The following is a 111,339-nucleotide window of genomic DNA, read 5'->3' on the forward strand; positions in this document are numbered from 1 at the left end:
TGATGATGCCGCGCGTCGACGGGCTGGAGGTGTGCCGGCGGTTGCGCAGCGCCGGTGACGCGCTCCCGATCCTCGTGCTCACCGCCCGCGACGCGGTGTCGGACCGGGTCGCCGGGCTCGACGCCGGCGCCGACGACTACCTGCCCAAGCCGTTCGCGCTGGAGGAGCTGCTCGCCCGGCTGCGGGCGCTGCTGCGCCGCCGCACCCCGGACGCCGACGGCGACGCGGGCACCAGCCCCGCGCTCACCTTCGGCGACCTGTCGCTGGACCCCGACACCCGCGAGGTGTCCCGGGGCGGACGGCCGATCAGCCTCACCCGCACCGAGTTCTCCCTGCTGGAACTGTTGCTCGCGCACCCGCGCCGGGTCCTGACCCGCGCCCAGATCCTCGAGCAGGTGTGGGGCTACGACTTCCCGACCAGCGGCAACGCCCTGGAGGTCTACGTCGGCTACCTGCGCCGCAAGACCGAGGCCGAGGGCGAGCCCCGGCTGATCCACACCGTGCGCGGGGTCGGCTACGTCCTGCGGGACACCCCGCCGTGACCCAGCTGCTCCCGCCCGACGAGGAGCGGGCCGAGCGCTGGTGGCGCCGCGGGCCCGCGGCCGAGCCGGACCGCGAGCGGTTCACGCTGCGCGCCCGGATCGGGGTGCTCGCCGCACTCGTCGCCGCCGCGATGGTGCTGCTCGTGTCCGCCGCCGCGTTCCTCGTCGTGCGCCAGAACCTCACCAGCTCGCTGGACGAGACGCTGCGCCAGCGCGCCTACGCCGCGGCGCAGAGCGACCTGATCGACCCGCGGCTGCTCGCCGCGCTCCCGCCCGACGTGCTCGGCGCGGCCGACCTGCACATCGCGCTCGTCTACTCCTCGGGCGTCGCGACCTCGGCGGACGAGTCGTCACGGCCGCCGCTGGGCGAGCCTGAGATCGAGGTCGCCCAGGGCGGGCCGACCCAGCCGGGCCGCACCGCCGAGCTCGACGGCGTGCCGTACCGGATCGTCGCGGTCCGGGCCGGGGACGGCCGCGCGCTGGTGCTGGCCCAGCGGCTGGACACGATGACCCGGGTGGTGACCCGGATGGGCACCGCGCTGCCGATCGTCGGGCTGGGTGGCGTCGTGCTGGCCGCGCTCGCCGGGGTCGCCGTCGCCCGGACCGGGCTGCGGCCGGTGCTGCGGCTGACCGCGGCGACCGAACGCGTGGCCAAGACCGGTGACCTGCGCCCGATCCCCGTCTCCGGGTCCGACGAGCTCGCCCGGCTCACCCAGTCGTTCAACACGATGCTCGGCGCGCTGGCCGCGTCGCGGGAACAGCAGCGCCGGCTCGTCGCCGACGCCGGGCACGAGCTGCGCACCCCGCTGACCTCGCTGCGCACCAACCTGGAGCTGCTCGCCTCCGCCGACCGGCCGGACACCCCCGACCTGCCCGCCCAGGACCGCACCGAGCTGCTCGACGACGTCCGCGCCCAGGTCGAGGAGCTGTCCCACCTCGTCGGGGACCTCGTCGAGCTCGCCCGCGACGACGCCCCGACCATGACCAGCGAGGCACTGGAGCTCACCGAGATCGTCGACCGCGCCCTGGACCGGGTGAAGCGACGCGCGGGGGAGGTCGAGTTCGACGTCCACCGCACCCCGTGGATCCTCGACGGCGACGCCAGCGCCCTCGAACGGGCCGTGCTGAACCTGCTCGACAACGCCGTGAAGTGGAGCCCGCCCGGCGGCACGGTGCGGCTGTCGATGGTGCCGATCTCGCCGGAGTGGCTGGTCATCGAGGTGGCGGACGCGGGTGACGGGATCGCCGCGGAGGACCTGCCGCACGTGTTCGACCGCTTCTACCGGGCCGACACCTCGCGGACCATGCCCGGCTCCGGGCTGGGGCTGTCGATCGTCGCGCAGGCGGCGGCACGGCACGGGGGAGAGGTGCGGGCCGGGCGCGCCCCGGAGGGCGGTGCGCTGCTCTCGATGGCCCTGCCGGGCCGGTACGTGGCGGAGCCGGACAGCCCATAGCCTGGTGTGACACGACGTGACACAGCGGTGACACGACGGACGGAGACGACGGACGGTGGACGCATGACCCAGGACAACCCGCCCGACGAGCCGACCCGCACCGGAGCGGGGACGTCCGGCGGGGCCTCCGGGGACGCGGCCGGCCGCGAGGGCGGGCCCTCCGCCACCGCGGGAGCGGCCGGGTCCTCCGGCGACGCCGCCCCCGAGCAGGACGGGCCACGGTCGTCCTCGCCGGGGTCCTCCGCCGACGGGTCCGCGTCGGACGGGATCACCGACGCTCCGGCCACCGACGCTCCGGCCACCGGCTCGCCGGGCGCCGCCGGGGACGGCACCGGAGCGGGCCCGGCCGGGGACACCGCCGCGGCCGGCGCGGGCGGCGGGTCCGCGACGACGCCCGCGACCGCCGACGGCGACGGCGACGCGTCCACCCGGTCCGGCACGACCGCCGCGGCGACCGCGGCCGGGGCGTCGCCCGCTGTCCCGGCGGACGAGGACGCCACCCCGCAGCACGACCACGGCCCCGACACCGAGGCCGTCTCCACCCAGGACCCGCCCACCGACCGCTGGGCCGTGCCCGCCAACCCGTGGGCCCGCCCCGGCTCCACCGCCGCGGACGCGCCCGTCGCGGGATCCGACGGTGCCGCGCCCGACGCGGCCGCCCCGGACCTCCCGACCGACACGACGCCGGTGCCGGCGGACGGCACCCGGGAGCTCCCGGCGCACCTGGACGCGACCGGCGCGGCCGCCCCCGGCGAGCCTGCCCCGCCCCCGTGGGCGGTCGGTGCGCCGCCCGCACCGCGCCGTCCGTCCGGCCGCGGCCGCCGGGGTGTCGTCCTGGTCGCGGCCGGGCTGCTCGTCGCGCTGGTCGCGGGTGCCCTCGGCGGCCTGATCGGCGCGCGCCTCGCAGGCGGATCGGGGGGCACGGCGCCGTCCGGCTCGGTCGAGGCCGTCGCCGAGAAGGTGCTGCCCGCCGTCGTGCAGATCCGCGTCGACGGCGGAGCGGGCAACGTCGGTGACCGCGGCGAGGGCTCCGGCATGATCGTCGGCAACGACGGCCTGATCCTCACCAACAACCACGTCGTCGCCCCGGCGGCCCAGGGCGGCACGCTGCGCGTGGTCCTGCAGGACGGCCGCACCGCCATCGGGACGATCCTCGGGCAGGACCCGCAGTCCGACATCGCGCTCGTGCGCACGGACCTGCCGGGCCTGAGCACGGTCGAGCTCGGCGACTCCGACCGCGTCCGGGTCGGTCAGCAGGTCACCGCGTTCGGGTCGCCGCTCGGGCTCGGCGGGTCGGTCACCACCGGCATCGTCTCGGCCGTCGACCGGGCCGTCGGCATCCCCGCCGAGTCGGGCGCGCCGGGGGCGGGCGACACCGTGCTGAACGCGATCCAGACCGACGCCGCGATCAACCCCGGCAACTCCGGGGGCCCGCTCGTGGACTCCGACGGCAGGGTCGTCGGCATCAACTCCGCCATCGCGACCGCCGGGCCGGGCGGCGGCTCGATCGGCGTCGGTTTCTCCATCCCGATCAACCAGGCCCGCCGGATCGCCGACCAGCTGCGCGGCGGCGGCAAGGCCACGCACGCCGTGCTCGGCGTGACCGTCGGCAACGACCCGCAGCTGCGCGGCGCGGTGATCCAGGAGGTCACGCCGGACGGCGCGGCCGCGAAGGCCGGGCTGCGCCTGCAGGAGATCGTCGCCCGGCTCGGCGACCAGCGGATCACCACCGGCACCGATCTGCAGGCCGCGGTGCGGTCGCAGCCGCCGGGCAGCGTCGTCCAGCTGGACGTCGTCGACGCCGGCGGGGCGACCCGGACCGTCGAGGTGACACTCGGCGAGCAGTGAGGGCCTGCCCGGGTGCAGTCCGTCCGACCGGACGGGGCCGGGTGGGTGGCACACACCGCACGTCGTTGACGGGTGAAGAACCGGCGTGATGGGGTGTCCCCGTATTCGATGGTGCCCCACCGAATACGCCCGGAGCGTCGTGTCGGTGCCGGTCCCCCCTCCCCGCACCGGCACGGCCTCCCCCGGGGCCGCGTCCCGGCCGACGCTAGGGTGACCGCCATGGAGATGTCGGGTCCGCAGATCGGCCGTGCCCTCGTGGTGATCGTCGACGACCGGGTCAGCGCGGGTGAGCGGTCCGACGGCACCGGGCCGCTGGTCACCGAGCTGCTGGAGGAGGCCCACTTCCTCGTCGACGGCGTGGTCTCGGCCCCCGGCGACGTGGTGGCCATCCGCAGCGCGCTGAACACCGCCGTGATCGGCGGCGTCGACCTGGTGGTGACCGTCGGCGGCACGGGCGTGTCGCCCCGTGACGTCACCCCGGACGCCACCACCGGTGTCCTCGACCGGCCGGTGCCGGGGATCGCCGAGGCCATCCGCGCCTCCGGCCTCGCCGCCGGTGCGGTCGACGCCGGGGTGTCCCGTGGGGTCGTCGGCGTCTCGGGCAGCACGCTGGTGGTCAACCTGGCGGCGTCCCGCGCCGCCGTCCGCGACGGCATGGCGACGCTGACCCCGCTGGTCCCGCACGTCATCTCGGAGCTCTCCGGCCTCGACGACTGACCCCCTGCACGACGGACGGGCCCCGGCGGATCGCCGGGGCCCGTCCGTGTGCGTGGGCTCAGTTCGCCGGGGGCACCGGCGGGACGCCGCCGTCGTCCTTGCGCTCCGGCGGCACCGGCGGGACGGCCGGCGGCTGCTGCGACGCGGCCGGGTTGCCCTGCGGCGCCAGTGCGTCGCCCCCGGGCGGGGCGGGCGGCACCGGCGGGACGGCGCCGCCGTGCGTGCCGGCGCCCGGAGCGGCCGGGTCGGTGTGCCCGAGTGCGCCCTCGACCTTCCCCTTCACCCCGTCGATCTGCTCGGAGTACTTGCCGCCGGTGGCCTGGTCGACCTTCTCGGCGGCCTTCTCGACGAGCGGGCCCGCCTTCTCCTTGGCCTTCTCCAGGTGCGGGCCGGCCTGCTCCATCGCCTTGTCCAGGTGCGGCTTCGCCTTCTCGATCGCGTTCTCGGCCGCCTCGCGTGCCTTGTCCAGGAACCCCATGAGCGGTCCACCTCTCCTGTCGTCGCCCGGGTGCCCGGGCGGATGCGTACGGCTGACCCCATGGTGTCACCCGGACGCGTCGTCGTGGGGCGTCACGGGCACGGCACGGCACGGTGACGCGGGATCGGTGTCCACCCGCGCCGCCCGCGCACGGCACCATGGGGCCATGAGCGAGCCCGCGGACCGGATGCGCCGACGGATCGAGGAGATCTTCGGCGACGACCCCTCGACCACCGCCGACGAGCGGGCCGACTACGGCGCCGCCGACGAGCGCGACTCCGCGGACCCCGACCGCTGGTTCACCGAGAACCGTCCCCCGCACCACGGCGGCTGACCGGCCGGAGCGCGTTCGGAGACCGAGGGCGGCCCGCACCGCGGGACGGCGCGGGGCTCAGCGCAGGGTGACCGTGACCTCGCCGGCCAGCGTCGCCGCGGCCACCGCGGTCGCCTCCGCCTCGGGCAGCGCGACCAGCACCAGCGGTCCCGGGTCCGCCCGCGCCCCGGCGGCCCCGGGGGCGGGTGGCAGCACCGCCACCACCCCGGCCCGGGCGGCCAGCACACGCGCGCCGTCCGGGCCGCCCGCCACCACGTCCACCCTCGAGCCGGGGGACAGCAGCGCGGCCACCGCCGGATCGGCCGGGCGCAGCGGCACCGCCGAGGCGCCCGGCCCACCGGTGACGACGGCGAGCGCGGACCCGACCAGCCGCAGCTCGCCGACCGGCTCGCCCGCGGTCACCGGTCCGGCGAGCAGCCGCCCGGCCACGGCGTCGGGCGCGGTCAGGGCACCGGCGGGGGCGAGGGCGGGCGGCCAGGAGGCCACGACGACGTCGGCCGGGCCCAGCGCCGTGCCGGGGGCGAGGTCACGGGCGGCGACCAGTACCGGGACCCGCTCGTCACCCGCGGCGGGGAGCAGCGCCACGACCACGGCCGCGACCGCGAGGGCGGCGGCCAGCACCCGGCGGGCGAGCAACGCCCGTGACCAGGAGGGCCGCCGCAGCAGCCGGTCCCACGGGCGGTCCGCCCGCCGTGTCTGCTCCGCCATGGCCGCCCCTCCGCCGTCGTCGTTCCGACGCTAGGGCGGGACACGGCCGGTGACGGGTCGATCCACCGGCCTGTGGACAACCCGGCCGGTTGTGGACGGATCAGGAAGCGGCGGCCTTCGAGGACGACGTGCCGGCCGAGTTCGACGAGGAGCTCGACGACGAGGAGTCCGAGGAGGACGAGGAGCTCGACGAGGACGAGGAGTCCGAGGACGACGAGCTCGACGAGGAGCTGTCGGACTTCGCCGACTCCGACGAGGACCCGGACCCGCTACTCACCGAGCCCGAGCGGGAGTCGGTGCGGTAGAAGCCGCTGCCCTTGAACACGATGCCCACCGAGGAGAAGACCTTGCGCAGCTTCCCGCCGCAGTTCGGGCAGGTGCTGAGAGCGTCGTCGGAGAACGACTGCACCGCCTCGAAGCGGTGGTCACACGCGGTGCATGCGTACTGGTAGGTCGGCACAACATCCTCCGGACGAACTGGGGCGGTGCCCGCCCGCGGGCTGGCACTCGGCGAGAGCGAGTGCCAGCATACTCCGAGGCGACGGTCGCTCCGACCCGTCCACACGGTCAGGGCGAGAGATGCACCACCCCGTCCCGGGGCAGGACGACCGCCCCCACCGCGACGTCGTGGTCCTCGGCCGGGACGTCGTCGAGCAGCTCGCCGTGGTGCAGCGGGACGATGAGCAGGGCGCCGGGCGCGGCGAGCGCGAGCGTCCGGTCGTAGAAGCCGCCGCCGCGGCCCAGGCGTCGCCCGCGCCGGTCGACGGCCAGCGCGGGCACCACCACCAGGCCGGCCGACGCGAGCGCGGCGGGCCCGAGCCGGGGACCGGTCGGCTCGACGACCCCGAGCGGCCCGGGGGCCAGGTCGTCCGGGCCGCGGTAGACGGTCCAGTCCAGCGGGCCCGGCGCGTCCGGGACCACCGGGGCGAGGATCTCGTGACCGGCGGCGACCAGCGCGTCGGGCAGCGACGTCACGCCCGGTCCCGCACCGCCGGGTTCGGTGCCGATCGGCAGGTAGCAGGCCACCGGGCCGGGTGTCGCGGTGGCGAGCGCGCACAGGTGCTCCGACAGCGCGGCGGTCGTCGCGGCCCGGTCGGCGACCGGGCGACCGCGACGTGCCGCCAGCAGCGTGCGCCGCAGCGACCGCTTGGCGTCAGCGGCTCGTCCACCCTGATCAGGCGACGATCCGCCCCTGTCCTCCGCGCGAGCCGTCACGGCTCCAGGCTAGAGCTGTGGCTAGGCTCGCCGACCATGAGCGTGCAGACGTCCAGCGGCACCGGGGCCTTCCGCACCGCCGTCGTCCCGGCGGCGGGTCTGGGCACCCGGTTCCTGCCGACGACCAAGGCCGTGCCGAAGGAGCTGCTCCCCGTCGTCGACACGCCCGGGATCGAGCTCGTCGCCGCGGAGGCCGCCGAGGCCGGCGCCCAGCGGCTGCTGGTCGTGACCTCCCCGGGCAAGGACTCGGTCGCGGCCTATTTCCGCACCGACGACGAGCTGGTGAAGACCCTGGAGGGCCGCGGCAAGGGCGAGCTGGCGGACAAGGTCCGCCGCGCCCCCGGCCTGCTCGAGGTCGACTCGGTGTACCAGTACGAGCCCAAGGGCCTCGGCCACGCCGTCGCCCAGGCCGGCCCGGCACTGGCCGACGACGAGCAGGCCGTCGCCGTCCTGCTGCCCGACGACCTGGTCCTCCCGACCGGGGTCCTCGCCCGCATGGCGCAGGTCCGCGAGGAACACGGCGGCAGCGTCCTCTGCGCCTTCGACGTGCCGCGCGAGCAGATCTCGGCCTACGGCGTCTTCGAGGTCTCCGACACCGGCGACGACGACGTCAAGCAGGTCCACGGGATGGTCGAGAAGCCCGCCCCGGACGAGGCCCCCTCGACCTTCGCCGCGGCCGGTCGCTACCTGCTCGACCGTGCGATCTTCGACGCGCTGGACCGGATCACCCCCGGCGCGGGCGGTGAGCTGCAGCTGACCGACGCCGTCGCGCTGCTGATCTCCGAGGGGCACCCGGTGCACGTCGTCGTGCACCGCGGCGGGCGCCACGACCTGGGTAACCCCGCCGGGTACGCGCGGGCCTACGTCGACTTCATGCTGCAGCACCCGGAGTACGGCGAGGACCTGCGGACCTGGCTGAACGAGCGACTGAAGGACTGAGCGTGCGCACGGTCACCGATCACCTGTCCCGCATCCTGGACGTGGCGGTGCGTCCGGCCCCGGTGCGCGTCGCGATCACCGACGCGCAGGGGCTGCGCAGCGCCGAGGAGGTCGTCGCGGCGCGTCCGCTGCCGGTCTTCGACCAGGCCGCGATCGACGGCTACGCGGTGCGCAGCGTCGACGTGGCCGGGGCCACCGACGCCTCCCCGGTCACCGTCCCGGTGGTGGGCGAGATCGCCGCCGGGTCGCGTCAGCCGCTGCGGCTGCAGCCCGGCCAGGCCGTCCGCGTCGCGGCGGGGGCGCCGCTGCCGACCCTCGCCGACGCCGTCGCACCGCTGGGGTGGACCGACGGCGGCACCGCGCGCCTCACGATCCGCCGCGGCGTGCCGTCGGCCGGTTTCGTGCGCCGCGTGGGGGAGGACGTCCAGTCCGGTGACGTCGCCGTCCGCGAGGGCGACGTCGTCGGCTCGGCCCAGGTCGCGATGCTCGCCGCCGCGGGCCGGGACAAGCTGCTGGTGCACCCGCGGCCACGGGTCTCGGTCGTCTCGGTCGGCGACGAGCTGGTGGAGGTGAGCCGCTCGGCGTCGTCCGGGCAGGTCGCCGACGTCTGCTCGCACGCCGTGGTCGCCGCCGCCCGCGAGGCGGGCGCGGAGACCAACCGGCCCCGCACCGTCGGCGGCAGCGCCGCGGAGATCCGTGGCGCCGTGGAGGACCTGCTACCGGCGTCGGAGATCGTCGTGGTCTGCGGCGCGGGCGGCGGGACGACCGCGGCCGAGGCCAGGAGCGGGCTGGCGGACCTCGGTGGCATCGACGACACCCGCGTCGCGATGCACCCCGGTTCCGCGCAGGGCTACGGCCGGCTCGGCCCGGACGCCGTGCCGGTGTTCCTGTTCCCGTCGCACCCGGCGACCGCGCTGGTGCTGTTCGAGGTGTTCGTCCGGCCGCTGATCCGGCTGGCGCTGGGCCAGGAGCCGATGCGGCGCACCTGGACCGCCCAGCTGACCTCCCCGATCGTCTCCCCGGCCGGGCGCCGGTCCTACATCCCGGCGCGGCTGCTGCGCTCCGACGACGGCGGCGAGCTGCTCGCCCAGCCGCTCGGTGCGTCGGGCACCCACCTGCTGGCCGTGCTGTCCGAGGTCAACGCGCTGGCGGTCATCGACGAGGACGTGACCGAGATGACCGTCGGTGAGCACGTCGAGCTGGTTCCCCGCGGGCGGAACTGAGCCGCGTGCCGCCGTCCGCCGTCCCCGAACCGCCCGGCGGTCACCCCGGCTGGCCCGCCGTCCTCGGACCGTTGCGGGTGCGCAGGCACGAGGTGGGGCTGCGCCCGGTGCGGCTGCGCGACGGCGGTGACTGGGCCCGGATCCGGGTGCGCGACGAGCAGTTCCTGCGTCCCTGGGAGCCGACGACCTACGGCGGGTGGTCCCGCCGCAACTCCGGGGTGGAGTGGCCCGGCCGCTGGTGGCTGCTGCGCGGGGCCGCCCGGCGCGGGCTGTCGCTGCCGTTCGCGATCACCGTCGACGGCGCGATGGCCGGCCACGTCATGGTCGGCAACGTCGTGCGGGAGCCGCTGCTGTCGGGCTACGTCGGTTACTGGCTCGACTCGACCCTGGGCGGGCGCGGGATCACCACCGCGGCCGTTGCGCTCGTCCTCGACCACTGTTTCGGCCCGGTGCGGCTGCACCGCGTCGAGGCCACGGTCCGCCCGGAGAACGTGGCCAGCATCGCGGTGCTCGCCCGGCTCGGGCTGCGCCGCGAGGGACTGCTGCAGCGCTACCTCGACGTCGACGGCGCCTGGCGCGACCACTACGCCTACGCGGTGACCGCCGAGGAGGTCCCGCCGGGTGGTTTCGCGGCCCGGCTGGTGCGGGACGGACGCGCCTCGCGGGCCTGACCCTGCGCAGCGCCCACACCTCGCCCGATCACTCACCGGAGTCACACGTGTACCGCACGTCCCTGGTTTCGCACCGTCCGTCCGAGGGACCACGGCGCGTCGCGACCCGGGTGCGGGCGTCCGCCCGATTACGGTGATCGGTGGTGGCGCGGATCGGGGCCGTTCCACCGGGCGGACTGCGCCGGTCGGGGGAGGAGGCAGCCGTGCCCAGCTCTCTGATCTTCGTGGGTCTGGTCGTGCTCTGGCTGCTGATCCTCGTTCCGACCGTCGCCCGGCGTCAGCAGGAAGTGGCCCGGCTCAGCCCGGCGCTGTTGTCCGGGCGGGTGCTGGAACGTCCCGCACGGCATCGACACCCGGAGGTTCTTGTGACACAGCGATCCGGTCCGACCACGGTCGGCGAGCTGGCGGAGGCGCGGGACGACGTCCCCGCCCCCCGTGAGCGCTCCGACGAGGCCGACCAGTACGCCTACGACGACGTCGAGGACACCGAGATCGACGACGAGGGCCGGGTCCGCGGCCCCGGAGGCGACGACCACGACGACCACCTCGTCGGCCACGACGACGACGCCGAGCCCGACGATCGGGTCCGGTCGGACCGGGAGCGCGACCCCCGGCCCGACGACGACCACGAGCCCGCCGTGCCCGTCGACGGCGACGACGAGCACGGGACCGACGCCGACGGTCTCGACGAGGCCGACGAGGTCGACGAGGCCGACGAGGTCGACGAGGAGGGCTGGTCCCGCCCGCCGGCCCGCTACCGCCCCGGCCGCGGGGGCTTCGACCCCGAGGCCGCCGCCGCGGCCGCGCACGCCAAGTACGCGTTCCGCCAGCGCGTCGTCCTCGGTCTGCTGGTCCTGCTGCTCGCCGCCGGTGCGGCCGCACTGCTGGTCTCGACGGTGTTCTGGTGGGTCACCGGTGTCGTCGGTGCGGGCCTGGTCGGCTATCTGACCTACCTGCGCCGCCAGGTCCGCATCGAGGAGGGCATCCGGGCCCGCCGCGCCGCGCGCCTGGCCGGCACCCGGCAGTCCCCGGCCGCCGACGACCCCGAGCTCGACGAGTGGGCCCACCGCGGCCGCGACGCCTCCGCCGAGGAGCGGGCCGACGACGAGATCCGCGCGACCGCGGCCCCCGTCGCCGCGGGTGCCGACGAGGACGACGACTGGACCGCCGACGACGGCGAGCCCACCCGGGTCCGCGGTACCGGCGAGCCGCTGGGCGTGCTCCCGGCCCGCGGGCGCACCGTCGAGGGGCCCGTCGGGACCGAGCACGAGTCGTCGCTCCCGCGACTCGCCGCCGCCCCGCCGCCGCCCGTCCCGGTCGGGACGTCGCTGGTCGACGTGGACGCCGAGGAGGAGCCCGACGAGTTCGACACGGGCACCCCCCACCGGCGTGCGGTGGGTGAATAGGGGTCTGTTAGGGTTCTTCAGGTCGGCCCGCGAGGGCGGGCCTGAGACACCTGGGGCTGTAGCGCAGTTGGTAGCGCGTCTCGTTCGCATCGAGAAGGTCAGGGGTTCGATTCCCCTCAGCTCCACCACTACACGGCCGGACCCCGCACGGGTCCGGCCGTTCGTCGTTGCGAGGTTGCGGTCGCCGTATGGCCGATCCGACCGCGTCCACCGTCCGGGCCGCCGTCCCGGCCGACGCCCCAGGGATCGCCGACGTCTGCACCCGCGCCTACCGGGCCACCTACCGCGACCTGCTGCCGGAGGCGTTCGTCGACGACGTCGTCGCCCGCTTCTACGACGAGACGAGGGTACGGTCCGAGACCGTCCCCGACCCGCCGCACTGGCTGGGCTACATGGTCGCCGAGGAGGCGGGCACGGTGGTCGGCGCGGCCGGCGGGGCGATCACCGGGGCCCGCGTCGGCGAGCTCTACGTCCTCTACCTCGACCCGGACCGTCGCGGCGAGGGGATCGGCACCCGGCTGCTCGACCACGTCACCGCCCAGCTGTGCGACCACGGCGCGACGGGGATGTGGGTGAGCGTCGCCGAGGGCAACGACCTGGGCGTCCCGTTCTACCGGGCCCGTGGCTTCGTCGAGCGCGACCGGGTGCCGATGCACATCTCCGCCGCGGACGACGGCCTGTGGTCTCTGCGGATGCACCGGGTCATCGCGAGATCCCCTCGTCAATCGTGACGATCTTCGTGGGACGGTGCCCGTTCCGCCTGGCCCCTCGTGATCGCAGGCCGGATACTCGTCCGGGTGACCGAATCCCCTGACGGTCGTCCCCTCGACTCCCCGGACCTGTTCTGCCGCGACTTCGCCGCGGTGCTCGACGCCCGCGGCGTATCCGTCCGCGAGGCCGCGGAGCGGTCGAACTGGAGCAAGAGCGCGATCGGCAACGCCCGCACCGGGCCCCGCCTGCCCCGCGCCGACCTGGTGACGACGGTGCTCGCCGCCGTGGGGGTGCCCGAGGTGGAGGTACGGGGCTGGGCGCGCCGGCACGCGGCGCTGGCGGCGGCCCCCGCAGCGCCCGCGTCCCCCACCACGGCCCCGGCGAGGTCCACGGCGACCCTCTCCGCGGACGTGCCGCCACCGTCCGCGGGAGCACCTGCGGTCCAGGACGCGGCCGCGGCCCCGGCGGCGGGCCCGCAGGAGACCGGGGGACGTACGACGCGGGCGGTGGTCGTCGCCGTACTGGTCACCGGCATGGTCTCGGGCGCCGCGGGCTGGTTCGCCGCCCGGACGGCGGGCACACCGACCGCGGCGGGACCGGTCGTCGTCACGGTGCAGAACAAGGTCGCGCTCGGCGCCGAGGACCTCGTCGAGGACTCCGGGCCCGCCTATCTGTCGTCGCGGGCGATCGCGTTCTGCGGTACCCGGGGCTGCCGGGAGGACGGCACCGACGTCGTCAGCGGCGCGATGCTGCCCGCCACCTGCACGGTCGTCGGTGAGCGGATGTGGAACTACAACCTCGACTCGCCCGCCGCGCACAACCCGCACCGGGTCGAGTCCGCGCTCTGGTACCGCGTGGCCTGGCCGGACGGGCGCTCCGGTTACCTCTCGGAGGTGTACCTGGAGCCGGCGTCCCGCGGCGGGCTCGGACTTCCGGCCTGCGGCTGACCTCTCCCTCCCGCCGACCGCTCAGGCGGTGTGGGTCAGGGTCGCGGCGACCCCGGTCGCCGCGACCAGCACCAGCACCTCCACCGCCGCCCACACCAGCACCGGCAGCCGCCCGGCGCGCAGCCGGGCACGCGTCGCGCCGCCCAGCGCGGCGGCGCAGGCCAGCAGCGCGACCTTGGTGAGGACGACCGCGCCGTAGGCCGTCGTGACCAGGTCGGTGGGTGAGGACAGCCGCGCGGTGGCGGCGAGCAGCCCGGTCACCCCCAGCACGACGACGGCGGCGAGCGCGAGCCGGGAGAACCGGGGCACCGCGACGGTGCGCACGTCGGCGTCGCGGGCGGTCACCAGCACCGCACCCAGACCGCCGACCCACAGCAGCGCCGCCGCGACGTGGGCGACGACCGCCGGCACCGCGTACGCCGCGACCGTCGACGCCGCGGTGTGCCCGGTCGCCGCGGGCGCCGCCGCCGCGACGACGACCACCAGCAGCGCCAGCGCCGCGGGCCCCGGACCGGCGCCCGGCCGGGCAGGCCGCGACCCGGCGACGCCGACCAGCGCGAGGACCGCGGCCAGTGCCACCAGCTGGCCGGTCCCGGCACGCGGACCGGTCAGGAACTCCAGCAGGTCCGGGCCGCGCACGTCGGCGAGCCCGCGCCCGGACACGACCGCGCCCCGGACGAACGTCTCGACCAGCAGCACCCCGAGCCAGAGCGGCGCGACGGTCGTCAGGACCCGGTCGGCGCCGGGAACCCGGTCGGGGGCGAGCAGCGCGACCAGCGCCGCACCCGCCGCGACCACCGCGGCCAGGTCCGCCGCGGCCCGTGCGACGGTCTGGGCCAGGTCGAGCGCGACGCCGTCCGGCCCGATGCCACCGGTGACCCCGGCGACGACGACCGCGGCCCCCACCAGCACCGCGACCCACCCGGCGACGGCGGGCGCGGGCTCGCGGACCCGGTGCCCGGGCGGGGTGTCGCCGATGGTCAGACCCTCGACCGGCGCAGCGCGAACGCGACCCCGGCCCCGATCACGACGACGGCCACCACGATCCACGGCCAGACCGGGGCCCCACCGTCGTCGGTGGCGGCGGCGGGCGTGGTCTGCGGTGCGGTCGTGGGAGCGGCGGTGGCGGGCTCCGGGGCCGCGGCGGAGGTCGCCGCGGCCGCACCCGGGCCGGCGGTGGTCAGCGTGAACGGCACCGTGCCCGAGACGGGGTGGCCGTCGTCGGAGACCACCCGGTAGGTGACCGTGTAGGCGCCGGCCGCACCGAGCGGGCGCAGCGGCACGGTGAGGGTGTCGCCGTCGCCGGTGGCGGGGCCCGCCGCGTAGTCGGTGCCGCCGGGGCCGGCCACCGAGACGGTGGCGTCGGCGGCCGCGATGTCCTCGGAGAACGTCAGCGACACCGATGTCGGCGCGGTGCCGACCTGCGCGTTCGCGGCGGGGCTGCTGGACTCGAGCTCGGTGTGCGCCCAGGCCGGTGCGGCCCCGGCGACGAGGGCGAGGAGCACGGCGGGGAGGGCGACCGCGAGGCGGCGGAGAACGGGGCTCACGCCGGGTTGGTCGTCGCACCGCCCGCCGGAGTTCCGGGCGTCACCCGGACGGAGCAGATCAGCGCCAGGACGGCAGCCACAGCTCGGCCTGCCAGTGCGCCGCGGTGATCGGGTCGCCGACCAGGATCGGCCACAGCCACACGAAGTTGACCCCGATCAGCGCCACCCACGTCGCGACGACGAGCAGCCCGTTGCGGCGACGGCGCGCGCTCATCCGCGAGTGGCCCAGCATCTGCCCCATCGCCAGCACGACGCCCAGGACCAGGAAGGGCACCACCGGCATCATGTAGAAGAAGTACATCTGCCGGTCGATGTTGAAGAACCACGGGACGAACCCGGCCGCGTAGCCGACGAGCACCGCCGTCCACCGCCAGTCGACCCGGGTCACCGCCCGCCACAGCCCCCAGAGCAGCACCGGGATCGCCGGCCACCACAGCGCCGGGGTGCCGATCAGCATCACCGCGGAGACGCAGTCGGTCTCCCCGCAGCCGGTCGCGTCGTCGGCGTAGCGGTAGAGCATCGGCCGCAGCCCCATCGGCCAGGTCCAGGGCTTGGACTCCCACGGGTGCGCCCCGGCGGACTGGGTCGTCAGGTTCTCGTGGAAGGCGAGGACCTGGCCGTGGTAGTACCAGAGCGACCGCAGCGCGTCGGGCACCCAGGCGAACGCCCCGCCGGTGCCGATCTCCCGGCCCACCTCGTGGCGGTCGATGCCGGTCTCGCTGCCGAACCACGCCCACCAGGACCCGACGTAGGTCAGCACCGGGATCAGGACGAGCGCCCACAGCGCGGGGGCGACGTCGCGCACCATCGTCCCCACCCACGGCCGGGCGACCCCGGCGCGGCGGCGCACCGAGACGTCCCACAGCACGCACAACAGCCCGAACGCGGCGATGTAGTAGACGCCGTTCCACTTCACCGCACACGCCAGTCCGAGCGAGACGCCCGCGGTCAGCCGCCACCAGCGCACACCCCAGCGCGGGCCCCACACGGTGTCGCCGACCCGCCCCTCGGCGACGACGCGCGCCATCCGGGCGCGGACGTCGTCGCGGTCGGCGAGCAGCGCGGCGAACGCGGCCACCACGAACAGCGCGGAGAAGACGTCGAGCATCCCCATCCGCGACTGCACGTGCGACAGCCCGTCGGCGCACAGCAGCAGCCCCGCCAGCCCGCCCAGTGCGGTCGAGCGGGTCAGCCGACGCCCGGCCCGCACCACCAGCAGCACCGTGAGCACCCCGGCCAGCGCGGCCGAGACCCGCCAGCCGACGCCGTCGTAGCCGAAGACCATCTGGCCCAGCGCGATCAGCTGTTTCGCCAGCGGCGGGTGGACGATCTTCTCGTAACCGGGGTTGCTCTCCACCCCGCCGTTGCGGACCATGTCCCAGGCCTGCGGGACGTAGTGCTTCTCGTCGAACACGGGGGTGCCGCGGTCGGTGGGCTCGCCCAGGTCGTAGAACCGCAGCAGCGCCGCGACCAGCACCACGCCCGCGGTGACCAGCCAGCCCGTCAGCCGGTCCGAGGGTGGCGGCGCGCCGAGCCGCGCGGCCGGGCCGGGATCGGCGCGGCGCAGCGGTGGCGGGGTGCCCTGCGGGGTCAGACCGGGTTCGGGTGCCGCTCCGGCGACCCGGCTCCCGGCATCGGCGCTCGTGGTGGCCATCGCGTCCGATCGTAGGCTGGCCGACGTGACTCCCGCCCCCGACTCCACGCCCGACACGGCGACGACGACCGGTCGCCTCGTCCTGGCCGCGACCCCGCTGGGCGACCCGCGGGACGCGTCGCCGCGGCTGCGGGAGCTGATCGCCACCGCCGACGTCATCGCCGCCGAGGACACCCGCCGGTTCCGGACCCTCGCCGCGGCGCTGCCGGTCACCTACACCGGCCGCATCGTCAGCCACTACGACGCCGTCGAGGCCGAGCGGCTGCCCGGCCTGCTGTCCGCGGTCCGCGACGGCGCGACCGTGCTGGTCGTGTCCGACGCCGGCATGCCCGCCGTCTCCGACCCGGGCTACCGGCTCGTCGCCGCGGCCGCCGCGGAGGACCTCCCGGTCACCTGCGCGCCCGGCCCGTCCGCGGTGACCACGGCACTGGTCCTGTCCGGGCTGCCGTGCGAGCGGTTCTGCTTCGACGGCTTCCCGCCGCGCCGCTCCGGCGAGCGCCGCCGGTGGCTGGAGACCCTGCGCGACGAGCGCCGCGCCGTGGTGTTCTTCGAGTCGCCGCGGCGGACCGCGGACACCCTCGCCGACGCCGTCGCGGTACTGGGGGAGACCCGGCGTGCCGCGGTGTGCCGGGAGCTGACCAAGACCCACGAGCAGGTCGTGCGCGGCACCCTGGCCGAGCTGCACTCCTGGGCCACCTCCGGCGACGTGCTCGGGGAGGTGACCGTGGTGCTTGCCGGCGCCGAGGCCCGGGAGGCGCCGCCGGTCGAGTCGCTGGTCGACGCCGTCCGGGAACGCACCGACGACGGCGAGCGTCTCAAGGACGCCGTCGCCGCCGTCGCCGAGGCCGCGGGCGTGCCGAAGCGGGACCTCTACAACGCGACCCTCGCCGCCCGGGACTGACACCGCACCCCGCGCGCTGTCGCCGCACCCGTCGCGGCGGGTGCGACGGCCCCCGGTGGGGTGCGACGGCGGGCAGGGCGGGGCGAGCGGGCGGTCAGGCCGTCGCGGGGGTGCGCGTCGGGATCGCCCGCATGACGGGCTCGACGTAGCGGGCGGCGATCGGGCCGAGCACCGCCATGATCAGCACGTACGCCGTGGCCAGCGCGGACAGTTCGGCGGGCACGGCGGCGTAGCCGACGGCCAGCCCGGCGATGACGATCGAGAACTCCCCGCGGGCGATCAGCGCGGCCCCGGCGCGGGCCCGGCCCATCCGCCCGATCCGTGCGCGCTTCGCCGCCCACCAGCCCGTCGTGTACTTGGTCGCGGCCGTCGACACGGCGAGCACGAGCGCCCAGCCGAGCACCGGCGGGATGGCCCGCGGGTCGGTCGACAGCCCGAACACCACGAAGAACACCGCGGCGAACAGGTCCCGCAGCGGCTCCAGCAGCTTCGTCGCGTTCTCCGCGGTCGAGCCGGAGATCGCGATGCCCAGCAGGAACGCGCCCACCGCGGCGGACACCTGCATGGCCTGGGCGAACCCGGCGACCAGCAGCGCGGCGCCGAGCACCTTGAGCAGGAACACCTCGCGGTCGTCGGAGTCGACGACGGCCGAGACGTAGCGGCCGTAGCGCAGGGCCACGACCAGCACCACCGAGATCACCGCGAGCGACACCGCGACCGCACTGATCCCGCCCCACAGCGTCACGCCGAGCAGCAGCGCCGTGAGGATCGGCAGGTAGAGCGCCATCACCAGGTCCTCGAAGACCAGCACCGACAGCACCACCGGCGTCTCCCGGTTGCCGAGCCGGCCCAGGTCCGACAGCACCTTCGCGACGATCCCGGAGGAGGAGATGTAGGTGACCCCGCCCAGCACCATCGCCCCGACCGCGCCCCAGCCCAGGACCAGCGCGACGGCGACGCCGGGCGCGGCGTTGAGCACGATGTCCACGATCCCGGCCGTCCAGGACCGGCGCAGCCCCGTGACCAGCTCGACCGCGGAGTACTCGAGCCCGAGCAGCAGGAGCAGCAGGACGACGCCGACCTCGCCGGCCAGCGAGGTGAAGTCGCCGATGTCGCCCAGTGGGATGACGCCGCCCGCCCCGAACGCGAGGCCGCCGAGCAGGTAGAGCGGGATGGGGGACAGGCCGATCCGCTGGGCGAGCCTGCCGAGCAGGCCGAGCCCGAAGAAAACGGCGCCGAGTTCGAGCAGTTCGAGTGCGGTGTGGTCCACGACTACCGGGGCGGCCTCAGCCGCGCGCGAGGATGTCGGCGGCCTGCTCCAGCTTCTCGGCCGTCCCGACGGCGATCACGATGTCCCCGGCCGCCAGCACGTGGTCCGGCGTCGGCGACGGGATCACCTGGCCCGCGCGCATGATCGCGACCACCGACACCTGGGTGCGGGTGCGCAGCGCGGTGTCGCCGAGCGGGCGGCCGTCGAACGGGCTGTTGAGCTTGATCGGCATCTTGCGGGTGGTGATGCCCGGGAGGTCCGCGTGCTCGTCCTTCAGCTGGTTGACCAGCTGCGGGGCGCCGAGCAGGTTCGCCAGGGCGCCCGCCTCCTCGGTGGTCAGCGGCAGCTCCGCGACGCAGGCGTCCGGGTCGTCGGCACGGGAGAGGATCAGGTCGATCTTCCCGTCGCGGTGCGCGATGACCCCGACCCGGCGGCCGCTGCGCAGCTCGATCTCCTTCCGCACCCCGATCCCGGGCAGCGGCGTCACGTCGACGTTCACCCCTGCAACGGTACGCCGCGCACACCGGCCGTCGGAAACACGCTCGTGACCGGCGCCGCCGAATGACCGGGCCCGCCCGGGGGTAGCCGGGGATCATGCCTTCGGACCTGCCCCCGCACGTGATCGTGCTGTTCGGCGCCACCGGCGACCTGGCGAAGCGCAAGCTCTTCCCGGGTCTGCTCCACCTGCAGAACGAGGGGCTGCTCCCCGAGGACTTCCGGGTCATCGGGTCCGGCCGGCACTCGCCCGGCTCCGACGACGAGTTCCGCGACCGCATCCGCGGCGCCCTGTCCGACGACACCGGCTGGGACGACTTCGCGCCGCGGCTGAGCTTCGTCGTCTCCGACGCCGACGACGGCGCCGACCTCGCCGACGCGGTGCGGCGCGCGGAGAAGGACCTCGGCTCCGACGACGTGCGCCGGCTCGTCTACCTCTCCGTGCCGCCGACCGCGATGACCCCGATGGTCGCGATGCTGGGGGAGACCGGCATCGCCGAGCGCTCCCGGCTGGTGCTGGAGAAGCCGTTCGGCACCGACCTGGAGTCCGCGAAGGAGCTGAACGCGGGCCTGAAGGACGTCTACGACGAGGCCGACATCTTCCGCATCGACCACTTCCTCGGCAAGGAGTCGGTGCAGAACATCCTCGCGCTGCGCTTCGCGAACGGTCTGTTCGAGCCGGTGTGGAACCGCCAGAACATCCGCTACGTGCAGATCGACGTCCCCGAGGAGATCGGGATCGAGGGCCGGGCGTCGTTCATGGAGTCCACCGGCACGTTCCGCGACATGATCTCCACGCACCTGTTCCAGATCCTCGGGTTCGTCGCGCTGGAGCCGCCGCACGAGATCGCGCCGGACGCGCTGCACGCGGAGAAGGCGAAGGTGTTCGGATCGATCCGGCCGCTCGACCCGTCGCGGGTGGTGTTCGGCCAGTACGCCTCCTACCGCGACGAGGAGGGTGTCGCCGACGACTCGGAGTCCGAGACGTTCGTCGCGCTGGAGACCTACGTCGACAACTGGCGCTGGTTCGGCGTCCCGTTCTTCCTGCGCACCGGCAAGGCGATGGGTGCGACCCGGCGCACCGTGACGATCGGCTTCGACGAGCCGGCGCTGACCATGTTCCCGGGCGGGTCGTTCACGGGCGACGCCCAGGACGGGCCGCCCACCGAGCTCGTGATCGAGCTGGCCGACCAGGTGTCGGCCGAGCTCGACGTCCGGGCGAAGGTCCCCGGCCCGGAGCTGAAGGTCGGCCGCGGCCGGATGCGGCTGGACCTCGACAGCGTCGGTGACCCCGACGACGCGCTGGAGGCCTACGAGCGGCTGCTCCTGGACGTCATGAAGGGGGACCGCACACTGTTCACCACCACCGAGGAGGTCGAGCGGCTCTGGGAGCTGTGCGACCCGGTCCTCGCCGACCCGCCGCGGACGCAGACCTACCCCGACGGGTCCTGGGGCCCGCAGGACGCGCTCGACCTGCCCGGCCCGCGCGGCTGGCGGGTGCCGGAGTGAGCCCCTCGCGCAGCGAGCGCTACCTCCCGATCGCCGAGCACGGGATCATCGGCGACCTGCGCTCCGCGGCGCTCGTCGGCACCGACGGCACCGTCGACTGGTTCTGCCCGGGCCGGTTCGACGCGCCCAGCGTCTTCGCCTCGCTGCTCGACGCCGACCGCGGCGGCCACTGGAGGCTCGCGCCGTGCGTCGACGAGACCCAGCTCGCCAGCCAGCAGCAGTTCTACTACCCCGACTCCAACATCCTCATCACCCGCTTCCTCACCGCCGACGGCATCGTCGAGGTGCAGGACCTCATGGTGGTGCTGCGCCCGCACGACCCCGACCACCGCCAGCGGCTCGTCCGCCGGGTGACCGGGGTCCGCGGGTCGGTGCCGATGACCGTCGAGGTGGTCCCGCGACCCGACTACGCCCGGGAGACCCCGAAGGTCGAGAGCGCGGGCGCCGGCATCCGGTTCACCGGCAGCGGCGTCACCCTGGACCTGACGTCGTCGGTGGAGCTGGAGATCACCGACCACGCCGCGGGCGCGGAGTTCCGCACCGCCGAGGGCCGCACCGAGGTGTTCGTGCTGGAGGTGGACGCGACCGGGGAGCCCACCCCCTGCGACGACGCCGCGGAGGCCCTGTTCACCGGGACCGTCTCGTTCTGGAAGGACTGGCTGGCGCACTCGTCGTACACGGGGCGGTGGCGCGAGCGCGTCCACCGCTCCGCGCTCACCCTCAAACTGCTCACCCACGAGCCGACCGGCGCGGTGATCGCGTCGCCGACGATGGGGCTGCCCGAGCAGCTGGGCGGCGAGCGGAACTGGGACTACCGCTACGTCTGGATGCGTGACGCCGCGTTCACCCTCTACGCGCTGCTGCGGCTCGGGTTCACCGAGGAGGCGGGCGCGTTCATCGGCTGGCTGTCGGGCCGGTTCGGGAGCACCCGCGACGGGGACCAGGGTCCGCTGCGCGTGATGTACACGATCGACGGCGACGAGACCCCCGACGAGGTCGAGCTCGACCACCTCGACGGCTACCGCGGCTCGCGCCCGGTGCTGGCCGGCAACGGCGCCGCGGACCAGCTGCAGCTCGACATCTACGGCGAGATCATCGACTCGGTCTACCTGTACGACAAGTACGGCGACGGCGTCGGCCACGAGGACTGGACGAACCTCTGCACGATCCTCGACTGGCTGCGCGAGCACTGGGACTCCCCGGACGAGGGCATCTGGGAGACCCGTGCGGGCCGCCAGGACCACGTGTTCTCCCGGCTCATGTGCTGGGTCGCGGTCGAGCGGATGATCCGGATGGCGCGCCGGCGCGGCCTGCCCGGCGACGTCGGGGCCTGGACCACCACCCGCGACGAGATCTACCACCAGATCATGGACCGCGGCTGGGACCCCGACGTGCCGCCGCGCGGGTCGTTCGTGCAGCGCTACGGCGCGACCACGCTGGACGCCTCGGTGCTGCTGATGCCGATGGTGAAGTTCTGCGCGCCCACCGAGCCGCGGTTCCTGGCGACCCTGGACGCGATCAACGACGACCTCGTCGTCGACACCCTGGTGTTCCGCTACGACGTCGAGGACTCGCCGGACGGTCTCGACGGCGAGGAGGGCACGTTCTCGATGTGCTCGTTCTGGAACGTCGAGGCGATGACCAGGGCCGGCCGCCTGGAACAGGCCCGGATCGCGCTGGAGAAGATGTTCTCCTACGGCAACCACCTGGGCCTCTACGCCGAGGAGATCGGCCTGACCGGGGAGCAGCTGGGGAACTTCCCGCAGGCGTTCACGCACCTGTCGCTGATCAGCTCCGCGATCAACCTGGACCGGGCGCTGGGGTGAGGCCGTTCAGCGGGTGAACAGGCAGGACTCGTAGAGCCGGACCCCGTGGCGCAGGGCCTGCTCGCGGGTCACGGGGCTCTCCGGGTCCAGCCAGGCCAGCACGATCTCGCCCATCCCGCCGAGGCAGAAGTGCCCGGCGACGCGCAGGTCGTCGGGCTCGATCCGGGTGTCGGCGGCGCCGCTGACCATCAGCTCGGCGAAGCCGCGGTTGGCGCTGCGGCGGCGCGCGAGCAGCGCAGGACAGCCGACCGCGTCGACCAGCGCCACGACCCGGCGCGGGTCGCGGTCGACGTCGTCGAACCACGCGGTGAGGGCGGCCCTGATCTGGGCGGCCGGGTTCGGGGCCGCCGACTGCACCGCGGCCATCGTGGCGGCGGCGCGCTCGTCGACGACGTGGTCGAACACCGCGCACCCGAGCTCCACGCCCGAGGCGAACTCCGCCGCGGCGGAAGCGGGCAGCCCGGCCCGTTCCGCGGCCGAGGACGGGTCGATGGCGGGCCACCCGCCGTCCACCCACTGCTGCAGGGCCGCGTCGAGGAGTGCCTCGCGGTCCCGTTCACCCCGGTCCATGGGCGCCACTATGACACCAGCAGGGGGAACGACACCCGTCTCCGCGAGCTATCCCCATCTTTGGTGATGTGCCGCCGCAGAACGGGATGGCGACGGTGAATACGCTGGAGGGCATGAGTAAAGCCGTGCTGACCGCCGTGGCGTGGCCCTACGCCAACGGCCCCCGGCACATCGGCCACGTGTCCGGCTTCGGTGTGCCCTCCGACGTGTTCGCCCGGTACCGGCGGATGGCGGGGGACCGGGTGCTGATGGTGTCCGGCACCGACGAGCACGGCACCCCGATCCAGGTCCAGGCCGACGCCGAGGGGCTGACCCCGCGCCAGCTCGCCGACAAGTACAACGGCGTGATCACCGACGACCTGCAGGGTCTCGGGCTCAGCTACGACCTGTTCACCCGGACCACGACGTCGAACCACTACCGCGTCGTGCAGGACATGTTCACCGCGCTGTACAAGAACGGCTACGTCGTCCCGAAGACGCAGCTGGGCGCGATCAGCCCGTCCACCGGCCGCACCCTGCCCGACCGCTACATCGAGGGCACCTGCCCGATCTGCGGCTACGACGGCGCCCGCGGCGACCAGTGCGACAACTGCGGCAACCAGCTCGACCCGGCCGACCTCAGGAACCCGCGCTCGCGGATCAACGGGGAGACGCCGAAGTTCGTCGAGACCGAGCACTTCTTCCTCGACCTGCCCGCCTTCTCCGAGGCGCTCGGCAGCTGGCTGTCGACCCGCACCGACTGGCGCCCCAACGTGCTCAAGTTCTCCGCCAACCTGGTGGAGAACCTCAAGCCGCGCGCCATCACCCGCGACCTGGAGTGGGGCGTGCCCGTCCCGCTCGACCTCTGGTCGGACAACCCGCTCAAGAAGATCTACGTCTGGTTCGACGCCGTCATCGGCTACCTGTCCGCCTCGGTGGAGTGGGCCCGCCGCGGCCCGGACCCGGACGCGTGGAAGCAGTGGTGGACCGACCCGGCCGCCGAGGCCTTCTACTTCATGGGCAAGGACAACATCACCTTCCACTCGGTGATGTGGCCGGCGATCCTGCTCGGGCAGAACGGCGCGGGCGACCGCGGCGGCGAGCCCGGGCCGTACGGGACGCTCGACCTGCCCAGCGAGGTCGTGTCCTCGGAGTACCTGACGATGAGCGGGTCGAAGTTCTCGACCAGCCGCGGCACCGTCATCTACGTCGGCGACTTCCTGCGCGAGTTCGGGCCGGACGCGCTGCGCTACCACATCGCCGTCGCCGGGCCGGAGAACCAGGACGTCGACTTCACCTGGGACGAGTTCGTCCGCCGGGTGAACTTCGAGCTGGCCAACGAGTGGGGCAACCTGGTCAACCGGTCCATCTCGATGGCCCACAAGAACGTGGGCGCGGTCCCCACGCCGACGGCGCCGCAGCAGGCCGACGCCGAGCTGCTCGCGTACTCGCGGGCCGGGTTCGACACCGTCGGCGGGCTGCTCGCGCGGAACCGGTTCAAGCAGGCCGCGGGTGAGGCGATGCGCGTGGTCACCGCCGCGAACCGGTACCTGTCGGACCAGGAGCCGTGGAAGCGCAAGGACGACCCGGAGCGCCGGGACACGATCCTGCACACCGCGCTCCAGGTCGTGCAGGACGCCAACACCCTGCTGACCCCGTTCCTGCCGCACGCGGCGCAGAAGGTGCACGAGGCGCTCGGTGGTACCGGGGTGTGGGCCGCGCAGCCGGAGAAGACGACCGTCGACGACCTCGGCGACGGCCCCGCCTACCCGGTCCTCACCGGCGACTACGCCGCCGAGCAGGCCCACTGGGGGGCGACGCCGATCGAGGTGGGACGCCCGCTGGCCAAGCCGTCGCCGATCATCGCCAAGCTCGCGCCCGAGCTGGGGGAGACCGGGCCGGAGTGGGCCCCGGTCCGGAAGTGAGCGGACACGGCCGCCGGCCGCGTCCCGAGCCGCCGGAGCCGCTCGCCGCGCCGACGATCGACAGCCACACCCACCTCGACGCGTGCGGTTGCGAGACCGGCGCCGACGTCGTCGCCGCGATGGACCGGGCGGCGGCGGTCGGCGTCGTCGGCGCGGTCACCATCGCCGACGACCTCGACGGCGCGCGGTTCGCCGTCCGCGCCGCGCATGCCGACGACCGGGTGTGGGCGGCCGTCGCGCTGCACCCCACCCGGACGGCACGGGTACCGGCCGCCGACCTCGCCGAGATCGAGCGGCTGGCCGCCGACGACCGTGTCGTGTCGATCGGCGAGACCGGCCTGGACTACTACTGGGACCACAGCCCGCCCGCCGCGCAGCAGGACGCGTTCCGCTGGCACATCGGGCTGGCCAAGCGCACCGGCAAGCCGCTGATGATCCACGACCGGGACGCCCACGACGACGTCCTGCGCATCCTCCGCGAGGAGGGCGCCCCGGACACCGTCGTCTTCCACTGCTTCTCCGGCGACGCCGCGATGGCCCGGGAGTGCGCCGACGCCGGGTACGTCCTGTCCTTCGCCGGGCCCGTCACCTTCAAGAACAACCACGAGCTGCGCGCCGCCGCGGCGCTGGTGCCCGCCGGGCAGTACCTCGTGGAGACCGACGCGCCGTTCCTCACCCCGCACCCGCACCGCGGCCGCGCCAACGAGCCCTACGTGCTGCCGTGGACCGTGCGGGGGATCGCCGCGACCCGCGGGGAGTCCGAGGCCCTCGTCGCCGAGACGGCCCGCCGCAACGCCGAACGGATCTTCCGGCTGCGCACAACCGATTGACGCCGTCCGCCGTGACGAGTGGCGGGGTTGTCGTCACTCACCGTCGACCACCGTCCGCTCGTCGCCACGCGCGCGTCGGAAACGCTGCGCCGGGTCACGGTCCGCTAACGTCCGTCGTCGTACCCGCCGGGACGGGGTCGCTCCCCCGACCCGCGGGACGACGACCGGTCCGCTCCCCAGCGACGGTTCCGCTCCCCGGCACCGCGCCGGTCGTCGTTCCCGCAGGTCATGGCCCTTCCCGGACAGCCGAGCCCCCGGGAAGTCATGTCTTCGCGTCACGCCGCACCGCTCGCCGACGACGAGCTCACGCGACCGCTCCCCGTCATCGCGCCCGCCGGTCTCGCCGGCGACGAGGCCGGGTACGTCACCTACGAGGGCCGTCACCGCACCGCCGGTGCCCGCTCCCGGGCCGGGGTCCGGACGGCCGCTGCGGCCGCGCTGTTCTCGGTCCCCACCGGCGGCCTCGCCGCCGCGGTGCTCACCGCCCCGGCCGAGCAGCCCGCCCAGGAGCTCCAGGCCGGGCTCGCCGCGAACGCCACCGACCTCGGCACGGCGTCGATGAACCTCGACCGGCCCTCCTCGCCCGCGTCGTTCGCCCCGGTCGCCGCCCCGACCACCGGCTCGGACATCGTGAACGCCCAGATCGTCGAGTCGCAGAAGCTCCCGGCGCCGGAGCAGGAGGTGCAGGACCCGTCGCTCGACGAGGGCACCCGCACCGTCGTCGACCCGGGCCGCGAGGGCGCCCGCAGCATCATCTGGCGGGTCACCTACGACCAGGGCCGCGAGATCGCCCGCGAGCGCGTCGGCGCCGGTCAGGACACTCCGGCCATGCCGCGCGTCGTCAAGGTCGGCACCAAGAAGAAGGTCGAGGAGACCGTCGAGAAGGCCGCCGCGAAGGCGAAGTCCGCGGCGCCCGCGGTCTCGAACGGCGCGACCTGGGACAAGCTGGCCAAGTGCGAGTCCGGCGGCAACTGGGCGATCAACACCGGCAACGGCTACCAGGGCGGGCTGCAGTTCAACAAGCAGACCTGGCAGGCCTACGGCGGCGGGCAGTACGCCCCGACCGCGGACCAGGCCTCCCGCGAGGAGCAGATCGCGGTCGCGGAGAAGGTCAAGGACGACCGCGGCGGCTACAGTGCCTGGCCGTCCTGCTCCTCCAAGCTCGGCCTGAGCTGATCCCGCACGCACCCCGCCCGGGGTGCCCGGCGAGAATGGGTGCCGTGAGTGACCACGGGACCGACGGCGGCCGGAGCCGGAGCATCGACGCCGACGCCGACGGCGACCGGAGCCGGACCGCCGCCACCGCCCGCCTGCTGGGCCCGGCCGACGTCCGGGTGCTGGCCGAGCGGCTCGGTCTGCGCCCCACCAAGAAGCTCGGCCAGAACTTCGTCCACGACGCCAACACCGTCCGCCGGATCGTGAAGTCCGCCGGTGTCGACGGTGACGACGTCGTCCTCGAGGTCGGCCCCGGTCTCGGCTCGCTCACCCTGGCGCTGCTGCCGGTCGCGGCCCGGGTGCACGTCGTCGAGATCGACCCGGTGCTGGCCGGGCTGCTCCCCGCCACCGTCGTTGAGCGCGCCCCCGAGCTGGCCGGTCGTCTCACCGTGACCGGGGCCGACGCCATGCGGGTCGGCGCGGACCGGCTCGCGGCCGACGCCGGGCCCGGTGCGGCGCCGCCCACCGCGATCGTCGCGAACCTGCCCTACAACGTCGCGGTGCCGGTGATCCTGCATCTGCTCGCCGAGCTGCCGTCGCTGCGGACCGGGCTGGTCATGGTGCAGGCGGAGGTCGCCGACCGGCTCGCCGCCGGACCCGGCTCGCGCGAGTACGGCGCCCCCAGCGCCAAGCTCGCCTGGTACGCGGCCGCCCGCCGGGCCGGGCCGGTGCCGCGCGCGGTGTTCTGGCCGGTCCCCGGCGTCGACTCCGGGCTGCTGGCCTTCACCCGGCACGACCCGCCCGCCGACGCCGACCGGGCGGCGACCTTCGCGGTCGTCGACGCGGCCTTCGCGCAGCGTCGCAAGGTGCTGCGGGGAGCACTGTCGGGCTGGGCCGGCTCGGCCGCGGCGGCCGAACAGGCCCTGCGCGCCGCGGGGGTCGACCCCACCGCCCGCGCCGAGACCCTGGCGGTGTCCGACTTCGCCCGGATCGCCCGGAACCGCCCGGCTGGGCACCCTCCCACCCGACCGGACCGTGCCGGGGGCGGCGCATGATGGCGTGGTGACGCGGTCGAGGGAACAGGTGGTCAGCGCCGACGGGACGAACCCGTGGCCCGCGCTGTGGGCGCTGGTGATCGGGTTCTTCATGATCCTGGTCGACGCCACCATCGTCACCGTCGCGACGCCCGCGCTCCTGACCTCGCTGGACGCCGACGTCAACTCCGTCGTCTGGGTGACCAGCGCCTACCTGCTCGCCTACGTCGTCCCGCTGCTGGTCACCGGGCGGCTGGGGGACCGGTTCGGGCCCAAGCGGGTCTACCTGTGCGGGCTCGCGGTGTTCACCCTGGCCTCGCTGTGGTGCGGGCTCACGACGACCGTCGGCGCCCTGATCGTCGCGCGGGTCGCCCAGGGCCTCGGCGCCGCGATGATGACGCCGCAGACCATGGCCGTCATCACCCGGACCTTCCCGGCGGCCCAGCGCGGGCGCGCGATGAGCCTGTGGGGCGCCGTCGCCGGCGTCGCGACACTCACCGGGCCGATCGTCGGCGGGCTCCTCGTCGGCGGCCTCGGCTGGGAGTGGATCTTCTTCGTGAACGTCCCGGTCGGGGTGATCGCCTTCGTCGCCGCCTGGCGGCTGGTGCCCTCGCTCGAGACCTCGCGCCGCCGGTTCGACGTCGTCGGCGTGGTGCTGTCCGCAGCGGGCATGTTCCTGCTGGTCTTCGGCATCCAGGAGGGCCAGAAGTTCGGCTGGAGTGCCGGGATCTGGGCGCTGATCGGCAGCGGCGTCGTCGTGCTGGTCGCGTTCGTGTGGTGGCAGCGGGTCACCACCAGCGAGCCGCTGGTCACGCTGCGCCTGTTCCGGGACCGCAACTTCTCGCTGGCCAACATCGCGATCTGCACCGTCGGCTTCGCGATCACCGCGCAGGGCTTCCCGCTGATGATCTACGCGCAGAGTGTGCGCGGCTTCACCCCGACCCAGGCCGCGCTGCTGCTCGCGCCACTGGCGATCTTCTCCGGCGCGCTCGCGCCGTACACCGGGCGGCTGACCGACCGCGTCCACCCGCGGCTGATCGGCGGCTTCGGGATGTCGACGTTCGTCATCGCGCTGGCCTGGCTGGCATGGGTGATGGGCCCGGACACCCCGGTCTGGCAGCTGCTGCTGCCGCTCACCCTGCTCGGCATCTCCAACTCCTGCGTCTGGGCGCCGATCTCCACCAGCGCCACCCGCAACCTGCCGATGGACCAGGCCGGATCCGGTTCGGGTGTCTACAACACGACCCGTCAGGTCGGCGCGGTGCTCGGCAGCGCGGGCATCGCGGTGCTCATGGAGTCGCGGATCGCCGCGCTCGTCCCGGGCGCGTCGGCGACCGGCGGCTCCCCGGAGGCCGCCGCGACCGGCGGCCCGCTGCCCGAGGTGCTCCGCGAGCCCTTCGCGACGGCGATGGCCCAGTCGATGCTGCTGCCCGCGGCCGTGCTGGTGATCGGGTTCGTGGCCGTCGCCTGCTTCGCGACGCCGCGCCACCTGGTCGAGCACCGCGCCGCCACGGAGCGCACCGGCTCCGCGGAGTCGCTCCCCCGGTAGCTCCTCCTCCGGGAGCGGGCGTCTCCTCCGGGAGCGGGCGTCGGCGGTGGGCCGGGTGATCGGTCGGGCGGCGGTCCTCGGCGCTCCGCCGTGCCGCCCAGACCGTCTGGTCGTGAGGTCTGCACCCGTGAGGTCTGCACCGAGTGGGATCCGCGCCGGGCGATCCGCCTCGGGCGGTCCGCGCCGGGCGGTCGCGGATGCCTGTTGTGCGAATTCGCTCACCCGGTAAGCGAGTTCGCCGGAGAGACGGTGTCGGTGGGGACGATCCCGGTGCCGACGGTGGTAGATCGGGCGGTGGCCGTCCCACCGGCAGCGCTGTCCTACCCATCGGCCCGCGTGGGTGCCGGTTCTCCGAACTCGCTTACCGGGTAAGCGGATTCGTTGGGGGACGGGTGCCCGTGACCGGGGCTGATCGGCCTGCCGCGTCACCCGGTGCCGCGCCGCCGGGGTCGGATCGGCCGGGGTCGGATCGGCCGGGGTCGGATCGGCTGGGTCGGATCGGCCGAGGTCGGGCCGCCGGGGTCCGGCCGGCCGGCCTGACCGGGCAGTGCGGCCTGACCGGGCAGTGCGGCCTGACCGGGCAGTGCGGCCTGACCGGGCAGTGCGGCCTGACCGGGCAGTGCGGCCTGACCGGGCAGTGCGGCCTGACCGGGCAGTGCGGCCGGATCAGGCAGCGCGGCGGACCGGCAGCCCGGCCGGCCCGGTGAGCCCGGCCACCCCGGATGCCGGGCGGCGGCGGCCCGTCCCGTGCTGCCCGTAGGGTTGAGCGGTGCTGTCCGCCGTGCCGCGACCGGTCACCGTCCGGGTTCCCGCGAAGATCAACCTGCACCTCGCCGTGGGCGGGGTGCGGCCGGACGGCTTCCACGACCTCGTCACGGTGTTCCACGCCGTCAGCCTGTTCGACGAGATCTCCGTCGAGCAGGCCCAGGAGCCCGCGCTGGAGGTGCACGGCGACGGCGTCGCCGAGGTGCCGCTGGACGCCACCAACCTGGCCTGGCGGGCGGTCGAGCTGCTCGCGGAGAAGGCCGGGCGTGCCCCGGACGTGCGGGTGACCCTGCGCAAGGGCATCCCGGTCGCGGGCGGCATGGCGGGCGGCTCCGCGGACGCGGCGGGCACGCTCGTCGCGCTGTCCTCGCTGTGGCGGCTGGAGCTGGGCCGCGACGAGCTGTCCGAGCTGGCCGCCGAGCTCGGATCGGACGTCACGTTCGGCCTGCACGGCGGTACCGCGCTCGGCACCGGCCGCGGCGAGAAGATCATCCCCGTGCTCGCCCGGCACCGGCTGCACTGGGTGATCGCGCTGGCCCGGGGCGGGCTGTCCACGCCGGCGGTGTTCTCCGAGCTGGACCGGCTGCGCGGCGACGGTCCGATCGCCGAGCGGCCGGTCGAGCCCGTCCTGGAGGCACTGTCCTCGGGGGACCCGCGCCGGCTCGCGCTCAACCTGGGCAACGACCTGCAGGTGGCCGCCGTCTCGATGGCCCCGGACCTGCGCCGCACCCTGCGCGCCGGGGTCAACTCCGGCGCGCTCGCCGGGCTGGTGTCCGGGTCCGGGCCGACCTGCGCGTTCCTGTGCGCCGACGCCGACTCCGCCGTCGAGGTCGCGACCGAGCTCGCCGGGATGGGGGTGTGCCGGACGGTGCGGGTCGCCCACGGCCCGGCCGGCGGCGCCCGCATCGTCGACACCTCCGAGACCGGCGGCGACCACCCCCCCGACCGCGGCGGTCCCTCGAGCTCCGGCTCGTGGCCCCCGGTCCGTGCCTGACCTTACCGACGGTGGAGACGTAGTTGCCCGAGAACCTGCTCAACCTGGAGAACGTCACCGCGCACGTGCCCGGTGACGCCAGCCGCGTCCTGCTCGACGGTGTCTCGCTCGGCGTCGAGCGCGGCGACCGGATCGGCGTCGTCGGCCTCAACGGCGGCGGGAAGTCGACCCTGCTCGACGTGATCACCGGCGACCGGCCCGTCGAGGGCGGCCGGGTCAGCCGCCTCGGGGGCCTGCGGATGGCGCACCTGGTGCAGCACGACCGCTTCCCGGCCGGGTCGACGGTGCGCGACATCGTCCTCGCCGAGTACGGCGCCGACCACGAGTGGGCCGCCGACGCCCGGGTCCGCGACGTCCTCGACGGGCTCGCCATCTCCGACATCGAGCGCCCCACCGACGGCCTGTCCGGCGGCGAGAAGCGCCGGGTCGCGCTCGCCGCGGCGCTGATCGGGGAGCTCGACCTCGTCGTCCTCGACGAGCCCACCAACCACCTCGACGTCGAGGGCATCGGCTGGCTCGCGACGCACCTGACGTCGCGGCGGATCGCACTCGTCGTCGTCACCCACGACCGCTGGTTCCTCGACACCGTCTGCACCCGGACCTGGGAGGTCGCGAACGGGCGCGTCGAGTCCTACACCGGCGGCTACGCCGACTGGGTCTACGCCCGCGCCGAGCGCGGCAGGCAGGCCGACGCCGCCGAGCAGCGCCGCCGCAACCTGGCTCGCAAGGAGCTGGCCTGGCTGCGCCGCGGTCCGCCCGCCCGGACCTCGAAGCCCCGCTACCGGATCGAGGCCGCGGAGGCCCTGATCGCCGACGTGCCCGCGCCGCGCGACACCGTCGAGCTGATGGCGTTCGCGACCAACCGGCTCGGGCGCACCGTGCTGGAGCTGGAGGACGCGACCGTCTCCCTCGCCGGGCGCACCCTGCTCGACGACGTGACCTGGCGGCTCGGCCCGGGCGACCGGGTCGGCATCGTCGGGGTCAACGGCTCCGGCAAGACGACGCTGCTGCGTGCCCTGTCCGGGGAACGTGCGCTCGACTCGGGCCGGCGCGTCCAGGGCAGCACCGTGAAGATGGCGCAGCTGTCGCAGGAGCTCGTCGACCTGCCCGCCGAGATGCGCGTGCTGGAGGCCACCGAGGCCGTCGCCAAGTACGTGCGGTTCGGCAAGCAGGAGATGACCGCGTCGCAGGTGCTGGAGCGGCTCGGGTTCCCCGCGGCCCGCCAGTGGACCCCGGTCGGGCGCCTGTCCGGTGGCGAGCGCCGGCGGCTGCAGCTGACCCGGCTGCTGATGGACGAGCCGAACGTCCTGCTGCTCGACGAGCCCACCAACGACCTGGACGTCGACACCCTCGCCGGGCTGGAGGACCTCCTCGACGGCTGGCCGGGCACCCTGGTGGTCGTCAGCCACGACCGGTACCTCACCGAGCGGGTGTGCGACCAGGTCGTCGCCCTGTTCGGCGACGGCCACCTCACCCACCTGCCCGGCGGGATCGGCGAGTACCTGACCCGCCGTGCCGCCACCGGCCACGGCCCCGCCGGGGCCGCACCGACCGCGCCGGTACCGGCCGGTGCGCCCGTCGCACAGGCGGCCGGGCCGAAGGCGAGCGCCGCGGAGCAGCGGGCCGCCCGCAAGGACGCCCAGCGCCTGGAACGACGGATGGGGCAGCTCACCGCGCAGGAGGAGAAGCTCCACGCCCGGCTCGCCGAGGCCGCCACCGAGCCCGGAAAGCTGATGGAGCTGGACCGGGAGCTGAAGGCCGTCGTCGCCGAGCGCGAGAGCGTCGAGCTGGAGTGGCTCGAGGCCGCCGAGCGCGCCGAGGGATGAGGGGTCTCTCCTACCCAGGTAGGAGAGACCCCGGGTAAGAGATCAGTAGTTCGACCGATCCGCGGCCCCCGGGTGCGCGGATACCGTCGTACTCGCATCACGGCGGGCTGGGGAGCCTCGCCGGGGCGCGGGGGGGAGAGACGGGCCGGTTCCGTCGCCACAGTCGGGGGGTGGCGACGGGACCGGGCTCGTGGCGGTGAGTCCGCCACCCGCGGCTGTCACCGCGATGCCAGCGCCGTACCAGGGCCGTGTCAGCGTCCGGGCGCACGCTCACCGGCATGAACACTCCCGCTGTCGAGGTCGACGGCCTGGTCCGGACCTTCGGTGACGTCCGCGCCGTCGACGGGATCTCCTTCTCCGCCGGGCGCGGACAGGTCCTCGGGCTGCTCGGGCCGAACGGCTCTGGCAAGACGACGACCGTCCGCATGCTGGCCACGCTGCTCCCGCCCTCGGCGGGCCGGGCCGCGGTGCTCGGCCGCGACGTCGTCGGCGACGCCGCCGGGGTCCGCTCCCTGATCGGCCTCACCGGCCAGTACGCCGCCGTCGACGAGTCCCTGACCGGCCGCGACAACCTGTACCTGATCGGCAGGCTGCTCGACCTGCCGCGCCCGGCCGCCCGGGCCCGCGCCGTCGAGCTGATCGAGCGCTTCGGGCTCACCGACGCCGCCGGGCGCCGCGCCGGCACCTACTCCGGCGGCATGCGCCGGCGGCTCGACCTGGCCGCGAGCCTCGTCGGGCGCCCCGAGGTGCTGTTCCTCGACGAGCCCACCACCGGGCTGGACCCGCTGCACCGCAACGAGGTGTGGGAGGCCGTGCGGCGGCTCGCCGAGGACGGTGTCACCGTCCTGCTCACCACCCAGTACCTGGAGGAGGCCGACCAGCTCGCGCACGACCTGGTCGTCCTGGACCGGGGGCGGGTCATCGCCTCGGGCACGGCCGCGCAGCTGAAGTCCCGGGCCGGCGGGCGACGCCTGCACGTGCGCCCCGAGCTGCCGCGCGAGGCACCGCTGGTCGCCGCCGTCGTCGCGCAGGAGGCCGGCGCCGAGCCGACGGTCGAGCCGTCCGGGGAGGTCACCGCGGCCGTCGCCGACCACGGTGCGCTGCGCCGTACCGAGGACCGGCTGGTGGCCGAGGGCGTCGCCGTCGCCGAGATCGGTCTGCGGCTCCCCAGCCTCGACGACGTCTTCCTCTCCCTCACCGGCCACGCGGCCGAGACCACCTCCGGAGGCCCCCGATGACCGCCACCCTCGAGACCCCGCCCACCAGCCCGAGCTCCGGCCGGTCGGCCGGCTCCGCCCCGATGCTGCCCTCGACGGTGCGGCACGGGCTGTCGCTGGCCCGCCGCGGGATCGTGAAGACGATCCACTCGCCGGAGGCGCTGATCGACGTCACGCTGCAGCCGGTCGTCTTCCTGCTGCTGTTCGTCTACGTCTTCGGCGGCGCGATCGCCGGCAACAGCACGGAGTACCTGCACTACGCCCTGCCCGGTGTCCTGCTCCAGACGGTGGTGTTCGCCTCCGCGGGCACCGGCGTGGGCCTGGCCGAGGACCTCAGGACCGGGATCTTCGACCGCTTCCGCAGCCTGCCGATCTCCCGCGCGGCCCCGCTGGTCGGCGCGATCGGGGCGGACCTCGTCCGCTACGTGACCTCCGGCGTGATCATGCTGGGGTTCGGGTTCGCGCTCGGCTACCGGACCCCGGCGGGTCCGCTCGGCATCCTCGCCGCGTTCGGGCTGGTCGTCGCGTTCGCGTTCGGACTGTGCTGGGTGTTCACCGCGCTCGCGATGGTCGTGAGGCAGCCCCGCTCGGTGCAGGGACTGTCCGCGTTGATCATGCTGCCGCTGACGTTCGCCAGCTCGGTGTTCGTCCCGACGCAGACGATGCCCGGCTGGCTGCAAGGCTTCGTCGCGGTCAACCCGGTCTCGCGGACCGCGGACGCCGTGCGCGCCCTGCTCGACGGCGCGCCGGCGGGTGGCGCGGCGACGGTGTCGCTGCTGACCTCCGCGGGCCTGGTCGTGGTCTTCGCGCCCCTGGCCGTCGCGCTCTACCGCCGCCGCACCTGAGGGCGCGGCGGCCGGGCGCTCACGGTGTGGGGGGCGCGTCCCGGGGGAGGGCCCGGCCACGGTCAACCGCAGCGTCGGCCGCGGCCGGGCCCAGCCGTGCGCGGACCCCCTCCAGCGTCGCGACGACCTCGGGCAGGCCCAGGTGCAGTGCCCCCCGGCGGGCCAGGGCGACGCCGAGCAGCTCACCGGCCCGCTCCGCGTCCCTCGCGTCCAGCGCCCACCGCGCGGCGGTCTCGGCGACCAGGCCGAGGATCGGTCCGTCCTCGCTGGCGACGGCGGACCGCCCGGCCTGCTCCAGCCGTTCGCGGGCGTCGCCGGGACGTCCGAGGGCGAGCAGCGCGGCCGCGATGAGCGCGTGCGTCGACGCCTCCCGCTGCAGCCGTCCGGGGCCGGGCCGGGCCGGCGCGTCGCACTCCTGGAGCAGGTCCAGGGCCTCCTGCGGTCTCCCGAGCCGCAGCTCGACGTCGGCCCGGCCCCAGCGCAGGCCGAAGTCCGCGCGGGGGTCGTCGACGATGTCGTGGTCGACGGCCAGGCGGAGGTGCTCGCGGGCCTCGGTCTCGTCGCCGTCGCGGGCGGCGAGCCGGGCGAGCTGCAGGTGGAACTGGGGGACGTCGTCGGCGTTGCCCAGCTCGGCGGACAGCGCGACCGCCTCGGTCCAGGCCCGGCGGGCGGCGTCGGTGTCCCCGGCGTAGTCCTCCAGCTCACCGAGCGCGAACGTCGTCATCCCGAGCCCGAAGCGGTCCCCGGTCCGGGCGAACAGCTCGTGCGCGGCCCGCAGCCGGACCCGCTGCACGTCGAGGTCGCCGGTGTTCTCGGCGTACGCGGCGATGATCTGCGACGCCGTCGCCCGCAGCCACGGCTCGCCGTCGCCGTCGGCGATGGCCACGAGCGCGGAGCGGTCCCCGTCACCGAACAGCCGGCCCGTGGGCCGGGCGAGCTCGACCACGGGGTGCCGCGGCTCGGGCAGCTCCGGCCACAGCGCGACGACGGCGTCGAGCTCCGCCTGCGCCGCACCCGGCTCGTCGCCGAACCCGATGTGGACCGTCGCCCGGATCGTGCGGGCGAACGCGACCGCGGCGGCCGGTGCCTCGGCCGGGACCGTCGCCGTCCGGTCGGACCAGCGCTTCAGCGACCCGAGGTCGCCGCGGACCATCCAGCTCCAGCCCAGTGCCGCGAACAGCCGGTGTGCCAGGGGACCGTCGCCGGCGTCGACGGCGCGGTCCAGCGCGCGGACGGCCTCGCCCTCCACCCGCCGGACGACGGCGAGCTGGTCGAGCTGGTCCCCGGTGCGCAGCCGAGGTTCCCCGGGCTCCAGCACCGCGAGCAGGTGGTCGGCGTGCGCCGCGGTCACGGCGTCGTGGTCCGGTGCGTCGGCCAGCCGTGCGGCGGCGTACTCGCGGATCGTCTCCAGCATCCGGTAGCGGGTCGCGCCGTCCTCGGCGCCGTCGACCGGGACGACCAGCGACTTCTCCACCAGCGCCGGGAGCAGGTCGAACGCGTCGTCGCCGCAGACGGCCTCGACGGTGCGGGCGTCGACCGGACCGGCGAACACCCCGAACCGGGTCGCGAACGCACGCTCGGCGGGGGAGAGCAGGTCCCAGCTCCAGTCGACGACGGCCCGCAGCGTCTGGTGGCGGGGCAACGCGGTCCGCGCACCGGTCACCAGCAGCCGGAACCGGTCGGCGAGCCGGTCGGCGATCTCGGCCGGGGTCATGCTGCGCACCCGGGCCGCCGCGAGCTCGATCGGCAGCGGCTGACCGTCGAGACGACGGCAGATCTCGGCGACGGCCCGGGCGTGGGCGGCCGGGTCGAGGTCCGGCCGGACGGCGACGGCGCGTTCGGCGAACAGCCGCGTCGCCTGCGCCGGGTCCAGCGACCCCAGCGGGTGCAGGACCTCGCCCGGCACCCCGAGGGGTTCCCGGCTGGTCGCCAGTACCCGCAGCCCGGGCAGCCGGGCGAGCAGGTCGTGCACGAGGTCCGCGACGTCGTCGACCAGGTGCTCGCAGTTGTCCAGCAGCAGCACCAGCTCGCGGCCGGTCAGCGCCGACACCAGCCGTGTCCCGGCGTCCGGACCACCGCGGTCCGCGACCGACAGCTCCGGCCCGCCGACGGCGTGCAGCGCGGCCGGGACCACCTGGTCGCCACCGGTCAGCGCGGCCAGCTCGACCACGGCGACGGCCGTACCGACGTCGCGCACGGCCTCCTGCGACAGCCGGGTCTTCCCGGCCCCGCCCGGCCCGACCACGGTCACCAGCCGCGTCGAGCCGAGCAGCGCCCGCACCCGGTCCAGGTCCTTCTCGCGGCCGACGAACGAGGTGAGCGCCACCGGCCGGGTCCGCTCCCGCGGCGGTCCCGGCCGCCGTGCGGGGACCGCGGTGGCGGTGGGCGGGTCGTCGCGCAGCAGCTCGGTGCGTGTCCGCAGCAGCTCCGGGCCCGGGTCGACGCCGAGCTCCTCCGCCAGCGCGGCCCGGGTCCGGTCGAGCACGGCCAGCGCGTCGGCCCGCCGTCCGGCCGCGTGCAGCCCGCGGGCCAGCGCGACGGCCGTGGTCTCCCGGAGCGGCTGCTCGGCGAGGACCGCGGTCAGCGCGTCCAGACCTGCCGTGGGCGCGCCGGCGGCGAGCCCGCGGGCGGCCAGCTCCTCGGCGGCGCCCGCGCGGGAGTCGGTCAGCCGGGTGGCGGCCGGTGCGGCGAACGCGAGCCCGTTCAGCCCGCCCAGCGGCGGACCGTGCCACAGGTCGAGGGCCTCGGTGAGCAGGGCGCGGGCGCGGTCGTCGTCCGGGTCGGCCGCCGCGGTCCGGCGCAGTGCGGCGAACCGCAGGGCGTCGACCTCGTCCGGGTCGACGGCCAGCAGGTAGCCGCCGGTGGCCGACCGCACCCGGTCGGCGCCGATCGCGCGGCGCAGCCGGGTGGCGAGGGACTGGAGCGCGTTCGCCGTCGACGGCGGGTCGTCACCCCACAGCGCGTCGACCAGCGTCGCGGTGTCGACCGGATGCCCGGCGTCGAGCGCGAGCCGGGCGAGCAGACCCCGCACCCGGGCGCCGGCGGGCAGCAGCTCGCGCCCGCCGGCGTCGGTGAGGGAGACGGGGCCGAGCAGCCGGATCGACATCACCGGCCATTCTGCCCCGCAACGGCCACCGGTTTCCGGCCGACCGAGGTCAGCTCGACCGCTGGACCACCTGCGCCAGCTCGTCGAGTGTCGTGAGGGTCTCGGACTCCGGGAGGGTCGGGAGCAGGAACGTGACCCGCTCGACGCCGACCTCGGCGTAGCCCGCGACGACGTCGGGGTCCGGCTCCCCGCCGAACACCGTGGTCGGCACGTCCGGCTTGCCCCGCTCGGCGAGGTCCTCGCGGACGCGGCGGATCTCGTCGTAGGAGGCGTGCGAGCGCGGGAGCCAGCCGTCGCCGACCTCGGCGAGCCGGTTCAGCGCAGCCTCGCTCTCCCCGCCCAGGTAGATCGGCGGGGTGCGGACCGGCTTGGGCCAGGAGAAGGACCGCTCGACGTCGAGGTGCTTGCCGTGGAACTCCGCCTCGTCCTCGGTCCACAGTGCCCGCAGCGCGTGCAGCTGCTCGGTCATGAGCGGCCCGCGGGTGCTCGGGTCGACGCCGTGGTTGCGCATCTCCTCGCGGTTCCACCCCGCGCCGACGCCGAACAGCAGCCGCCCGCCGGACACCAGGTCGAGGCTCGCGGTCTGCTTGGCGGTGTGGATGACGTCGCGCTGCGGCAGGAGCGCGATCCCGGTGCCCAGCAGCAGGTCGGTGGTCGTCCCCGCCATCGCGGTGAGCGCGACGAACGGGTCGAGGGTGCGGTAGTAGACCCGCGGCAGGTCGCCCCCGCCGGGGTAGGGCGACTCCCGGCTGGTGGGGATGTGCGAGTGCTCGGCGAGGAACACCGAGTCGAAACCGCGTTCCTCCAGCGCCCGGCCCAGCGGCCCGGGACGGATGCCCTCGTCGGTCACGAACGTTGCGATGCCGAACTTCATGACCGGCGGGTACCCGTCGGGCCGGACCGTCACGCCCGGCCGGCGAGCCGGTCCAGCAGCAGTGCCTCCGCGAGCACCCCGCGCCCGAACATGCCCAGGTGCAGGCTCTCGTCGATGCCGTGCCAGCGGCTGGCCGGATCCCCGACGCCGGTGACCAGCACCGCCGCGCCCGGGAACGTCCGGGCGAACTCGGCGATGAACGGGATGGACCCGCCGATGCCGGTCTCGACGGCGTCGTTGCCGTAGGCGGCGGAGAACGCGGCGCGGGCGTGGTCGTAGACCTCGCCGGCCGACGACAGGCTGAACGGCTCGGCGACGCCGTGGCCGGGCGTCACCGACACGTGCGCGCCCCACGTGACGTTGCCCTCCAGGTGCTCCGCGAGAGCGCGCTGGGCCTCGCGGGCGTCCTGGCCGGGGGCCAGCCGCATGCTGACCATCGCGCGGGCGCGGGGGAGCAGCACGTTCGAGGCCTCGGCGACCTTCGGCGCGTCGATCCCCAGCACCGCGACGGCGGGGGTGTGGTTGACCCGGTCCGGGATCGAGCCGGTGCCGAGCAGCTCGACGCCGTCGAGCAGGCCCGCGTCGGAGCGGTAGGTCGCCTCGTCCGGGTCGGGCGCGTCGGAGCTGCCGCGCACCAGGCCGGGGACGGCGACCTCGCCCTTGTCGTCGTGCAGGGTGGCCAGGGTGCGGCACAGCGCGGTCAGCGCGTCCCCGACCGGGCCGCCGTAGACCCCGGAGTGCACCGGGCGCTCCAGCATCGACACCTCGACGACGACGTCGACCAGGCCGCGCAGGCTGGTGGTCAGCGCCGGCACGTCGACGGCAGGGTTGGCGGCGTCGGCGATCACGATGACGTCGGCGGAGAGCTTGTCGCGGTGCTCGGCCAGGAGCGCGGTCAGCGTGGGGGAACCGGACTCCTCCTCGCCCTCGATGAACAGCACGACCCCGACCGGCGGCCGTCCCTCGTAGGCGCGGAGCACGGCGAGATGGGTCATGACGCCGGCCTTGTCGTCGGCGGCGCCACGGCCGTAGAGCCGCCCGTCGCGCTCGGTCGGCTCGAACGGCGGGCTGGTCCACTCGTCGTCGCCGCCGGTGGGCTGGACGTCGTGGTGGGCGTAGAGCATGACCGTCGGCATGCCCTCGGGTGCGGGCCAGTGCGCGACGACGGCCGGGGCCCCGCCGTCGGCGGAGATGATCTCGATCGAGGTGGCGCCCGCGTCGCGGGCCAGCGTCGCGACGGCGTCCGCGGAGCGGCGGGTGTCCTCGGCGTGTGCCGGGTCGGCCCAGATGCTCGGGATGCGGACCAGCGCCTCGAGGTCCGTGCGCGCGCCCGGGAGGACGGCGTCGACGGCGGCGGAGAGGTCGGCGGGAGCGGGGGCGGTGTGCGGCTCGGCCATGCGCCCGGATGCTACGCCGCGGCGCGTCGCGTACGGCCGGTCGTCGATCGTGCCGCCCCGCACGGGCGGTTCGTCGCTACATTCGGGCCCATGTCCCGATTCCTGGCGACGTTGCTGGAGTCCGCGACCGTTCCCGGCGGGCTCGCCCGTGGGATGACGACGGGGGAGCCGCACGATCCCGTTCGGCGTTCCTGGGCGGAGGTGCACGAGACGGCCCGCGGGATCGCGGACGCCCTGCGACGCCCCGGCGAGGACGGCGGCCCGGCCCTGCCCTTCGGCGGCGCCGTCGGGGTGCTGGCCGGCGAGCCCGCGGCGATCGCCCCCGCCGCGCAGGCGGTGTGGCTGTGCGGCGGCAGCGTGACGATGCTGCACCAGCCGACCCCGCGCACCGACCTCGCCGAGTGGGCCGCCGACACCGTGACCACCCTGGGCATGGTCGACGCCGCGATGGTGCTGCTCGGCCCGCCCTTCGACGCGCTCGCGCCGGTGCTGACCGAGCGGGGCGTCCCGTTCCGGATGCTCGACTCGCTGACCGGCGACCCCGCCGCGTTCGTCGCGGACGCCGCCGTCGCCGACGAGGGCGACACCGCGCTGCTGCAGCTCACGAGCGGTTCGACCGCCGCCCCGAAGGCGGTCCGGATCACCCACGCGAACCTGCACGCCAACATCGGGGCGATGGTGACCGCGTCCGCTCTGGACCTCGCGACCGACCGGATGGTGTCGTGGCTGCCGCTGTTCCACGACATGGGGATGGTCGGGTTCCTGACCGTCCCGATGACGGTCGGGCTGGACCTGGTCACCGTCACCCCCGCGGACTTCCTGGGCCGCCCGCGGCTGTGGGCCGAGCTGATCTCGTCCTACGGCGGCACCGTCACCGCGGCCCCGAACTTCGCCTACGCCGTGCTGGCCCGCCAGCTCGCCCGGGTCGACGACGGCGCGCTCGACCTCTCCTCGCTGCGGCTGGCGCTCAACGGCGCCGAGCCGGTGGACCCGGCGGCCGTCGCGGCGTTCACCGAGGCCGGTGCCCGCTTCGGGCTGCGACCGGAGTCGGTCCTGTGTGCCTACGGGATGGCGGAAACCGCACTCGGGGTGTCCTTCGCGCCCGTCCACACCGGGCTGACGGTGGACCGGGTCGACGCCGAGTCCCTGGAGACGCACCGGCGCGCCGAGCCCGCGGGCACCGGTCCGGTGCGGGAGTTCCCCGAGCTCGGACCGCCGCTGCCCGGGATCGAGGTGAAGGTCGTCGGCAGCGGCAGCCGCGTGCTGGGCCCCCGGGAGGTCGGGGTGCTGCACCTGCGCGGCGACGCCGTGACGCCCGGCTACCTCACCGTCGACGGCCCGGTGTCCACCCAGGACCGCGACGGCTGGTTCGACACCGGTGACGAGGGCTACCTGACCCCCGACGGCGCCGTCGTGGTGTGCGGCCGCACCAAGGACGTGATCATCATGGGTGGGCGCAACATCTACCCGACCGACATCGAGCGGGCCGCCGGTGCGGCCGAGGGCGTGCGCGCGGGCAACGTCGTCGCGGTCCGGATCCCGGCAGGTGACGGGCGGCGCCGGGAGTCGTTCGCCGTCGCCGTCGAGGCGAAGGGGGCCGACGGCCCCGAGGCGGTGCGTGCCCTCCGCGACGACGTGATCCGCCGCGTCGTCTCCGCGGTGGGGGTGCGGCCGGCCGAGGTCGCGGTGCTGGCCCCGGGGAGCCTGCCGAAGACGCCGTCGGGGAAGCTGCGCCGCGCCGCGACGGCGGACCTGCTCACCGCCCGTCGCTGACCCGGACGCACGGGAGCCCCGGTCCCTGCGGAGGGACCGGGGCTCCCGTGGAGGACGGGGCTCAGCCCGACAGCGGGTGGAACCGGTTCTGCGCCGGCTCCAGGCCCTCGGACAACAGGGCCTCGGCGGCGTCCGCGGCGAGGTCCAGACCGAGGTCCAGCTCCTTGTTCTCCACGCCGGAGAACCGCTTGAGCACGTAGTCCGCCGGATCCTGACGACCCGGCGGCCGGCCGATGCCGAACCGCACGCGCAGGTAGTCCTTCGTCCCGAGCGCCTTGCTGATCGAGCGCAGGCCGTTGTGCCCGCCCTCGCCACCACCGCGCTTGAGACGGATCACGCCGAAGTCGAGGTCCAGCTCGTCGTGGACGACGATCACCTCGGTCGGCGGGATCGAGAAGTACTGCACGAGCCCGGCGACCGGGCCGCCCGAGAGGTTCATGTACGTCCGGGGGACGGCCACGGTCACCGGGCGACCGGCGAGCCGGCCCTGCGCGATGTCGGAGTTCGACCGCTTGTGCGCGGAGAACCGGCCGGCGCCGGCCCGCGTCGCCAGCAGTGCGGCGACGCGGGTACCGACGTTGTGCCGGGTGCCCTCGTAGTCCGGCCCCGGGTTCCCGAGTCCGACGACGAGGGCCGGCCCCGGCACGGGGCTCACTTGTCGGAGGACTCGGAGTCGCCCTCGGAGTCCGCGGAACCCTCGGCGGAGTCGCCCTCGGCCTCGGCGTCGGTGGCCTGCTCCTCGTCGGACGGCTCCTCGACCACACCGGCGCCCTCGGTGTCGATCTCGGCCTCGAGGTCCTCCTCGGTCGGGGCCGGGACGACCTGCACGACGAGGTACTCCTCGTCGGTGCGCAGCTCGACGCCACCGGGGAGCTTCAGGTCCTTGGCGAAGTACTGGGTGCCGATCTCGGCGTCCTCCACGGAGATCTCGATGTTCTCCGGGATGTTCAGCACGTCGGCCTCGACCAGGACGGTGTTGAGGTCCTGGGTGACCAGCGAGCCGGGGACGGCCTCGCCGGTGACGACGACGTCGAGCTCGACCTCGACCTTCTCGCCACGCTTGATGACGAGCAGGTCGACGTGCTCGATGTAGGGGCGCAGCGGGTGCACGACCACGGTCTTGGTCAGCGCGAGCTGCGGGCTGCTGCCGTCGACGTCGAGCTCCAGCACGGCGTTGCGGCCCTGCTCGCGGACGACCGCGGCGAACTGCAGCGACGGCAGCGACAGGTGGACGGGGTCGGTCCCGTGGCCGTAGAGGACGGCGGGGATCTTGCCGGCGCGACGGGTGCGGCGGGCGGCGCCCTTGCCGAACTCGGTCCGGGTCTCGGCGGGAATGCGGGTCTGGGCCACGGGAACTGCTCCTCGAACTGTCTGCGGTGGAAGGCGCGCGCGGCGAGGAGCCGACCGGGATCGGCCCACGTCGATCACGGCGGGTCAAGAGTGCACCCGCCCTCGCCGCGGAGATGCCGAGAAGAGTACGCCAGGCCGGTGGCCGTCCCGGGGCCAGCCCCCCGGGACGGCCACGGACCCCGCTGGTCAGGCCGCCGAGTGCGGGACTCCCTGGCCCGGGTCGATGCGGTGCGGGCCGTTCTTGCCCGGCTTGACGTCGAAGTCGAAGATCCCGGTCGGCAGGTAGACCGTCGAGCACGAGTTCGGGATGTCGACCACACCGGACAGCCTGCCCTCGATCGGCGCGGCCCCGAGGATCATGTAGGCCTGGATCGGGGAGTAGCCGAAGTTCGTCAGGTAGTCGATCGCGTGCAGGCAGGCCCGCTGGTACGACAGGTGCGAGTCGAGGTAGCGCTGCTCGCCGTCGAGGGTGACCGAGGTGCCGGAGAACGCGATCCACTCGCTGTACTGCGGGTCGGTGTTGCCCGGTACGAAGATCGCGTTCTCGGAGACGCCGTAGGTCGCCATGCCGCCCTTGATGACGTCGACGTGCAGGTCGATGAAGCCGCCCATCTCGATCGCGCCGCAGAAGGTGATCTCGCCGTCGCCCTGGGAGAAGTGCAGGTCGCCCATCGACAGGTTCGCGCCGTCGACGAACACCGGATAGAAGACCCGGCTGCCCTTGGTGAGGTTCTTGATGTCCTGGTTGCCGCCGTTCTCCCGGGGCGGTGCGGTGCGCGCGGCCTCCGCGGCGGCCCGGTCGAAGTCGGCGCCGGTCAGCGAGCCGAGGATCGCCGAGTCCGGGTTCGGCGGCAGGGCCAGCGGCGGCACCCGCTCCGGGTCGGTGTCGATCAGCGCCTGCTCGCGGGCGTTCCAGCGGCCGAGCAGCTCGGGCGACGGCGCCGTCCCCATCAGCCCGGGGTGGACGATCCCGGTGAACGACACCCCCGGGACGTGCCGGGAGGTGGCCGTCCCGCCCCGGAAGTCCCAGATGACCTTGTAGGCGTCGGGGAACTGTTCGGTGAGGAAGCCGCCGCCGTTGCGGGTGGCGAACACCCCGGTGTAGCCCCAGCCCTGCCCGGCTAGCGGCCCGGAGTCCTCCTGCGGGATCGGCCCGACGTCGAGGATGTCGACGATCAGCAGGTCACCCGGCTGCGCCCCTTCGACGGCGATCGGCCCGGACAGCACGTGCACCCCGGCGAGCGGTGCGTTCAGGATGTCGTCGGCGGAGTCGTCGTTGTGGATGGCGCCGTCGAACCACTCGCGGCAGTCGACCCGGAACGTGTCCCCGGGCTTGACGTGCACCTGCGCCGGGATGTCGGGGTGCCACCGGTTGTGGCCGGTCAGCTGCTGGTCGGTGAAGGTCTTGGTGCTGTCGAGGGGGAAGACGTTCCTGGGCATCGGACACTCCCGGGGTCGGTGCGGACGCGGGCGGGGCGGACGGGGTGCAGCGGTCGGCGCGGGGCGGTGCGACGCGGTCAGGGCCGCGGCAGACCGCGGGTGGCGGGGTGCAGCGGCGGCCCGCCGGGGCGCAGCGGGCGCGGCGGTGGGGCGGAGACGACCTGCGGTTCGTGGGCGGTGGCCGTGGTGCGGTCGATCAGGGCCATCCGGCCGCGGTCGGCGAGGCCGAGCATCGGTGCGGTGATGACGCGCGGGGACTGCTCCCCGCAGGTGGGGCAGCGCGCCGTCGCGGGGGCGCTGCCGATCGGGTGCCGTTCCTCGACGGGGCCGTCGGCCCCGCACCGGTAGACGTAGAGCGCCACGGTCGTACCTCCCGGCACGCCGGGCGACCCGACATGCATCCGAGGAAATATTTTCCTGGGAAAGTACGACCGACGGGCCGGGGTGTCAACGCACCCGTCAGAGTTGCTGGACGACGTCCCAGGCCACCCCGTCGGCGACGGCGAGGAACACCTGCTGGCGCAGGTGCCGCCCGTGCACCTCGACGGTCCCGCGCGGGCTCTCGTAGGCCAGCCCCTCGGCCACCGCGGTCATCGCCGGGACCTCCGGCGACCCGGCCCGGCGCATGAGCTCGGTCAGCAGCCGGACGCCCTCGTAGCAGGACTCGCCGAGGCTGTTGAGCACCGGCGCGTCCGGGCCGAAGCGGTGGGCGTGCGCGGCCGCGAAGTCCAGCCCCGACGCGGTCGCCAGGTCCTCGAAGTAGCCGGCCGAGGTGAGCAGGCCGCGGGTGTTCTCCGGCCCCGAGGCGAGCAGCACGTTCTCCTCGATCAGCGAGCTGAACCGCAGGATCTCCCGGTCCAGCCCGAGGGCGCAGAACGCCCGGTTGAACTCGACGGCGTCGTTGCCGATCAGCAGCATCAGGACGGCGTCGCAGCCGCTCGCCTCGACCCGGCGCAGCACGCGCGCGAAGTCCTCGGTGCCCAGCGGGACGTACATCTCGTCGCAGACCGTCCCGCCAATCCGGCGCAGGTGCTCGGCCGCGACCTGCGCGGACCGGCGCGGCCACACGTAGTCGTCGCCGACGATCGTCCAGCGGCGCACCCCGGCGGCCTCGGCGAACCAGCTCAGCGACGGGCCCAGCTGCAGGTCCGGGGTCTCCCCGGTCAGGAACAGCCCCGGTCGCTGCTCGCCGCCCTCGTACAGGGCGGTGTAGGCGTAGGGCACCCGCCCGCGGATCCGGGGCGCGACGGCCTCGCGGACCGCCGAGATGTGCCAGCCGGTGACCGCGTCCACGGCGCCGGCACTGACCAGCGCGTCGAGCTCCGCGGCGACGACGGCGGGTGGCGCGCCGCCGTCGACCGGCACCAGGTTCAGCTCCCGGCCGAGCACCCCGCCCGCGGCGTTGACCTCCTCGGCGGCCAGCGTCGCGCAGGTCTCGCAGGACGGGCCGAAGATGCCCGCCGGACCCTGCAGCGGGACGACCAGCGCCACGTTCAGCACCTCGCTCCCGCGCGCCGGCACCGCCGTCGCGCGCCCGGGGTCCGGGAACGGAGTCATGCAGGTGACGCTATCCATCGTGGCGTCGCCCACCTAGCGCCTCGTCGGAAAACGTCCGGTTACGATGCGCTCATGTCGGAGCCCGCGGAGCACGTGCGGCCGTCCGGGGACGAGTCGCTGCGCCTGCTCTGCGCGGTGGGCCGGACGCTGGACCAGGAGCTCGACGACGCCCTGCGCGGCTGCGGGTCCGACGTCGACCAGTGGCGGGTGCTCGGCCTGCTCGCCTCGCGCGGCGGCTGCACGATGAGCGCGGTCGCCGAGCACGCGCTGCTGCTGGCGCCGCGGGCGACGAAGCTCGTGGACCGGATGACCGCGGCGAACCTCGTGCACCGCAGGCCCGACGTCGTCGACCGGCGCCGGGTGCTCGTCGTCGCCACCGGGCGGGGCCGCGCGGCACTCGCGGAGTGGGACGCCGCGGCGGCCGGGGTGCTGGACCGCTACCGGGACCTGCTGGGTTCCGACGCCGCCCTGTTCGACGACGTGCTGCGGCGGCTGCAGGACGCCACCGGGCGGGCCGGGGCGCCGGGCCTGGCGCGGCTCGCCACGACCGAGGGCTGAGGCGGAACGACCGACGGCGCCCCACCCGCGGGTGGGACGCCGTCGGCGGACGTGCGGAGTGCTCAGGCGTTGCCGTCGAACAGCAGTACCTCAGCAGGAACAGCGCCCTCACCAGGGCAGACATGGCGCTCATGATCCACCGGGCAGTGCTGGGGCAGCGGGAGCCTGCGCAGCAGCCCCCCGGGACGTCGTCCACGCCGCGTCGATCGCCTTCCGTGCGACCTCCTCCGACCCCGGCATCAGGTGCCCGTAGGTCGTCAGAACCAGCGTCGCGTTCTCGTGACCGAGCAGCTCGGCGACGGCGACCGGGCCGGAGCCCGACGCCAGCAGCAGCGACGCGTAGTGGTGCCGCAGGTCGTGCGTGGTGACGTGGCTCGGCAGCGCGGCCGGGGCATCCTCACCGGTGCGGCGCGCCTCGACGGTCTCGCGCTCGATCCGCTCCCGCACCCGGGTCACGGTCCGGGCGAACACCTTGTTGGCGTACCAGTCGTGATCGATCGGCAGCCCGGAAGAGGTGTGGAACAGCAGCCCGTCGGCGGCCGGGTCGAACGCACGCAGGTGCTCGGCGAGCGCGCGGGCCACCATGTCCGGCAGCGGCAGGGTCCGGCGGGACCGCGGCGTCTTCGGCTCGACCCGCTCCCGGGTGTCCCGCTCGATCTGGTGCTCGATCCGCACGGTGCGCCGGAGGAAGTCAACGTCCTGCACCCGCAGTGCCAGCAGTTCCCCGATGCGCAGCCCGAGGCCGGCCTGTGCGGCCACCATCGCCCGGTACCGCGGCCCGATCTCGTCGTGCAGCGCGGCGACCTGGTCGACGGTCAGCGGCACGATGCGTTCCCGCTCGACCCGGGGCAGGGCGACCTTGACGAACGGCGACGCCGGGATGACCCGGTCCAGGACCGCGGCGTTCAGCGCTGACCGCAGGAGGCCGGCCAGGTTCCGCACGGTGCGGGGTGCGAGGACGGCCGAGCGGTCGGTCACCCACCCCTGCACCTCGGACGGCTTGAGCGCGGCGACCCGCCGCGACCCGATCGCGGTCGCCTCGATGTGGTTCACGATGTCGGACTCGACTCGCTCGGCGGTGCGGCGCTTGTGCCGGCGGGTGGCGACGTAGGCGCGGACCAGCTCGGTCACGGTGGTGTCGTCGGTCGGGTCGACCCATGCGCCGCGGTTGACCGCGGACTCGAGCTCGACGAGCTTGCGCTGCGCGATGACCTTCGTGTCGTACGCGCCGCCGTCACGCTCCCGGCCGTCCACCTGGTACTTGACCTGCCAGCGCTTGCCCTTGCCGCGTCGGGCGGGGTCGCGCCAGCGGTCCCGGATGTGCCCCATCAGATTCCCTCGACCCGGACCCGCAGCTCCGCAGGAAGCTCCGGCAGGGGCAGGCCGCGTTCGGTCATCTCCTTGCGGTGAGACCGCAGCAACTCGACATCGGACTCAGCTCCCGCGTCGTGCGTCGCGCGGAACTGTTTGATCATGTCAACGCTTTCGGCGGCCCCGGGGATGTCGTCCAGGCCCGCGCGTTCTGCGGACTCCCTGGCCTGCTGAAGCTTGCCTAGCAGGGTTGCCTGCCGGACGTTCGTCGCCCAGCGCTGAACCAGCAGCTGATGCCTGCGGAGCCGTTCTACGTCGTCTCCCGCCTCGAGGTACGTCTGCGTGCTCTGCTCACCCAACGCGTGCAGCGGGTCATCGTCGAAGAGCCGCCCCTCGAACCAGGTCAGTGCCTCCCCTGGCTCGGCCAGTACTCCAGGCATGACCTCGATCCGATCGGTCCGGCCCGGTGGGAACAGCAGGCTCAACGGCGGGACCTCCAGCACCGAAGCGATGGCGAACAGCTCTCCTACGGAGATGGTCGGCCGGCGTCCGGTTTCCAGGTTGGACAGCACGGGCCGTGCGATCGCGACGCCCACTGCGGCCAGACGGTCGCTGAGCTGCTGAATCGACAGCTTGCGCGCCTGCCGGACGCGGCGGATCTCGGCGGCGATGACCTCGATCAAGCTGCCTGGCCAGCGCGACGGCAGTTGGGACATGAGATCGCACCGTACAGCACCACTTGCAACCTAGGAACACTCTGCGGCATGCTGCGTCACTGCTAGATCAGATCGCTATCCGACAGGAGAAACGCGATATGAGATCCCAGAAGCCCGTCACGCTGGACGATCGGATTGGCGATCTGATGCGCGAGCAGGAGACGGCGGAGCTGCTCGGCCTGAACCCGGGGACGTTGCGCAACATGCGCTCCCGCCGTGAGGGGCCGCCGTACATCCGGGTCGGTCGCTCGATCCGCTACTCGCGGTCCGCCATGCGCAAGTGGCTCGACGAGCAGACCGTCAGCGGCGGTGCGGCGTGAACCGGCCCCGGAACGACAGCGGGGCCGCCGGCTTGCACCCGGTCGGCCCCGCTCGGAACGCAGACGCCGCCGCCAAGCCGCACCCGCACGACCACGGTAGCGGGGACCTGCGTCCGCACCAACTGGTCGAACGCCTGCGTGCGGCGCTGACGCCCGTGCAGTTGGCCGTCGCGATCGCCGGCTGCCGCGTGTCGGGCGAGTACATCGCCGCGGTCACGGCCGGCCTGGATCTGGCGTGGCTGCGCTGGTACCGGTCCGAGGAGCTGGCCCAGGCCGGCCGCGAGATCGCCGCCAGTCTGCCTCCGGGGTGGACGTCGCAGAACCTGCCCCACGAGGAGCTGATGCGGCGCCGGTGGCCGCCGACCGGTGATCCCCAGACCTGGGCCCGCTACGGCCCGGCCGGACCGCCGGATGCCCGGGCGGTGGTCGCGTGACCGACCCGAACAGCACTCCGGCCGAGCCGGGTGCGACGCATACCGGCGGGGGCGAGAAGAAGGCGACGACGCCGCAGCCGACGGTGAGCACAGAGCTGGTCAGGCGGGCGAAGCGCCACTACCGGTTCCTGCAGGGCGAGGAGGGCACCCCGTACGCGGTCGCAGCCGGGGCGAAGAGTCCGAACGTGGTGCTGCCGTTGCGCGGCCGAGACGGCGTCCGCCAGCGCCTGGCCCGCGACTACTACGAGACCCGCAAGGCGGTCCCGTCCGGCGCGGCTCTGGCCGACGCGCTCGCCGTGCTCGAGGGGGAGGCAGCGGCCCAGCCGCGTGAGCGGGTCGCGCTGCGTCTGGCCCGGCACGGCGACACGATCGTGATCGACAGGGGCGACCCGGACGGGCGACACATCGTCGTGCGGCCCGGCGGCTGGACCTACCCGAACGCGGGCCAGCGCTCCCCGGTGCTGTTCCGACGGACCGCCCTGACCGGAGAGCTGCCCGTACCCCGTCGCGGGTTCGACGTCGAGGGGCTGGCCGAGCTGGTCAACGCCGACCGTTCGACGGTGCGCCTGCTGATCGCGTGGCTGGTGTCCGCGCTGATCCCGGAGATCCCGCACCCGATCCTCGCGGTGTTCGGTGAGCAGGGGACGGCCAAGACCACGCTGATGCGGCTGCTCTCGATGCTGATCGACCCGTCGCCGGCGCCGACCCGCACCGCGCCCCGAGACCTCGGGGTGTGGGCGGTGACGGCGTCGGGGTCGTGGCTGGTGGCGCTCGACAACCTGTCGAGCGTCCCGGACTGGTTGTCTGACGCGCTGTGCCGGGCGGTGACCGGGGACGCGCTCACGACCCGCGCGCTCTACAGCGACGGCGACATCCACGTCATGGAGTTCCGCCGGGTCATCGCGCTGACCAGCATCGACGCGGGCGCTCTCCGCGGGGACCTCGGCGAGCGACTGCTGCCGATCGAGCTGCAGCGCATCAATCCCGGCAAGCGCCGTACCGACGCCGGCGTCGCGGAGGAGTTCGCCGCCGCGGCGCCTGGGCTGCTCGGCGGTCTGCTCGACCTGCTCGCCGAGGTCCTGGACGTCCTGCCCGACGTGCACCCGGCCGAGCTGGGCCGCATGGCCGACTTCACCCGGGTCCTGGTCGCTGTCGACGCGGTCAAGGGCTGGACCACGGCGACGACCTACACCGAGTCCGCCCGCGACATCGCCGAGTCGGTCGTCGAGTCCGACCCGTTCGCTACTGCGCTGCGCACGCTCGGCAGCGTCACGGAGGTCACCGCCGCCGAGTTGTTGTCGAAGCTGAACGCGGTGCTCGACGACAAGCCGCCGCGCGGCTGGCCGCGGACTCCGCGCGGTGCGTCAGGCGCCCTCAAGCGCGTCACGCCGGCCCTGCGTGAGCTGGGGTGGGAGATCACGCACGACCGGAAGCCCGGCGGCAACCGGGATCGGATCGTCACGCTGAAGAGTCCAGCAGGTGCGAATGACGGTCCCAACGGTCCCGACCGTCCCGACGCCACCGCTGACCAGGGAGAGCGCCGGGACGGTTCGCGAACCGGGCAGGCCGACCTACTCGACGACGCCGGGACGGTTGACGACCCGGCCGGGACGGTTCGGGACGATGCCGACCTGCAACCGTCCCGAGCGAAAGGCCGCTCTGACCTGCACCGACACCCGAACCGGAACGGTGGGGACGGTCGGGACGGTCCGACCCCCGAAGTGGACAGCTCCCGGCCCCGCGACACGTGGCGCGGCTCCGGTCTCCCGGTCGGCGGTGTCCGGTGATGGCCCCCCAGCACGCGGTCGACGGCGAGGACGACGACCGCGCCGAGCACGTCCGCGGCCCGGTCCCACGGCCGCACCCGCGGTCGTGCACCGGCTGGACGACTCCGCCCGGTGCGGACCGGCCGCGGGCGTGCCCGGTGTGCCGGCCGTGGTTGGCGGGTGAGCGTCCTCGGCCGCCGACGGCGGAGGAGTTGGCCGCGGCTCGGGCCCGCCGCCCGGACCGTCCGATCCGAGGAGGGAGGAGATCTACGTGACCATCCCCGACCCCGACCAGCCGTTCACCGCGGACGCGTTGGCCGACGCGCTGATCGGCCGGGCCGGGTGGGTGTGTCCGACCTGTGTCCCGCGGGCGATCTCGGTCCGCGCCGGCCCGCACGGACTCGCGATCGAGATCGTCCACGCCCCTCGCTGCCCGACGGCGGCGCTGTTCATCACCGACCCCGTACCGCCCCTCACCGGAGGACCCACCAGATGACCACCACCCTGCCCACGACCGCCCCGACGCCGGCCCCCGCCCGGGTCCCGCTCCCGGCGGTGGTCGCCGAGATCACCAACGGCCCCGTCGGCGGCCCGGACTCCGGGCCCGTGCTGGTGCACGGCGCCCACCTGGTCCGCGACGTCGTCGACCGGCTCCTGGTCGCCGGGGTCACCCCGCCCGCGGCGACGCTGCGCGCGCTGGCCCTCGACGACGAGATCGCCTCCGCGCTGACGCAGCCGACCCCGGCGGTGGACCTGCTCGCCGAGCGGGACCTGACCGGGGTCGACGGCGCCGAGGTCGCCGACTGGATCACCGCCGAGGCGCGGGCGTCGTCGGTGCAGACCGGCCGGATCGCCGCCGCGGTCGCCGGGCAGCTCCTCGACCGCGCCGCAGCCGCCCTGTTCGATGACTTCGACGCCCTGGTGGCCGCGCTGCGCCCGCAGTTCGATCCCGCCGCCCGCGTCATGAGCGAGGCCACGACGGCCGGTGTGCACCCCGGGATGAGCGCCGAGGACGTCGTCGACGACGACACCCTCGTCACGCACTGGCGCGCGATCGGCCCGGCCGTGGAGGTCCTCGACCGGACCGAGGACCTGTGGCACCGCCTGGCCCTGGTCGCCGGCGTCCCGCTGGGCACCGACGAGCGGGCCCGCCGCGGCCGCGCGGTGTGGCTCGCCGCCGCCGCCGACGGGCCGCCGCGCCTGCTGCAGCTCGCCGACCGCGCCCCGGCCGAGGTGGACCCCGACGTGCGGGTGGGGCGGCTCGGGCACCGGCGCTCCGGGACCGCGACGGTGGTGCAGCGCGAGATCGTCGACGCCAGCGAGGCCCGCTCGATTGAGCAGGAGGACCGCCGCCGCGCCGCCCGCCACGCGATCGGCACCGGCCCCGCCGACACCACCAAAGACGACGCCGACACCGGCGCGGCGGTCGCGACCACGGGTGGCTCCCGGTGACCGGGCCGCGCCCGCAGCGACGAGGGCTGGCCGGGTTCGCCGCGGACATCGCCGACCGTCACCGCCCCACCGAGACCGACCCGGCTCCCGGCCCTCGACCACCGGCCCCCGCACCCGAGCCGGGGGAGGCGCCGCCCACGGGTGAGGTGCAGCCGTCGGGGATCCGGGACGCTCTCGGCCTGCCCGACGGCGCGACGCCCGACGAGGTGTTCGCTGCGTTCACCGCGACGATGGACGACGCCGACGCCGAGCACGCCGCCGCGCTGACCGCGGCCCTGCCCGACGGGGTGGTCGCGGTGCCCCGGACCGAGTTCGAGCGGCTGCGCACCGAGGCCGGCCTACCCGCCGAGATCGCCGCCCAGCGCGACCAGCGCGCCCGCGCCTCGGTCATCGACGCCGCGATCGGTCGTGGCGCCGTCGCTCCCGCCCAGCGCGAGGGCTACCTGCGGGCGCTGGCCGCGGACTTCGACACCACCGCCGCGGCGCTGTCAGCCCTGCCGAACGAGCGCGCCGTCCCGCTCGCCGAGGTCGGCCACGGCCAGGCCCACGACACCACCGAGACCGGGGACGGCTGGTTCGACCAGACCCCGCCACCCCGACCGCAGCACTGACCCCACCCACCCCCGGAGAGGACTCCCACCCATGAGCACTCACACCCCGTTCGTCACGCCGCTGGTCTCGCGCGTCGCGGCCGAGCTCGGCGTCGACCTGGACACGGTGACCGGCACCGGCACCGGCGGACGCATCACCACCGGCGACGTCCGCGCCGCCGCTGCAGGCCACGCCACCACCCCGGCACCGGCCGCGCCTGAGCGCGCCGAGACCGACGACTCCTGGTTCCCCGGGGTCGGAACCCCCGACATCCCGGCCTGACCGGCTCTGGACTGTCCTGGCCCTCGGAGGGGCGGTAGGGGCGTCAACGTCGCCGGGTGGGCCCGCTGCATGACGGGCCCACGACAGCCGGAGCGATGGGCGCACACCCGTCTGAATGGCGCCCCGGGCGTCTGCCCGGGCGTCGGGTGACCCCAGCACCCCACCCCCCGCCGAGCCCGGCCAGGACCGCGGCGTGAAGCCCGCCGGGCCCGCTGCCCACTGGGTGCAGCAGGGCGTGACCGCCGGAGGTATGGACGCACCGCACCCGGCCGAGAGGTGATCGGCCAGCACCACCGCGTGCGGATGGTCCAGCGCCGCACCAGTCCGGCCCGGACCCCGGATCTCCACCGGGGTCCGGGCCGGACACCCCACCACCAGCACGACGCACGACACCAGCACGAGGGAGGGCCGGATGCCCAGGCGTGGCACGACCAGCGAGCGCGGCTACGACCACCGACACAAGGCCGTGGCCCGTCGGCTCAAGGCGGAGCTGGTCGACGGTGACGCGTGTTGCCGGTGCGGTGGTCCGATGTACCGGTGGCAGCTTGACGTCGGGCGCAACGACATGCGCGGCCTCGACGCCGACCACCACGCACAGGCCCGAGTCCTCGGCGGTGACCTGCCCGACGCGCTCTGTCACAGGCGCTGCAACCGCTCGGCCGGCGCGACCCTGGGCAACCAGCTCCGCGGCCGGGCACGACGCCCCACACCACCGCGACCACGGCTCAAGCAGTGGTGATCACGTGCCGACAGACGATCATCACCGCCCCGACCGGCCGCGACGCCCTGACCAGGGCAAACGCAGCGCCTGAACGTCGATCATGCCTCTGACCTGGGAAAATCCAGGAACTTTGCGGGCGACCCCGCACTGGCCCGCAAATTATCTCCCCGCGACCTGAAATCAACGGGCCCCAGCGCCCGCAGAAGGGACCCCGACCATGCCCGCCCCACCCCGCATCCCGCGCCCACCGGCGGGCACCCGCGCCGCCGGGAAGCGCCTGTGGACATCGATCCTGGACCGCTACGAGCTGGAGGAGCACGAGCTGGCCCTGCTGGTCGAGATGGTCCGCACCGTCGACGTCCTGACCGTGCTCGACCAGACCGTCCGCGAGGAGGGCGTCACCATCAGCGGCGGGGAGTCCGGCCCGAAGGTCCACCCCGCCGTGATCGAGGCCCGCCAGCAGCGCCAGGCCCTCGCCCGGCTGCGCGCCGCGCTGCGCCTGCCCGAGGAGGAGGAGTCCGGCGCCGACCGCCGGCCCCAGCGGCGCGCGGTCCGCGGCGCCTACGGCCCCCGGGCGGTGTCCTGATGCGCCGTCGCACCGACACCCCCGCCGCCCCGCCGCCGCGCGCGGCCCGCACCGGCGCCGCCTCGGTCCCGGTCGTGCCCGGGGAGTTGCCCGTCGAGTTCTGGCGGCTGGTCGATGACCCGCCCCCGCCGATGCGGCCCCGCGACTGGCACGACCCCGACCGGCGTGAGCGCCGCGGTGCCCACACCCGCGCCATGCTCGACCTCGCCGGTGCCGCCGGGGTCGACATGGCCGCGATGATCACCGCGCTGCGCGCGCACCACAACCCGACCGAGATGGACTGCCCCTGCCCCACCCACCGGGCCGGTGCCCGGTGAGGCGCCGCACCGCCGGGCCCGGCCCGGCCGGACTCCCGGCCGCGTTCTGGTCGGCCCTCGACGACCCCGCCCCCGGCACGCACAAGCGCGCCCTGGCCCTCGCCGCCGCGGCCGGCGTCGGCCCGATCGCCGCGCTGCGCCTGGCCGTCGTGCACCGCCGCGGCGGACCCGTGGCGTGGGACCCGACCCGCTGCCCCTGCCCCCTCCACGACGGCTGACCCGCCGCCGTCACCGGCACCTCGAGCTACGACCGCCCGCCCCGGGAACCTCCGGCGGCGGGCGGTCCCATGCCCAGGGACCCCCGTCCGGAGCCGGTGGGAGTCCGACGGGAGGACGGGAGTTCTCCCGCGGCGGGTCCCACCACCCCGCCGCCCCGCCGGACGTGCGCTGACGGCCGCTACGGGAGGCGCTGTGCGGGCCTGTGCACCCGGCCGGGAGCGACCTATCCATCGACCCGCGGCGGCGCGCGGGACTCCCACACGGACCGTCTGAGCCCCGGGGAGTCGTAGGACTCGATAGCCGATAGAGACCAGGTCGGACAGCGGATCCGGTCGCTAGCGCCGTCGATAGACCTATCGGGGCGGGTAGCCGACGAGCTACCACCCACCTACCCGCCCACCTACCGGCTGACCTGCCGGAACCCGCTCGGGTAGGTGACGCGTCCAGTCGGGTGCTCGATGCCGTTTCCCCTGGTCGACCTCCCCGGGAGCCGGTGACGGGTGGCCTGACCTACCTGACCCCGTCCTGACCGGCGGGTCAGGTGCTCGGTCAGGTGCCCCGACAGCAGGAACGCCCCGACCTGACCGTGACGCAGGTGGTCACGCGGTCGGGGCGTTCCCCAGGTCGCACCCCGGGCGGTGCGGGCTGCGGTCGTCGGTCAGGTCACCAGGTACCGCGGTCGGTGATGGCCTGGGCCGCGGCGGCGGCCAGCAGCTCCCGCAGGGTGTGGGCCTCCTCGGGGCTCACCTTCACCGGCGGGCCGCCGGCGACCGCGAACGTGAGGTCCCCGGTCGCGGCCTGCACCTGCATCACGATCATCACCTCCTGGTCGAGCAGGTTGCGGACCCGCTGCCGCCACACCCGTCGTGGCTCCCGCGGCCGGTCGCGCCTCACCGGTCGCGCCGGAACCGTCGGCGGGCCTCGCGGCGGACCCGGCGCCGCCACGACCACTCCGTGACGGCCCACCCGCCCAGGGCGCCGGCCGCCGCGGCCGTGAGGACCGCGGCGGCCAGAGCGCCGGTCACCGGGCGAGCCGGTAGCGGCGGGACACCTCGACCCGGAAGCGGCGCGGCTCCCCGGACCGGTCCGGCTGCTCGGGCACCGACCCGACCGCGGTCCGGCAGACGTGCTCGACCGGGGCGTCGTCGACGAGGCACCCGGGCAGGCACTCCCGCCCCTTGATCACCCGCCGGACCGGCCGCCCGGTCTGCTCCCGGTCCACCCACCCGGCCACCCGGTCCGCGCCGGTCCGCCGGGCGCTCACCGGGCGCCCCTGACGACCGCGGCGGCCAGGGCTTCGACCAGCTCGCCCACCCGCTCCAGCGGGAGGACGACCGGGTCATCCCGCCAGCCGCCCGCCTCGTCCAGGTCCACGACCAGCACGTTGCGGTCCGGTCCGTACCGGTCCACCTCGACGGCCACCCGCCGGTCCCGCCCGCACACGTCGCGGTGGGCGACCACGCCCGCCCGGGCGATGCACAGGTGGTCCGGACCGGGCGCGGTCCGGCAGTCCGGCAGACACCCGGACCGGTCCGGTCCGGACCCGGTCTCCCGGAAGCCGCCCGATCCACCCGCCGGTCCGTCGCGCCGCTCACCCGGTCCAGTACCGGTCCGCCCAGTCTGGGTGTCCTCGCTCCCAGTCTCGTCGGCCAGCACGCCGAGCCCGCACCCGGCGCAGCCGAGGACCTGCGGCACGGTGTCCTGCGGGGTAGCGACCCGCCACCCGCACAGCGCGTCGTGCACCGCCGGCGGGACGACCGGGATGCCCTCGACCCGCCGCAGTCCCTGCCCGGGCCGCGGCCCCTGGCCGGCGTCCAGCGCGTCGGCGAGCGCGCGAAGACCAGCCGCGGCCTCGCCGAGGCGCAGGGGCCGCTCCCACCGGGCCATCACCGACCACCACCACGGCGGGCCGGGCTGTCCGGCCCTGCCCCGACGCGGCCGATCGACTCGCCGAGCTGCGCCCGGGTCAGGCGCTCGATGTGGCGCGACACCTCGGTCCCCGACACCGCCGTGTACTTGCGGGTCATGTCCACCGAGGCATGCCCCATCACGTCGGCCTGCCGGAACACGTCGGCGTCGATCTCGTGATAGCTGGTGCCGAACCGGTGACGCAGCTGGTGCGCGGTCGCCCGCACCCCGATCTCGGCCAGGAACCGGTTGATCAGCTGCGACACCCGGTCCGGGGAGTGATGCCCGCCGTCGAGTGGGCGCGGGAACAGCGGCCCCCGCGGGCCCCGCAGGAACCCGCCGAGCACGATCATCAGGTCCGACCCGACCGGGACGATCCGCTGGTGCCCGCCCTTCCCGGTCACGTGCAGCAGCCCTGTGCCGTCACGGCGCTCCTCGACGTCGAGGGTGCGCAGCCACGCCACCTCGCAGCAGCGCAGGCCCCCGCAGCCCATCAGCGCCAGCCACGCGTACAGCTCGGGCCGGTTCGTCGCGCACGCCAGCGCGAGCTGGTAGTCGCGCTGCAGCACCGGGCGCGGCAGGGTCCGCGGGACCTTCGGGCGCGACAGCAGCACGGTCGGGTCGTCGGTACGCACCTGCGGGCGCGACATCGACTGGCACCACCGGTAGAAGCTGCGCAGCATCGACGCCTGCGAGTTGCGACCCTCCGGCGACAGATGCGCCAGACCGTCGTAGTAGCGCAGCACCTCCAGCTCGCTGGCCTCGGCGATCGGGACCGGCTCCATGCGGCGGGCGTAGGCGGTGAGCTGCACCCGGCGCAGGCGCAAGGTGTTCGGGCGCCACCGGTCACGGTGGAACCCCAGGAACCGCTCGATCACCTCGGCGTTGGACAGCCGCACCCGGGCATCGACCAGGTGCGGGCCGGAGGTGACGTCGTCGAGATAGGTCGGCGCCAGCATCGGCTCGGCGCGGCGAGGGTGGCTCATCACCGACCACCCGCCAGACGGGCCCGCTCGGCATCGATCCGGGCCACGACGGCGTCGACACCTGGGCCGTGCACGTGCTCGACGATCAGGGCGCGCGCGTCGGCGAGCACGATGTCGGTCTCGGCGGTGGCCGGCCACCCCGCGAGCGCCATCGGCGCCGCGGCGTCCGGGGCCCGGTGGATCGCCTGGGCCATGAGCTCGGCGAAGGCCAGGGAGTAGACGACGTCGTGGACCCGGGCCCCGTTCATCACGGCCGGGACGTCCTCGACGTGGACCAGGACCTCGTCGGGCAGCACGGGCCCGTCCGGGTAGATCACGGTGTCGTTGCGCAGGACCGCGATGTAGGCCAGGTCCGGGTCGTCGAGCACGACACGCACGTGCTCCCGGCGGAACGTCTGCCCGGCCGCGGCGAGCACGGGCAGGTCGTGGTCGGACGGCGCGCCGCACCACTCGGGGCAGGGCGGCGGGTTGAGGCCGGCGTACGCGCCGGCGTCGGGGATAGTGCTCACGGGTCAGTCCTCCACGGGGGCTGATCAAGGGCCCGGCCGACGTTCGTAGCGTCGTGTCCGGGCCCGCCTTCGTTTGCGAGGGCGGGTGATCAGCAGGAGGGGTGGACCCCGTGTCCGGTGTGGACTCTCTTGGGCAGTGGTGGGGCAGTGGCAGAGGTGGACGGGCCGGGGGAGCGCGTGACCGCGAGTGACAAGCCGTGATGAGTGTTCCGGCAGGTCAGACCGCGTGTCACGCGCGTCCCGGCAGGTAGTCCAGTCGGACCAGAAACGCCAGTCAGGCGTTGCCGTCGAACAGGCTCGTGACCGAGCCGTCCTCGAACACCTGGTGGATCGCCTCGGCCAGCAGCGGGGCGATCGGCAGCACGGTCATGCTGTCGAACCGCTTCTCGGCCGGGATCGGCAGCGAGTCGGTGAAGATGACCTCCGACGCGCCGCAGTTCGCGAGGCGCTCGGTGGCCGGGCCGGACAGCACGCCGTGGGTGGCGGCCACGATCACGTCCGAGGCGCCCTCCTTGAGGAGCACCTCGACCGCCTTCGCGACGGTGCCACCGGTGTCGATCATGTCGTCGATGACGACGCAGCAGCGGCCCTCGATCTCACCGACGACCCGGTTCGCGACGGCCTCGTTCGGCTTGCGCGGGTCGCGCGTCTTGTGGATGAACGCCAGCGGGGTCCCGCCGAGGGTCTCGGCCCAGCGCTCGGCCAGGCGCACCCGGCCGGAGTCGGGGGAGACGACCGCGAAGTTGTCGGTCGGCCGGGTGCTCTTGATGTGCTGGGCGAGCACCGGCAGCGCGAACAGGTGGTCGACGGGGCCGTCGAAGAAGCCCTGGATCTGCGACGTGTGCAGGTCCACGGTCAGGATCCGGTCGGCACCGGCGGTCTTGAACATGTCCGCGACCAGGCGGGCCGAGATGGGCTCGCGGCCGCGGTGCTTCTTGTCCTGACGGGCGTAGCCCCAGAACGGCATGACCGCGGTGATCCGCTTGGCCGACCCGCGCTTGAGCGCGTCGACCATGATCAGCTGCTCCATGATCGCGTCGTTGATCGGGGCGGAGTGCGCCTGGATCACGAACGCGTCGCTCCCGCGGACCGACTCCTCGAAGCGGCAGAAGATCTCACCGTTCGCGAAGGAGTAGGCGGACTGCGGGGTGACCGTGACGTCGAGCTCCTTCGCCACGTGCTCGGCGAGCTCCGGGTGCGCCCTCCCCGAGAACAGCATCATGTTCTTCTTGGGAGTGCCTGCGATCGCGCTCACCGTGCGGTGCCTCCTCGGCTGAGGTCTCTCGGGTCCGTCGTACCGGCGGAGGTGGTGTGACCTGCGCCGTCGTTGCTGGTCGTGCCGTTCGTGGACGGGTCGCTGCCCGCCCGCTGTGCCGCCTCGGCGGCGGGGGTGCCGGGCCGCTTGCGCGGCACCCACCCCTCGATGGTGCGCTGTGCTCCACCCGACACCGCGAGCGCCCCCGGCGGGACGTCGTCGCGGAGCACGGTCCCGGCGCCGGTGTAGGCGCCGTCCCCGACCGTGACCGGGGCGATGAACATGGTGTCCGACCCGGTCCTCACGTGGGATCCGACGACGGTCCGCTGCTTGCGGACGCCGTCGTAGTTGACGAACACCGACGAGGCGCCGATGTTGCTCATCTCGCCGATCGTCGCGTCCCCGACGTAGGTCAGGTGCGGGACCTTGGTGCCCGCGCCGATGTCGGAGTTCTTGACCTCGACGAACGTGCCGATCTTGCCGCGCTCGCCGAGTACGGCGCCCGGGCGCAGGTAGGCGAACGGCCCGACCGAGGCGCCGGGCCCGATCCGGGACTCCGACCCGTGGGTGCGGACGACGCTCGCGCCGGCCCCGACGACGGTGTCGGTCAGCGTGGTGTCGGGCCCGATCACCGCGGCCTCGTCGACCTCGCACGCGCCGTGCAGCTGGGTGCCCGGGTGCAGGACGACGTCGCGCGCGAGCCGCACGCCGACGTCGACCCGGGTGGTGGCGGGGTCGACCACGGTGACCCCGGCCAGCATCCACTCCCGCAGCACGCGGCGGTTCAGCTCCGCGCCGAGCTCGGCGAGCTGGACGCGGTCGTTCACACCGCGCACGCGCCACTCGTCGTCGCAGCGGACGGCGTGCACCGTGCGGTCCGCGGCGACGGCGGCGGCGACCAGGTCGGTGAGGTAGAGCTCCTGCTGGGCGTTGTGCGCGGCCAGGCCCGCGATGCCCGCGCGCAGGAACGCGGCGTCGAAGGCGTAGACGCCGGAGTTGACCTCCGCGATGGCACGCTGCTCCGGTGTCGCGTCGGTCTGCTCGACGATCCCGGTGACGGCTCCGTCGGCGGTGCGCACGATCCGGCCGTAGCCGGTGGGGTCGGCGACCTCGCAGGTCAGCAGGGTGACCGCGGCGCCGTGGTCGGCGTGCTCGGTGACCAGCGCGGACAGGGTCGCGGTGTCGAGCAGCGGGACGTCGCCGTAGGTGACCAGGACGGTGCCGGTCAGGTCCGCGGGGAGCGGGGTGAGGCCGCTGCGGACCGCGTCGCCGGTGCCGAGGCGCTGCTCCTGGACGGCGGTGGTGACGGTGCGTCCGAGGGCGGCGGAGATGCCGTCGACGGCCTGCTCCACCCGCTCGCGCTCGTGTCCGACGACGACCACGAGGTGCTCGGGGGCGGTACCGGCCAGTGCGTGCACCGCGTGGCCGAGCATGCTGCGCCCGCCCAGCTCGTGGAGCACCTTCGGCGTCGACGACCGCATCCGCGAACCCGCGCCCGCCGCGAGGACGATGCCGGCTGCGACCGTCGCGGATCCGGGTGCCGGTCGGTCACCGGTGCCGGCCCGGTCGGGTTCGGGCATGTTCGGTTCCTCCTGCCGGACTCGCCGCCCGTGCCGGGCGGAGGACGCGGGGCGCGCCGTGCCGGTACGGCATCGTACGGGGACGGCCCCGGGTGACCCGGCGGGCCCGTCGCGCCCGCGGTGACGCCGTCGTAAACCCAAGATCAACCCTTCGGGTGGTAACCGGTCGGGTGCCGGTCTCGTTCCACCGTTCAGACGACGGTGACCGGCCGGTCACCGTCCGCGATGATGAGCGGAGTGCGATGACGCGCGAGGTCGAGGGACGCCGTCGGCGGCCCCGGGTGATGACGGTCCTGGCCACGGTGGTGGCCCTGGTGCTGGCCGGGCTGACCGCCGGGATGATCGGGACCGCGTCCGCGGCGCCGACGGAGTCCGACCGGGGCGGCCCGGGTCGCGCCGAGGGGACGCCCTGCTCGGCGGCCGCGCGCGCCTGCGTGGACCTCGCGAACAGCACGGCGTGGCTGATCCGCGACGGGAGGATCGAGGCCGGGCCGGTCCCGGCGTCGTTCGGGAAGAAGGGCCAGCGCACCCCGGCCGGCGTCTTCCAGGTCCAGTGGAAGAACAAGGACCACCGCAGCGCGGAGTTCAACAACGCACCGATGCCGTTCGCGGTCTTCTTCGCCCCCGGCGGCATCGCCTTCCACGAGGGCAACACCGAGACCGAGTCCGCGGGCTGCGTCCGGCTGTCCCGCGCGAACGCCGAGCGCTGGTTCAACTCGCTGCAGGTCGGCGACCGGGTCGAGGTCACCAACATCCCGCAGTGACCGGAGGCGTTTCGCGGTCCGGGGTGGCGGGAACGGCTGGGGCGGAGAAGACTGCCGAGTGATCGGTTGTGCAAAATCGGTCCCCACGACACGGAGGTAACGATGCCCACGCGCAGCGCCCGCACCGCATGGAACGGCTCTCTGGAGCAGGGATCCGGCCAGGTCGAGCTGTCCAGCTCCAAGGTCGGTACCTACGAGGTCAGCTTCCCCAAGCGCGCCGCGGACGAGGCCGGTGGCACCACCAGCCCGGAGGAGCTCATCGCCGCGGCGCACTCCGCCTGCTACGCGATGCAGCTCTCGGCGAACATCGCCGAGGCGGGTGGGACCCCCGAGTCCCTCGACGTCTCGGCCGACGTCTCGCTCGGCCCGGACAAGGACAACGGCGGCTTCAAGCTGACCGGCATCACGCTGAAGGTCCGCGGTGAGGTCACCGGACTCGACGCCGACGGCTTCGCCAAGGCCGCGGAGGCCGCCAAGGCTGGCTGCCCCGTGTCGAAGGCGCTGACCGGCGTCGAGATCACGCTGGACGCCGCGCTGGAGAGCTGAGACCCGGCACGTCGCGACGCCCTCGACCGGATCCCGGTCGGGGGCGTCGTCGTGTCCCGGGGTCAGCCGTCGAGCCCGTCCAGCACCGTCCGCGACGGCACGAAGAACGTGCAGCCCGTCGTCGGGGTCGAGTAGTCGAGGATGCGGTCGTGCAACGGCGGCGGGTCGCCGACGAACATCCGCCGCAGCATCGTCTCGACCACCCACAGGTGCCGGCTGTAGCCGATGAAGTAGGTGCCGTACTCGCCCCGTCCCGGCGCGGCGAACGGCATGTTGTCCCGCAGGATGTCGTGCTCGACGCCGTCGTCGTCGGTGATCGTGCACAGCGTCTTGTGCGACTTCTGGCCCTCCTCGGCGTCCGGCAGCTCCACCCCGTCGAACTTGGTCCGCCCGACGATCTCCTCCTGGGTGGCCACGCTCTGCCCGCGCCAGGCGGTCATGTCGTGCAGGTACCTCTGCACGACGACGTAGCTGCCGCGGGCGTGTGCCGGGTCCTCCTCGCCGACCAGGGTCGCGGCCGGGAGGCCCGCCCCGTCCGGGTTGGCCGTCCCGTCGGCGAAGTCGAGCAGGTCCCGGCCGTGCCGGTAGCGGAAGCCGGCGGTCTCGTCGACGGTGGTGACGGTGTCGCCGAAGGCCTCCAGCAGCATCATCTCGAACCGCACGATCAGGTCCGTGGTGTCCGCCCGCAGGTGGTAGAGCAGGTCCCCCTCGGTGGCGACGGCGGTGTGGCTCGCGCCGGTGATCTCGCGGAACGGTGCGAGCTCGCGCGGCGGCGGCCCGCCGACGACCCGTTCCCACACCCGGTGCCCGATCCCGACGGTGCAGTGGAACGCCGCCCCGTCGGCGCCGATGCGGACGTTCCTGACGAGGTCGGAGGTCGCGGCGAGTGTCGACCGGACCCTGGCGTCGGAGTCCGGCCCGTCGCCCACCCGCAGGACGAGGAAGGCAGCCGCGGCGGTGAGCGGGGCGGTGACGTCCTGGGGCTCCGGTGGTGGGACTGCGCGTTCGGTCGCCTGGGTCACACCGCCGGAGCGTAGCGACCCCGTGGCTACGGTGGGGCCGTGACGACCCCGCCCTCCCGGCACCGCGGCATCGTCCTGTTCGGCCCCGGCGCGGGCGGCGACCCCGGCCGCTACGCCACGCTGACCGGTGCGCTGCGTGCCGCCGGGTGGGACGTCCTCGCCCCGCCCGCGGAGCGGTTCGCCCCCGCGACCGTGACGCCCGGGCAGCTGCGGGCGCGGGTCGCGCTGTTGCACGACGCGCTCGCCGTGCACCCGGACCGCGACGCCCTGCCCGTCGTCGCGGTGGGGCACTCGATCGGCGGGTGGGCGGCGCTCTGCCTCGCCGGTGCCCGCCCGTGCACCCGCGACGGCGCGGAGCTCGCGGTGCCCGCCGAGCCCCGGGTGTCGCGGCTCGTCGCGATCGCGCCGCCGGTGGGCTGGTTCGCCGCGCCCGGCGCGCTCGCGGCCGTGACGGTGCCGGTCGCGGTGCACGTCGGAGCGGCGGACGTGGTGACGCCGCCGTCGTCGACGGAGCTGCTGCGCGCCGCGCCCGGTCCGGTGACGGTCACCGTGCACGAGGGCGTCGGGCACTTCGACGTCGCCATGACCGAGCTGCCGCCGGGGGAGCGCCCGGCGGCCGGGCTCGACCACCGGGCGTTCCTGGACCGGCTGGCCGCCGCCGTCGCCGGGTTCCTCGCCACCCCGTGACCCGGGCCGGGCGGTCCGCCGGCCGCGGGGGTCGACGTCGGAACCGGATGTCGGGGGGGAGCGGTGTGCGGCCCGGACGGGGAGAGCCTGCCGGGCCGTTCCCAAGTCAGCAGCCTGCTCCGCCGCCAGGATTCGAACCTGGACCATCGGAACCAAAATCCTGGCCGTGCTCGACGCTGATGCGCGTCGCGGCAGGTCAGGGGATGGGGTCCGTCCAGGACCGTCCGTGGCGGACCGGCCCAGGGCTCTCTGACTGATGTCGGTTGGTGATGTCAGGCTGCGCCTGCCCCGCTTGCCAGTGCCATCCCGTCGACCTGCTGCAAGCCGACCGCGCGGGCGGCCGTGGGCGGCCCTCGACGCAACCGCCGGCCGACGTCGTCAAGCTCCGCCCACGGTTGTCCGTGTGGTAGCCCGGAGGGAGGTCGGCGGGATGGCACGTTCTCCATCCCAGAGATCAGCCCGCCCGGCGAGGGCAAGGGACTGTATCTCTCAAGCTTCTACCCTCGTCTCAAGTTGTACTTATCCTGACGCTTCTGAAAAGCGGGAATCCCTCCGTCAAGAATCTTGCAGGCATGCTGCCTGATGCCGTGTCTTCCAAGCGTGAATCGCGAGTTGCTTTCGTCGCTGTGTTCGAGGGGGCCTGAAAGGTACGCGAACGTTCGGCCATCTCGATTTGGACTGTCGTCGCCATGCCTATTGGCGACAAGGACCTCTTCAGAGTCGGCACCCACTACTAGGTTTGCGTCGTGTGTCACCATGATGATCTGCCGCTCTTTCTTGCGTTTCATAAGATAGGGGACGATTACATCGTAGATGGACCGACTGTCTAGGTCGTCTTCCGGTTGGTCGATAAGCAAAGGCCAACCGTCCTCTGCCTCATTGAGAATTAGGGTCAGAGCAAACAGCGCTTGCTTTCCGGGGGTCATCGACGAGCGACTGAACCCTCCTATTCGGTCGCCTTCCAGGGTCGCGGCGAACCGAACTTCTTCGGTCGCTGTCAATGCTGAGACTGCTAGCGCGTCAGGTTCTGACCCCCTGTTGATGCCTTGCCGGCGCGTTTCCATGCGGTCCAAGTATGCGGCCGGTTCGGCGCGCACCGCGGCTATGTCGATGCATCCAGTGTCGCGGTCTAGAAATGGACTCAGTTGGTTCTTCCGGTAGCCTGCAGACAGATGCTCGATCTGCTCGTCGGAGAAATTGGCTTCGACTTCGAACACTAGATCGTCGAGCTCTCGATCAGTACTTCCAAACATTGATCTAAAGGTCGCAAATTTCTTAGACCTGGATTCAACCCTCACCGCTACGGTGGCGGAAGTTTGGTCGGCTTGTTCGTCAATCTCATCTCTGCGTGCGAGTAGAGCCTGAAGCCGCCCTAACAGTCGCTCCTGCGTCTGCTTCTTCTGAACCAGATCTTGGAGGATTGTCTCCGCTCTACCCTTCTCCAGTAGCTCGGAATTGGACTCCCGAAGCAATTTCTGGTCGGCTTCTTCCTGTATTCTTGCCAGCTCGATCCCAGCTCGGTAGTCGATGACCTCTTTCGTCATCTGAGCGAGAAGAGCGTCCTGCGCTCTGCCTGTAGCTTCAGCGATTTTATCGCCGAGCGTCGCGGGTAGCTCCGAGCTTTCGGGCCGAGTAGTAATAACTACATTAAAGCGGCTAAGATTTGGAGCGAATTCGTCACCGGTGACCTCTACGAGAGTGCTCAGGGCCGCAGCTTCTGTGTTTAGCTCATCGATTCTACTGCCATGCTCCTCAAGCCTTCGGACAACCGATTGGTACGCTTCCAACTCCGCATCGTCGAGGGAGGATCGATCTTTCGTCTCGGCAATTTCTCTACTCAGGCCGTCAACAGTTGACTGAATTGCAGCCTGGTCGCCGAACTCGTCTACTTCGATTTGTAGCTGCGTACGCCTACGTCGAAGATCGAACCACTTATCGACTGCCTTTTTGATCTCCTCGTTGTCATCCGCGACTTCGCTTCTAAAGGAACGGATGGCGGTGACGAGGTCAGGGTAGGTGCGGAGCAGAACGGGTTCGATTTTATCGGTTATGAGATCGGGTCTTCCGCTGATCGCGAAAAGCGAGTTCTGGGGGATGTAGACAATCTTCCCTCGGCTTGCGCTGGGATTAGCCCACTCCACCGTGCAGCCTACTGACAGGGCGTCTGTCCACTTGTGTCCTGCGGCAGGGCCTAGATCTTGCTCTCTCGTTCCGGTCGCGGCGACCTGCTGGGCGAGGGTGTGTTGCGGGTCCACTGCGTACGCTATATGCGCGAGTAGGGCGGATTTTCCCGATGAACGACTACCAATGATAGAGGTCAGGTTTGGATTGAAAACAACTTTTGATGGGAAGTTCTGCGCGTCTTCAAAATTGACTTGAGCTATGCACTTGTACGCCTCTTTGAAGTCGGGCTGCAGTGCTTGTATTGCCACTCGGCTTTCAGGTTCGATGAGAGTCTGTTGTAATCCTTCGAAGGTGAGATCTGCCTTGATCCAAGTTGTCTCTGCAGATTCTCCGGGTTCGCTAAATTGACGCCCAAGCCGCTTTCGAAGTGCTGCAAAGTCGTGGGCATCGCAGCCGCCGTAAACGGGTTTAGGTGCGACCTCTTGATTAGCATCTTCTAGCCGATTCGGATCAAGGAAATGCTTAGTGCTCGACGAGCTCCCAAAGAAGGCGTGAGACATCCTGTCAATCTCATCGACCAGGGCGGATTTTCTTTTTTTGCCACTCCCCCCCCGGGCGAATGCCATCGCCTTTGACTGAAGGGACAATGAGAACGTTCTCCCAGATCTCTCGCTTCGAGCCAAACGTCTTCGAAATTGCTTCAAGGATACTCGCGCGAGTGACGGTCGCAGACTCGAATTCCTGTGAAGTGCTGAGGTCTGAGCACAGCTTCGGGCGCCCGTCTGCGTGCGGTTGCTCGGTGACGAGAGAGTTTTCGAATCGCTCGGCTATCTGTTCGTCGAGTTCCGGCCTGAAGATTAGGTGCAGATTGACGTGCTGGCCATCGCGGTTTACTGACTCGTTCAGTCTAAGCTCCATGTTCGGAAAGAAGACCTTGAGTGAGTCGGGGAATCGTGTCGAAAACTCGCGCTGAAACTGAAAGAAGGAACTGAGGCGGAAGTAGTCAGTTACTCCAAAGGCTGCGACGTCTGAGTCGTGAAGGATCTCGCAGTACTGCTCCCAGTCAGGTTGGCCACTGGGCGAGTACCCGTCTGTTAGCGCAGTTCCTGGAGCGTGTAGATGGAGGTCCCACTTTCTCCACCACGACCCGCGTGGGTCTCGTCGCATGTCTTCCTCCGCTGCGTAGTCTCTTGAGTGATTGAGTGTAGCGCTCTCGCGTGTAGCGCCTTGGTGGGCACCGAGAAGGCGATATACATATGAAGACACTCGATCAAGCCAGCATTCGGGCGACCTTGCTCATTTCGGCGGGCTAATTTGTGAATTACCCCGTACGGCGCACCGGGGGCTAGACTGAGCGCTGCCGTCGTTGGTCCATCCAGACTCTGCTAGTGGTCCGTCCGTGTCGGGTCAGCGCGGGGACCGGCCGGAGGCCGCAGCCCCGCGCGCGGGCGCCGACGGCGCCCCTTGATACCGAATGGAAGGTCTAGACACGGCGAGCGCTGATGCCCTCGTCGTGTCCCGGCTGATGCTTGACGTTCGGAGTGGCGCCGCGGTCAGACGGTGGCGGCGTCAGCGACCGTGACCCATGCGTCAGCTCGGTCGGGGCTGACTCCGCTGGATAGGGCGATGCTGCGGGCCAGGGCTCGGGCGGTGTCAAGGTGATCGTCGCTGAGCTTCAGCGCGAGGACAGCGACGTCGTAGGCGACTTCGCCGTTCATCCCTCGGGGGTCGATGAACCACAGTCGTCCGCGCCCGTGGAGCACGTTGGGCGGCGAGAGGTCGGCGTGGCACAGCCCGACCTCCATGCCGCGACCGAGCTGGTCAAGAACGAGACTGGCGGACTCGCGTACGTCAGCGGGCTCGGGACCGCGGTGCGGTGGCTGGTCGCCGACCGGCGGATCGGTGAGCCGCGCTCGGAGCCACGGCACGATGTTCGGCACCGAGGGCACGCCGTCCTCGTCGGCGAGGGTGCGCAGCATCGCGGCTGCCCCCGCGAGATCTCGCGGTCGCGGTTCCTGCTCGGCGAACGATGCGCCAGGCTCGACCGCGTCCATGGCGATCCACGTGCTCGTGGGCGTGTACCGCAGGAGATGGACCGCTGGCGCCAGACCAGCACACGCGAGCTTGTCCAGTACAGCGGCCTGGTGGACGGCGTCAGGGTCTGGGCTCGACCGCAGGATCATTCGAGTGCCAGTACTGGTCGTGGCCTCGACGACGTGGGCCGACCTGGCAGAGAACGTCCGGCCGGTCGGGGCGACCGAGAGTGCTGCGCAGACCTCTGCCAGCTCAGCGGGGAGTGCTTCGATCCAGGCGGGTGCGCGGCCGGGCCATCGCACATGTGCGGCGCGGGCGATCTCAGGGTGCAGCGGGGTCACTGGCGTAGTGCGGTGGCGAGGGTGTGCATGTCGTCGACGACGACCAGGGCGTCCGCGTCGGCCAGGCCCTCGGCTCGCTCGGCCCGCTTGGCGTAGCCGATGCACGGCACTCCGGCTGCGGTCCCGGCGAGGGCGTCGGTGATCGAGTCTCCGACGAACACCGCGTCGCTCGGCGCTGCTCGGGTGATGTCCAGGGCGGTGCGGAGAAGGTGGGGGTCGGGCTTCATCTGCTCGGGGTGCCCAAAGGGCCGGCCGATGATCTGCGCGACGTACTCGGTGAGGTCGTGGCGAGCCAGGTAGGTGCGGATGGCTCGTTCGGAGTTGTTGCTGACGATCAGGACGGTGTGGCCGGTGGAGAAGGCGGTGCGGATGAGCTCGTGGGCGCCGGGGGTCGGTTCGGCGACGGTCGCGGCGCGGGTCTCGTGCTCGATGACGTGGGCCTCGACGTCGCGTCCGGACTCGGGCGAGTGCCGGTAGGCGGCTCGGAGCAGGACTAGCGGGTCGTCGGTGCGGACCTCGGTGAGGTCGATGCCGTGGACGGTGGCGAACTGGCGTATGGCGGCGGCGACCTCGGGGGCGGGGTGGCCGGCGAACAGGTGTGCGACGGGCCCGTCGAAGTCCAGGAGCAGGACCCGGGCGCCGCGGAGCAGGTCGGCGAGCTGGGTGCGGGTTCCGGTCGGGAGTGTCACTGCGGGTACTCCCGGGTGATGGTGGTCCACACGGAGTCGAACCAGGTGCGGGCCTGGGTGACGTACTGGGGGCCGTTGCTGGTGTCGGCGTCGTCGCCGGTGGAGAAGTGGAACAGGGTGGCGTCCTTGCCCATCGGGTCGAAGATCGGCACGGGGGCCTTGTCGATGGTGACGGTGTGCTCCAAGACGGGGTAGAAGCCGAAGAACGCTTCCTCGTCGTTGATCAGGTAGAGCTTGAACAGCGGCGAGGCGCTGTGCGCCCGCACCTCGGCGGTCGCGGACTTCACCAGCCCGAGGTCGGCGAGTTCCTGGACGCCGTCGGTGATGCTGTCCACGGCACGACGAGTGATGCGATCGGCGCGCTTGCGGACGGCGGGGTCGTCGGCGGCGGTGTCGGCCCGGCAGGGGAGCGCGAGGGGGACGCCGGGGTCGGACAGCATGATCCGCACGGCGATGGACTCCGGGCTCAAGCGTCCGGCGCGGACCTTGTCCAGGACCTCGGACAGGGTGTTGGCCAGGGTCTCGCCGGAGAACCCGGCGAAGTCGATACGCACGTGCGGGCGCTCGAACGCAGCCTCGATGTGCGGGCGCAGCCCCACCGGTAGCTCGGTCTGGGCGCGGACGAACACCCCGCTCCCCTGGCGGCTGATGAGCAGCCGCTCGGCGTAGAGAGGCCGCAGGGCAGCCTTGACCGTCTCGCGGGCGACGCCGTAGCGCTCGGCCAGGTCGGGCTGGGACGGCAGCTTCTCCCCGGCCTTGAGCTTGCCGAGCTTGATCGCGGCGCGGATCTGGTTGGAGATCTGCTGCGACGGGGTGCGCGGATCCTCCGGGTCCAGGTGCGCGAGGAACTCGGCTGGCGTGCTCATGACCCCACGGTATCGGGTCAGCTGACTAGCCCGGCTAGCCATCTTCCTCATTCGTCCTTGACATGGCTAGCCAAGTCGGTCATTCTGAGATGGCTAGCCAAGCTGGTCAGGTAAACGAAGGAGAGAGCGATGAGGGATCTTCCGGTGGTGCTCGACGGCTTCAAGCTCACGGTGGTGGAGCCGCCCGCACCCAAGACTCGTCAGGACGCCAACGGTGCGGAGGTGCCGGTCACGGATCGGGATGGGGTGACGCAGTTCGTGGTGTCGCTGTTCGCGAAGCTCCAGGTGCAGGCGGGGCAGCGGGCGCCGAAGGGTGAGGAGATCAAGGTGACCCTGACCGCCGACCCGGGTGAGGGGTTCGGGGAGGACGCCCGGGTGCAGTTGATCGACCCGAAGATCAACCCGTACTCGATCGAGTCCCCGGACGGGCGGACGGTGTCGGGGATCGCGTTCAAGGCGATGGGCCTCAAGCACGCCCACCCCGCTCCCGCGCCGATGCGGCGGGGCAAGGACGACGAGAACCAGTCCTGACCGACCTCTGTGTGTCGGTTCTGCCCGTGAGCGTAAGCGGGCCGGTCGCCTGATGTAGCGGCCCCTCTATTCGCCGGAATGGTGTTCCGGCAATTCCCAGTAATTCCGAGACGGGGACACCTATGTCCTCGACCAGGGGTGATCTGCGGTGGTGTGTGGCGAATGCAGCGGTAGCCGAGCGTGCGATGTGTGCGACGGCTACGGCGACTCGACCTGCGGCGTCGAGTGCGGGGCGTGTGGTGGTTCCGGGGCCTGCCCGGGCTGCTTCGGAGACGGCGAGACCAGCAGCCCCACGGCTGCGGTGGAGATGGAGATGACGCGATGAGCACGACCACGAACACCCGCCCGCGGGTGACGACCGGAGTCGGCCGCCTCGTCCGACGGCTGGAGATCGAGCGGCGCCGCTGGGCCCGTACCGAGCACCCGGTGATCGCGACGGAGCAGGCGTGGCGGGCCGGGGTTGCCGAGGGCCTGCGCCTGGCCCAGCTCGCCATCCGCAAGGGGGTCTGAGAGCGGTGGCGATCACCCTCGGGGCCCGGGACCGGGTCAAGACGCTGCCGAAGGTCAACCGGCGTGCGCTGCGCAAGTACGGGGAGTTCTGGCGGGCATTGCAGCTGGTCGGGGACGCGCTCGCCGAGGCGGACAAGGTCGCCGCGAAGGCGGCGGACTCCAAGTCAAAGCGCTCTGGCAAGGGCGTGTCGGCCAAGAGCGGCGCGAACGGTGAGCACTGGTCGACCGCGTCGCCGGAGGAGATCCGGGCCTCGGCGAAGACCGCGCACGCCTCCCTGCGGGTCATGGCCTCAGCGGCGAAGAAGTGGGAGGCCGAGCTGGTCTCCCGCGAATGGAGGAAGTGATGTCGAAGGCTGTCGACCGCACCGTCGAAGACCTCGACGCCGCGATGCGCGAACTCAAACGGTCGCTGCACGGGATCCCGTACCGGACCGGTGGATTCAAGAACACCCACGACAACCTCGCCCGCGACGTCGCCCACCTGACCGTCCACCTGGACTCAGCCCGCGGCGCTCTACGCGAACAGAAATGACCACCTGGGTGGTGGGGTCGCCCGCTGCACTGATTCTTGGCGGAAACACACAGCGGGCGCCCCTGCTACCCGACAACTCTCGTGAGGACTGGTAGCAGTGAACAAGCGTAGTAGCTCTGCAACACGCATGAACGGCCCGGCACGCACCCACCTCGGGCGGGCGTCTCGGCCTCCGGGGCGGGAGTTCCAGGCGTTGGCCTGGACCGCCCGGCATCCCGGGTTCGTCGCCGTCCCCCTGGTCGTCCTCGGGTTGGCGCTCGTCCTCGGGCCGATCCTGGCGGCGATCCTCCTCGGCGCGCTGGTGGGCTCCGTAGCGGTCTGGGGCCGTGCCCACCCGGCCACCTTCGACCGCTTCGCCGCACCCGCCCTACGGGCCACGTGGCGGCGGTGGACGGTCTACCGCGGCCGTCGCTGGGCGCAGCTCATGTCCGACACCGGACTGACGAAGGAGCACCGCCACACCGGCGACCAGCTCGTCCCCCGGGTGCTGCGGGTCCGCTCGTCCTCGGCGTCGATCGACACCGTCTACGTCCGCATGGTCCGCGGCCAGGACGTCGCCTACTGGCAGGAACGCTCCTCGATCCTCTGGGAAGCCCTGGTCGCCCACCGGGTCGCGATCACCCGCCACCGACCAGGCGTGGTCGCAATCGTCATCGAATGGGAGCTGCCCTTCACCCGCACCATCCCCGCCCCCGACATCCCCGACACCGTCGACGACGTGGACCTGGGCGCGGTGGAGATCGGGGACAACGAGCGCGGCGAGCCCTTCACCGCCCCCGTCATCGGCGGACACCGCCTCGTGGCCGGCGCCTCCGGCTCCGGGAAGGGCTCCGTGCTCTGGTCGACGCTGCGCGGGGTCGGGCCGTGCATCCGCGACGGCATCGTGCGGGTCTGGATGGTCGATCTCAAGGGCGGTGTGGAGACCGAGCAGGGCGCGCCACTGTTCCACCGCTACGCCACCTCCATGCCGCAGGCCCTGGAGCTGCTGACCGAGTTCCGGGATGCGATGCGCGACCGGCAGGACGACATGCGTGACCAGAACATCCGCGCCTGCACACCGTCGACCGGGACGCCGGTGGAGCTGCTGGTCATCGACGAGATGGCCATGCTCACCGCCTACGGCGACCGCACCTCCGTCCGCGACGCCCTCCGCCTCCTCGCCGAAGTCATGACCCAGGGCAGGGCGTCGCTGTTCGCGGTCCACGGCTACCTGCAGGAGCCGTCCAAGGACGTCGTGGACGTGCGGGAGCTGTTCACCCAGCGGATCTGCCTCGGCGTCACCGCCGCGAGCCACGTCGACATGGTCTTGGGCGAAGGCGCCCGCGAGCGTGGGGCGCTGGCCGATGAGATCCCCGGCGACGCCCGCCACGCGGGCATCGGGTTCGTCATCGACAAGGGCTCCCGCCTTCCGGTCCGGTTCCGGGCCGCGTTCGTCTCCGACGACGACATCACCGAGCTGGTGACTCGCTGCACCCCGCCGCCGGACGCGGACGTGATCGACCTCGACACCGAGCGGGGGGCCGCCTGATGGGCACCACCACCGCATGGGTCCTGCGCACCTGGCTCAAGTTCACCCTGCTGTTCGCCCTCATCGTGGCCGGGACCTGGCTCTACGTCGGATCGGCGTCCGGCTGGTTCTGGGGCGTCCTCACCGGGGCGGTTGTCGCCGAGTGGTACGTCGTGCGTCAGCTCGCCCGGGAGTGGTCGTGGGAGGCCCGCGCTACCTGGTGGTGGTCCGCATGACCGGGACGGTGCAGAGCGCACTGTTCGGGGACCCGGCCGTCATCGAGACCAGCGATCACGCTCCGGCCGCGACGCAGGACCCGCGCGAGGTCGCCCGCGTCGTCGCGCTGGCCCAGGACCCGGGGCTGTTCGTCATCGAGCGCACCGGACTCGTGCTGACGGCGGACCCCGCACGTCCGGGCTGCGCCGACGGACTGGCCCGGCATGACGGGGACACCGTGGTCCAGCTCCTCGACACCGGACACCTGCGGCTCGGGGGCACCCACCACGTCCATCACAACGGCGTTGAGGGCCCGGCCCGGTCGGTCCTCGTGCCGAAGGCGACCCGGGACATGGTGTCGCGCTGGGACCACCTCCGGCCCATCCCGGCATCGACCCGGGCACCCCAACCGCAAAAGGAACCGCGGCGCTCCACCGGCGTGATCAACGTCGACGTCGTCGAGCCCGGTAAGGCGCTGGTCTGCCTCGGCACGACCGGGCAGGGCGGGACGGTGCTGCGTGACGGCGGCCGCTACCGGGTTGAGAACGACCACGGCGCGCTCGTCGGCCATGCCTCGTCCTACCGGGCCGCTGCCCGGCTCCTGGCCCGCTACCACGGCTTCACACCGGGACCGGTCGAGATCGAGCACGAACACCGCCTCTACCGCCGGTGATCCGGCCCGGCTCCGCCGCGTGAGTCCAGCTCCCGGCGGGGCTGGCGCCCCACCCTCGAACCATCGTCCCGGGAGGATGCCGTGAACACGGCTGCCACCAGCACACAGCACGACCAAGACCTGTCCCACCTGCTGCGCTCCGACGGCTTCCAGACCTGGCGCCGGGAGGTCACCGCCATCGGCGGCTGCGCCGCCCCCATCCACCTCACCGGCTCCTCCCGCATCTACGACCGCGCCACCGGCACCGTCCTCGCCGAACGCAACGGCGAGATCCTCGCCCCGTGCGGCAACCGCCGCGCGTCGGTCTGCCCCGCGTGCTCGGACCGCTACGCCTCCGATGCCTACCACCTCCTGCGCTCCGGAATGGCCGGCGGAAAGGGCGTCCCCGACACCGCCGCCACCCACCCGCGACTGTTCGTCACCCTCACCGCACCGTCGTTCGGGCCGGTCCACACTCGCCGAGTCACCGCCCGCGGCCTCGTGATCCCCTGCCGCTGCGGGGACAAGCACCACCGCGACGACCCCCGCGTCGGCTGCGCCCTCGACCCCGACACCCACGACTACGTGGGCGCGGTGCTCTGGCAGGCCCACTCCGGAATCCTGTGGAACCGGTTCGCCATCCGCCTCCGCCGCCTCCTCGCCCAGACACTCGGGGTCAAGGTCCGCGACTTCCGTGACCACGCCCGGCTGTCCTACGCCAAGGTCGCCGAGTACCAGCGCCGCGGACTGGTCCATTTCCACGCCGTCGTCCGCCTCGACGGCCCCGACGGGCCCTGGACCGCCCCGCCCGCCGGGATCACCGCCGACGCACTCCATGCGGCCATCCGGGATGCCGCCCACGACGTGTCGCTGACCGTCGACCGGCCCGACGGCTCCCAGCAGGTGCTCGCCTGGGGGACGCAGGTCGACATCCGCCCCATCACCTCCACCACCGCGGCGGCGCTGGAGAACGACGACGGCGAGATCACCGACTCAGCCCTGGCCGCCTGCGTCGCCAAGTACGCCACCAAGGGCACCGGCAGGTCCGAGGCCACCGACCGGCCCATCCGCGACATCGCCCACCTCGACCACCTCGACATCACCCCCCACCACCGACGGCTCATCGAGACCGCGTGGGAGCTCGGCGGCATCGAGCAGTACGAGGGGCTGAACCTGCGCCGATGGGCCCACATGCTCAGCTTCCGCGGCCACTTCCTCACCAAGTCCCGCGCGTACTCGACGACGTTCGGCGCGATCCGCGGAGACCGCCGCACCTACCGGCTCGGGGAGACCCTCGCCGCCCTCGACACCCCCACGGAGCCCGGTGCGGTGCTGGTGTTCAACGACTGGGCCGTCGTCCACATCGGGCACCGCAACGACGCGGAACGAGAGATCGCACTGGGCATCGCCGAACGACGACGCGAGCAGAGGCAGAGCCGGGGGACACGAGCGGGGGAGGGGGCGTGATGGAACGCGTGCTGCTGACCGTCCAGGAGGTCGCGGAGGCGCTGCACGTCGGGCGCTCCAAGGTCTTCGACCTGATCATCGCCGGGGAGATCGACTCGGTGAAGATCGGGAAGCTGCGTCGCATCCCGGTGAGCGCCGTGCACGAATACGCCCTCCGGCTGGTCCAGGAGAGCCGGGAGGCGTCCTGATGGCCGGCCGCGAGCGCAACGGCATGGGCACCGTGGTCAAGCGCTCGGACGGGCGCTATCAGGCCGCGGTGTACGTCCTCACCCCGACGGGGCACCGTCGCCGGAAGTTCGTCTACGGCCGCACCTGGGACGAGGCCAACGACAAGCGGCTGGAGCTGCTCGACAACAACCGCAAGGGCGTGCCGTCGGAGTCCTCGGCGATGCGGCTGGACGAGTACCTGACGTACTGGCTGGACCACATCGCGGTGCACGAGCTGCGCCCGTCGACCTTCGCCCGCTACCGGGCGCTGATCAGGGACTACATCACCCCGCACCTCGGCCGGAAGAAGCTCAACCGGCTCAGCCCGTCCGACGTCCGCGGGCTGATGGCCACCCTGGGGCGCACCAAGGGCACCAGCGGGCGCGTGCTCTCGCCTCGGACGATCCAGTTCATCCACGCCGTGCTGCGCAGCGCGCTGCAACACGCCGTCCGGGACGAGCTGATCGGCCGCAACGTCGCCAAGCTGGTCAGCCCACCGCGGGCGACCCCGCCGGAGATCACGCCGCTCTCGCCGGAGGTCGCGCGGAAGTTCCTGCGGGTCGCGAACACCCATTGGCTCGCGGCACTCTGGCTGATCCTGCTGACGACCGGTCTGCGGCGCGGTGAGGTGCTGGGGCTGACCTGGTCGGACGTCGACCTGGACGCGGGAACGCTGCGGGTCCGGCGCACGGTGCAGAAGCTCGACGGGGTGTTCCTCTTCGGCGAGCCCAAGAGTGCACGGTCGCGGCGGGTCCTCACGTTGCCCGCCGTGTGCGTCGCGGCCCTGCGTCGGCAGCCGGAGATCAACCGGGGGAGGGCCGTCGGTGAGCAGCGACGGGTGGACGGCCAGCCTGCGGACCTGGTGTTCGTGTCGACGTCCGGCCAGCCGATCGACCCGCGCTCGGTGAACCGGGCGTTCGACCGGCTGCTGACCAAGGCGGAGGTGCCGCACTCGCGCGTGCACGACCTCCGGCACACCTGCGCGACCCTGCTGCTGGCGGAAGGTGCGTCGGACCGGGAGGTCATGGAGCTGCTGGGTCACAGCTCGATCGGCATCACGATGAACACCTACGCCCACGTCCTCGACGACTCGAAGCGTCGGATGGCCTCGCGCATGGACGGCCTGTTCGGCGAGGGCGGTTGATGTCAGAACCGGATGTCAGGAGCGGACCGCGGCCCGGACGGGGGAGACCCTGCCGGGCCGTTTCGCATGTCAGCGGCCTGCTCCGCCGCCAGGATTCGAACCTGGACCATCGGAACCAAAATCCGAGGTGCTGCCGTTACACCACGGCGGATCGTGGGGCCTCGTCATCGTGACACGTCGGCGACGCCGTCCTCGCAGCGCACCCGCCCTGCGCGTCGGCCCTGGATGACCGGGATCACGGACAAACGCCCACGAAAGGGTGATCCGCACCCCGGGCGCGGCGGATCCGCGTCGGGTTGACACACTCCCGTGCGTGCTGAACACGGATGCTTCCGGGACGACGTCGTCGATCGGGTCCGGAACCGCGTTGACGTGCCGTCTCTGTGGCACGACCGACCTGCGCAGCTTCTGCGACCTGGGCGCCACACCGCCCTGCGAGCTGTTCCTCACCGAGCAGACGGCGCAGCAGCCCGAGCAGACCTTCCCGTTGCACGTGCGGGTGTGCAACTCGTGTCTTCTCGCCCAGCTTCCCCCGGAGATCAGCCCGGAGGAGACGTTCGAGGAGTACGCCTACTTCTCCTCGTTCAGCTCGTCCTGGGTGGACCACGCGCGCCGATTCGTCGACTCGGCGGCCGAGCGCGCCGGGCTGGACACGGGCTCGTTCGTCGTCGAGGTCGCCTCGAACGACGGCTACCTGCTCCAGCACGTCGTCGCGAAGGGCATCCGCTGCCTCGGCGTCGAGCCGAGCGTGAACGTCGGCGAGGCCGCCCGCGAGAAGGGCGTCCCGACGCTGACGGCGTTCCTCACCCCGGAGACCGGCGCCCGGGTGCGCGCCGAGCACGGCCCGGCCGACCTGGTCTGCGGCAACAACGTGTTCGCCCACATCCCCGACGTCGTCGGCTTCGCGCAGGGACTGCGCGCCATGGTCGCCGACGACGGCTGGGTCTCCATCGAGGTCCAGCACCTGCTCACGCTCGTCGAGCGCAAGCAATTCGACACGATCTACCACGAGCACTTCCAGTACTACACGCTGCTCACCGGGCAGCGGGCGCTCGCCGCGGGCGGGCTGACCCTGGTCGACGTCGAGCTGCTCGACACCCACGGCGGCTCCATCCGCATGTGGGCGCGCCCGGCCGAGGTCGCCGGTGAGCCGAGCGCGACGGTCCGCGAGGTCCTGGCCGCCGAGGCGGCCGCCGGGCTGCACACGCCGGAGGGGCACGACGGGTTCGCCGAGGCCGTCTCCACCATCCGCGACGACCTGGTGGCGTTCCTCATCGACGCCCGCCGGCAGGGCAAGCGCGTGGTCGGCTACGGCGCCCCGGGCAAGGGGAACACCCTGCTCAACTACTGCGGCATCCGGCCCGACCTGCTCGAGTACACGGTGGACCGGAACCCGTACAAGCACGGGCGGCTAACGCCGGGCACCCGAATCCCGATCTTCGCTCCGGAGCGGATCGCGCAGGACCGCCCCGACCACGTGTTGATCCTGCCCTGGAACCTGCGCACCGAGCTGACCGAGCAGCTGTCCTACGTCCGCGAGTGGGGCGGCACGCTGGTCTTCCCGATCCCGTCGCTCGAGGTGGTCTGACGTGAAGGTCGTCCTGTTCTGCGGTGGTTACGGCATGCGGATGCGCGATGGCGCGTCCGACCTCCCGAAGCCGATGCACCCGGTGGGGCCGCGCCCGTTGATCTGGCACGTGATGCGCTACTACGCCCACTTCGGCCACAAGGACTTCGTCCTGTGCCTGGGCTACGGCGCGCACCACATCAAGAACTACTTCCTGAACTACGACGAGACCGAGTCCAACGACTTCGTGCTGCACCAGGGCGAGGTCGAGCTCATGGGCAGCGACATCAAGGACTGGAACATCACGTTCGTCCACACCGGTCTGGACTCGCCGATCGGTGAGCGTCTGCGCCGGGTGAAGGCGCTGGTCAAGGACGAGGAGATGTTCCACGCGAACTACGCCGACGTCCTCACCGACGCCCCGCTGGACAGGATGGTCGAGCAGTTCGCCGGCACCGACGCCGTCGGACAGCTGATGGCGGTGCCGCCGCAGTCGGCGTTCCACTGCGTCGACGTCGACGACAACGGCAGGCTCGAGTCGATCACCACGCTGCAGGAGATGCCGATCTGGGAGAACGGCGGCTACCTCATGTTCCGGCCGGAGATCTTCGACTTCCTCGAGAAGGACTGCGACCTGATCGCCGACGCCGCCGCCCCGCTGGCGCGCAAGGGCCGCATGTCGGCCTACCGGCACCGCGGTTTCTGGCAGCCTGCGGACACCGTCAAGGAGCGCAACGCGCTGGAGGCGGCCTACCAGAGCGGCGCGCGACCGTGGATGCTCTGGGAGTCCCACGAGACCGACCAGGACCCGCTGCAGGCCGCGATCGCGGAGATGCACCGCAGCAGCCACCAGCGCGACTAGGCCGCGATTCCGGGGGGGAACGAGAGACCGTGCTGAACCTGTTGCCCGAGCGGCTGGACCGCATCCTGCTGCTCGGCGCCCACTGTGACGACATCCCGATCGGGGCCGGCGGGATGCTCCTGGAGCTGTGCCGCGCCTATCCGGGGGTGCAGGTCACCGCGCTGGTCCTGACCGGGGCGGGGTCGCTGCGCGAGGAGGAGGAGCGGGCCGCACTGGCCGCGTTCACCCCGGGCGCGCACCTCGACGTCGTCGTCATGGACCTGCCCGACGGCCGCGTCCCGCAGCACTGGGAGCGGGCGAAGATGGCGCTGGAGGACCTGCGCAGCCGCAGCGAGCCGGACCTGGTGATCGGCCCGTCGCCGCACGACGCCCACCAGGACCACCGGACGCTGTCGCAGATGATCCCGACCGCGTTCCGCGACCACCTGACGCTCGGCTACGAGATCCTCAAGTGGGAGGGCGACCTCGCCCAGCCGACGGTCTTCCTGCCGCTGTCCGAGCCGGTGCTCACCGAGAAGATCGCCAAGCTCAACGAGCACTACGGCAGCCAGCGCGACCGGACCTGGTTCGACGACGAGACCTTCCGCGGCCTGGCCCGCGTGCGCGGGGTGCAGTGCCACGCCCGCTACGCCGAGGGCTTCCACGTCCAGAAGCTGACGCTGTCCGCAGCGCCGATGGTCGGTTCCGAGCCGAACGGTTTCTGACCCCGCACACCGCCGAGAAAGGGATATTCATGCGCGTACTGCTCACCGGGCACCAGGGCTACCTCGGGACCGTGATGGCGCCGTTGCTGGCGGCCGCGGGTCACGAGGTGACCGGCCTGGACTCCGGGCTGTTCGCGGACTGCGTGCTGGGTTCGCTGGACACCCCCGACGTCGAGGGCTTCGACACCGACCTCCGCGACGTGACCGTGGAGCAGCTCGCCGGGTTCGACGCCGTCGTCCACATGGCGGCGCTGTCGAACGACCCGCTGGGCTCGCTCGCCCCGGAGATCACCTACGACATCAACCACCACGCGTCGTCCCGGCTGGCGCGGCTGTCGAAGGAGGCCGGTGTCGGCCGCTTCGTCTACGCCTCCACCTGCTCGGTCTACGGCGCCCAGTCCGGGGACGACCTCGTCGACGAGGACGCCCCGCTCAAGCCGGTCACCCCGTACGCGATCTCGAAGGTCCGCGTCGAGGACGACCTCGCCGAGCTCGCCGACGCCGACTTCGTGCCGGTCTCGATGCGCAACGCGACCGCCTTCGGCTTCTCCCCGCGGCTGCGCGCGGACATCGTGCTGAACAACCTGGTCGGGCGCGCGGTCCTGACGAACGAGGTCACGGTGCTCTCCGACGGCACCCCGTGGCGCCCGCTCGCGCACGCCGAGGACATCGCGGGTGCCGTCGTCGCGGCGCTGGGCGCCCCGGCGGACGTCGTCCGGGCGCGGGCGTACAACGTCGGCACCGAGCGGAACAACCGGACCGTCGCCGAGATCGCGCAGGCCGTGATCGACGCCGTCCCCGGCTCGACGCTGAACATCACCGGCGAGGCCGGCAACGACCCGCGGTCGTACCGGGTGGACTTCTCCCGGGCGCGCAAGGAGCTCGGCTTCGAGGCGTCCTGGACGATCCCGGCCGGTGCCGAGCAGCTCGCCACCGAGTACCGGGAACGCGGCCTGACCCAGGACGCGTTCGACAACTCCTTCACCCGGCTCGCGGTGCTCAACCGTCGTCAGGCGGCGGGGGAGCTCGACGGGTCGATGCACGTCGTGAAGTAGGACCGCTCGGCCGACGGCCCGTCCCGCGCTACCGTCGCGGGGCGGGCCGTCGACGTCTCCAGGGGGAGCCATGTGCCGCAACATCCGGACCCTGCACAACTTCGAGCCGCCGGCCACGCCCGACGAGGTGGACGCCGCGGCGCTGCAGTACGTCCGCAAGATCGCCGGGTCGGCGAAGCCCTCGCAGGCCAACGCCGAGGTGTTCGAACGGGCGGTCGCCGCCGTCGCCGAGGCGACCCGGGAGCTGCTGGACGGGCTGACCACGACCGCCCCGCCGAAGGACCGTGAGGTGGAGGCGGCGAAGGCCCGGGCGCGGGCGGAGCTGCGCTACGCCCGCTGATCCGGCGCGGGACCGAGCAACCGGGCCCGCCTCCGTGCAGCCACCGAGACGCACGTTTCCGCCCTGCCGGGGGCGAGAACGTGCGTCTCGACGAGCACTACGCGGCGGGAGCGGCCAGTGCGTCGATCTCCACCAGCATCTCGGCGTGGGGGAGGCCCACGAACACCGTGGTGCGGGCGGGGAGCGCGGCACCGTCGGGGACGTGCCGGGACACGAACTCGCCGTAGGCGTCGTTCATCGCGGAGAAGTGCTCCCGCTCGGTGAGGTAGACGCGGAACATCAGGACGTCGCCGACCGAGGCGCCGCCCGCCTCCAGGATCGCGCGGACGTTCTCCAGGGTCCGCAGCGTCTGGGCGTGCACGTCGCCCGGCGCGATGTACTGCTTCGTCGCCGGGTCCATCGGGCCCTGCCCGGAGACCTGCAGCAGGCCGCCCTTGCGCACGCCCTGGCTGAAGGTGTGCGCGGGGGCGGGTGCGTCGGTGGTGGTCACGGTGCCGTTGGCGGCGGTGGTCATGCGGGGGGATCCTCTCGGGTCGGGCGCCAGCCGAGGTCGCGGGAGATCGTCCCGGTGACGGCCAGCAGTGACGGGACCAGCTCCATCAGCTGGTCGTAGCCGGCGACGATGGTCGGCACGGACACCGACACCGCCGCGACGGCGGTTCCGGCCGGTCCGCGGACCGGCGCCCCGATGCAGTTGATCGAGGCCTCGTTCTCCTCGCGGTCCTGGGCCCAGCCCTGCTCACGCACCCGGGCGAGCTCGGCCAGGTAGGCGTCGCGGTCGGTGATCGTGTGCGGGGTGCGGGCGGGGAAGTCGACGTCGTCGAGCACCCGGTTCCGCTCCGCCGCGGGCAGGTCGGCGAGCAGCACCTTCCCGGCGGCGGTGGAGTGCACGGGTCCGCGCAGCCCGACCCGCGACGCCATGCGCACGTTGTCGAGCGACTCCAGCTTGTCGATGTAGACGATCTCGCCGTCGTCGCGCTCGGACAGGTGCACGGTGTGGCCGTGGGCCCGGTTGAACGCGTGCAGGTGCGGTGCGGCGACCGTGCGCACCTCGCGCTGGTCCAGCCCGCGCGAGGACAGCTCGAACAGCCGCGAGCCGAGCCGGTAGCGGTGGTGGTCGTCGCGGTGCACGAAGTGCTCGTCGGCCAGGGTGCGCAGCAGCCGCAGGACGGTCGTCTTGTGCACCTCGAGCGCCGTGGCGAGCTCGTCGAGCGACGCCGGGCCCTCCCCGAGGACCACCAGGATCCGCAGCGCCTTGGTCAGGCTGGTGCTCACACGGCCTCCCGGTCGGCGCTCACGCGCAGGGTCGCCCAGGCGTCGTCGTCGAGGTCGAGCAGGTGCTCGGGCAGCGGTGCGGCGGAGTCGCCGGGAACGACGAGCACCGCGGCGGCACCGAGGTGGCCCCGGCGCAGGCAGCGGCCCACGTCCTCGCCGCGGACCAGGCCGGTGAGCAGCCCGGCGGCGAACGCGTCGCCCGCCCCGACCGGCTCGACGACGTCGACGACCAGCGCCGCGCGCTCGGTGACCGCACCGTCGCGGTGCACGGCCAGTGCGCGCCGGGCGCCGTCCTTGACCACGACCAGCTCCGGGCCGGGCAGCAGCGTGCGCAGCCGGGCCGGGTCGTCGGTGCCGAACACCCGCCGCGCCTCGTCCGCCCCGACGAGTACGACGTCGGCCCGATCGGCCAGCGCGGCCACCGGGGCCGGGTCGCCGTCGGGCCACATCTGCTCGCGCCAGTTCACGTCGAACACGACCCGGTACCGGCGGGGGCGGGCCAGCAGCGCGGCCAGTGCGGCCGCGCAGGACGCCGACACGGCCGCGGTGATCCCGCCGACGTGCACCCAGTCCGCGACGGCGATCCGGTCGCGTACCGCGGGCACCTCCAGCAGTTCGGGCCCGGCCGCCGAGGCCGCCGACCCGGACCGCCGGTAGGTCATGACGGTGCCGCCGTCGGGCGCCGGGGACTTGGCGTAACGGCCGGTCGGGAGGTCCGGGTCGACGCCGATCCCACCGGTGTCGACCCCGGCGGCGGCGAGCGTGTGCTGCACGAGGGCGCCGTGCCGGTCGTCGCCGAGACGCCCGACCCACGCCACCGCGACGCCGGCCGCGGCCAGGTCGAGCGCGACGTTCACCTCGGCGCCCGCGGCGTGCGCGGGGGCCCGCGGGTCGTCGACGGCGGCCGCGTCGGGGACCAGGGCGAGGGCCTCGCCGAAGCACACCACGGCGCTGCGGCCCGGGGTTTCCACTGCTGGGTTCTCCTCCGCCGTCGTTGACCGATCTGTCGCGGCGATGCTAGAACAGCCGCACCGAAATACGCAACCAGCGCTGCAGAATACGCAACGTACCTGCTCAGAGGGGAGAACGGGATGCTCCGGTACGCGTCGCTCGGCGCCGAACGGCCCGGCCCGTACGCCAAGTCGGTCCCGCCGCTGCCCGGTACGGTCGACGAGTGGCTCGCCGGCGGGCCGCGGCTGTCGGACCTGGCCACCCCCGTCCTCACCCTCGACCGGGCGGCCCTGCACGCCAACGCCGAGCGGATGGCCGGCTGGTGTGCCGCGCACGGCGTCGACCTCGCCCCGCACGGCAAGACGACGATGGCCCCCGCGCTGTGGGACCTGCAGCTGCGCCACGGCGCCTGGGGGATCACCGTCGCGACGCCGTGGCAGGCGCGGATCGCGATCGACGCCGGCGTGCGACGGGTGCTGCTGGCGAACGCGCTCGTCGACCCGGCGGGCGTGCGGGCCGTCGCCGCCGCGCGTGACGCCGACCCGGAGCTGGAGGTGCTGAGCTGGGTCGACTCGGTCGACGCCGTCGCCGCGATGACCACCGCCGCGGGGTCCCCGGCACGGCCGCTCGCCGTCGTCGTCGAGCTGGGGGCGCCCGGCGGCCGGACCGGCGCGCGCACCCTGGCCGAGGCCGAGCGGGTGGCCTCGGCCGTCGTGGCCAGCCCGGCGCTGGCGCTGGCCGGGGTCGGCGGCTATGAGGGGGCGCTCGCGCACGACCCGTCGGAGGCGTCGCTGGCGACCGTCCGCGCCTACCTCGACGACCTCGCCGAGCTGCACCGCCGGCTCGCCCCGTCCTACGGGACCGACGAGGTCGTGGTCACCGCGGGCGGCAGCGCCTACTTCGACCAGGTCGTCGCCGCGCTGGCCGGGCTCGCCGACGCGCGCACCCGCGTCGTGCTGCGCTCGGGCGCCTACCTCGTCCACGACGACGGCTTCTACCGCGGCATCTCCCCGCTGGCCCGCGACGACGAGCAGCGCCCGTTCCGCTCGGCCATGCACGTGACCGCCCGGGTGGTGTCGACCCCCGAGCCCGGCCTCGCGCTGCTCGACGCGGGAAAGCGCGACGTCCCGTTCGACGAGGGGCTGCCCGAGCCGCAGCGGATCGCCGACGACCTCGGGTCGCCCTCGCGGCCGCTGACCGGCACCGTCACCGCCGTCAACGACCAGCACGCGTTCCTGCGCACCGAGGAGCAGGTCCGGATCGGGCAGGTCGTCCGGCTCGGACTCTCGCACCCGTGCACCGCGTTCGACAAGTGGCGCTGGATCCCGGTGCTGGACGGCACGGACCCCGACCCGCAGGTCGTCGAGCTCGTCCGGACGTTCTTCTGATGGGCACGCTGCTGCGCGGCGGCACCGTCGTCGACGGGACCGGCGGGCCCCGGTACACCGCGGACGTGCTCGTCGAGGGCGACCGGATCGCCGCGGTCGGGCCGGACGCGGCCGGACGGGCCGGGCGGGTCGTCGACGTGGACGGGATGGTCGTCGCCCCCGGGTTCGTCGACATGCACGCCCACTCCGACCTGCGCCTGCTCACCGAGCCCGCGCACCTCGCGAAGGTCTCCCAGGGCGTGACGACCGAGGTCCTCGGCCAGGACGGGCTGTCCTACGCCCCCGTCGACGACGACGTGCTGCCCGTGCTGCGCCGCGCGATCGCCGGCTGGAACGGTGACCCCGGCGCGGACTTCGTCACCTGGCGCACCGTCGCGGAGTACCTGGACCGGCTCGACGAGGGCATCGCCGGCAACGCCGCCTACCTCGTCCCGCACGGCACCGTCCGCGCGCTGGTCTGCGGCTGGGACGACCGCCCCGCCACGCGGGCGGAGATCGCCCGGATGGCCGGCGTCGTCCGCACCGGCATGGACGAGGGCGCGGTCGGTCTCTCGGCCGGGCTCACCTACACCCCCGGCATGTACGCCGACGGCGCCGAGCTCGCCGCGCTGTGCGCCGCGGTGGGGGAGCGGGGCGGCTTCTTCGCCCCGCACCACCGCAGCTACGGCGCGGGCGCGCTGGAGGCCTACGCCGAGATGGTCGACGTCGCCGAGCGGTCCGGGTGCGCGCTGCACCTGGCGCACGCCACGCTCAACTTCGGCCCCAACAAGGGCCGGGCCGGGGAGCTGATCACGCTGCTCGACACGGCCGTCGCCCGCGGCGTCGACATCACCCTCGACACCTACCCGTACCTGCCGGGTGCGACGACGCTGTCGGCGATCCTGCCCAGCTGGTGCCAGTCCGGCGGCCTCGACGCGGCCCGCGAGCGGCTGCGCGACCCGGCCGCACTCGCCCGGATCCGCGAGGACCTGGAGGTCCACGGCTCCGACGGCTGCCACGGCGTCGTCGCCGAGTGGGAGACGATCGAGATCAGCGGGGTCACGAACCCCGAGCTCGCCGAGACGGTCGGGCGGACGGTCGCCGACATCGCGGGCGCGACCGGAGCGGATCCGTTCGACACCTGCGTGGACATCCTGCTCCGCGACGACTTCGGGACCGGCATCCTGCAGCACGTCGGGCACGAGGAGAACGTCCGCGCGATCATGCGCCACCCGCGGCACACCGGCGGCAGCGACGGCCTGCTCGTCGGTGCGAAGCCGCACCCGCGGGCCTGGGGGACCTTCCCCCGCTACCTCGGTCACTACTGCCGCGAGCTCGGGCTGTTCTCCCTGGAGGAGTGCGTCCACCACCTCACCGGGCGCGCCGCCGACCGGCTCCGCCTGGCCGACCGCGGTCGCGTCCGGCCGGGCCTGGCCGCCGACCTGGTCGTGTTCGACCCGGACACCGTCACCGACACCGCCACCTTCGCCGAGCCCGCCCAGCAGGCGGCCGGCATCCCGTACGTCCTGGTCAACGGGGCCGTCGCGGTCGACGGCGGGGAGCGCACCGACGCGCTCGCCGGCCGCGCACTGCGCCGCCGGGCCGACGGCCGGACCGCACCGGGCACCCACCCCACCGGAGGACGACGATGACCTTCCTCGACTGGCTGCAGAACGACACGGCCGGCCTGCTCACCCTCGCCGCCGTCAGCGTCGCGCTGCTGCTGATCATGATCATGCGACTACGGCTGGAGCCGTTCATCGCGCTGATCGTCACCGGCGTGCTGGTCGCGCTGGTCGCGGGCGTGTCGGTCACCGACCTCGTCGGCACCCCGATCAAGGCGTCGGACTCGCTGTTCGAGACCGGCTTCGCCGGGATCCTCGGCCACATCGCCCCGATCATCGGGCTGGGCACCGTGCTCGGCGCGATCATGGAGCGCTCCGGTGGCGCGGACGCCCTGACCGAACGGCTGCTCCGGCTGTTCGGGCCGAAGGGCGCACCGCTCGCGATGGGGGTCACCGGGCTGGTGCTCGGCATCCCCGTGTTCTTCGACATCGGCATCTTCGTGCTCGCGCCGCTGGTCTACGTGGCCGCGCGCCGCGGCGGCCGCTCGCTGGTGCTCTACGCGATGCCGATGCTCGCCGGGCTGTCGATGACCCACGCGTTCCTGCCGCCGCACCCCGGACCGGTCACCGCGGGCGGGCTGCTCGGCGTCGGGATGGGCTGGGTGATCGCGATGGGCCTGCTCTGCGGCATCCCCGCCTGGCTGGTCAGCGGCGTCTGGTGGGGCTCGTTCATCGGGCGGCGGATCCAGGTCGGCGTGCCCGAGGACCTGCCCGGCGGGGCCGCCCCGGCCCCCGGCCTGGCCGGTTCCGCGCGCGACACCGGCGACAGCAACGGCGACGGCGACGGCGACCCGGGCGGCGGGACAGCCGGTGTCCGCACCGCGGAGACGGCCGGCCCGCAGACCGCGGTCGCGGTGGCCGCGCCCCCGTCGGTCGCGCTCATCTCCTCGATCATCGCGGTCCCGCTGGTGCTCATCCTCGCCGCGACCGTCGCGGGGGTGACGCTCCCGGAGGGCACGGTGCTCCGCGACGTCCTCGTGCTGCTCGGCACCCCGGCCATCGCGCTGACGCTGTCGGTGCTGCTCGCGCTGTACCTGCTCGGCATCCGGCGCGGGACGTCGATGGCCGAGCTCGGCCGGATCTCCGGCGAGTCGCTGCGCCCGGTCGGGATGATCCTGCTCGTCGTCGGGGCGGGCGCGTTCTTCGGCAAGGTCCTGCAGACCACCGGCGTCGGCGACGCACTGGCCGGCTCGATGACCGCGATCGGGCTGCCGGTGATCGCCTCGGCGTACCTGATCAGCGCGGCGCTGCGGATCGCCCAGGGCTCGGCGACCGTCGCCATCGTGACGACGGCGGGCATCATCGGCCCGACCGTCGCCGCGGGCGGCTACAGCCAGCCGCAGCTCGCGCTGATCGTCGTCGCCGTGTCGGCCGGGTCGATCATCGCCAGCCACGTCAACGACGGCGGGTTCTGGATCGTCGCCAAGTACTTCAACATGACGGTGAAGCAGACCCTGATGACCTGGACGGTGCTGGAGACGATCCTGTCGGTCGTTGGGTTCGCCGCGGCCGCGCTGGTGTGGGCCGTCGTCTAGGGCGTGTCTTGTAAGGGTTCTGACCTGCTGTCGGTGATCATGCTCGGGTGGTGGGTCGGGGTGAGCTGACGGACAAGGCCTGGGCGCGAATCGAGCCGTTGCTGCCCCCGGTCGCAGGGCGAGGCCGGCGGTGGCGCGATCACCGTCAGGTGATCAACGCGATCCTGTGGAAGCTGCGCACCGGCGCCCCGTGGCGCGACCTGCCCGAGCGCTACGGACCCTGGAAGACCGCGCATGATCGCCTGCGGATCTGGACCGCGGACGGCACCTGGGAACGCATCCTCGACGACGTGATCGTCAAGGATGACGCCGTCGGGAACGTGGAGTGGACCTTCAGCATCGATTCCAGCAGCGTCCGGGCTCACCAGCACTCCGCCGGTGCCCGGATAAAGGGGGCTGCACCACTGGGTGGGTCGAAGCCCTCGCCGTCGACGGAGAAGCCCTCGGACGGTCCCGTGGCGGGCTGACCAGCAAGATTCATCTCGCGGTCGATGGGCGCGGACTGCCGATGTCGGTGATCCTCACCCCGGGCCAGGCCGGGGACAACCCACAACTGCTCCCGCTGCTCGATCAGATCGTGGTCGGCCGAGACGGACCCGGCCGACCACGCACCCGGCCCGACCGGGTGCTGGCCGACAAGGCCTACTCCCACCCCTCGACCCGCGCGGCGCTACGCCGGCGCCGCATCGCGTTCACCAGCCCCGAACGCAGCGACCAGATCCAGCGCCGACGCGCGAAGGGCCCCCGCGGCGGTCGCCCACCGGCGTTCGACCCGGCCCTCTACGCCAGTCGCAACGTGGTCGAACGCTGCTTCAACCGGCTCAAACAGTTCCGCGCCCTCGCCACCCGCTACGCGAAGCGCGTGGCCTACTACCGATCGGAGATCATCATCGCCGCGACCGTGTTGTGGCTGCGCACCGACTTACAGGACACGCCCTAGAAGAACTTGAGCAGGTGGTCGGTGACCGGGCCGGCGGCCTCGACGGCCGTCCAGTGACCGATCCCGGGGACGATCTCGACCGTCGCGGAGCCGTGGGCCTCGGCGAGCTCGGTGCTGGCGTCGGGCGGGCCCACCTTGTCCTCGTCGCCGGTGATCAGCAGCAGCGGCAGGCTCGGGGTCACCGGGCCCGGGTCTCCGGCGGCGGCGAGCGCCTCGCAGTTGCGGGCGTAGCCCTCGGCGTCCTGGCGCATGACCAGCTCGCGGACGAACGCGGCCACCTCCGGCTTGTCCCGCCGGGTGCTCTCGGACAGCGCGTTCGCGACCACGCCGGGCGCGACGGCGGCGGTTCCCTTGTCCCGCAACGTCGCAGCCCGGTCGCGCTGGGCCTGCCGGCCGGCCTCGGCGGGCTCGCGGACCGCGCCGAGGAGGGCGAGCGCGCTCACCCGGTCCGGGTACTTCGCGGCGAACCTGCGCACGACGAGGGTGCCCATGGAGTGGCCCACCACACCGGCCGAGGCGATCCCCAGCTCGTCGAGAACCGCGGCCAGGTCGTCGGCGTGGGACTCGATGCTGATCCCCTCGGCGTTCGCCGAGCGGCCGGCGCCGGCGGAGTCGACCCGGATCACCGTGTGACCACCGGCGAGGGCGTCGGCCTGGACCTGGTAGAAGTTCGACGTGCCGCCGAGGCCGTGCACGAGCACGACCGCCGGACCCTGGCCGTCGATCTCGACGGCGAGTTCCTTCCCGTTGACGTACATGTGCGTCCTTTCTCAGGCGATGCGGTTGCGCTGCGCGCCGAGGCCGGTGATCGAGACCTCGACGACGTCGCCGCTGACCATGAACCGCGGCGGGTCGAACCCGATCCCGACGCCCGCCGGGGTGCCGGTGGCGATCAGGTCTCCGGGCCGCAGGGTGATCCCGGCCGACAGCGTCGCGATCAGCTCGGGGATGTCGAAGATCAGGTCCTTCACCGGGGCGGACTGGCGCGGCTCGCCGTTGACGACGCTCTGCACCTGCAGCGACGTCACGTCGTCGATCTCGTCGGCCGACACCGCGTAGGGACCCATCGGCGCGTGGGTGTCGAGGGACTTCCCGATCAGCCACTGCTTGTGCTTGCGCTGCAGGTCCCGGGCGGTGAAGTCGTTGATGATCGTGTAGCCCCACACGTGGTCGTAGGCGTCCGCGCGGCTGATCCCGCGCCCCCCACGCCCGATGATCACGCCGAGCTCGGCCTCGTAGTCCAGCTCCGAGGTGACGTCGGTGTGCGGCTCGATGTCGTCGAAGGGGCCGTTGACCGAGGTCGTGGCCTTGGAGAACACGACCGGGTACTCCGGCAGGGCCTCCGAGCGGTCGGGCTGGTCGTAGCCGCTGCGGCCGAACTCCACGACGTGGTCGCGGTAGTTCTTGCCGACGCAGAAGATGTCGCGCCGCGGCACCGGGATCGGCGCGTGCAGGCGGACGGAGTCGAGGGCGTGCCGCGGCTGCGCGGCGGCGTCGCGCTCCAGGGCCGGACCGAGCTCGGCCCAGCCCTCGATGACGTCGAGGACGCTGGCGCCGGCCGGAAGGAGCGCACTGACGTCGTGGACGACGCCCGCGTCGGGGTCCACCACGCCGACGTGCTGCGCCGACCCGGTGGAGAAGGTCACCAGCTTCATCGCTGCACCAATCTGAACCAATAGAACCAATGTGGCCAGGCGTGAACGTACGCCCCTCATCTCGACCTGTCGAGGGGAGGGTGAGCATCGACTTCGGCCGATTTTACATTGGTCTGGATTGGTCACACTGCTGCGGCTACTGTAGGCGCATGATGGCGGTGGAACAGTCGCTGCGCAGCCTCCTCACCGAAGGCGCCCAGGCCGGGACCTTCGGCCCCGGCTCGAAGCTGCCCACCGAACGGGCCCTGGTCGAGCAGCTCTCCGCGCCCCGCAGCGCGATCCGGCGCGCGCTGGAGGTGCTCGAACGCGACGGACTGGTCATCCGCCACGTCGGCCGAGGCACGTTCCTCACCGAGGCGGTACTGCAGCCCGTCGAGGGTGCACCCGCGAACACGAGCCCGGCGGAGATCATGCAGGTGCGGCTGCTCCTCGAGCCGCAGGTCGCCACCCTCGCAGCCCGGGTCGCGACGCAGGCCGATCTCGACCGCATCACCGAGTGTCTCGACGCCGGGGGCAGCAGCGAGGACTTCGAAGGCTTCGAGTCCTGGGACGCGCGGCTGCACCGGGCCATCGCGCAGGCCGTCCACAACGGACTGCTCATGAACATGTTCGACGTCCTCAACACCGCCCGGGCCCTTCCCGTCTGGGGCACGTTGAAGCGTCGGACGTCCACCCCGGAACTGCGCCGCTGCTACCACGGCGAGCACACCGCGATCGTCGACGCGCTGCGCGACCGCGACTCCGCCCGATCCGGCGAGGCCATGCGGATCCACCTGGAGAACGTGTCGGACAACCTCCTCGGCCGGCACTGACCCGCCCGCCCGGGGTCGAGAGGAGTGGGTCCCGCCCGCGGCGGGTATCCGCACCCGTGATCATCACAGCCGACCGGCTCCGGGAGTTGTTCGACTCCGACCTGCCGGACCCGCAGCTCGCCGTCGTCGAGGGGCAGGCCCGCGTGGTGCCCGGAACAGCGGACGAGGACCAGGGCCTCGTCGTCGCGTCCCGCAGCGAACTGCTCGAACGACACGGCGGCTCGGCGCCGTCCGGACAGGCGCTCGAGGAGCTCGCCGTCGCCCTCGAGACCACCGTCGACACCCTCGGCGCCTGACCCGCCCGCCCCGACCCGGGAGGGCGTGAGACGGGTTCAGCCCTTGACGTAGGCGAGCTTCTCGGCGACCCAGGCGGGCATGTCGTCTCCACCGCCCTCCTGGCGGGATTCGCGGCACACGACGGACAGGTCCCGCCCCAGGCGTCAGCCTCTCGAGAGTCGACGGCGGTTGGCCACGACCCGCCGGTGGACCGGGCCGAGCACGTTGCCGACGGCCTTGGCGGTGTCCTTCGGCGGAGTCGTCACCGCGGCCGTCGCGGCCTGGAACAACGCCTCGACCTTCTCCTGCACCATGCGGGTGTACTCCCGGCGGTCCCGGGCGCTCGGCGGCCAACCGCCCGACGCCATCCGGAACGTCCGATGGGCGATCACCACCGGCGCCGACCAGGCGATCTCCGCGACCAGGAGCCACGGCTTCACCCACCCCGGGCCGGGCATCGTACCAGCGGACGTGCGCCTTCTCGCGGTCATCGGCCGACGCTAGCGTCCCGGCCCAGGCGCGTCAGCGGCGCGCGGCCGCGAATCCGGCGAGCTCGTCGAGGGCTCGGAGGGCTTCGGACTCGGGGAGGGTCTCGAGGTTCAGCGTGACCTCGTCGACCCCGGCAGCGGCGTAGCCGTCCACCCTCTCCGGATCCGGATCTGCGGCGTACACCGTGAAAGGCACGTCGTGCCTGCCCTGCTCGGCAAGCCATTCCCGGACGCGGCGGATCTCCTCGGGAGGGGTGTGCGCGCGGGGCAGCCACGCGTCGCCGTAGGTCGCCAGCCGGCGCAGCGCCGCCTTGCTCTCCCCGCCGAGGTAGATGGGCGGATGGGGCTTCTGCACTGGTTTCGGCCAGGCGTAGATGGGGTCGAAGTCGACGTGCTGCCCGTGGAACTCCGCCTCGTCCTTCGTCCAGATCTCCTTCAGCGCCGCGAGCTGCTCGTCCATCTGCGCGCCGCGGGTGCCAGGCTCGGTGCCGTGGTTGCGCATCTCCTCGCGGTTCCACCCGACCCCGACCCCGAAGGCGACCCGGCCGCCCGAGACGAGGTCGAGGCTCGCGACCTGCTTCGCGGTGTGGATGACGTCCCGCTGGGGCAGCAGCGCGATCCCGGTACCCAGCACGAGCCGCGACGTCACGACGCCGGCCGCGGTCAGGGCGACGAACGGATCGAGCGTGCGGTAGTACATCTGCGGGAGCTCACCCCCGCCCGGATACGGGGTCTCCCTGCTCACGGGGATGTGGGGTGCGTAGCCGGTGGTCCATCGCCTCGGCGGGTGACGCGCCGTGGTGGTGGGCCGGTGGCGGGCCGGTCTCGGGCCGCGCGCAGGACCGATCGGGTCTTGCCGAGCGCGATCAGCTGGTCATAGCCACTGGTACTGCCGGTGGTGCGGCCCTGGCTGAGGGTGTGCTCGCTGGCGTAGCCGGCGTCGAACAGCAGGGTGCCGACCTCGTCGCTGGCGTCGAGGTCGGCGGCGGTGCGGGTCACGCGGGCGGCCATGGCGTCGTAGTAGGTGACATCGGCGGGGTTGGAACCGACCTCGGTGCCGAGGATGAGCTGGTCGGCGGTGACGGCGAACTGGGCGTTGTAGCACTGGAGCCAACCGTGCGTGGACGGCATCAGCGACGAGTCCGGGTGGTGTTCGCCCGTGCGGGCTGGTCCCGGTCGCGGCGCCCTCGCCGGTCGGAGTGCTTCCTGCTGCCGCCCGGGCCGGGGTGCGGTGTCGGGGTCGGCGAGCCGGTGTCGGGCGCGTTCGACCCGTTCGCGGGCGCGCCGGACTCCGGAGGCTTCCTCGATCGGTCGGGGTGCTCGGCCGTGGGGTGCGGGGCCGCAGGTGGCGATGGCCTGCTCCCAGGCCTGTTCCCAGGCATCGATCTTGTCTTGCTGCGCGGCGAGCTCGTCGGCCAATGCCTGTTCGGCGTGTTCCAGTGCCCGGCTCTCGCGCTGGCTGGTGCGTGTGCGAGCCCGCTCGGTCTTCGCCTCGCGGGCGGCGTCCGCGGCGGCGATCCGCTCGGCCGCGGCCCGGATCCGTTCCTGCCGCCCGGCGCGTCCACCCCATCCCGGGGCCGCTCGTCGCCGCGAGCCTGCTGCCCGAAGCGGACGTCCTCGGCCGCGTCGACCTGCGCGGCCTCGTCGAGGACCTGCTGGGCCAGCGCCCGCTCCCGCCCTCCGGCCTGGTCGGTGTCGGCCTGGTCGGTGTCGGGCTGGTCGAGGCGTTCGACCTCGGCGGCCAGCCAGTCTCGTTCCCGGTTGGCCTGCCGGGACGCGTTCGCGGCGATTTTCGTACCGTCGATCGCGACCGTGCCCAACCGGGCCATCCCCGCGTCTCGGCACAACCGCAGGACCTGCGCGAACAGGCCGGCGAACACCTCGCTGTGGGCCTGGCGGAACCGGGCCAGCACGGTGTGATCGGGCACGTCACCGGCGCACGCGACCCGGAATGCCACATCCGTGGCGCACAATCGCTCGATCTGGCGGCTGGAGCGCTGCCCGCGACAGTAGGCATACAGCAGCAGCCCGAGCAGCATCTCCGGGTCGTACCCGGCCCGACCGGCCGCGCTGCGCCGCGCACCGCCATCACGGCGGCGCGCGACCCGGGCATGCAGCGCCGCGGTGTCCAGCACCGCGACCGTGTCCAACACGAACCACACCAGATGCTCATCCGGCAGCCAGTCGACCATGTTCGGCGGTAGGAGGAACTCCTGATCCCGCACCACCGGGCGATACCCCTCAGCCATCCCGACACCGTCTCACCGAACAAGATCCACAATGGACAGACGTGCCGAACCTCGATTCGGCAACAGCCTCCCGGCGAACGTTCCGCCGCCCGAATCGTGATCATGGCCTGCCGAGGACGGTCGAGAGCCCGTCCGCCGGGCTCGGGGCGGCGCTCGCGGGTGTCGCGCTGATCGTCGTCGGGGTGCCGGCGGTGGTGCTGCGCGTCCGCTCCCGGCCGGACGGCTTCCTGCCCCGGTCCGTGGTGACCAACCCGGTGGTCGTCCGCTCGGCACTCGCCGCGGCCGCGGTTCCCGCGAGCTGGTTCGCCCTCCTGCTGGGCATCCCGATCGCCCTCGCCGCCCGCGGCCGGACCCCGTTGGCGATCGGGCTGACCCTGGCCGCGGTCGGGGCCTGGTACGACGTGACCGCGCTCCTCCTCGTCGCCGTGGTGCTCAACACCGTCGCCTTCGGGATCGGCCGGCCCTCGATGACCGCCGCCGTGAGCGGTGCGAGCGCCGGGGAGGAGTGCTCGGCGTCGCCACCCCGCGTTCCTCACCGGCGCCGGGGTCGGCGCCGCGGTCGTCGGCGGCCTCGCCGCGCCGCTCGGCATCGGCACCGCGGTCGCCGTCCTCGTCCTGCTCCCGCTCCTGGGCGTCACGCTGCTGCTCGGGAGGAACCGAACCGAGCACCCGGCCTGATCGGCGGTGCCGACCACGGGCCCGGCCCCGGCCCGCGCGCGACGCGGGCCGGGGCCGGATCTGTTCGACCGTCCCGGGGTCGACGAGAGCTACCCCGTGGCTTCCGCCGCCCCGGCCTCCGCCTCGCCGCGTCGCGGCGGCCGCCGCTCCCGGCAGTAGCTCCCCGGCGGGTCGGAACGGCCGAATGCGCACTCGCCCCGTTCCCGGCACCGCCGGTTGCACGGGCCGATCGTGTCCTGCTTCGCCGCCGCCGCCCTTCGCAGCGCGGCGACGTCGAGCCCGGTCACTGCGCCGACGCCAGCACGTTCTCCTTCTCGCCGGCGCTCATCCCGGGCTTCGCCCCGAGGTCGAACCGCGGACCGGACGGCAGCGTGTTGTGGAAGATCTTGCCGCCCTTGATGACCGTGGTGATCTTGTCGAGGTCCTGCATCACCGTGATGTCGGCGAGCGGGTCGCCGTCGACCACCACGATGTCGGCGAACTTGCCGGCCTCGAGGGTGCCCACCTTGCCCCCGAAGTCGACCAGGGCGCCCGCGTCGCGGGTGGCCGCCACGAGCGTCTCGCGCGGGGTGTAGCCGAACATCTCGACGAAGTTCTGCAGGTCCCGGGCGTAGGTGCCGTGCGGGGTCCAGGCCAGGCCGAAGTCGCCGCCGGGCAGCACCCGGATGCCCGCCGCCTTCATCTTGCCGACGCTGGCGATGGTCTCGACCATCTCCTCCTTGTAGCCCATGGAGTCGAGCACCTCGTGGCTGAAGCCGAACTGGGCGCCGTTCTCGTAGAGCCCGACCTGCCAGTGGATGGCCGGGCTGACGAAGATGCGGTGCCGCTGCTCGCGCATGCGCTCGAGCGCCTCGTCGTTGAGGTAGTTGGCGTGCCCGATCACGTCGAACCCGGCCTTCATGGCCTGGATCACCGCGTCCGCCGACCGGGCGTGGCAGAGCATCCGCAGGCTGCGGCGGTGTCCCTCGTCGACCGCGGCGTCGGCCTCCTCCTGGGTGTAGGAGAGCTCGCCGGGCAGGTCGGACTCGATCATGCCCTCGCCGTCGAGGTAGACCTTGACGGTGTCGGCCCCGGACTTGCGGACCGAGCGGATGACCTTTCGGACCTCCCACGGGTTGTCCGCCAGCAGGGCCAGCCCGTCCATGCCGAGCTGCAGGTGGTCCGGGTTCCAGTCGACCATCCCGCCGGTGCCGAGGACGTCCCGGCCGCAGGCCACGTAGCGCGGGCCGGGGGCGACCCCGGAGTTGATCGCGTTGCGGACGGCCACGTCGACCGCGTGCAGGGAGCCGAAGCTGTTCGCCGAGGTGTAGCCGCAGCGCAGCATCGTCCGCGCGTTCTCCACCGCGTAGATCGTGGTGGCCTCGGCGGTGCAGTTCATGTCCAGGTCCTGCAGGCTGGACGCGTTGAAGTAGGACAGGTGGCTGTGCGCCTCCGTCATACCCGGCATCACGAAACGCCCGCCCAGGTCGATGCGGGGGACGCTCTCGTCGACGTCGTCGAACTGGTCCATCGAGCCGACGCGGCGGATGTCCTCGCCCTCGACCCAGATGGCACCGTCGGGGATCACCTCCTCGTCGGTGCCGTCGAAGATGCGGCCGTGGACGAGGAGCATGGACTCGGCGTTGAGCATGGTCACTCCTTGTTGAGGTGGTGGTGCGGGCGTCGTGCCGGGCTCGCGGAGTGCAGGCCCCGGCCGGCGGCCGCGCGGGCCGCCTCCTGGACCTGCTCCCCGACGGTGGGGTGGACGTGCACGGTGTCGGCGAGGTCCTCCACCGTCGCGCCCATCTCGATGGCCACCGTGCCCTCGGCGACCAGCTCGGAGGCGTGCGGGCCGACCACGTGCAGCCCGAGGACGAGGCCGGTACCGGTCTCCGACACCAGCTGCACCGTCCCGCGCGGGGCGCGCAGCGTGAGTGCCCGGCCGTTGCCGGCCATCGGGACCGTGGTGACGACCGGGTCCAGTCCCTCGGCGCGGGCCGCGGCGGCGGACAGGCCCACCGTCGCGATCTCGGGGTCGGCGAACACCACCGCGGGGATCGCGGCCGGCTGGAAGGCCACCCGGTCCCCGCACAACGCGTCCACCGCGACCGGTGCCTCGGCGTAGCCCTTGTGCGCCAGCGCCGGTCCCGGCGTGACGTCGCCGATCGCGGCCACATGCGGGCGCAGCGTCCGGTCGGGGGCGACGTGCAGGAGGCCGTCGTCGCCCGGCGTCACGCCGAGCCGGTCGAGGCCCAGCTCGTCGGTGTTCGGGCGGCGGCCGACCGCGACGATGACGACGTCGGCCTTCACCTCGACGTCCCGGTCGCCGCAACGCACGTGCAGGATCGTGCCCCGGTGCTCGCCGGCGCGGGCGGCCGTGAGCACGGTGACGCCCAGCTCGTCGAGCCGCCGGGCGACCGGACGGGTCAACGCGACGTCGATCTCGGGTAGGATCCGTTCGGCCATCTCCACCAGGGTCACGGACGAACCGAGCTTTGCCAATGCCGTGCCGAGCTCGACCCCGATGTAGCCGGCGCCGACGACCGCCACCGTGGCAGGCAGCTCGGGGAGGTCGAGCGCTCCCGTGCTGTCCAGGACGTGCACGCCGTCGGGTACCAGGTGGGGCAGCACGGCCGGGCGCGAGCCGGTGGCGATGACGACGTCGCGGAACTCGACGAACGCCGCGCGGCCGGCGGGTGTGCGGACCACGGCCTGGTCCGGGCGGGTGAACCGGAGGTCGCCGGCGAGGACCCGGACCCCGGCGCCGGCCAGCAACGACCGGACTCCCCCGGTCAGCTCGCCGATGATGCGGGCCTTGTGCGCCTGAAAGGCGCCCAGGTCCACCGAACGCTCGCCGACCGACAGGCCCGCCGACGCATAGCCGGCGGCCCGTTCCGCCACGTCGGCCATCTCGATCAGGGCCTTGGACGGGATGCAGCCCGCACGCAGGCACACCCCGCCGACGCCGTCCTCGCCGTCCCGGTCGATCAGCAGGACGTCGCGGCCGCGCTGGGCGCCGCGCAGCGCGGCCGCGTATCCCGCGGGGCCGCCGCCGACGACGAGCAGGTCGGCGGCCTCGGCGATCTCTCCGACGACCATCAGTCCTCCTCGCCCAGCAGCAGCAGCGGGGTGCGGATCAGGCGCTCGAGGGTGTTCACGAAGGCGCCGAGGTGCTCGCCGTCGATCAGGCGGTGGTCCGCCGCGACCGCGAGCGGCAGCACCCGGCGCACCGCCGGGACGCCGTCCACCGGGACCACCGCGTCGTGGACCCGGCCGAACCCGGCGATCGCGACCTGCGGGGCGTTGATCAGCGGGGTGCCGAGCCAGGTGCCGTAGCTGCCGAAGTTGCTGATCGTGAACGTGCCGCCGGTCGTGTCCTGCAGCGGGAGCGAGCGTTCACGGGCGCCCGCGCCGAGCCGGGCGATCTCCCTGGCCAGGCCGGGCACGCTGCGCCGGCCGGCGTCGCGCAGCACCGGCACGATGAGGCCGTCCGGGGTGGCGGCCGCGATCCCGACGTCGAGACGCCGGTGCAACGTGACCTCCTCGCGCTCCATGTCGAGAGTCGCGTTGAAGTCCGGGTGCCGGCGCAGGGCCGTCGTCACCGCACGGACGAGCAGCGGCAACAGCGTCAGCCGCAGCCCCTGCTCCTCGGCGTCCGCCCGCAGGGTGCGGTGGGCGCGTTCGAGCTCGGTCGCGTCGACCTCGCGGAACTCGGTGATGTGCGGGACCGACCAGGCCGCGGTCATGGCCCGGGCGACCTGACGGCGCAGGCCGCGCAGCGGCCGGACCCGGGTCTCCCCCGTGCCGGGCTCGGCCGGGGTGGCGGCGGGGGTGACGGCTGCCTGTGCGGTGACCGGCTCCGGGCTCCGCGGTGCGGCACCGTTGACGGACCGGGCGCCGCCGGCGATCGCGGCGCGGACGTCGTCGAGGACGATCCGGCCGTTCGGTCCGCTGCCGGTGAGCTCGGCCAGCTCGATGCCGTGCTCGACCGCCAGCCGGCGGGTGCTCGGGGCGGCCAGCACCCGGCGGCGGCCGGCGCCGGCGGGGGCCGCGGACGCGGGCACGGGCACGGGCCGACCGTCGACGGCCGGAGCGGTGGCGAGCGCGGGTTCGCCCGCGGGCTCCGGCTCCACGGCGTCGGCTCCCGAACCCGTCGCCTCGAACGTGAACAGGGCCGATCCGACCGGCACGACGTCCCCCGGCCCGTGCGCGAGCTCGGTGATCACGCCGTCGGCCGGCGCGGGCAGCTCGACCTGTGCCTTCGCCGTCTCGACCGTCACGACGGGCTGGTCGGCGCGGACCTCGGCCCCCGCCGCCACCAGCCACTCGACGATCTCGGCCTCGGCGAGGCCCTCCCCGATGTCGGGGAGCCGGAACACGGTCGTGCTCATGCCGCCTTCACCGTCGCCCTCGCCGCCGCGACGACCCGGTCCACGCCGGGCACGAAGTGGTCCTCGATCCGGCCGGGTGGGTAGGGGGTGTCCGGCGCGGCGACCCGCGCGACCGGGGCCTCGAGCGAGTAGAACGCCGCGTCGTTGATCGTGGCCACGACCTCGGCGCCGAAGCCGGCGCTGAGCGGGGCCTCGTGCACGACCACGCAGCGGCCGGTCGCCGCGACGGCGTCGGCCAGACCGGCCTCGTCGAGCGGCACCAGGGTGCGCAGGTCCACGACGGCGGCGGAGATGCCCTCCTCGGCCAGCGCCTCGGCGGCCTTCTCGGCGACCTGGACCGCCGCGCTCCACGCGACGAGGGTGACGTCGGTGCCGTCGCGGGCGACTCGCAGCTTCCCGAACGGCACCGGAGCGTCGCCGTCCGCGACCTCCCCGGTGACCAGGCGGTAGCCGCGTAGTGGCTCGCAGAACAGCACCGGGTCCGAGGACCGGACCGCGGTCTGCAGGAGCCCCTTGGCGTCGGCCGGGGTGGCCGGCATGACCACGGAAAGCCCGGGGCTCTGCACGAACTGCGCCTCGAGGGCCTCGGAGTGCAGCTCCGGGGTCCGGACCCCGCCGCCGAACGGAGCGCGGATCACCACCGGCATCGGGAAGCGGCCCTGCGAGCGGTAGCGCATCCGCGCCAGCTGGGCGCCGATCTGGTGGAAGGCCTGGTGGCTGAAGCCGAGGAACTGCATCTCGGCGATGGGCACCTGCCCGGCTGCCGCGAGGCCGATCGCCGCGCCGACGATCGAGGCCTCGGCGAGAGGCATGTCGACGACGCGGTCCGGGCCGAACTCGTCGAGCAGGCCGTCGGTGGCGCGGAAGACGCCGCCGAGCCGGCCGACGTCCTGCCCGAGGACGAGGGTCCGCTCGTCGCGGGCGAGCTCGCCACGCAGGGTCGTGTTGATCGCCTGCAGCATGTTGAGCCGGGTCATCGGGTTCTCACCTGGGCCTGGAGTTCGGCGCGCTGGCCCTGCAGCCGGGGCGACAGCGTCTCGGTCACGTGCTCGAAGAGGTGCTCGACACCGGGCGGTTCCATCGCCTCGACGGTCCGCACCGCCTCGTCGATCCGGGTGGCGATCCGCTCGCGCACCGCGGTGTCGTGGGCGTCGTCCCACAGCTCGCGCGTCCGCAGGTGGGCCAGGACGCGACTGATCGGGTCCCGCGGCGCCCACGCCTCCAGCTCCTCGGCGGGCTGGTAGCGGCTGGCGTCGTCCGCGGTGTTGTGGTCGCCGAGCCGGTAGGTCAGCGTCTCGACCAGCGTCGGGCCCTCACCGGCCCGGGCGCGGGCCACGGCGTCGGCCACGACCTGGTGAACGGCGGGCAGGTCGTTGCCGTCGACCAGGGCACCGGGGATCCCGTAGCCCGGCGCGCGGCCCGCGAGCGTCGCCGCGGCGGACTGCCGGGCGCGCGGGGTGGAGATCGCCCAGCCGTTGTTCTGCACGACGAAGACGACGGGCGCGCGCAAGGTGCCGGCGAGGTTGCAGGCCTCGTGGAAGTCGCCCTCCGACGAGGCGCCGTCCCCGCAGAAGACCGCGACGACGCTGTCGCGGCCCTGCAGCGCGTGGCCCCACGCGAGCCCGACGGCCTGCGGGAGCTGGGCGGCCAGTCCGATCTGGATGGGCAGCACGTTCACGCCCTCGGGTGCGGCGCCGCCGCGCGGGTCACCGAGGAAGGTCAGCATGAACTGCTCGAGCGGCAGGCCCTGGCGAAGCAGCGCGGGCAGCTCGCGGTACTGCGGGACGACCCAGTCGCGGGCCGGGTCGAGCGCGAACGCCGCGCCCACCACGGACGCCTCCTGCCCGCGGACCGGTGAGAACGTGCCGAAACGCCCCTGGCGCTGCAGGCTGAAGCCCTTCTCGTCGAAGGCGCGGGAGAAGAGCATGAGCTCGCAGGCGTCGCGGAGCTGCTCGTCGGAGAGGGCGGCCTCGCGGCCGGGTTCCAGCTCGCCGTCGGGGCGCAGCACGGTCCACGGGGTCGCCTGCCCGTGCTCGGGGCGGAACTGTGGGGTGAATCCGGACATCGACACCTCTCGTGATGGCTGCGCTGCAGCCGGGTTCTCGGGAGACACTGCGGTCACCAGCCGCCGTAGGCGAGCCAGCCGCCGTCGACCGGGATCTGGGCCCCGGTCATGTAGGAGGCTGCGGGCGACGCGAGGAACGCGACGACCTCGGCGACCTCGGCCGGGGCCGCGAGGCGGCCCAGCGGGGTGCGGCGCTCGATGTCATCGGCCGAGAAACGCCCGCTGCTCATGGTCTGCTCGACGAACGGGGTGGCCACGTAGCCGGGGTTGACCGACAGGACGCGGACTCCGCGGTCGGCCCACTCGACGGCGAGCGACTTCGTCAGCCCGTCCAGGCCGTGCTTGGCGGTGGAGTAGCCGGTGCGGCCGGGGATCGCGGTCGCCCCCAGCACCGACGAGACGTTGATGATCGTCCCGCTGCGGGCCGGCAGCATGACCCGCGCCGCGGCCTGGGCGCAGTGGAACGGCCCGGTGAGATTGGTGGCGAGGACGGTCGCCCACTCCTCGGGGGTGATCTCCTCGGCGGCCCGGACGAGCGGGATGCCGGCGTTGTTGACCAACACGTCGAGACGGCCGTAGGCCGCGACGGCGGCGTCGACCAGGATCTGCCCGCCCTCGGGCAGGCTCACGTCCGCGGCGACGCCGACCGCCTCGTACCCGGCCGCCACGATCTCGTCGGCGGCCTCCTTCGCGCGTCCGTCGTCGCGGGAGTTGACCACGACCCGGGCGCCTCCGGCGGCCAACCGGCCGGCGATGGCCCTGCCGATGCCCGAGCTGGAGCCGGTCACGATCGCGACCAGGCCGGCGACCGAGGCTTCGGGGGGTTTCGACTGCACTGTCGTCAAGGGGTGGCCCTTCTGACCGCAGGGGTCATCGCGCGAGGAGGCGGCGCCTCCCCGGTGGGGGTTGCTCTTCTGCCCGGACGCGCGGTCTCCCCACGCCATTCGCTGTGGTCCACGTCACCGTCCAGGAACGTGTGTCAAGCTTCGGCCGGACGCCCCGCTCCGTCAATGGCGACTCCTCGGTCCTGAACATCCGGAACCCGGATGGCCCCGCGGCGCTACCGGAGATCGGTGGTCGTGTCCGGCACGGGCGTCCCGAGCAGGGTCTCGAGCAGCGCCGACGCCGCCGGGGAGCCGGCCAGGGCCGGTGCCCAGTACACGCCGACCTCGCGGTACACCCGCGGGGAGACCCCGACGACCGCCACGCCGTCGGTCCGGACGCTGTCGATCGCGAGCCGGTTGGTGAAGCCGAGCGCGAGCCCGCTGCGGACCAGGCCGACGAGGATCTGCGGCTGGTCGGACAGGAACCGGATCCGGGGTTCGATGCTCTCCCGGGTGAGCAGCCGGAAGGCCTCGGTGTCGTAGCGCAGGTCGTGCCCGGAGACGACGAGCTGCTCTCCGCGCAGATCCGCCAGCGCCGCTGTCTCCTGGTCCGCCAGGCGGTGCCCCGACGGGACGACGAGGCACATCGGCTCCCGCCACAGCAGCCTGTGGCTCAACGAGTGGGTGCTGCGTGGCGGCGGCAGGGTCGGCCGGACCGCGAGCAGGGCGGGCCCCTGGTCCAGGGCCCGGTCGATGCCGCGCACCGCCTGTTCGACCAGCTCGACGCGGATGCCGGGGAAGTCCTCGGAGAAGCGGCGGAGCACCTCGGGCACGAACGCGGCGCCGGCGCTCGGATAGGTCGCGAGCGTGACGTCGCCCCGGATCAGGCCCTGCACGGAGGCCATCGCGGCCCGCCCGGCGTCGAGTTCCTCGACCATGGCCCGTGCGTGGGTCACGAGGGCCTCCCCCGCGGCGGTGAGCCGGGCCGGCCGCTGGTCGCGGTCGAACAGCTGCGCGCCGAGCTCACGTTCCAGGGACGCGATGTGGCTGGAGATCCGCCCCTGGGACCGGTAGAGGTGCACGGCGGCCGCGGTGAACCCGCCGCGGTCGACCACTGCGAGGAACGCGTGAATCCACTCGATCTGCACGGTTGCCGATCCTCGCCCCAGCAGGGTCCTCGAGCAGCGGAACCCCCGTCACATTCGGCGCGCGTCGGACGAGTCATCCTCCGGACAGCTGTGCACACCGATCGTCGGAGGCAGAGGTGACCGGCTAGGTGTACCCGGTCATGACGTTGGTGCCAGTCGGCTGGTCGGTGGGAGCCCGCCGAGCGCGCTGTGGCGTCGTCGAGTGTTGTAGTGCTTGAGGTTCCCCCGCCGGCTCGGAGTGCTGGTTAGCTGACCGGGGCCGGGTCGGCCCCGTCGGCGGGTGATGCGGGTTGATCGTCCAGGACGCCGTCGTGGGCGCGCCAGGTGGCCTCGTACTCATCAGGTGAGAGCCAGCCGAGGCGGGCCTGGATGCGTTCGGTGTTGTACCACCCGTCGATGTAGGCGAACAGCTCGTTCTCCGCCTGCTCACGGGTCCGCCATGATTTCCGGTAGACGAGCTCGGTCTTGAGTGTGGAGAAGAAGTTCTCCATGAGCGCGTTATCGTAGGAATCGCCGACCGAGCCCATGGACGCGAGGATTCCGTGGTCTTCGAGTCGCTGTCCGAATCGCAGAGATGTGTAATTCGAGCCGCGGTCGGAATGGTGGACTATCTGCCCGCTGGCGACGTTGCGGGTCCAGACCGCGTACTCCAGCGCGCCGAGGATCAGGTCGGTGTCGCAGCGGTCCGAGCAGCGCCACCCGACGATGCGGTTGGAGAAGGCGTCGCGGACCGCGGCCAGCCAGAACACGCCCTCCCCGCACGGGATGCGAGTGGCGTCGGCGACCCACAACCGGTCGGGCGCCGCAGCGGTGAAGTCCCGGTTGACCAGGTCCGGTGCCGGGGTGTGGCGCGGGTTCTGCCTGGTCGAGGCGACACGCCACCGTTTGCGTAGGAACGCGCCCTGCAGCCCGTGCTCACGCATCAGTCGCTCGACCCGCTTACGGGACACGTGGCGTCCGCGCCGGCGCAGGGTCGCGTGGACTCGCGGAGCGCCGTAGGTGGCGCCGGAACGGTCGTGGATCTGGCGAATCTGTTCGAGCAACTCGGCGTCGGCGCGCCTCCGGGCAGACGGGTCGCGCTGTTGAGTAAGCCAGCCGTAGTAGGTCGACGCAGCGACACCGAGGACCTTCAGGATCGGGGCGATCCCGAACCGGTCCTTCAACGCGGCGACGGCCTTCACCACTTCTTCCTTGTCGGGTCCATCTCCTGGGCGAAAAAAGCACTCTTGGACTCAACCCGTCAGCGCAACAGTGCTTCGAATCTATCAGCCGGGGTGTCGAAGTCGAGGGTCTTACGGGGGCGCGTGTTGAGTCGGTGGACAATCTCGTCGAGCTGGGCCTGGGTGACGTCGCCGAGGCTGGTGCCCTTCGGGAAGTACTGCCGGAGCAGCCGGTTGGTGTTCTCGTTCGTGCCGCGCTGCCAGGGGCTGGCCGGGTCGGCGAAGTAGACCTCCAGCCCGGTCCGCTCAGTGACGATCTTGTGTCGGGCCAGTTCCATCCCGCGGTCCCAGGTCAGCGTGCGGCGCAGCTGCTCGGGCAGCCGGCACATCTGCTGCGACAGCGCCCAGGTGACGGTGTCCATGTCGCGTCCCTGCAGGGCGACGAGCACGGTGAACCGGGTGGTGCGCTCGACCACGGTGGCGATCTGGGTCGTGCCGCGCCCGAGCAGCAGGTCGCCCTCCCAGTGCCCGGGCACCGCCCGATCGGCGACCTCGGCGGGGCGCTCGCGGATCGAGACCGCGTCGGTGATCTGCGAGCGCCACTGCCCGGTGGTGGTGTTGTGCACGTTGCGCCGGATCGGCCGCCCCGACCGCAAGTGCTTCTGCAGGGTCTTGGCCAGTACGCCGCGGGTCTGCACGAACAGCGACTTGTAGATCGTCTCGTGCGACACCCGCATCCCTGAGCCCGGCTCGAAGTGCTTGGCCAGGTGCCCGGCGATCTGCTCGGGCGACCAGTCCTCGCCGAGTCTGTCAGCGACGAACCCGCGCAGCAGCGGACGCCGCGCGAGCAGGCACACCTTCGGGCGCCGTGCCCGGCGCCAGGCACGATCCTCGGCGTCGACCGCCCGGTACTTGCGCCGGCCCTTGTTGCGGGCGATCTCGCGGCTCACCGTCGAGGCGGGTCGGCCGATCTCGGCCGCGATCGCGCGCATCGACTTGTTCTGGCCCAGCCCGCGCGAGATCTCCTCGCGCTCGGCGGCAGTCAGCGTCCCCGGTCGGCGCCGGCGTGGCGGCGGAACATAGCCCCCGCTCGACTTGAGCACCGTGAACACTGAACCCGGGGGCCGCTCGATCGCCCGAGCGATGTCACTGATCGACTCCCCGCGCCCCCAACGGACCCACAGATCAGTGCGGTCCTCATCGGACATCCCCGGCCTGCCCAAGCGTGCCATCGCCCACCCCTATCATGATCAACTACCTGTGGGGTGTTGCGCTGACCGGTTGAGTCCAAGCTCGCCGCCTTGAGGATCTCATTGGCCCGGCGCAGTTCGGTGTTCTCCCTGCGCAGCCGGCGCAGCTCCTCGGCCTCGGCCGTGGTCGGGCGGTCGTGGCGCTCGCCTCGATCGGCCTCGGCCTGGCGGATCCAGTTCCGCAACGCTTCGTGATGCACACCCAGCTGCTCGGCCAGCCGCCGGATCACCGGCTTGGGGTCGGACTCCCGATAGAGACGGACGGCGCGCTCACGCAGCTCGTCGGGGTACTTCTTCGGTGCTGCCACGGAGACTCCTTACACGGCCCTTCAGCCATGATCGTCGATCTCCGAGCAAGCGGGGGAACCTCAGCTCGATCCAGGGGGCAAGCGCTGCAGTGCGTTCGGCGTTGCTGGTGAAGACCTGCCGGTAGGCCCACTCGGTGGCAAGGGTCCGATTGAGACGTTCGACCTTGCCGTTCTGCCAGGGGCAGTGCGGCTTGATGAACACCTGCTGGGCCCCGAGGTCGGCGACCACTGACCGTAGGGACCACTTGTAGGCCCAGGCGTTGTCGGTCATGATCCGTTCGATCCTGGTGATGCCGTGTCTGGCGAAGTAGCCCGCGGCCCGAGCGAGGAACCCGGCGCAGGTGGTGCCCTTCTCGTCGGTCAGAACCTCGGAGTAGGCCAGCCGGGAGTGGTCATCGACCAGCGAGTGGATGTAGTCGAACCCGACTCTGGTCGAGCGGTCGCGAGTGGCGTCCCTGCTGGCGCGGCCGTGCGCGCGCCAGCCGCCGCCATCGGGGATGCGTCCGATCTTCTTGACGTCCATGTGCACCAGCTCGCCGGGGCGGGCGCGTTCGTAGCGCACCGCGGTGGTCTTGCTGGCGCGGATGCGCTCACCGGTGAGTGGGTCGAGTTCACGCAGGTAGGGAACGTGGTGGCGGCGCAGGATCCGCGACACTGTGCGTGGGGCGAGGCCGAGTTCGGGGCCGATCTCATCCTGCCCACGACGGTCGCGGGCGCGCACGGCCAGCACGCGAGCCTCGGTGTGGGCCGTGGTGCGAGTTGTGCAGCGGCGCGGGCGCGAGGATCGGTCGTGCAGGCCGTTCTCGCCTTCGGCGCGGTAGCGGGCGACCCAGCGGCCGGCGCACTGGCGCGAGACCCCCATCTCCGCCGCGACGTGGGCACGAGGACGTCCCTGACGCACGATCCGGTCGACCAGCAGGACCCGGCCGTGGAACGTCAGGCGGGCATTACGGTGGGCCACGAGAGCCTCCAGGTGGTGTGGGTCCTAGACAAGCCACACCCCACCTGGGGGCTCTCCTCACGATCAACGTCTCGTGACTGCGTGTCGCGACATCCGCACCGTCACCAACCTCCTGGCCGGGTACACCTAGGAGCGCAGCGGGCCGGCGTCGAGCGTGACCGGCGCGCCGTGCGGGGTCGCGACGGCGGCACGCAGCCAGGCGCCGGTCCGCTCCTCGACCGAGCCGCGGTCGGCGACGCCGAGCCCGTCGAGCAGGTGCTCCAGCGCGGCGAGCCAGGCGTCCCAGTAGTCCAGGCCGGTGTCCAGCTCGCCGCCCAGGGTCTCGGCGAACTCCTGCCGGTCCAGCGTCCCGGTGTCCTGCAGGGCCACGGCCAGCGCGAACGCGCTCGCCTGCCACGGCTCGTCGAAGACCGGGCCGTCAGGCGGGCTCAAGGTAGGACTCCCAGGCGTCGACGGAGACGGTCGTGGTCGGGTCGGCGTCCGGGCCCCACAGCTCGGGGCCGGTGAACACGACGGTGTAGAGCGGCTCCGGGCACTCACCGTGGCCGTGCGCGCGGGCGTCGGGCAGCACGTGGGTCCCGCGGTGGGTCTCGACGGTCCCGCACCGGCCGCGGACGTAGCGGGGGAGCCGGGTGTGCCCGCGCGGGTGCATCACCCGGGCCCGCACGCGGTCGCCGGGGGCGAACCGGGGCGGGCCGGTGCCGTCGCGCTCGGTGGGGGCGCCGGTGGCCAGCACCCGGGCGGCGGCGTCGGCGTCCAGCGCGGCAGGGGCGTCGGCGCGCGGGCGCAGGGAACGCCCGGCGTCGAGCTCGTCGGCGCCGACCAGACCGTGGGTGACCAGCAGCTCCTCGGTCGCCGCGAGCCAGATCTCGTAGTAGGTCAGGGTCAGGTAGACCGGCGGCGGGAGCGACTCGCGGGCGTGCCGGGACTCGTCGATCGACCAGCCGCCCGGGCGGGCCGCGGCGAGGGTCAGCGCCAGCACCAGCGGCTCCCAGCCCGCGTGGAACCGGACGTCCTCCGGCTCGGGCTCCACCGGTCCGAAGCCCATCGCGCCGCCGAGGTCGTGCGCGCCGTTCACGCCGACACCAGCCGGGTACCGATCATGGCGTCGCGGGAGACGATCGCGGCGAGCTCGTCGGCGGACCAGCCGTCGGTACCGGCCGGGCGCTGCGGGACGACCAGGTAGCGCAGCTCGGAGGTGGAGTCGTGCACCCGGATGGCGACGTCGTCGTCGAGCACGGTCCCGAAGTCGGCGAGCACGCCGCGTGGGTCCAGCACCGCGCGCGACCGGTAGGCCGGCGACTTGTACCAGACCGGGGGCAGGCCCAGCACCGGCCACGGGTAGCAGGAGCACAGGGTGCAGACGACGAGGTGGTGCTCGCGCGGTGAGTTGAACACCGCGGCGAGGTGCTCGCCGCCGCGACCGGCGTAGCCGAGCTCGGCGACCGCCGCGGTCGCGTCGTCGGCGAGCCGGGCCGCGAAGTCCGGGTCGGTCCAGGACCGGGCGACGACGTGCGCGCCGTTCCGCGGGCCGACCCGGTGCTGGTAGGTCTCGATGATCTCGTCGAGTGCGGCCGGGTCGACGTAGCCCTTCTCGACCAGGATCGACTCGAGTGCCCGCACGCGGGCGTCCACCGGTCGCAGCTCACCGCTCATCGGGAGGACGCTAGCCAGGCGGGGCCGGGGCGTCGAGAGCACGACGGCCCGGCACCTCGCGGTACCGGGCCGTCGGGAGGGCGGTGGGCTCAGGCGTGCGTGAGTGCGTCCTCGAACTCCTCGGCCTTCAGCGGGGCGAGGTCGGAGACCCGCAGGAAGTCGCCCAGCGTGGTGCCGGTCGCGCCCGAGTCGACGTTGCGCGGGCCGCGGCCGGCCCGGACGTCGTCGAGGTTGATCGTGCGCAGGTCGTAGGAGAACCGGGTGACGTCGGAGGTGTTCGGCGCCGACGCGTGCAGGTGGTTCGACGAGAACATGAACACGTCACCCGACTGCCCGGCGATCCGGATCTCGCCGCGGGACTCGAAGTCCTCCAGCGGGAGCGGGTGCGGACGGGTGTCGGTGGTCTTCTCGCCGGCGGCCGCGGTGCGGTGCTTGGCGACCCACTCGTCGTAGTCGTACTGGTTCGAGCCGTTCTTCACCGGGCGGTCGAAGTAGTCGGTGTACATGCTCATGACGTTGTCGCCGACGACGTCGAACACCGGGGTCCAGTAGTTCACGAGCTGCTGCGGGTGGCCGTACCACATGTCGCGGTGCGCCTTGTAGTTGTAGGACACACCGGCGGTGAGGAACTGGTCGGCCGGGATCACGCGCAGCCGCGGGATGTCGAAGTAGGTGCGCTCGGGGTCGACGCCGAAGTCGACGGCGAACTGCTGGCAGAGCGCCTTGGTCCGGTCGCCGTTGGTGAACTCGCGCTTGAGCGGCTCGACGCGGCGGACGAACTCGTCGACGTCCATCTCGTACTGGGCCCGCTCCGGGTCCAGACCCTCGAAGGCCTGACCGATCAGGTCCTTGGCGTGGTCGGCGAGGGCGTTCGCGCCGCCGATCCCGCTGTAGAGGTGGAAGTCGCCCCGGAACAGGGACTCGCGGCGCGCGTCGTCGTCGATCCGGCGGTTGAGGTAGACCGTGATCACCGCTTGCTCCTCCGTGCTGGCTCGGGGGTCGGAAACCCGCCTGACGCCTGTCGACGCTAGCGCACACGACCGGGTGAGCATCTACGATGCGTCGTAGTAGTCGTGCTGTGCGACACCGTGTCCGGAAGATCCGTTTGGTGTGGCCCGCTCCGTCGTGGTTAGCTGAGCCTCACCTATGGAGGAGGCGGCGATGTCGGTCGTGACCGAGGACCGGGCGGCGGTCCGCGTGGTGGGTCTGCAGCGGCTCTCGGACGTCTTCGTCCGGGCCGAGATCGAGGGGGAGGGGCTCGCCGGTCTCGGCCTGCCGGGCGTCCCC

General features: G+C 73.2%; 118 protein-coding genes, 2 tRNA genes and 2 pseudogenes (2 of these 122 cut by a window edge). 63 read left to right on the forward strand and 59 right to left on the reverse strand.

Translation table 11 applies throughout. From position 1 onward, the window contains the following. The 4 genes from ZF1_RS03980 to ZF1_RS03995 form a co-directional block, all read left to right on the forward strand. Nucleotides 1-542 carry the 3' portion of a response regulator transcription factor gene (locus ZF1_RS03980; protein ID WP_062400160.1) on the forward strand. Its footprint begins 154 nt before the window's first position, so only the last 542 of its 696 coding nucleotides appear in the window; the start codon falls outside the window, past its left edge; the stop codon is at nt 540-542. 5 nt (nt 543-547) lie between these two features. Further along, entirely contained in the window at nt 548-1,996 is a 1,449-nt protein-coding gene (locus ZF1_RS03985; protein ID WP_235975300.1) for a sensor histidine kinase, read from the forward strand. 63 nt (nt 1,997-2,059) lie between these two features. Further along, nucleotides 2,060-3,844 (forward strand): S1C family serine protease, encoded by a 1,785-nt coding sequence (locus tag ZF1_RS03990; RefSeq protein WP_482636500.1) that lies wholly within the window; start codon nt 2,060-2,062, stop codon nt 3,842-3,844. A gap of 225 nt (nt 3,845-4,069) precedes the next feature. Further along, entirely contained in the window at nt 4,070-4,561 is a 492-nt protein-coding gene (locus ZF1_RS03995) for a MogA/MoaB family molybdenum cofactor biosynthesis protein (protein WP_373324192.1), read from the forward strand. Nucleotides 4,562-4,619: 58 nt separating this feature from the next. Here the strand turns inward: ZF1_RS03995 and ZF1_RS04000 are convergent, their stop codons facing one another. Continuing rightward, entirely contained in the window at nt 4,620-5,039 is a 420-nt protein-coding gene (locus ZF1_RS04000) for an antitoxin (protein ID WP_062400164.1), read from the reverse strand. A gap of 166 nt (nt 5,040-5,205) precedes the next feature. On the opposite strand from ZF1_RS04000, the gene ZF1_RS04005 reads away from it, so the two are divergent. Next, the gene (locus ZF1_RS04005) at nt 5,206-5,373 is read left to right on the forward strand and encodes a hypothetical protein (protein ID WP_020625817.1); all 168 of its coding nucleotides are present in this window, start codon (nt 5,206-5,208) and stop codon (nt 5,371-5,373) included. A gap of 57 nt (nt 5,374-5,430) precedes the next feature. On the opposite strand, the gene ZF1_RS04010 is transcribed toward ZF1_RS04005, so the two are convergent. From ZF1_RS04010 to ZF1_RS04020, 3 genes are all read right to left on the reverse strand, one after another. Continuing rightward, nucleotides 5,431-6,081 (reverse strand): SAF domain-containing protein, encoded by a 651-nt coding sequence (locus ZF1_RS04010; RefSeq protein WP_357545873.1) that lies wholly within the window; start codon nt 6,079-6,081, stop codon nt 5,431-5,433. A gap of 100 nt (nt 6,082-6,181) precedes the next feature. Next, nucleotides 6,182-6,541: an FmdB family zinc ribbon protein gene (locus ZF1_RS04015; RefSeq protein WP_482636501.1), complete on the reverse strand. Its 360-nt coding sequence runs from the start codon at nt 6,539-6,541 to the stop codon at nt 6,182-6,184. A gap of 107 nt (nt 6,542-6,648) precedes the next feature. After that, on the reverse strand, nt 6,649-7,296 hold the full coding sequence (locus ZF1_RS04020) for a 5-formyltetrahydrofolate cyclo-ligase (protein WP_482636502.1): 648 nt from the start codon (nt 7,294-7,296) through the stop codon (nt 6,649-6,651). 36 nt (nt 7,297-7,332) lie between these two features. Between ZF1_RS04020 and ZF1_RS04025 the strand changes: the two genes are divergently transcribed. The 7 genes from ZF1_RS04025 (at nt 7,333) to ZF1_RS04055 (ending at nt 13,193) form a co-directional block, all read left to right on the forward strand. Next, complete coding sequence (locus ZF1_RS04025) at nt 7,333-8,235, forward strand: UTP--glucose-1-phosphate uridylyltransferase (protein ID WP_208823175.1); 903 nt, start codon at nt 7,333-7,335, stop codon at nt 8,233-8,235. 2 nt (nt 8,236-8,237) lie between these two features. Next, nucleotides 8,238-9,458 carry a molybdotransferase-like divisome protein Glp gene (gene glp, locus ZF1_RS04030; protein ID WP_482636503.1) on the forward strand — a complete coding sequence of 407 codons (1,221 nt, stop codon included), beginning with the start codon at nt 8,238-8,240 and terminating at the stop codon, nt 9,456-9,458. A 5-nt stretch (nt 9,459-9,463) separates the two neighbouring features. Beyond that, nucleotides 9,464-10,129 carry a GNAT family N-acetyltransferase gene (locus tag ZF1_RS04035; RefSeq protein ID WP_482636504.1) on the forward strand — a complete coding sequence of 222 codons (666 nt, stop codon included), beginning with the start codon at nt 9,464-9,466 and terminating at the stop codon, nt 10,127-10,129. 203 nt (nt 10,130-10,332) lie between these two features. Continuing rightward, nucleotides 10,333-11,535, forward strand: a complete 1,203-nt coding sequence (gene sepX, locus ZF1_RS04040) for a divisome protein SepX/GlpR (RefSeq protein ID WP_482636505.1) — start codon at nt 10,333-10,335, stop codon at nt 11,533-11,535. A 52-nt stretch (nt 11,536-11,587) separates the two neighbouring features. Continuing rightward, nucleotides 11,588-11,663, forward strand: a tRNA-Ala gene (locus ZF1_RS04045). A 60-nt stretch (nt 11,664-11,723) separates the two neighbouring features. After that, a complete protein-coding gene (locus ZF1_RS04050) occupies nt 11,724-12,266 on the forward strand; it encodes a GNAT family N-acetyltransferase (RefSeq protein WP_482636506.1) in 543 nt (180 codons plus the stop codon). Nucleotides 12,267-12,332: 66 nt separating this feature from the next. Continuing rightward, nucleotides 12,333-13,193 (forward strand): helix-turn-helix domain-containing protein, encoded by an 861-nt coding sequence (locus ZF1_RS04055; RefSeq protein ID WP_482636507.1) that lies wholly within the window; start codon nt 12,333-12,335, stop codon nt 13,191-13,193. A gap of 21 nt (nt 13,194-13,214) precedes the next feature. On the opposite strand, the gene ZF1_RS04060 is transcribed toward ZF1_RS04055, so the two are convergent. The 3 genes from ZF1_RS04060 to ZF1_RS04070 all read right to left on the reverse strand — a co-directional run bounded on the left by ZF1_RS04060 (nt 13,215) and on the right by ZF1_RS04070 (nt 16,394). Continuing rightward, on the reverse strand, nt 13,215-14,105 hold the full coding sequence (locus ZF1_RS04060) for a CopD family protein (protein WP_482636508.1): 891 nt from the start codon (nt 14,103-14,105) through the stop codon (nt 13,215-13,217). Nucleotides 14,106-14,173: 68 nt separating this feature from the next. Further along, a complete protein-coding gene (locus ZF1_RS04065; RefSeq protein ID WP_482636509.1) occupies nt 14,174-14,740 on the reverse strand; it encodes a copper resistance CopC family protein in 567 nt (188 codons plus the stop codon). Nucleotides 14,741-14,798: 58 nt separating this feature from the next. Beyond that, nucleotides 14,799-16,394, reverse strand: coding sequence for a dolichyl-phosphate-mannose--protein mannosyltransferase (locus ZF1_RS04070; protein WP_482636510.1), 1,596 nt, complete (start codon nt 16,392-16,394; stop codon nt 14,799-14,801). A 25-nt stretch (nt 16,395-16,419) separates the two neighbouring features. Between ZF1_RS04070 and rsmI the strand changes: the two genes are divergently transcribed. Continuing rightward, nucleotides 16,420-17,295 carry a 16S rRNA (cytidine(1402)-2'-O)-methyltransferase gene (rsmI, locus tag ZF1_RS04075; RefSeq protein WP_476653822.1) on the forward strand — a complete coding sequence of 292 codons (876 nt, stop codon included), beginning with the start codon at nt 16,420-16,422 and terminating at the stop codon, nt 17,293-17,295. Nucleotides 17,296-17,389: 94 nt separating this feature from the next. Here rsmI and ZF1_RS04080 read toward each other — a convergent pair whose 3' ends face one another. Further along, nucleotides 17,390-18,565, reverse strand: a complete 1,176-nt coding sequence (locus ZF1_RS04080) for a cation:proton antiporter (RefSeq protein WP_482636511.1) — start codon at nt 18,563-18,565, stop codon at nt 17,390-17,392. Between the two features lie 16 nt (nt 18,566-18,581). Continuing rightward, nucleotides 18,582-19,064 (reverse strand): cation:proton antiporter regulatory subunit, encoded by a 483-nt coding sequence (locus tag ZF1_RS04085; RefSeq protein WP_073577611.1) that lies wholly within the window; start codon nt 19,062-19,064, stop codon nt 18,582-18,584. A gap of 95 nt (nt 19,065-19,159) precedes the next feature. On the opposite strand from ZF1_RS04085, the gene zwf reads away from it, so the two are divergent. Together zwf and ZF1_RS04095 are read left to right on the forward strand one after the other, a co-directional pair. Then, on the forward strand, nt 19,160-20,569 hold the full coding sequence (gene zwf, locus ZF1_RS04090; protein ID WP_405419428.1) for a glucose-6-phosphate dehydrogenase: 1,410 nt from the start codon (nt 19,160-19,162) through the stop codon (nt 20,567-20,569). Then, complete coding sequence (locus ZF1_RS04095; RefSeq protein ID WP_405419426.1) at nt 20,566-22,395, forward strand: glycoside hydrolase family 15 protein; 1,830 nt, start codon at nt 20,566-20,568, stop codon at nt 22,393-22,395. The genes zwf and ZF1_RS04095 overlap by 4 nt, the downstream gene beginning before the upstream one ends. A 6-nt stretch (nt 22,396-22,401) precedes the next feature. Here the strand turns inward: ZF1_RS04095 and ZF1_RS04100 are convergent, their stop codons facing one another. Continuing rightward, nucleotides 22,402-22,965, reverse strand: a complete 564-nt coding sequence (locus ZF1_RS04100; RefSeq protein ID WP_251787060.1) for a TetR/AcrR family transcriptional regulator — start codon at nt 22,963-22,965, stop codon at nt 22,402-22,404. A gap of 113 nt (nt 22,966-23,078) precedes the next feature. On the opposite strand from ZF1_RS04100, the gene metG reads away from it, so the two are divergent. From metG to ZF1_RS04145, 9 genes are all read left to right on the forward strand, one after another. Continuing rightward, complete coding sequence (metG, locus tag ZF1_RS04105; RefSeq protein ID WP_482636512.1) at nt 23,079-24,869, forward strand: methionine--tRNA ligase; 1,791 nt, start codon at nt 23,079-23,081, stop codon at nt 24,867-24,869. Next, complete coding sequence (locus ZF1_RS04110) at nt 24,866-25,699, forward strand: TatD family hydrolase (RefSeq protein ID WP_482636513.1); 834 nt, start codon at nt 24,866-24,868, stop codon at nt 25,697-25,699. Before metG ends, ZF1_RS04110 begins: the two co-directional genes overlap by 4 nt. Before the next feature lie 264 nt (nt 25,700-25,963). Beyond that, the gene (locus ZF1_RS04115; protein WP_482636514.1) at nt 25,964-26,875 is read left to right on the forward strand and encodes a transglycosylase family protein; all 912 of its coding nucleotides are present in this window, start codon (nt 25,964-25,966) and stop codon (nt 26,873-26,875) included. A gap of 134 nt (nt 26,876-27,009) precedes the next feature. Continuing rightward, entirely contained in the window at nt 27,010-27,909 is a 900-nt protein-coding gene (rsmA, locus tag ZF1_RS04120; RefSeq protein WP_482638672.1) for a 16S rRNA (adenine(1518)-N(6)/adenine(1519)-N(6))-dimethyltransferase RsmA, read from the forward strand. 7 nt (nt 27,910-27,916) lie between these two features. Beyond that, nucleotides 27,917-29,437, forward strand: a complete 1,521-nt coding sequence (locus tag ZF1_RS04125; protein WP_405419418.1) for a DHA2 family efflux MFS transporter permease subunit — start codon at nt 27,917-27,919, stop codon at nt 29,435-29,437. Between the two features lie 769 nt (nt 29,438-30,206). Then, nucleotides 30,207-31,196 (forward strand): 4-(cytidine 5'-diphospho)-2-C-methyl-D-erythritol kinase, encoded by a 990-nt coding sequence (locus ZF1_RS04130; protein WP_062400202.1) that lies wholly within the window; start codon nt 30,207-30,209, stop codon nt 31,194-31,196. A 23-nt stretch (nt 31,197-31,219) separates the two neighbouring features. Next, nucleotides 31,220-33,022 (forward strand): ABC-F family ATP-binding cassette domain-containing protein, encoded by a 1,803-nt coding sequence (locus tag ZF1_RS04135; protein WP_482636515.1) that lies wholly within the window; start codon nt 31,220-31,222, stop codon nt 33,020-33,022. A 278-nt stretch (nt 33,023-33,300) separates the two neighbouring features. Further along, nucleotides 33,301-34,260 (forward strand): ATP-binding cassette domain-containing protein, encoded by a 960-nt coding sequence (locus ZF1_RS04140; protein WP_482636516.1) that lies wholly within the window; start codon nt 33,301-33,303, stop codon nt 34,258-34,260. Then, nucleotides 34,257-35,084, forward strand: coding sequence for an ABC transporter permease (locus ZF1_RS04145; RefSeq protein WP_482636517.1), 828 nt, complete (start codon nt 34,257-34,259; stop codon nt 35,082-35,084). Before ZF1_RS04140 ends, ZF1_RS04145 begins: the two co-directional genes overlap by 4 nt. 19 nt (nt 35,085-35,103) lie before the next feature. Here the strand turns inward: ZF1_RS04145 and ZF1_RS04150 are convergent, their stop codons facing one another. The 3 genes from ZF1_RS04150 to ZF1_RS04160 are packed head-to-tail and all read right to left on the reverse strand — an operon-like array spanning nt 35,104 to nt 40,461. After that, a complete protein-coding gene (locus ZF1_RS04150; protein WP_482636518.1) occupies nt 35,104-38,190 on the reverse strand; it encodes an AfsR/SARP family transcriptional regulator in 3,087 nt (1,028 codons plus the stop codon). Between the two features lie 49 nt (nt 38,191-38,239). Further along, on the reverse strand, nt 38,240-39,064 hold the full coding sequence (locus ZF1_RS04155) for an LLM class F420-dependent oxidoreductase (protein WP_482636519.1): 825 nt from the start codon (nt 39,062-39,064) through the stop codon (nt 38,240-38,242). Nucleotides 39,065-39,093: 29 nt separating this feature from the next. Then, entirely contained in the window at nt 39,094-40,461 is a 1,368-nt protein-coding gene (locus ZF1_RS04160; protein ID WP_482636520.1) for a M20/M25/M40 family metallo-hydrolase, read from the reverse strand. A 90-nt stretch (nt 40,462-40,551) separates the two neighbouring features. Between ZF1_RS04160 and ZF1_RS04165 the strand changes: the two genes are divergently transcribed. After that, on the forward strand, nt 40,552-42,234 hold the full coding sequence (locus ZF1_RS04165) for a fatty acyl-AMP ligase (protein ID WP_482636521.1): 1,683 nt from the start codon (nt 40,552-40,554) through the stop codon (nt 42,232-42,234). 61 nt (nt 42,235-42,295) lie between these two features. Here the strand turns inward: ZF1_RS04165 and pth are convergent, their stop codons facing one another. From pth to ZF1_RS04190, 5 genes are all read right to left on the reverse strand, one after another. Then, nucleotides 42,296-42,889, reverse strand: coding sequence for an aminoacyl-tRNA hydrolase (gene pth, locus ZF1_RS04170; RefSeq protein WP_062400221.1), 594 nt, complete (start codon nt 42,887-42,889; stop codon nt 42,296-42,298). After that, the gene (locus ZF1_RS04175; RefSeq protein ID WP_357545894.1) at nt 42,886-43,584 is read right to left on the reverse strand and encodes a 50S ribosomal protein L25/general stress protein Ctc; all 699 of its coding nucleotides are present in this window, start codon (nt 43,582-43,584) and stop codon (nt 42,886-42,888) included. The genes pth and ZF1_RS04175 overlap by 4 nt, the downstream gene beginning before the upstream one ends. Before the next feature lie 186 nt (nt 43,585-43,770). Beyond that, nucleotides 43,771-45,024, reverse strand: coding sequence for a formamidase (fmdA, locus tag ZF1_RS04180; RefSeq protein ID WP_476653831.1), 1,254 nt, complete (start codon nt 45,022-45,024; stop codon nt 43,771-43,773). Nucleotides 45,025-45,101: 77 nt separating this feature from the next. Further along, entirely contained in the window at nt 45,102-45,386 is a 285-nt protein-coding gene (locus ZF1_RS04185) for an FmdB family zinc ribbon protein (protein WP_062400225.1), read from the reverse strand. 97 nt (nt 45,387-45,483) lie between these two features. Next, nucleotides 45,484-46,581: a substrate-binding domain-containing protein gene (locus tag ZF1_RS04190; RefSeq protein WP_482636522.1), complete on the reverse strand. Its 1,098-nt coding sequence runs from the start codon at nt 46,579-46,581 to the stop codon at nt 45,484-45,486. Between the two features lie 72 nt (nt 46,582-46,653). On the opposite strand from ZF1_RS04190, the gene ZF1_RS04195 reads away from it, so the two are divergent. Beyond that, complete coding sequence (locus ZF1_RS04195) at nt 46,654-47,139, forward strand: MarR family transcriptional regulator (RefSeq protein WP_405419394.1); 486 nt, start codon at nt 46,654-46,656, stop codon at nt 47,137-47,139. A gap of 129 nt (nt 47,140-47,268) precedes the next feature. Here ZF1_RS04195 and ZF1_RS04200 read toward each other — a convergent pair whose 3' ends face one another. After that, entirely contained in the window at nt 47,269-48,468 is a 1,200-nt protein-coding gene (locus ZF1_RS04200) for a tyrosine-type recombinase/integrase (protein WP_482636523.1), read from the reverse strand. Then, nucleotides 48,468-49,166, reverse strand: coding sequence for a helix-turn-helix domain-containing protein (locus tag ZF1_RS04205; RefSeq protein ID WP_482636524.1), 699 nt, complete (start codon nt 49,164-49,166; stop codon nt 48,468-48,470). Before ZF1_RS04205 ends, ZF1_RS04200 begins: the two co-directional genes overlap by 1 nt. 146 nt (nt 49,167-49,312) lie before the next feature. On the opposite strand from ZF1_RS04205, the gene ZF1_RS04210 reads away from it, so the two are divergent. The 11 genes from ZF1_RS04210 to ZF1_RS04260 all read left to right on the forward strand — a co-directional run bounded on the left by ZF1_RS04210 (nt 49,313) and on the right by ZF1_RS04260 (nt 55,853). Then, nucleotides 49,313-49,486: a helix-turn-helix domain-containing protein gene (locus tag ZF1_RS04210; RefSeq protein ID WP_482636525.1), complete on the forward strand. Its 174-nt coding sequence runs from the start codon at nt 49,313-49,315 to the stop codon at nt 49,484-49,486. Between the two features lie 155 nt (nt 49,487-49,641). Next, the gene (locus ZF1_RS04215; protein WP_482636526.1) at nt 49,642-49,920 is read left to right on the forward strand and encodes a hypothetical protein; all 279 of its coding nucleotides are present in this window, start codon (nt 49,642-49,644) and stop codon (nt 49,918-49,920) included. Continuing rightward, nucleotides 49,917-51,707, forward strand: coding sequence for a hypothetical protein (locus tag ZF1_RS04220; protein WP_482636527.1), 1,791 nt, complete (start codon nt 49,917-49,919; stop codon nt 51,705-51,707). Before ZF1_RS04215 ends, ZF1_RS04220 begins: the two co-directional genes overlap by 4 nt. Nucleotides 51,708-51,957: 250 nt before the next feature. Beyond that, on the forward strand, nt 51,958-52,182 hold the full coding sequence (locus ZF1_RS04225) for a hypothetical protein (RefSeq protein ID WP_482636528.1): 225 nt from the start codon (nt 51,958-51,960) through the stop codon (nt 52,180-52,182). Continuing rightward, nucleotides 52,179-53,138 (forward strand): hypothetical protein, encoded by a 960-nt coding sequence (locus ZF1_RS04230; protein WP_482636529.1) that lies wholly within the window; start codon nt 52,179-52,181, stop codon nt 53,136-53,138. Before ZF1_RS04225 ends, ZF1_RS04230 begins: the two co-directional genes overlap by 4 nt. Beyond that, nucleotides 53,135-53,749 (forward strand): phage protease, encoded by a 615-nt coding sequence (locus tag ZF1_RS04235; protein ID WP_482636530.1) that lies wholly within the window; start codon nt 53,135-53,137, stop codon nt 53,747-53,749. Before ZF1_RS04230 ends, ZF1_RS04235 begins: the two co-directional genes overlap by 4 nt. Before the next feature lie 31 nt (nt 53,750-53,780). After that, nucleotides 53,781-54,011, forward strand: a complete 231-nt coding sequence (locus tag ZF1_RS04240; protein WP_482636531.1) for an E3 binding domain-containing protein — start codon at nt 53,781-53,783, stop codon at nt 54,009-54,011. Nucleotides 54,012-54,423: 412 nt separating this feature from the next. Further along, nucleotides 54,424-54,750, forward strand: coding sequence for a hypothetical protein (locus tag ZF1_RS04245; RefSeq protein WP_482636532.1), 327 nt, complete (start codon nt 54,424-54,426; stop codon nt 54,748-54,750). A 199-nt stretch (nt 54,751-54,949) separates the two neighbouring features. After that, on the forward strand, nt 54,950-55,318 hold the full coding sequence (locus ZF1_RS04250) for a hypothetical protein (RefSeq protein WP_482636533.1): 369 nt from the start codon (nt 54,950-54,952) through the stop codon (nt 55,316-55,318). Then, entirely contained in the window at nt 55,318-55,635 is a 318-nt protein-coding gene (locus tag ZF1_RS04255) for a hypothetical protein (protein WP_482636534.1), read from the forward strand. The genes ZF1_RS04250 and ZF1_RS04255 overlap by 1 nt, the downstream gene beginning before the upstream one ends. Continuing rightward, on the forward strand, nt 55,632-55,853 hold the full coding sequence (locus tag ZF1_RS04260) for a hypothetical protein (protein ID WP_482636535.1): 222 nt from the start codon (nt 55,632-55,634) through the stop codon (nt 55,851-55,853). Before ZF1_RS04255 ends, ZF1_RS04260 begins: the two co-directional genes overlap by 4 nt. 664 nt (nt 55,854-56,517) lie before the next feature. Here ZF1_RS04260 and ZF1_RS04265 read toward each other — a convergent pair. The 8 genes from ZF1_RS04265 to glmU all read right to left on the reverse strand — a co-directional run bounded on the left by ZF1_RS04265 (nt 56,518) and on the right by glmU (nt 61,993). Beyond that, the gene (locus ZF1_RS04265) at nt 56,518-56,748 is read right to left on the reverse strand and encodes a hypothetical protein (protein ID WP_482636536.1); all 231 of its coding nucleotides are present in this window, start codon (nt 56,746-56,748) and stop codon (nt 56,518-56,520) included. Continuing rightward, nucleotides 56,745-56,879, reverse strand: a complete 135-nt coding sequence (locus ZF1_RS04270; RefSeq protein ID WP_482636537.1) for a hypothetical protein — start codon at nt 56,877-56,879, stop codon at nt 56,745-56,747. The genes ZF1_RS04265 and ZF1_RS04270 overlap by 4 nt, the downstream gene beginning before the upstream one ends. Beyond that, a complete protein-coding gene (locus ZF1_RS04275; RefSeq protein ID WP_482636538.1) occupies nt 56,876-57,118 on the reverse strand; it encodes a hypothetical protein in 243 nt (80 codons plus the stop codon). The genes ZF1_RS04270 and ZF1_RS04275 overlap by 4 nt, the downstream gene beginning before the upstream one ends. After that, nucleotides 57,115-57,741, reverse strand: coding sequence for a hypothetical protein (locus ZF1_RS04280; RefSeq protein ID WP_482636539.1), 627 nt, complete (start codon nt 57,739-57,741; stop codon nt 57,115-57,117). Before ZF1_RS04280 ends, ZF1_RS04275 begins: the two co-directional genes overlap by 4 nt. Next, entirely contained in the window at nt 57,741-58,748 is a 1,008-nt protein-coding gene (locus ZF1_RS04285; protein ID WP_482636540.1) for a tyrosine-type recombinase/integrase, read from the reverse strand. The genes ZF1_RS04280 and ZF1_RS04285 overlap by 1 nt, the downstream gene beginning before the upstream one ends. After that, complete coding sequence (locus tag ZF1_RS04290) at nt 58,748-59,257, reverse strand: hypothetical protein (protein ID WP_482636541.1); 510 nt, start codon at nt 59,255-59,257, stop codon at nt 58,748-58,750. Before ZF1_RS04290 ends, ZF1_RS04285 begins: the two co-directional genes overlap by 1 nt. 274 nt (nt 59,258-59,531) lie before the next feature. After that, nucleotides 59,532-60,512 carry a ribose-phosphate diphosphokinase gene (locus ZF1_RS04295; RefSeq protein ID WP_062400231.1) on the reverse strand — a complete coding sequence of 327 codons (981 nt, stop codon included), beginning with the start codon at nt 60,510-60,512 and terminating at the stop codon, nt 59,532-59,534. Then, nucleotides 60,509-61,993: a bifunctional UDP-N-acetylglucosamine diphosphorylase/glucosamine-1-phosphate N-acetyltransferase GlmU gene (gene glmU, locus ZF1_RS04300; protein WP_251787082.1), complete on the reverse strand. Its 1,485-nt coding sequence runs from the start codon at nt 61,991-61,993 to the stop codon at nt 60,509-60,511. The genes ZF1_RS04295 and glmU overlap by 4 nt, the downstream gene beginning before the upstream one ends. Nucleotides 61,994-62,334: 341 nt before the next feature. On the opposite strand from glmU, the gene ZF1_RS04305 reads away from it, so the two are divergent. Both ZF1_RS04305 and ZF1_RS04310 read left to right on the forward strand, forming a co-directional pair. Next, nucleotides 62,335-62,856 (forward strand): L,D-transpeptidase, encoded by a 522-nt coding sequence (locus tag ZF1_RS04305; protein WP_168172174.1) that lies wholly within the window; start codon nt 62,335-62,337, stop codon nt 62,854-62,856. 102 nt (nt 62,857-62,958) lie between these two features. Next, a complete protein-coding gene (locus ZF1_RS04310; RefSeq protein ID WP_482636542.1) occupies nt 62,959-63,402 on the forward strand; it encodes an OsmC family peroxiredoxin in 444 nt (147 codons plus the stop codon). Between the two features lie 62 nt (nt 63,403-63,464). Here the strand turns inward: ZF1_RS04310 and ZF1_RS04315 are convergent, their stop codons facing one another. Then, the gene (locus tag ZF1_RS04315) at nt 63,465-64,424 is read right to left on the reverse strand and encodes a Dyp-type peroxidase (RefSeq protein WP_482636543.1); all 960 of its coding nucleotides are present in this window, start codon (nt 64,422-64,424) and stop codon (nt 63,465-63,467) included. A gap of 39 nt (nt 64,425-64,463) precedes the next feature. On the opposite strand from ZF1_RS04315, the gene ZF1_RS04320 reads away from it, so the two are divergent. Next, a complete protein-coding gene (locus ZF1_RS04320; protein WP_405419384.1) occupies nt 64,464-65,111 on the forward strand; it encodes an alpha/beta hydrolase in 648 nt (215 codons plus the stop codon). Nucleotides 65,112-65,608: 497 nt separating this feature from the next. On the opposite strand, the gene ZF1_RS04325 is transcribed toward ZF1_RS04320, so the two are convergent. The 4 genes from ZF1_RS04325 to ZF1_RS04340 all read right to left on the reverse strand — a co-directional run bounded on the left by ZF1_RS04325 (nt 65,609) and on the right by ZF1_RS04340 (nt 71,165). Further along, nucleotides 65,609-67,861: a TrlF family AAA-like ATPase gene (locus tag ZF1_RS04325; RefSeq protein WP_482636544.1), complete on the reverse strand. Its 2,253-nt coding sequence runs from the start codon at nt 67,859-67,861 to the stop codon at nt 65,609-65,611. A 927-nt stretch (nt 67,862-68,788) separates the two neighbouring features. Further along, nucleotides 68,789-69,715, reverse strand: coding sequence for a phosphotransferase (locus tag ZF1_RS04330; RefSeq protein WP_482636545.1), 927 nt, complete (start codon nt 69,713-69,715; stop codon nt 68,789-68,791). After that, the gene (locus ZF1_RS04335; RefSeq protein WP_482636546.1) at nt 69,607-70,299 is read right to left on the reverse strand and encodes an HAD family hydrolase; all 693 of its coding nucleotides are present in this window, start codon (nt 70,297-70,299) and stop codon (nt 69,607-69,609) included. Before ZF1_RS04335 ends, ZF1_RS04330 begins: the two co-directional genes overlap by 109 nt. After that, nucleotides 70,296-71,165 carry a winged helix-turn-helix domain-containing protein gene (locus ZF1_RS04340; RefSeq protein ID WP_208824984.1) on the reverse strand — a complete coding sequence of 290 codons (870 nt, stop codon included), beginning with the start codon at nt 71,163-71,165 and terminating at the stop codon, nt 70,296-70,298. Before ZF1_RS04340 ends, ZF1_RS04335 begins: the two co-directional genes overlap by 4 nt. 129 nt (nt 71,166-71,294) lie before the next feature. Here ZF1_RS04340 and ZF1_RS04345 point away from each other — a divergent pair, with 129 nt between their 5' ends. From ZF1_RS04345 to ZF1_RS04390, 10 genes are all read left to right on the forward strand, one after another. After that, nucleotides 71,295-71,696, forward strand: a complete 402-nt coding sequence (locus ZF1_RS04345; RefSeq protein ID WP_482636547.1) for a hypothetical protein — start codon at nt 71,295-71,297, stop codon at nt 71,694-71,696. 321 nt (nt 71,697-72,017) lie between these two features. Next, on the forward strand, nt 72,018-72,206 hold the full coding sequence (locus tag ZF1_RS04350) for a hypothetical protein (RefSeq protein WP_083474648.1): 189 nt from the start codon (nt 72,018-72,020) through the stop codon (nt 72,204-72,206). Nucleotides 72,207-72,211: 5 nt separating this feature from the next. Beyond that, nucleotides 72,212-72,550 carry a hypothetical protein gene (locus ZF1_RS04355; RefSeq protein WP_482636548.1) on the forward strand — a complete coding sequence of 113 codons (339 nt, stop codon included), beginning with the start codon at nt 72,212-72,214 and terminating at the stop codon, nt 72,548-72,550. Next, nucleotides 72,550-72,738, forward strand: a complete 189-nt coding sequence (locus tag ZF1_RS04360) for a hypothetical protein (protein ID WP_405419233.1) — start codon at nt 72,550-72,552, stop codon at nt 72,736-72,738. The genes ZF1_RS04355 and ZF1_RS04360 overlap by 1 nt, the downstream gene beginning before the upstream one ends. 193 nt (nt 72,739-72,931) lie before the next feature. Continuing rightward, a complete protein-coding gene (locus tag ZF1_RS04365; RefSeq protein ID WP_482636549.1) occupies nt 72,932-74,266 on the forward strand; it encodes an FtsK/SpoIIIE domain-containing protein in 1,335 nt (444 codons plus the stop codon). Continuing rightward, nucleotides 74,266-74,481 carry a hypothetical protein gene (locus ZF1_RS04370; RefSeq protein ID WP_482636550.1) on the forward strand — a complete coding sequence of 72 codons (216 nt, stop codon included), beginning with the start codon at nt 74,266-74,268 and terminating at the stop codon, nt 74,479-74,481. Before ZF1_RS04365 ends, ZF1_RS04370 begins: the two co-directional genes overlap by 1 nt. Beyond that, nucleotides 74,445-75,134 carry a hypothetical protein gene (locus ZF1_RS04375; protein ID WP_482636551.1) on the forward strand — a complete coding sequence of 230 codons (690 nt, stop codon included), beginning with the start codon at nt 74,445-74,447 and terminating at the stop codon, nt 75,132-75,134. The genes ZF1_RS04370 and ZF1_RS04375 overlap by 37 nt, the downstream gene beginning before the upstream one ends. An 81-nt stretch (nt 75,135-75,215) precedes the next feature. Continuing rightward, nucleotides 75,216-76,580 (forward strand): replication initiator, encoded by a 1,365-nt coding sequence (locus ZF1_RS04380; protein WP_482636552.1) that lies wholly within the window; start codon nt 75,216-75,218, stop codon nt 76,578-76,580. Then, nucleotides 76,580-76,768, forward strand: coding sequence for an excisionase family DNA-binding protein (locus tag ZF1_RS04385; protein WP_062404163.1), 189 nt, complete (start codon nt 76,580-76,582; stop codon nt 76,766-76,768). Before ZF1_RS04380 ends, ZF1_RS04385 begins: the two co-directional genes overlap by 1 nt. Then, nucleotides 76,768-77,931 carry a tyrosine-type recombinase/integrase gene (locus ZF1_RS04390; RefSeq protein ID WP_482636553.1) on the forward strand — a complete coding sequence of 388 codons (1,164 nt, stop codon included), beginning with the start codon at nt 76,768-76,770 and terminating at the stop codon, nt 77,929-77,931. Before ZF1_RS04385 ends, ZF1_RS04390 begins: the two co-directional genes overlap by 1 nt. An 80-nt stretch (nt 77,932-78,011) precedes the next feature. On the opposite strand, the gene ZF1_RS04395 is transcribed toward ZF1_RS04390, so the two are convergent. Further along, nucleotides 78,012-78,082, reverse strand: a tRNA-Gln gene (locus ZF1_RS04395). Between the two features lie 162 nt (nt 78,083-78,244). Between ZF1_RS04395 and ZF1_RS04400 the strand changes: the two genes are divergently transcribed. From ZF1_RS04400 to ZF1_RS04420, 5 genes are all read left to right on the forward strand, one after another. Further along, nucleotides 78,245-79,519, forward strand: a complete 1,275-nt coding sequence (locus ZF1_RS04400; protein WP_482636554.1) for a methyltransferase domain-containing protein — start codon at nt 78,245-78,247, stop codon at nt 79,517-79,519. 1 nt (nt 79,520) lies between these two features. After that, nucleotides 79,521-80,360, forward strand: a complete 840-nt coding sequence (locus ZF1_RS04405; protein ID WP_251785885.1) for a sugar phosphate nucleotidyltransferase — start codon at nt 79,521-79,523, stop codon at nt 80,358-80,360. Nucleotides 80,361-80,389: 29 nt separating this feature from the next. Beyond that, nucleotides 80,390-81,064 carry a PIG-L deacetylase family protein gene (locus ZF1_RS04410; protein WP_062400266.1) on the forward strand — a complete coding sequence of 225 codons (675 nt, stop codon included), beginning with the start codon at nt 80,390-80,392 and terminating at the stop codon, nt 81,062-81,064. A gap of 29 nt (nt 81,065-81,093) precedes the next feature. Then, nucleotides 81,094-82,119: an NAD-dependent epimerase/dehydratase family protein gene (locus ZF1_RS04415; protein ID WP_482636555.1), complete on the forward strand. Its 1,026-nt coding sequence runs from the start codon at nt 81,094-81,096 to the stop codon at nt 82,117-82,119. A 70-nt stretch (nt 82,120-82,189) separates the two neighbouring features. Then, the gene (locus ZF1_RS04420) at nt 82,190-82,459 is read left to right on the forward strand and encodes a DUF2277 domain-containing protein (protein WP_251785880.1); all 270 of its coding nucleotides are present in this window, start codon (nt 82,190-82,192) and stop codon (nt 82,457-82,459) included. A gap of 97 nt (nt 82,460-82,556) precedes the next feature. Here the strand turns inward: ZF1_RS04420 and ZF1_RS04425 are convergent, their stop codons facing one another. Genes ZF1_RS04425 through ZF1_RS04435 form a run of 3 tightly spaced genes read right to left on the reverse strand, consistent with a single transcriptional unit; the run spans nt 82,557 to nt 84,705 of the window. After that, entirely contained in the window at nt 82,557-82,973 is a 417-nt protein-coding gene (locus ZF1_RS04425) for a RidA family protein (RefSeq protein WP_167379109.1), read from the reverse strand. Further along, nucleotides 82,970-83,734 carry an IclR family transcriptional regulator gene (locus tag ZF1_RS04430; protein ID WP_100879606.1) on the reverse strand — a complete coding sequence of 255 codons (765 nt, stop codon included), beginning with the start codon at nt 83,732-83,734 and terminating at the stop codon, nt 82,970-82,972. The genes ZF1_RS04425 and ZF1_RS04430 overlap by 4 nt, the downstream gene beginning before the upstream one ends. Beyond that, a complete protein-coding gene (locus tag ZF1_RS04435; RefSeq protein WP_346101660.1) occupies nt 83,731-84,705 on the reverse strand; it encodes a sugar kinase in 975 nt (324 codons plus the stop codon). Before ZF1_RS04435 ends, ZF1_RS04430 begins: the two co-directional genes overlap by 4 nt. A gap of 120 nt (nt 84,706-84,825) precedes the next feature. On the opposite strand from ZF1_RS04435, the gene ZF1_RS04440 reads away from it, so the two are divergent. The 4 genes from ZF1_RS04440 to ZF1_RS04455 all read left to right on the forward strand — a co-directional run bounded on the left by ZF1_RS04440 (nt 84,826) and on the right by ZF1_RS04455 (nt 90,152). Further along, nucleotides 84,826-86,073, forward strand: coding sequence for an amino acid deaminase (locus ZF1_RS04440; RefSeq protein WP_476653838.1), 1,248 nt, complete (start codon nt 84,826-84,828; stop codon nt 86,071-86,073). Continuing rightward, on the forward strand, nt 86,073-87,704 hold the full coding sequence (locus ZF1_RS04445; RefSeq protein WP_482636556.1) for an N-acyl-D-amino-acid deacylase family protein: 1,632 nt from the start codon (nt 86,073-86,075) through the stop codon (nt 87,702-87,704). Before ZF1_RS04440 ends, ZF1_RS04445 begins: the two co-directional genes overlap by 1 nt. Continuing rightward, on the forward strand, nt 87,701-89,212 hold the full coding sequence (locus ZF1_RS04450; protein ID WP_482636557.1) for a GntP family permease: 1,512 nt from the start codon (nt 87,701-87,703) through the stop codon (nt 89,210-89,212). The genes ZF1_RS04445 and ZF1_RS04450 overlap by 4 nt, the downstream gene beginning before the upstream one ends. Nucleotides 89,213-89,262: 50 nt before the next feature. Then, nucleotides 89,263-90,152, forward strand: a protein-coding gene (locus ZF1_RS04455; protein WP_482638673.1) for an IS5 family transposase whose coding sequence is annotated in 2 segments (ribosomal slippage) — nt 89,263-89,635 and nt 89,635-90,152 — 891 coding nt in all. Because the reading frame shifts where the segments join, the coding sequence is not laid out codon by codon here. Here the strand turns inward: ZF1_RS04455 and ZF1_RS04460 are convergent. Together ZF1_RS04460 and ZF1_RS04465 are read right to left on the reverse strand one after the other, a co-directional pair. Next, nucleotides 90,149-90,910 carry an alpha/beta fold hydrolase gene (locus tag ZF1_RS04460; RefSeq protein ID WP_185721773.1) on the reverse strand — a complete coding sequence of 254 codons (762 nt, stop codon included), beginning with the start codon at nt 90,908-90,910 and terminating at the stop codon, nt 90,149-90,151. The two genes, ZF1_RS04455 and ZF1_RS04460, sit on opposite strands and share 4 nt — an antisense overlap. 12 nt (nt 90,911-90,922) lie before the next feature. Next, on the reverse strand, nt 90,923-91,807 hold the full coding sequence (locus tag ZF1_RS04465) for a fumarylacetoacetate hydrolase family protein (protein ID WP_482636558.1): 885 nt from the start codon (nt 91,805-91,807) through the stop codon (nt 90,923-90,925). 149 nt (nt 91,808-91,956) lie between these two features. Between ZF1_RS04465 and ZF1_RS04470 the strand changes: the two genes are divergently transcribed. Together ZF1_RS04470 and ZF1_RS04475 are read left to right on the forward strand one after the other, a co-directional pair. Then, nucleotides 91,957-92,619 carry a FadR/GntR family transcriptional regulator gene (locus ZF1_RS04470; protein ID WP_482636559.1) on the forward strand — a complete coding sequence of 221 codons (663 nt, stop codon included), beginning with the start codon at nt 91,957-91,959 and terminating at the stop codon, nt 92,617-92,619. A gap of 56 nt (nt 92,620-92,675) precedes the next feature. Then, nucleotides 92,676-92,915 (forward strand): hypothetical protein, encoded by a 240-nt coding sequence (locus ZF1_RS04475; RefSeq protein WP_185721770.1) that lies wholly within the window; start codon nt 92,676-92,678, stop codon nt 92,913-92,915. A 144-nt stretch (nt 92,916-93,059) separates the two neighbouring features. Here ZF1_RS04475 and ZF1_RS04480 read toward each other — a convergent pair whose 3' ends face one another. From ZF1_RS04480 to ZF1_RS04500, 5 genes are all read right to left on the reverse strand, one after another. Then, complete coding sequence (locus ZF1_RS04480) at nt 93,060-93,353, reverse strand: hypothetical protein (RefSeq protein WP_346105153.1); 294 nt, start codon at nt 93,351-93,353, stop codon at nt 93,060-93,062. Between the two features lie 64 nt (nt 93,354-93,417). Further along, nucleotides 93,418-94,230 carry an LLM class F420-dependent oxidoreductase gene (locus ZF1_RS04485; RefSeq protein ID WP_482638674.1) on the reverse strand — a complete coding sequence of 271 codons (813 nt, stop codon included), beginning with the start codon at nt 94,228-94,230 and terminating at the stop codon, nt 93,418-93,420. Continuing rightward, complete coding sequence (locus ZF1_RS04490; RefSeq protein ID WP_482636560.1) at nt 94,125-94,514, reverse strand: hypothetical protein; 390 nt, start codon at nt 94,512-94,514, stop codon at nt 94,125-94,127. Before ZF1_RS04490 ends, ZF1_RS04485 begins: the two co-directional genes overlap by 106 nt. Further along, the gene (locus tag ZF1_RS04495) at nt 94,514-95,575 is read right to left on the reverse strand and encodes a transposase (RefSeq protein ID WP_482636561.1); all 1,062 of its coding nucleotides are present in this window, start codon (nt 95,573-95,575) and stop codon (nt 94,514-94,516) included. Before ZF1_RS04495 ends, ZF1_RS04490 begins: the two co-directional genes overlap by 1 nt. 157 nt (nt 95,576-95,732) lie before the next feature. Then, nucleotides 95,733-95,954, reverse strand: a complete 222-nt coding sequence (locus ZF1_RS04500; RefSeq protein WP_482636562.1) for a hypothetical protein — start codon at nt 95,952-95,954, stop codon at nt 95,733-95,735. 164 nt (nt 95,955-96,118) lie between these two features. Between ZF1_RS04500 and ZF1_RS04505 the strand changes: the two genes are divergently transcribed. Then, nucleotides 96,119-96,310 carry a hypothetical protein gene (locus ZF1_RS04505; protein ID WP_346105159.1) on the forward strand — a complete coding sequence of 64 codons (192 nt, stop codon included), beginning with the start codon at nt 96,119-96,121 and terminating at the stop codon, nt 96,308-96,310. A gap of 283 nt (nt 96,311-96,593) precedes the next feature. Here the strand turns inward: ZF1_RS04505 and ZF1_RS04510 are convergent, their stop codons facing one another. The 15 genes and pseudogenes from ZF1_RS04510 to ZF1_RS04580 form a co-directional block, all read right to left on the reverse strand. Next, entirely contained in the window at nt 96,594-97,940 is a 1,347-nt protein-coding gene (locus ZF1_RS04510; RefSeq protein ID WP_482636563.1) for a metal-dependent hydrolase family protein, read from the reverse strand. A gap of 2 nt (nt 97,941-97,942) precedes the next feature. Then, nucleotides 97,943-99,388 (reverse strand): dihydrolipoyl dehydrogenase, encoded by a 1,446-nt coding sequence (gene lpdA, locus ZF1_RS04515; RefSeq protein ID WP_482636564.1) that lies wholly within the window; start codon nt 99,386-99,388, stop codon nt 97,943-97,945. Continuing rightward, a complete protein-coding gene (locus tag ZF1_RS04520; RefSeq protein ID WP_482636565.1) occupies nt 99,388-100,680 on the reverse strand; it encodes a dihydrolipoamide acetyltransferase family protein in 1,293 nt (430 codons plus the stop codon). The genes lpdA and ZF1_RS04520 overlap by 1 nt, the downstream gene beginning before the upstream one ends. Further along, complete coding sequence (locus ZF1_RS04525; protein ID WP_482636566.1) at nt 100,677-101,657, reverse strand: alpha-ketoacid dehydrogenase subunit beta; 981 nt, start codon at nt 101,655-101,657, stop codon at nt 100,677-100,679. The genes ZF1_RS04520 and ZF1_RS04525 overlap by 4 nt, the downstream gene beginning before the upstream one ends. After that, on the reverse strand, nt 101,654-102,745 hold the full coding sequence (locus ZF1_RS04530) for a thiamine pyrophosphate-dependent enzyme (protein ID WP_482636567.1): 1,092 nt from the start codon (nt 102,743-102,745) through the stop codon (nt 101,654-101,656). Before ZF1_RS04530 ends, ZF1_RS04525 begins: the two co-directional genes overlap by 4 nt. Before the next feature lie 53 nt (nt 102,746-102,798). Then, nucleotides 102,799-103,581 (reverse strand): SDR family NAD(P)-dependent oxidoreductase, encoded by a 783-nt coding sequence (locus ZF1_RS04535; protein WP_482638675.1) that lies wholly within the window; start codon nt 103,579-103,581, stop codon nt 102,799-102,801. A 224-nt stretch (nt 103,582-103,805) separates the two neighbouring features. Then, nucleotides 103,806-104,717 (reverse strand): LysR family transcriptional regulator, encoded by a 912-nt coding sequence (locus ZF1_RS04540; RefSeq protein WP_346105171.1) that lies wholly within the window; start codon nt 104,715-104,717, stop codon nt 103,806-103,808. 245 nt (nt 104,718-104,962) lie between these two features. Then, nucleotides 104,963-105,898 (reverse strand): IS3 family transposase, encoded by a 936-nt coding sequence (locus ZF1_RS04545; RefSeq protein ID WP_482636568.1) that lies wholly within the window; start codon nt 105,896-105,898, stop codon nt 104,963-104,965. A gap of 59 nt (nt 105,899-105,957) precedes the next feature. Beyond that, on the reverse strand, nt 105,958-107,109 hold the full coding sequence (locus ZF1_RS04550; RefSeq protein ID WP_482636569.1) for an IS30 family transposase: 1,152 nt from the start codon (nt 107,107-107,109) through the stop codon (nt 105,958-105,960). 59 nt (nt 107,110-107,168) lie between these two features. Then, nucleotides 107,169-107,435, reverse strand: a pseudogene (locus ZF1_RS04555) (transposase); the annotation flags it as partial. Nucleotides 107,436-107,499: 64 nt separating this feature from the next. Further along, nucleotides 107,500-108,396: pseudogene (locus tag ZF1_RS04560) on the reverse strand (IS481 family transposase); the annotation flags it as partial. A 126-nt stretch (nt 108,397-108,522) separates the two neighbouring features. Further along, nucleotides 108,523-108,828 (reverse strand): nitrile hydratase accessory protein, encoded by a 306-nt coding sequence (locus tag ZF1_RS04565; protein WP_476653839.1) that lies wholly within the window; start codon nt 108,826-108,828, stop codon nt 108,523-108,525. After that, nucleotides 108,815-109,474, reverse strand: coding sequence for a nitrile hydratase subunit beta (nthB, locus tag ZF1_RS04570; RefSeq protein ID WP_476653840.1), 660 nt, complete (start codon nt 109,472-109,474; stop codon nt 108,815-108,817). Before nthB ends, ZF1_RS04565 begins: the two co-directional genes overlap by 14 nt. Beyond that, the gene (gene nthA / locus ZF1_RS04575; RefSeq protein WP_476653841.1) at nt 109,471-110,052 is read right to left on the reverse strand and encodes a nitrile hydratase subunit alpha; all 582 of its coding nucleotides are present in this window, start codon (nt 110,050-110,052) and stop codon (nt 109,471-109,473) included. The genes nthB and nthA overlap by 4 nt, the downstream gene beginning before the upstream one ends. Before the next feature lie 89 nt (nt 110,053-110,141). Next, the gene (locus tag ZF1_RS04580; protein WP_062400283.1) at nt 110,142-111,023 is read right to left on the reverse strand and encodes a phytanoyl-CoA dioxygenase family protein; all 882 of its coding nucleotides are present in this window, start codon (nt 111,021-111,023) and stop codon (nt 110,142-110,144) included. A 190-nt stretch (nt 111,024-111,213) separates the two neighbouring features. On the opposite strand from ZF1_RS04580, the gene ZF1_RS04585 reads away from it, so the two are divergent. Continuing rightward, on the forward strand, nt 111,214-111,339 hold the beginning of the coding sequence (locus ZF1_RS04585) for a siderophore-interacting protein (RefSeq protein ID WP_482636570.1). 699 nt of this gene lie beyond the right edge of the window; 126 of the gene's 825 nt are visible here — the first part of the coding sequence; the start codon lies at nt 111,214-111,216; its stop codon lies beyond the right edge, outside the window.

It is taken from the genome of Pseudonocardia sp. ZF1 (genome assembly GCF_056835605.1).

What these genes read in the sequence shown, in the direction of transcription:
- ZF1_RS04425 (WP_167379109.1), bottom strand. Translation starts at nt 82,973, where the DNA reads ATGACCACCGCCGCCAACGGCACCGTGACCACCACCGACGCACCCGCC.
- ZF1_RS04285 (WP_482636540.1), bottom strand. Translation starts at nt 58,748, where the DNA reads ATGAGCCACCCTCGCCGCGCCGAGCCGATGCTGGCGCCGACCTATCTC.
- ZF1_RS04145 (WP_482636517.1), top strand. Translation starts at nt 34,257, where the DNA reads ATGACCGCCACCCTCGAGACCCCGCCCACCAGCCCGAGCTCCGGCCGG.
- ZF1_RS04550 (WP_482636569.1), bottom strand. Translation starts at nt 107,109, where the DNA reads ATGGCACGCTTGGGCAGGCCGGGGATGTCCGATGAGGACCGCACTGAT.
- ZF1_RS04350 (WP_083474648.1), top strand. Translation starts at nt 72,018, where the DNA reads ATGAGCACGACCACGAACACCCGCCCGCGGGTGACGACCGGAGTCGGC.
- ZF1_RS04230 (WP_482636529.1), top strand. Translation starts at nt 52,179, where the DNA reads ATGACCACCACCCTGCCCACGACCGCCCCGACGCCGGCCCCCGCCCGG.
- fmdA (WP_476653831.1), bottom strand. Translation starts at nt 45,024, where the DNA reads ATGCCCAGGAACGTCTTCCCCCTCGACAGCACCAAGACCTTCACCGAC.
- ZF1_RS04440 (WP_476653838.1), top strand. Translation starts at nt 84,826, where the DNA reads ATGCTCCGGTACGCGTCGCTCGGCGCCGAACGGCCCGGCCCGTACGCC.
- ZF1_RS04305 (WP_168172174.1), top strand. Translation starts at nt 62,335, where the DNA reads ATGACGCGCGAGGTCGAGGGACGCCGTCGGCGGCCCCGGGTGATGACG.
- ZF1_RS04155 (WP_482636519.1), bottom strand. Translation starts at nt 39,064, where the DNA reads ATGAAGTTCGGCATCGCAACGTTCGTGACCGACGAGGGCATCCGTCCC.
- ZF1_RS04195 (WP_405419394.1), top strand. Translation starts at nt 46,654, where the DNA reads ATGTCGGAGCCCGCGGAGCACGTGCGGCCGTCCGGGGACGAGTCGCTG.
- ZF1_RS04025 (WP_208823175.1), top strand. Translation starts at nt 7,333, where the DNA reads ATGAGCGTGCAGACGTCCAGCGGCACCGGGGCCTTCCGCACCGCCGTC.
- ZF1_RS04165 (WP_482636521.1), top strand. Translation starts at nt 40,552, where the DNA reads ATGTCCCGATTCCTGGCGACGTTGCTGGAGTCCGCGACCGTTCCCGGC.
- ZF1_RS04240 (WP_482636531.1), top strand. Translation starts at nt 53,781, where the DNA reads ATGAGCACTCACACCCCGTTCGTCACGCCGCTGGTCTCGCGCGTCGCG.
- glmU (WP_251787082.1), bottom strand. Translation starts at nt 61,993, where the DNA reads ATGCGGTCGTCGACGCCGAAGGTGCTCCACGAGCTGGGCGGGCGCAGC.
- ZF1_RS04450 (WP_482636557.1), top strand. Translation starts at nt 87,701, where the DNA reads ATGACCTTCCTCGACTGGCTGCAGAACGACACGGCCGGCCTGCTCACC.
- ZF1_RS04115 (WP_482636514.1), top strand. Translation starts at nt 25,964, where the DNA reads ATGTCTTCGCGTCACGCCGCACCGCTCGCCGACGACGAGCTCACGCGA.
- ZF1_RS04385 (WP_062404163.1), top strand. Translation starts at nt 76,580, where the DNA reads ATGGAACGCGTGCTGCTGACCGTCCAGGAGGTCGCGGAGGCGCTGCAC.
- ZF1_RS04210 (WP_482636525.1), top strand. Translation starts at nt 49,313, where the DNA reads ATGCGCGAGCAGGAGACGGCGGAGCTGCTCGGCCTGAACCCGGGGACG.
- ZF1_RS04245 (WP_482636532.1), top strand. Translation starts at nt 54,424, where the DNA reads ATGCCCAGGCGTGGCACGACCAGCGAGCGCGGCTACGACCACCGACAC.
- lpdA (WP_482636564.1), bottom strand. Translation starts at nt 99,388, where the DNA reads ATGGTCGTCGGAGAGATCGCCGAGGCCGCCGACCTGCTCGTCGTCGGC.
- ZF1_RS04500 (WP_482636562.1), bottom strand. Translation starts at nt 95,954, where the DNA reads ATGCCCAGCAGGAGGGCGAACCAGCTCGCGGGAACCGCGGCCGCGGCG.
- ZF1_RS04465 (WP_482636558.1), bottom strand. Translation starts at nt 91,807, where the DNA reads ATGAAGCTGGTGACCTTCTCCACCGGGTCGGCGCAGCACGTCGGCGTG.
- ZF1_RS04480 (WP_346105153.1), bottom strand. Translation starts at nt 93,353, where the DNA reads ATGCCCGGCCCGGGGTGGGTGAAGCCGTGGCTCCTGGTCGCGGAGATC.
- ZF1_RS04050 (WP_482636506.1), top strand. Translation starts at nt 11,724, where the DNA reads ATGGCCGATCCGACCGCGTCCACCGTCCGGGCCGCCGTCCCGGCCGAC.
- ZF1_RS04200 (WP_482636523.1), bottom strand. Translation starts at nt 48,468, where the DNA reads ATGGGGCACATCCGGGACCGCTGGCGCGACCCCGCCCGACGCGGCAAG.
- ZF1_RS04520 (WP_482636565.1), bottom strand. Translation starts at nt 100,680, where the DNA reads ATGAGCACGACCGTGTTCCGGCTCCCCGACATCGGGGAGGGCCTCGCC.
- ZF1_RS04000 (WP_062400164.1), bottom strand. Translation starts at nt 5,039, where the DNA reads ATGGGGTTCCTGGACAAGGCACGCGAGGCGGCCGAGAACGCGATCGAG.
- ZF1_RS04445 (WP_482636556.1), top strand. Translation starts at nt 86,073, where the DNA reads ATGGGCACGCTGCTGCGCGGCGGCACCGTCGTCGACGGGACCGGCGGG.
- ZF1_RS04340 (WP_208824984.1), bottom strand. Translation starts at nt 71,165, where the DNA reads ATGAGCACGCCAGCCGAGTTCCTCGCGCACCTGGACCCGGAGGATCCG.
- ZF1_RS03990 (WP_482636500.1), top strand. Translation starts at nt 2,060, where the DNA reads ATGACCCAGGACAACCCGCCCGACGAGCCGACCCGCACCGGAGCGGGG.
- ZF1_RS04490 (WP_482636560.1), bottom strand. Translation starts at nt 94,514, where the DNA reads ATGCCGTCCACGCACGGTTGGCTCCAGTGCTACAACGCCCAGTTCGCC.
- ZF1_RS04140 (WP_482636516.1), top strand. Translation starts at nt 33,301, where the DNA reads ATGAACACTCCCGCTGTCGAGGTCGACGGCCTGGTCCGGACCTTCGGT.
- ZF1_RS04530 (WP_482636567.1), bottom strand. Translation starts at nt 102,745, where the DNA reads ATGTCCGGATTCACCCCACAGTTCCGCCCCGAGCACGGGCAGGCGACC.
- ZF1_RS04190 (WP_482636522.1), bottom strand. Translation starts at nt 46,581, where the DNA reads ATGACTCCGTTCCCGGACCCCGGGCGCGCGACGGCGGTGCCGGCGCGC.
- ZF1_RS04510 (WP_482636563.1), bottom strand. Translation starts at nt 97,940, where the DNA reads ATGCTCAACGCCGAGTCCATGCTCCTCGTCCACGGCCGCATCTTCGAC.
- ZF1_RS04495 (WP_482636561.1), bottom strand. Translation starts at nt 95,575, where the DNA reads ATGGTCGACTGGCTGCCGGATGAGCATCTGGTGTGGTTCGTGTTGGAC.
- ZF1_RS04460 (WP_185721773.1), bottom strand. Translation starts at nt 90,910, where the DNA reads ATGTACGTCAACGGGAAGGAACTCGCCGTCGAGATCGACGGCCAGGGT.
- ZF1_RS04390 (WP_482636553.1), top strand. Translation starts at nt 76,768, where the DNA reads ATGGCCGGCCGCGAGCGCAACGGCATGGGCACCGTGGTCAAGCGCTCG.
- ZF1_RS04525 (WP_482636566.1), bottom strand. Translation starts at nt 101,657, where the DNA reads ATGACCCGGCTCAACATGCTGCAGGCGATCAACACGACCCTGCGTGGC.
- ZF1_RS04310 (WP_482636542.1), top strand. Translation starts at nt 62,959, where the DNA reads ATGCCCACGCGCAGCGCCCGCACCGCATGGAACGGCTCTCTGGAGCAG.
- ZF1_RS04470 (WP_482636559.1), top strand. Translation starts at nt 91,957, where the DNA reads ATGATGGCGGTGGAACAGTCGCTGCGCAGCCTCCTCACCGAAGGCGCC.
- ZF1_RS04070 (WP_482636510.1), bottom strand. Translation starts at nt 16,394, where the DNA reads ATGGCCACCACGAGCGCCGATGCCGGGAGCCGGGTCGCCGGAGCGGCA.
- ZF1_RS04150 (WP_482636518.1), bottom strand. Translation starts at nt 38,190, where the DNA reads ATGTCGATCCGGCTGCTCGGCCCCGTCTCCCTCACCGACGCCGGCGGG.
- ZF1_RS04415 (WP_482636555.1), top strand. Translation starts at nt 81,094, where the DNA reads ATGCGCGTACTGCTCACCGGGCACCAGGGCTACCTCGGGACCGTGATG.
- ZF1_RS03995 (WP_373324192.1), top strand. Translation starts at nt 4,070, where the DNA reads ATGTCGGGTCCGCAGATCGGCCGTGCCCTCGTGGTGATCGTCGACGAC.
- ZF1_RS04420 (WP_251785880.1), top strand. Translation starts at nt 82,190, where the DNA reads ATGTGCCGCAACATCCGGACCCTGCACAACTTCGAGCCGCCGGCCACG.
- zwf (WP_405419428.1), top strand. Translation starts at nt 19,160, where the DNA reads ATGCCTTCGGACCTGCCCCCGCACGTGATCGTGCTGTTCGGCGCCACC.
- ZF1_RS04325 (WP_482636544.1), bottom strand. Translation starts at nt 67,861, where the DNA reads ATGGCATTCGCCCGGGGGGGGAGTGGCAAAAAAAGAAAATCCGCCCTG.
- ZF1_RS04370 (WP_482636550.1), top strand. Translation starts at nt 74,266, where the DNA reads ATGGGCACCACCACCGCATGGGTCCTGCGCACCTGGCTCAAGTTCACC.
- ZF1_RS04005 (WP_020625817.1), top strand. Translation starts at nt 5,206, where the DNA reads ATGAGCGAGCCCGCGGACCGGATGCGCCGACGGATCGAGGAGATCTTC.
- ZF1_RS04010 (WP_357545873.1), bottom strand. Translation starts at nt 6,081, where the DNA reads ATGGCGGAGCAGACACGGCGGGCGGACCGCCCGTGGGACCGGCTGCTG.
- ZF1_RS04250 (WP_482636533.1), top strand. Translation starts at nt 54,950, where the DNA reads ATGCCCGCCCCACCCCGCATCCCGCGCCCACCGGCGGGCACCCGCGCC.
- nthA (WP_476653841.1), bottom strand. Translation starts at nt 110,052, where the DNA reads ATGAGCGGTGAGCTGCGACCGGTGGACGCCCGCGTGCGGGCACTCGAG.
- ZF1_RS04360 (WP_405419233.1), top strand. Translation starts at nt 72,550, where the DNA reads ATGTCGAAGGCTGTCGACCGCACCGTCGAAGACCTCGACGCCGCGATG.
- ZF1_RS04205 (WP_482636524.1), bottom strand. Translation starts at nt 49,166, where the DNA reads ATGTCCCAACTGCCGTCGCGCTGGCCAGGCAGCTTGATCGAGGTCATC.
- metG (WP_482636512.1), top strand. Translation starts at nt 23,079, where the DNA reads ATGAGTAAAGCCGTGCTGACCGCCGTGGCGTGGCCCTACGCCAACGGC.
- ZF1_RS04100 (WP_251787060.1), bottom strand. Translation starts at nt 22,965, where the DNA reads ATGGACCGGGGTGAACGGGACCGCGAGGCACTCCTCGACGCGGCCCTG.
- ZF1_RS04255 (WP_482636534.1), top strand. Translation starts at nt 55,318, where the DNA reads ATGCGCCGTCGCACCGACACCCCCGCCGCCCCGCCGCCGCGCGCGGCC.
- ZF1_RS04280 (WP_482636539.1), bottom strand. Translation starts at nt 57,741, where the DNA reads ATGGCCCGGTGGGAGCGGCCCCTGCGCCTCGGCGAGGCCGCGGCTGGT.
- ZF1_RS04160 (WP_482636520.1), bottom strand. Translation starts at nt 40,461, where the DNA reads ATGGCCGAGCCGCACACCGCCCCCGCTCCCGCCGACCTCTCCGCCGCC.
- ZF1_RS04345 (WP_482636547.1), top strand. Translation starts at nt 71,295, where the DNA reads ATGAGGGATCTTCCGGTGGTGCTCGACGGCTTCAAGCTCACGGTGGTG.